Origin of the sequence: Aeromicrobium sp. PE09-221, from assembly GCF_002174305.1 — a bacterium.
GTDB lineage: Bacteria > Actinomycetota > Actinomycetes > Propionibacteriales > Nocardioidaceae > Aeromicrobium.
This window is the reverse complement of sequence record NZ_MIJB01000028.1, coordinates 1-111,707: the sequence shown is the minus strand read 5'-3', so window position 1 is coordinate 111,707 and position 111,707 is coordinate 1. Positions and strand designations below refer to the sequence as shown.

The 111,707-nt window shown below is 68.1% G+C and carries 115 protein-coding genes, 3 tRNA genes, 1 pseudogene and 1 riboswitch (1 of these 120 running past the window's edge); of the genes and pseudogenes, 31 read left to right on the top strand and 88 right to left on the bottom strand.

All coding sequences use genetic code 11. The annotated features are described in order from the left end of the window. Positions 1-1,545, bottom strand: partial view of a 2-succinyl-5-enolpyruvyl-6-hydroxy-3-cyclohexene-1-carboxylic-acid synthase gene (menD, locus tag BHE97_RS15760; protein ID WP_087624985.1) — the 5' portion only. Its footprint begins 3 nt before the window's first position; the window shows 1,545 of its 1,548 coding nt (coding positions 1-1,545); it begins with the start codon at positions 1,543-1,545; its stop codon lies off the left edge, out of view. Next, the gene (locus BHE97_RS15755) at positions 1,542-2,489 is read right to left on the bottom strand and encodes an o-succinylbenzoate synthase (RefSeq protein WP_087624984.1); all 948 of its coding nucleotides are present in this window, start codon (positions 2,487-2,489) and stop codon (positions 1,542-1,544) included. The genes menD and BHE97_RS15755 overlap by 4 nt, the downstream gene beginning before the upstream one ends. A gap of 37 nt (positions 2,490-2,526) precedes the next feature. Here BHE97_RS15755 and BHE97_RS15750 point away from each other — a divergent pair, with 37 nt between their 5' ends. Beyond that, positions 2,527-3,189, top strand: coding sequence for an SDR family oxidoreductase (locus BHE97_RS15750; RefSeq protein ID WP_087624983.1), 663 nt, complete (start codon positions 2,527-2,529; stop codon positions 3,187-3,189). A 19-nt stretch (positions 3,190-3,208) separates the two neighbouring features. On the opposite strand, the gene BHE97_RS15745 is transcribed toward BHE97_RS15750, so the two are convergent. Both BHE97_RS15745 and BHE97_RS15740 read right to left on the bottom strand, forming a co-directional pair. Beyond that, positions 3,209-4,648: an MDR family MFS transporter gene (locus BHE97_RS15745; RefSeq protein WP_087624982.1), complete on the bottom strand. Its 1,440-nt coding sequence runs from the start codon at positions 4,646-4,648 to the stop codon at positions 3,209-3,211. A gap of 77 nt (positions 4,649-4,725) precedes the next feature. Beyond that, complete coding sequence (locus BHE97_RS15740) at positions 4,726-5,739, bottom strand: AMP-binding protein (protein WP_087624981.1); 1,014 nt, start codon at positions 5,737-5,739, stop codon at positions 4,726-4,728. Positions 5,740-5,938: 199 nt separating this feature from the next. Here BHE97_RS15740 and BHE97_RS15735 point away from each other — a divergent pair, with 199 nt between their 5' ends. Beyond that, positions 5,939-6,829 (top strand): 1,4-dihydroxy-2-naphthoate polyprenyltransferase, encoded by an 891-nt coding sequence (locus tag BHE97_RS15735; RefSeq protein WP_236757733.1) that lies wholly within the window; start codon positions 5,939-5,941, stop codon positions 6,827-6,829. Between the two features lie 74 nt (positions 6,830-6,903). On the opposite strand, the gene BHE97_RS15730 is transcribed toward BHE97_RS15735, so the two are convergent. Both BHE97_RS15730 and BHE97_RS15725 read right to left on the bottom strand, forming a co-directional pair. Then, entirely contained in the window at positions 6,904-7,986 is a 1,083-nt protein-coding gene (locus BHE97_RS15730; RefSeq protein WP_236757732.1) for a PLP-dependent cysteine synthase family protein, read from the bottom strand. Beyond that, entirely contained in the window at positions 7,967-8,233 is a 267-nt protein-coding gene (locus BHE97_RS15725; RefSeq protein ID WP_170931451.1) for a DUF4229 domain-containing protein, read from the bottom strand. The genes BHE97_RS15730 and BHE97_RS15725 overlap by 20 nt, the downstream gene beginning before the upstream one ends. A gap of 37 nt (positions 8,234-8,270) precedes the next feature. On the opposite strand from BHE97_RS15725, the gene BHE97_RS15720 reads away from it, so the two are divergent. Next, complete coding sequence (locus BHE97_RS15720; RefSeq protein ID WP_087624977.1) at positions 8,271-8,534, top strand: PLD nuclease N-terminal domain-containing protein; 264 nt, start codon at positions 8,271-8,273, stop codon at positions 8,532-8,534. A 40-nt stretch (positions 8,535-8,574) separates the two neighbouring features. Here the strand turns inward: BHE97_RS15720 and ccsB are convergent, their stop codons facing one another. The 6 genes from ccsB to hemL form a co-directional block, all read right to left on the bottom strand. Continuing rightward, positions 8,575-9,507, bottom strand: a complete 933-nt coding sequence (gene ccsB, locus BHE97_RS15715; protein WP_087624976.1) for a c-type cytochrome biogenesis protein CcsB — start codon at positions 9,505-9,507, stop codon at positions 8,575-8,577. After that, on the bottom strand, positions 9,504-11,111 hold the full coding sequence (locus BHE97_RS15710) for a cytochrome c biogenesis protein ResB (protein WP_087624975.1): 1,608 nt from the start codon (positions 11,109-11,111) through the stop codon (positions 9,504-9,506). Before BHE97_RS15710 ends, ccsB begins: the two co-directional genes overlap by 4 nt. A 76-nt stretch (positions 11,112-11,187) precedes the next feature. After that, positions 11,188-11,934, bottom strand: coding sequence for a cytochrome c biogenesis protein CcdA (locus tag BHE97_RS15705; RefSeq protein WP_087624974.1), 747 nt, complete (start codon positions 11,932-11,934; stop codon positions 11,188-11,190). Beyond that, positions 11,931-12,500, bottom strand: coding sequence for a TlpA disulfide reductase family protein (locus BHE97_RS15700; RefSeq protein ID WP_087624973.1), 570 nt, complete (start codon positions 12,498-12,500; stop codon positions 11,931-11,933). Before BHE97_RS15700 ends, BHE97_RS15705 begins: the two co-directional genes overlap by 4 nt. Then, positions 12,500-13,150, bottom strand: a complete 651-nt coding sequence (locus BHE97_RS15695; RefSeq protein ID WP_087624972.1) for a histidine phosphatase family protein — start codon at positions 13,148-13,150, stop codon at positions 12,500-12,502. Before BHE97_RS15695 ends, BHE97_RS15700 begins: the two co-directional genes overlap by 1 nt. 25 nt (positions 13,151-13,175) lie before the next feature. Further along, positions 13,176-14,492, bottom strand: coding sequence for a glutamate-1-semialdehyde 2,1-aminomutase (gene hemL / locus BHE97_RS15690; protein ID WP_087624971.1), 1,317 nt, complete (start codon positions 14,490-14,492; stop codon positions 13,176-13,178). Between the two features lie 167 nt (positions 14,493-14,659). On the opposite strand from hemL, the gene BHE97_RS15685 reads away from it, so the two are divergent. Further along, positions 14,660-15,946 carry a lytic transglycosylase domain-containing protein gene (locus BHE97_RS15685; RefSeq protein ID WP_087624970.1) on the top strand — a complete coding sequence of 429 codons (1,287 nt, stop codon included), beginning with the start codon at positions 14,660-14,662 and terminating at the stop codon, positions 15,944-15,946. A gap of 44 nt (positions 15,947-15,990) precedes the next feature. Here BHE97_RS15685 and hemB read toward each other — a convergent pair whose 3' ends face one another. From hemB to pdxH, 7 genes are all read right to left on the bottom strand, one after another. After that, on the bottom strand, positions 15,991-16,965 hold the full coding sequence (gene hemB, locus BHE97_RS15680) for a porphobilinogen synthase (protein ID WP_087624969.1): 975 nt from the start codon (positions 16,963-16,965) through the stop codon (positions 15,991-15,993). Continuing rightward, a complete protein-coding gene (locus BHE97_RS15675) occupies positions 16,965-18,560 on the bottom strand; it encodes a bifunctional uroporphyrinogen-III C-methylase/synthase (protein ID WP_087624968.1) in 1,596 nt (531 codons plus the stop codon). Before BHE97_RS15675 ends, hemB begins: the two co-directional genes overlap by 1 nt. A gap of 62 nt (positions 18,561-18,622) precedes the next feature. After that, positions 18,623-19,549 (bottom strand): hydroxymethylbilane synthase, encoded by a 927-nt coding sequence (hemC, locus tag BHE97_RS15670; RefSeq protein ID WP_087624967.1) that lies wholly within the window; start codon positions 19,547-19,549, stop codon positions 18,623-18,625. Beyond that, positions 19,546-20,844 carry a glutamyl-tRNA reductase gene (locus BHE97_RS15665; protein WP_087624966.1) on the bottom strand — a complete coding sequence of 433 codons (1,299 nt, stop codon included), beginning with the start codon at positions 20,842-20,844 and terminating at the stop codon, positions 19,546-19,548. Before BHE97_RS15665 ends, hemC begins: the two co-directional genes overlap by 4 nt. After that, positions 20,841-21,542, bottom strand: a complete 702-nt coding sequence (locus tag BHE97_RS15660) for a redox-sensing transcriptional repressor Rex (RefSeq protein WP_343286122.1) — start codon at positions 21,540-21,542, stop codon at positions 20,841-20,843. Before BHE97_RS15660 ends, BHE97_RS15665 begins: the two co-directional genes overlap by 4 nt. A 113-nt stretch (positions 21,543-21,655) precedes the next feature. Beyond that, positions 21,656-22,927 carry an MFS transporter gene (locus tag BHE97_RS15655; RefSeq protein WP_201791474.1) on the bottom strand — a complete coding sequence of 424 codons (1,272 nt, stop codon included), beginning with the start codon at positions 22,925-22,927 and terminating at the stop codon, positions 21,656-21,658. A 24-nt stretch (positions 22,928-22,951) separates the two neighbouring features. After that, positions 22,952-23,590, bottom strand: a complete 639-nt coding sequence (gene pdxH, locus BHE97_RS15650; RefSeq protein ID WP_087624964.1) for a pyridoxamine 5'-phosphate oxidase — start codon at positions 23,588-23,590, stop codon at positions 22,952-22,954. 36 nt (positions 23,591-23,626) lie between these two features. Here pdxH and BHE97_RS15645 point away from each other — a divergent pair, with 36 nt between their 5' ends. Next, a complete protein-coding gene (locus tag BHE97_RS15645; RefSeq protein WP_087624963.1) occupies positions 23,627-24,733 on the top strand; it encodes a citrate synthase 2 in 1,107 nt (368 codons plus the stop codon). Positions 24,734-25,051: 318 nt separating this feature from the next. Further along, a complete protein-coding gene (locus BHE97_RS15640) occupies positions 25,052-26,464 on the top strand; it encodes a CapA family protein (RefSeq protein ID WP_087624962.1) in 1,413 nt (470 codons plus the stop codon). On the opposite strand, the gene BHE97_RS15635 is transcribed toward BHE97_RS15640, so the two are convergent. Then, a complete protein-coding gene (locus BHE97_RS15635; RefSeq protein WP_087624961.1) occupies positions 26,456-27,436 on the bottom strand; it encodes a M28 family peptidase in 981 nt (326 codons plus the stop codon). The genes BHE97_RS15640 and BHE97_RS15635 overlap by 9 nt on opposite strands. 11 nt (positions 27,437-27,447) lie before the next feature. Beyond that, a complete protein-coding gene (gene meaB, locus BHE97_RS15630; protein WP_236757731.1) occupies positions 27,448-28,425 on the bottom strand; it encodes a methylmalonyl Co-A mutase-associated GTPase MeaB in 978 nt (325 codons plus the stop codon). A 114-nt stretch (positions 28,426-28,539) separates the two neighbouring features. On the opposite strand from meaB, the gene BHE97_RS15625 reads away from it, so the two are divergent. Next, complete coding sequence (locus BHE97_RS15625; RefSeq protein ID WP_087624959.1) at positions 28,540-28,752, top strand: hypothetical protein; 213 nt, start codon at positions 28,540-28,542, stop codon at positions 28,750-28,752. A gap of 86 nt (positions 28,753-28,838) precedes the next feature. Then, on the top strand, positions 28,839-29,600 hold the full coding sequence (locus BHE97_RS15620; RefSeq protein WP_087624958.1) for a hypothetical protein: 762 nt from the start codon (positions 28,839-28,841) through the stop codon (positions 29,598-29,600). A gap of 13 nt (positions 29,601-29,613) precedes the next feature. Here the strand turns inward: BHE97_RS15620 and scpA are convergent, their stop codons facing one another. Together scpA and BHE97_RS15610 are read right to left on the bottom strand one after the other, a co-directional pair. Further along, positions 29,614-31,743: a methylmalonyl-CoA mutase gene (gene scpA, locus BHE97_RS15615; RefSeq protein WP_236757735.1), complete on the bottom strand. Its 2,130-nt coding sequence runs from the start codon at positions 31,741-31,743 to the stop codon at positions 29,614-29,616. Positions 31,744-31,793: 50 nt separating this feature from the next. Continuing rightward, the gene (locus BHE97_RS15610) at positions 31,794-33,590 is read right to left on the bottom strand and encodes a methylmalonyl-CoA mutase subunit beta (RefSeq protein ID WP_087624956.1); all 1,797 of its coding nucleotides are present in this window, start codon (positions 33,588-33,590) and stop codon (positions 31,794-31,796) included. Positions 33,591-33,693: 103 nt separating this feature from the next. Between BHE97_RS15610 and serC the strand changes: the two genes are divergently transcribed. Further along, complete coding sequence (gene serC, locus BHE97_RS15605) at positions 33,694-34,809, top strand: phosphoserine transaminase (RefSeq protein ID WP_087624955.1); 1,116 nt, start codon at positions 33,694-33,696, stop codon at positions 34,807-34,809. On the opposite strand, the gene BHE97_RS15600 is transcribed toward serC, so the two are convergent. Genes BHE97_RS15600 through BHE97_RS15580 form a run of 5 tightly spaced genes read right to left on the bottom strand, consistent with a single transcriptional unit; the run spans position 34,793 to position 39,980 of the window. Then, a complete protein-coding gene (locus BHE97_RS15600) occupies positions 34,793-36,094 on the bottom strand; it encodes an APC family permease (protein WP_087624954.1) in 1,302 nt (433 codons plus the stop codon). The genes serC and BHE97_RS15600 overlap by 17 nt on opposite strands. Positions 36,095-36,148: 54 nt before the next feature. Further along, positions 36,149-36,667 (bottom strand): gamma carbonic anhydrase family protein, encoded by a 519-nt coding sequence (locus BHE97_RS15595; protein WP_087624953.1) that lies wholly within the window; start codon positions 36,665-36,667, stop codon positions 36,149-36,151. Positions 36,668-36,696: 29 nt separating this feature from the next. After that, complete coding sequence (locus BHE97_RS15590) at positions 36,697-38,133, bottom strand: NCS2 family permease (RefSeq protein WP_087624952.1); 1,437 nt, start codon at positions 38,131-38,133, stop codon at positions 36,697-36,699. A gap of 60 nt (positions 38,134-38,193) precedes the next feature. Beyond that, entirely contained in the window at positions 38,194-39,087 is an 894-nt protein-coding gene (locus BHE97_RS15585; RefSeq protein WP_087624951.1) for an EamA family transporter, read from the bottom strand. After that, entirely contained in the window at positions 39,084-39,980 is an 897-nt protein-coding gene (locus BHE97_RS15580; RefSeq protein ID WP_087624950.1) for a hypothetical protein, read from the bottom strand. The genes BHE97_RS15585 and BHE97_RS15580 overlap by 4 nt, the downstream gene beginning before the upstream one ends. Positions 39,981-40,018: 38 nt before the next feature. On the opposite strand from BHE97_RS15580, the gene BHE97_RS15575 reads away from it, so the two are divergent. Then, positions 40,019-40,381: a DUF2530 domain-containing protein gene (locus BHE97_RS15575; protein ID WP_236757730.1), complete on the top strand. Its 363-nt coding sequence runs from the start codon at positions 40,019-40,021 to the stop codon at positions 40,379-40,381. 294 nt (positions 40,382-40,675) lie between these two features. On the opposite strand, the gene BHE97_RS15570 is transcribed toward BHE97_RS15575, so the two are convergent. From BHE97_RS15570 to BHE97_RS20780, 11 genes are all read right to left on the bottom strand, one after another. Beyond that, on the bottom strand, positions 40,676-41,407 hold the full coding sequence (locus tag BHE97_RS15570) for a DUF3027 domain-containing protein (protein ID WP_236757729.1): 732 nt from the start codon (positions 41,405-41,407) through the stop codon (positions 40,676-40,678). Positions 41,408-41,459: 52 nt separating this feature from the next. Further along, positions 41,460-41,852, bottom strand: a complete 393-nt coding sequence (locus tag BHE97_RS15565; protein ID WP_087624948.1) for a cold-shock protein — start codon at positions 41,850-41,852, stop codon at positions 41,460-41,462. A 42-nt stretch (positions 41,853-41,894) separates the two neighbouring features. Further along, the gene (locus BHE97_RS15560) at positions 41,895-42,905 is read right to left on the bottom strand and encodes a YihY/virulence factor BrkB family protein (protein ID WP_087624947.1); all 1,011 of its coding nucleotides are present in this window, start codon (positions 42,903-42,905) and stop codon (positions 41,895-41,897) included. 42 nt (positions 42,906-42,947) lie between these two features. Next, the gene (locus tag BHE97_RS15555) at positions 42,948-43,400 is read right to left on the bottom strand and encodes a type II toxin-antitoxin system PemK/MazF family toxin (protein WP_236757728.1); all 453 of its coding nucleotides are present in this window, start codon (positions 43,398-43,400) and stop codon (positions 42,948-42,950) included. A 57-nt stretch (positions 43,401-43,457) separates the two neighbouring features. Then, positions 43,458-45,050 (bottom strand): AMP-binding protein, encoded by a 1,593-nt coding sequence (locus tag BHE97_RS15550; RefSeq protein ID WP_087624945.1) that lies wholly within the window; start codon positions 45,048-45,050, stop codon positions 43,458-43,460. 245 nt (positions 45,051-45,295) lie between these two features. Continuing rightward, positions 45,296-45,955, bottom strand: a complete 660-nt coding sequence (locus BHE97_RS15545; RefSeq protein ID WP_087624944.1) for a methionine ABC transporter permease — start codon at positions 45,953-45,955, stop codon at positions 45,296-45,298. Further along, positions 45,955-46,977: a methionine ABC transporter ATP-binding protein gene (locus BHE97_RS15540; RefSeq protein ID WP_087624943.1), complete on the bottom strand. Its 1,023-nt coding sequence runs from the start codon at positions 46,975-46,977 to the stop codon at positions 45,955-45,957. The genes BHE97_RS15545 and BHE97_RS15540 overlap by 1 nt, the downstream gene beginning before the upstream one ends. Before the next feature lie 9 nt (positions 46,978-46,986). Next, positions 46,987-47,898 (bottom strand): MetQ/NlpA family ABC transporter substrate-binding protein, encoded by a 912-nt coding sequence (locus BHE97_RS15535; RefSeq protein ID WP_087624942.1) that lies wholly within the window; start codon positions 47,896-47,898, stop codon positions 46,987-46,989. 207 nt (positions 47,899-48,105) lie between these two features. Continuing rightward, positions 48,106-48,819, bottom strand: a complete 714-nt coding sequence (locus BHE97_RS15530; protein WP_087624941.1) for a hypothetical protein — start codon at positions 48,817-48,819, stop codon at positions 48,106-48,108. Between the two features lie 12 nt (positions 48,820-48,831). Continuing rightward, a complete protein-coding gene (locus BHE97_RS15525) occupies positions 48,832-50,343 on the bottom strand; it encodes a glycerol-3-phosphate dehydrogenase/oxidase (RefSeq protein WP_236757726.1) in 1,512 nt (503 codons plus the stop codon). Further along, complete coding sequence (locus BHE97_RS20780; RefSeq protein WP_087624939.1) at positions 50,340-50,993, bottom strand: TetR/AcrR family transcriptional regulator; 654 nt, start codon at positions 50,991-50,993, stop codon at positions 50,340-50,342. The genes BHE97_RS15525 and BHE97_RS20780 overlap by 4 nt, the downstream gene beginning before the upstream one ends. Before the next feature lie 15 nt (positions 50,994-51,008). Between BHE97_RS20780 and BHE97_RS15515 the strand changes: the two genes are divergently transcribed. Then, positions 51,009-52,655 carry an FAD-binding oxidoreductase gene (locus tag BHE97_RS15515; protein ID WP_087624938.1) on the top strand — a complete coding sequence of 549 codons (1,647 nt, stop codon included), beginning with the start codon at positions 51,009-51,011 and terminating at the stop codon, positions 52,653-52,655. A 1-nt stretch (position 52,656) separates the two neighbouring features. Continuing rightward, entirely contained in the window at positions 52,657-53,532 is an 876-nt protein-coding gene (locus BHE97_RS15510; RefSeq protein WP_087624937.1) for a diacylglycerol kinase family protein, read from the top strand. 16 nt (positions 53,533-53,548) lie between these two features. Here BHE97_RS15510 and BHE97_RS15505 read toward each other — a convergent pair whose 3' ends face one another. The 10 genes from BHE97_RS15505 to BHE97_RS15460 all read right to left on the bottom strand — a co-directional run bounded on the left by BHE97_RS15505 (position 53,549) and on the right by BHE97_RS15460 (position 62,033). Beyond that, on the bottom strand, positions 53,549-54,679 hold the full coding sequence (locus tag BHE97_RS15505; RefSeq protein WP_087624936.1) for an HNH endonuclease signature motif containing protein: 1,131 nt from the start codon (positions 54,677-54,679) through the stop codon (positions 53,549-53,551). Between the two features lie 34 nt (positions 54,680-54,713). Beyond that, positions 54,714-55,346: a M23 family metallopeptidase gene (locus tag BHE97_RS15500; protein ID WP_087624935.1), complete on the bottom strand. Its 633-nt coding sequence runs from the start codon at positions 55,344-55,346 to the stop codon at positions 54,714-54,716. A gap of 472 nt (positions 55,347-55,818) precedes the next feature. After that, entirely contained in the window at positions 55,819-57,450 is a 1,632-nt protein-coding gene (groL, locus tag BHE97_RS15495; protein ID WP_087624934.1) for a chaperonin GroEL, read from the bottom strand. A gap of 167 nt (positions 57,451-57,617) precedes the next feature. Beyond that, complete coding sequence (locus BHE97_RS15490; RefSeq protein ID WP_087624933.1) at positions 57,618-57,803, bottom strand: hypothetical protein; 186 nt, start codon at positions 57,801-57,803, stop codon at positions 57,618-57,620. A 39-nt stretch (positions 57,804-57,842) separates the two neighbouring features. Next, positions 57,843-58,046, bottom strand: a complete 204-nt coding sequence (locus BHE97_RS15485; RefSeq protein WP_087624932.1) for a cold shock domain-containing protein — start codon at positions 58,044-58,046, stop codon at positions 57,843-57,845. Between the two features lie 434 nt (positions 58,047-58,480). Further along, complete coding sequence (locus BHE97_RS15480; protein ID WP_087624931.1) at positions 58,481-58,759, bottom strand: MoaD/ThiS family protein; 279 nt, start codon at positions 58,757-58,759, stop codon at positions 58,481-58,483. Positions 58,760-58,790: 31 nt separating this feature from the next. Continuing rightward, entirely contained in the window at positions 58,791-60,068 is a 1,278-nt protein-coding gene (thrC, locus tag BHE97_RS15475) for a threonine synthase (RefSeq protein ID WP_087624930.1), read from the bottom strand. Then, positions 60,062-60,175, bottom strand: a riboswitch (SAM riboswitch). (Overlaps the previous gene by 7 nt.) A gap of 77 nt (positions 60,176-60,252) precedes the next feature. Beyond that, positions 60,253-61,071: a trehalose-phosphatase gene (gene otsB, locus BHE97_RS15470; protein WP_087624929.1), complete on the bottom strand. Its 819-nt coding sequence runs from the start codon at positions 61,069-61,071 to the stop codon at positions 60,253-60,255. A gap of 21 nt (positions 61,072-61,092) precedes the next feature. Next, the gene (locus tag BHE97_RS20180; RefSeq protein WP_087624928.1) at positions 61,093-61,701 is read right to left on the bottom strand and encodes a LytR C-terminal domain-containing protein; all 609 of its coding nucleotides are present in this window, start codon (positions 61,699-61,701) and stop codon (positions 61,093-61,095) included. A gap of 38 nt (positions 61,702-61,739) precedes the next feature. Further along, positions 61,740-62,033, bottom strand: coding sequence for a DUF3263 domain-containing protein (locus tag BHE97_RS15460; protein WP_087624927.1), 294 nt, complete (start codon positions 62,031-62,033; stop codon positions 61,740-61,742). A gap of 265 nt (positions 62,034-62,298) precedes the next feature. Between BHE97_RS15460 and BHE97_RS15455 the strand changes: the two genes are divergently transcribed. After that, positions 62,299-63,729 (top strand): trehalose-6-phosphate synthase, encoded by a 1,431-nt coding sequence (locus tag BHE97_RS15455; protein WP_087624926.1) that lies wholly within the window; start codon positions 62,299-62,301, stop codon positions 63,727-63,729. 69 nt (positions 63,730-63,798) lie between these two features. Here the strand turns inward: BHE97_RS15455 and BHE97_RS15450 are convergent, their stop codons facing one another. The 3 genes from BHE97_RS15450 to BHE97_RS15440 form a co-directional block, all read right to left on the bottom strand. Further along, a complete protein-coding gene (locus tag BHE97_RS15450; RefSeq protein ID WP_087624925.1) occupies positions 63,799-64,827 on the bottom strand; it encodes a hemolysin family protein in 1,029 nt (342 codons plus the stop codon). After that, positions 64,820-66,187, bottom strand: coding sequence for a hemolysin family protein (locus tag BHE97_RS15445; RefSeq protein ID WP_087624924.1), 1,368 nt, complete (start codon positions 66,185-66,187; stop codon positions 64,820-64,822). The genes BHE97_RS15450 and BHE97_RS15445 overlap by 8 nt, the downstream gene beginning before the upstream one ends. A 289-nt stretch (positions 66,188-66,476) precedes the next feature. Beyond that, positions 66,477-67,604, bottom strand: coding sequence for an MFS transporter (locus BHE97_RS15440; protein ID WP_236757725.1), 1,128 nt, complete (start codon positions 67,602-67,604; stop codon positions 66,477-66,479). A 209-nt stretch (positions 67,605-67,813) separates the two neighbouring features. Here BHE97_RS15440 and BHE97_RS15435 point away from each other — a divergent pair, with 209 nt between their 5' ends. Together BHE97_RS15435 and BHE97_RS15430 are read left to right on the top strand one after the other, a co-directional pair. Next, positions 67,814-68,497, top strand: a complete 684-nt coding sequence (locus BHE97_RS15435) for a uracil-DNA glycosylase (RefSeq protein WP_087625010.1) — start codon at positions 67,814-67,816, stop codon at positions 68,495-68,497. A 9-nt stretch (positions 68,498-68,506) separates the two neighbouring features. Then, the gene (locus tag BHE97_RS15430; protein WP_087624922.1) at positions 68,507-69,706 is read left to right on the top strand and encodes an AI-2E family transporter; all 1,200 of its coding nucleotides are present in this window, start codon (positions 68,507-68,509) and stop codon (positions 69,704-69,706) included. A gap of 12 nt (positions 69,707-69,718) precedes the next feature. Here the strand turns inward: BHE97_RS15430 and BHE97_RS15425 are convergent, their stop codons facing one another. From BHE97_RS15425 to BHE97_RS15400, 6 genes are all read right to left on the bottom strand, one after another. Next, positions 69,719-70,108, bottom strand: coding sequence for a Uma2 family endonuclease (locus BHE97_RS15425; protein ID WP_236757724.1), 390 nt, complete (start codon positions 70,106-70,108; stop codon positions 69,719-69,721). Between the two features lie 248 nt (positions 70,109-70,356). Beyond that, positions 70,357-71,220, bottom strand: a complete 864-nt coding sequence (purU, locus tag BHE97_RS15420) for a formyltetrahydrofolate deformylase (protein ID WP_087624921.1) — start codon at positions 71,218-71,220, stop codon at positions 70,357-70,359. Next, positions 71,210-72,367, bottom strand: coding sequence for an acyl-CoA dehydrogenase family protein (locus BHE97_RS15415; protein WP_087624920.1), 1,158 nt, complete (start codon positions 72,365-72,367; stop codon positions 71,210-71,212). The genes purU and BHE97_RS15415 overlap by 11 nt, the downstream gene beginning before the upstream one ends. 26 nt (positions 72,368-72,393) lie before the next feature. Further along, the gene (locus BHE97_RS15410) at positions 72,394-72,594 is read right to left on the bottom strand and encodes a hypothetical protein (RefSeq protein ID WP_087624919.1); all 201 of its coding nucleotides are present in this window, start codon (positions 72,592-72,594) and stop codon (positions 72,394-72,396) included. A 10-nt stretch (positions 72,595-72,604) separates the two neighbouring features. Continuing rightward, positions 72,605-73,387 carry a TSUP family transporter gene (locus BHE97_RS15405; protein ID WP_087625009.1) on the bottom strand — a complete coding sequence of 261 codons (783 nt, stop codon included), beginning with the start codon at positions 73,385-73,387 and terminating at the stop codon, positions 72,605-72,607. Then, positions 73,387-74,163, bottom strand: coding sequence for an ATP-binding cassette domain-containing protein (locus BHE97_RS15400; protein ID WP_087624918.1), 777 nt, complete (start codon positions 74,161-74,163; stop codon positions 73,387-73,389). The genes BHE97_RS15405 and BHE97_RS15400 overlap by 1 nt, the downstream gene beginning before the upstream one ends. A gap of 130 nt (positions 74,164-74,293) precedes the next feature. Between BHE97_RS15400 and BHE97_RS15395 the strand changes: the two genes are divergently transcribed. Then, positions 74,294-75,637, top strand: a complete 1,344-nt coding sequence (locus BHE97_RS15395) for an MFS transporter (RefSeq protein ID WP_087624917.1) — start codon at positions 74,294-74,296, stop codon at positions 75,635-75,637. Here the strand turns inward: BHE97_RS15395 and BHE97_RS15390 are convergent, their stop codons facing one another. Continuing rightward, positions 75,638-76,219: a TetR/AcrR family transcriptional regulator gene (locus BHE97_RS15390; RefSeq protein ID WP_170931450.1), complete on the bottom strand. Its 582-nt coding sequence runs from the start codon at positions 76,217-76,219 to the stop codon at positions 75,638-75,640. It abuts the gene before it with no gap. Positions 76,220-76,264: 45 nt separating this feature from the next. Between BHE97_RS15390 and BHE97_RS15385 the strand changes: the two genes are divergently transcribed. Beyond that, the gene (locus BHE97_RS15385) at positions 76,265-77,176 is read left to right on the top strand and encodes an oxygenase MpaB family protein (protein ID WP_087624915.1); all 912 of its coding nucleotides are present in this window, start codon (positions 76,265-76,267) and stop codon (positions 77,174-77,176) included. Between the two features lie 163 nt (positions 77,177-77,339). Here the strand turns inward: BHE97_RS15385 and BHE97_RS15380 are convergent, their stop codons facing one another. The 11 genes and pseudogenes from BHE97_RS15380 to BHE97_RS20775 form a co-directional block, all read right to left on the bottom strand. Continuing rightward, the gene (locus BHE97_RS15380) at positions 77,340-77,834 is read right to left on the bottom strand and encodes a hypothetical protein (protein WP_087624914.1); all 495 of its coding nucleotides are present in this window, start codon (positions 77,832-77,834) and stop codon (positions 77,340-77,342) included. Further along, a complete protein-coding gene (locus BHE97_RS15375) occupies positions 77,831-78,433 on the bottom strand; it encodes a hypothetical protein (RefSeq protein ID WP_087624913.1) in 603 nt (200 codons plus the stop codon). The genes BHE97_RS15380 and BHE97_RS15375 overlap by 4 nt, the downstream gene beginning before the upstream one ends. Then, positions 78,430-79,596 carry an MlaD family protein gene (locus BHE97_RS15370; RefSeq protein ID WP_087624912.1) on the bottom strand — a complete coding sequence of 389 codons (1,167 nt, stop codon included), beginning with the start codon at positions 79,594-79,596 and terminating at the stop codon, positions 78,430-78,432. Before BHE97_RS15370 ends, BHE97_RS15375 begins: the two co-directional genes overlap by 4 nt. Further along, positions 79,596-80,900: an MCE family protein gene (locus tag BHE97_RS15365; RefSeq protein ID WP_087624911.1), complete on the bottom strand. Its 1,305-nt coding sequence runs from the start codon at positions 80,898-80,900 to the stop codon at positions 79,596-79,598. Before BHE97_RS15365 ends, BHE97_RS15370 begins: the two co-directional genes overlap by 1 nt. Further along, entirely contained in the window at positions 80,897-81,931 is a 1,035-nt protein-coding gene (locus tag BHE97_RS15360; RefSeq protein ID WP_087624910.1) for an MCE family protein, read from the bottom strand. The genes BHE97_RS15365 and BHE97_RS15360 overlap by 4 nt, the downstream gene beginning before the upstream one ends. Next, positions 81,928-82,941, bottom strand: a complete 1,014-nt coding sequence (locus BHE97_RS15355; protein ID WP_087624909.1) for an MCE family protein — start codon at positions 82,939-82,941, stop codon at positions 81,928-81,930. Before BHE97_RS15355 ends, BHE97_RS15360 begins: the two co-directional genes overlap by 4 nt. Continuing rightward, positions 82,941-83,957 (bottom strand): MlaD family protein, encoded by a 1,017-nt coding sequence (locus BHE97_RS15350; RefSeq protein ID WP_087624908.1) that lies wholly within the window; start codon positions 83,955-83,957, stop codon positions 82,941-82,943. The genes BHE97_RS15355 and BHE97_RS15350 overlap by 1 nt, the downstream gene beginning before the upstream one ends. Continuing rightward, on the bottom strand, positions 83,954-85,270 hold the full coding sequence (locus BHE97_RS15345; RefSeq protein WP_087624907.1) for an MCE family protein: 1,317 nt from the start codon (positions 85,268-85,270) through the stop codon (positions 83,954-83,956). Before BHE97_RS15345 ends, BHE97_RS15350 begins: the two co-directional genes overlap by 4 nt. Further along, on the bottom strand, positions 85,267-86,109 hold the full coding sequence (locus BHE97_RS15340; protein ID WP_087624906.1) for an ABC transporter permease: 843 nt from the start codon (positions 86,107-86,109) through the stop codon (positions 85,267-85,269). Before BHE97_RS15340 ends, BHE97_RS15345 begins: the two co-directional genes overlap by 4 nt. A 1-nt stretch (position 86,110) precedes the next feature. After that, positions 86,111-86,890, bottom strand: coding sequence for an ABC transporter permease (locus tag BHE97_RS15335; protein ID WP_236757734.1), 780 nt, complete (start codon positions 86,888-86,890; stop codon positions 86,111-86,113). 396 nt (positions 86,891-87,286) lie between these two features. Then, a pseudogene (locus BHE97_RS20775) lies at positions 87,287-87,883 on the bottom strand (ATP-binding cassette domain-containing protein); the annotation flags it as partial. Between the two features lie 323 nt (positions 87,884-88,206). On the opposite strand from BHE97_RS20775, the gene BHE97_RS15330 reads away from it, so the two are divergent. Continuing rightward, positions 88,207-89,427 (top strand): helix-turn-helix domain-containing protein, encoded by a 1,221-nt coding sequence (locus tag BHE97_RS15330; protein WP_170931449.1) that lies wholly within the window; start codon positions 88,207-88,209, stop codon positions 89,425-89,427. Here the strand turns inward: BHE97_RS15330 and BHE97_RS15325 are convergent. The 3 genes from BHE97_RS15325 to BHE97_RS15315 all read right to left on the bottom strand — a co-directional run bounded on the left by BHE97_RS15325 (position 89,366) and on the right by BHE97_RS15315 (position 91,398). Continuing rightward, entirely contained in the window at positions 89,366-89,782 is a 417-nt protein-coding gene (locus tag BHE97_RS15325) for a pyridoxamine 5'-phosphate oxidase family protein (RefSeq protein WP_087624904.1), read from the bottom strand. The genes BHE97_RS15330 and BHE97_RS15325 overlap by 62 nt on opposite strands. 70 nt (positions 89,783-89,852) lie before the next feature. After that, positions 89,853-90,674 carry an exonuclease domain-containing protein gene (locus BHE97_RS15320; protein ID WP_170931448.1) on the bottom strand — a complete coding sequence of 274 codons (822 nt, stop codon included), beginning with the start codon at positions 90,672-90,674 and terminating at the stop codon, positions 89,853-89,855. A gap of 76 nt (positions 90,675-90,750) precedes the next feature. Beyond that, positions 90,751-91,398, bottom strand: coding sequence for a hypothetical protein (locus BHE97_RS15315; RefSeq protein ID WP_087624902.1), 648 nt, complete (start codon positions 91,396-91,398; stop codon positions 90,751-90,753). Between the two features lie 94 nt (positions 91,399-91,492). Here BHE97_RS15315 and BHE97_RS15310 point away from each other — a divergent pair, with 94 nt between their 5' ends. The 6 genes from BHE97_RS15310 to mnhG all read left to right on the top strand — a co-directional run bounded on the left by BHE97_RS15310 (position 91,493) and on the right by mnhG (position 97,856). Then, the gene (locus BHE97_RS15310) at positions 91,493-94,345 is read left to right on the top strand and encodes a Na+/H+ antiporter subunit A (protein ID WP_087624901.1); all 2,853 of its coding nucleotides are present in this window, start codon (positions 91,493-91,495) and stop codon (positions 94,343-94,345) included. Positions 94,346-94,427: 82 nt separating this feature from the next. Then, on the top strand, positions 94,428-94,910 hold the full coding sequence (locus BHE97_RS15305; RefSeq protein ID WP_087624900.1) for a Na(+)/H(+) antiporter subunit C: 483 nt from the start codon (positions 94,428-94,430) through the stop codon (positions 94,908-94,910). 153 nt (positions 94,911-95,063) lie between these two features. Beyond that, on the top strand, positions 95,064-96,680 hold the full coding sequence (locus BHE97_RS15300; protein WP_087624899.1) for a Na+/H+ antiporter subunit D: 1,617 nt from the start codon (positions 95,064-95,066) through the stop codon (positions 96,678-96,680). After that, positions 96,677-97,219, top strand: a complete 543-nt coding sequence (locus BHE97_RS20175) for a Na+/H+ antiporter subunit E (RefSeq protein WP_170931447.1) — start codon at positions 96,677-96,679, stop codon at positions 97,217-97,219. The genes BHE97_RS15300 and BHE97_RS20175 overlap by 4 nt, the downstream gene beginning before the upstream one ends. After that, positions 97,216-97,536 (top strand): monovalent cation/H+ antiporter complex subunit F, encoded by a 321-nt coding sequence (locus BHE97_RS15290; protein WP_087624897.1) that lies wholly within the window; start codon positions 97,216-97,218, stop codon positions 97,534-97,536. The genes BHE97_RS20175 and BHE97_RS15290 overlap by 4 nt, the downstream gene beginning before the upstream one ends. Then, positions 97,533-97,856 (top strand): monovalent cation/H(+) antiporter subunit G, encoded by a 324-nt coding sequence (mnhG, locus tag BHE97_RS15285; protein WP_087624896.1) that lies wholly within the window; start codon positions 97,533-97,535, stop codon positions 97,854-97,856. The genes BHE97_RS15290 and mnhG overlap by 4 nt, the downstream gene beginning before the upstream one ends. 92 nt (positions 97,857-97,948) lie before the next feature. Here mnhG and BHE97_RS15280 read toward each other — a convergent pair whose 3' ends face one another. The 5 genes from BHE97_RS15280 to BHE97_RS15260 all read right to left on the bottom strand — a co-directional run bounded on the left by BHE97_RS15280 (position 97,949) and on the right by BHE97_RS15260 (position 102,703). Further along, complete coding sequence (locus BHE97_RS15280) at positions 97,949-98,737, bottom strand: exodeoxyribonuclease III (protein WP_087624895.1); 789 nt, start codon at positions 98,735-98,737, stop codon at positions 97,949-97,951. Positions 98,738-98,860: 123 nt separating this feature from the next. Beyond that, complete coding sequence (locus BHE97_RS15275) at positions 98,861-100,147, bottom strand: class I SAM-dependent methyltransferase (RefSeq protein WP_087624894.1); 1,287 nt, start codon at positions 100,145-100,147, stop codon at positions 98,861-98,863. Next, on the bottom strand, positions 100,144-101,502 hold the full coding sequence (locus BHE97_RS15270) for an FAD-binding oxidoreductase (protein ID WP_087624893.1): 1,359 nt from the start codon (positions 101,500-101,502) through the stop codon (positions 100,144-100,146). Before BHE97_RS15270 ends, BHE97_RS15275 begins: the two co-directional genes overlap by 4 nt. A gap of 213 nt (positions 101,503-101,715) precedes the next feature. Beyond that, positions 101,716-102,381 (bottom strand): pirin family protein, encoded by a 666-nt coding sequence (locus BHE97_RS15265; RefSeq protein ID WP_087624892.1) that lies wholly within the window; start codon positions 102,379-102,381, stop codon positions 101,716-101,718. Next, positions 102,362-102,703, bottom strand: coding sequence for a metallopeptidase family protein (locus BHE97_RS15260; RefSeq protein ID WP_343286123.1), 342 nt, complete (start codon positions 102,701-102,703; stop codon positions 102,362-102,364). The genes BHE97_RS15265 and BHE97_RS15260 overlap by 20 nt, the downstream gene beginning before the upstream one ends. Before the next feature lie 87 nt (positions 102,704-102,790). Between BHE97_RS15260 and BHE97_RS15255 the strand changes: the two genes are divergently transcribed. Further along, positions 102,791-102,863, top strand: a tRNA-Glu gene (locus BHE97_RS15255). A gap of 356 nt (positions 102,864-103,219) precedes the next feature. On the opposite strand, the gene BHE97_RS15250 is transcribed toward BHE97_RS15255, so the two are convergent. Continuing rightward, positions 103,220-103,717 (bottom strand): hypothetical protein, encoded by a 498-nt coding sequence (locus tag BHE97_RS15250; protein WP_087624890.1) that lies wholly within the window; start codon positions 103,715-103,717, stop codon positions 103,220-103,222. A 120-nt stretch (positions 103,718-103,837) separates the two neighbouring features. Between BHE97_RS15250 and BHE97_RS19800 the strand changes: the two genes are divergently transcribed. Both BHE97_RS19800 and BHE97_RS15245 read left to right on the top strand, forming a co-directional pair. After that, complete coding sequence (locus BHE97_RS19800) at positions 103,838-104,041, top strand: hypothetical protein (protein ID WP_140400187.1); 204 nt, start codon at positions 103,838-103,840, stop codon at positions 104,039-104,041. Beyond that, positions 104,038-104,238, top strand: a complete 201-nt coding sequence (locus BHE97_RS15245; protein ID WP_087624889.1) for a hypothetical protein — start codon at positions 104,038-104,040, stop codon at positions 104,236-104,238. Before BHE97_RS19800 ends, BHE97_RS15245 begins: the two co-directional genes overlap by 4 nt. Positions 104,239-104,254: 16 nt before the next feature. Here BHE97_RS15245 and BHE97_RS15240 read toward each other — a convergent pair whose 3' ends face one another. Then, entirely contained in the window at positions 104,255-104,437 is a 183-nt protein-coding gene (locus tag BHE97_RS15240; protein ID WP_087624888.1) for a hypothetical protein, read from the bottom strand. Between the two features lie 62 nt (positions 104,438-104,499). Between BHE97_RS15240 and gluQRS the strand changes: the two genes are divergently transcribed. Beyond that, positions 104,500-105,375: a tRNA glutamyl-Q(34) synthetase GluQRS gene (gene gluQRS, locus BHE97_RS15235; protein WP_087625007.1), complete on the top strand. Its 876-nt coding sequence runs from the start codon at positions 104,500-104,502 to the stop codon at positions 105,373-105,375. Positions 105,376-105,479: 104 nt separating this feature from the next. On the opposite strand, the gene BHE97_RS15230 is transcribed toward gluQRS, so the two are convergent. The 4 genes from BHE97_RS15230 to BHE97_RS15215 are packed head-to-tail and all read right to left on the bottom strand — an operon-like array spanning position 105,480 to position 108,554. Further along, positions 105,480-106,379 (bottom strand): ABC transporter substrate-binding protein, encoded by a 900-nt coding sequence (locus tag BHE97_RS15230; RefSeq protein WP_087624887.1) that lies wholly within the window; start codon positions 106,377-106,379, stop codon positions 105,480-105,482. Beyond that, complete coding sequence (locus tag BHE97_RS15225; protein ID WP_087624886.1) at positions 106,376-107,071, bottom strand: ABC transporter permease; 696 nt, start codon at positions 107,069-107,071, stop codon at positions 106,376-106,378. The genes BHE97_RS15230 and BHE97_RS15225 overlap by 4 nt, the downstream gene beginning before the upstream one ends. Then, complete coding sequence (locus BHE97_RS15220) at positions 107,071-107,748, bottom strand: ABC transporter permease subunit (protein WP_087624885.1); 678 nt, start codon at positions 107,746-107,748, stop codon at positions 107,071-107,073. The genes BHE97_RS15225 and BHE97_RS15220 overlap by 1 nt, the downstream gene beginning before the upstream one ends. Then, a complete protein-coding gene (locus BHE97_RS15215) occupies positions 107,745-108,554 on the bottom strand; it encodes an ATP-binding cassette domain-containing protein (RefSeq protein ID WP_087624884.1) in 810 nt (269 codons plus the stop codon). Before BHE97_RS15215 ends, BHE97_RS15220 begins: the two co-directional genes overlap by 4 nt. A 148-nt stretch (positions 108,555-108,702) precedes the next feature. On the opposite strand from BHE97_RS15215, the gene BHE97_RS15210 reads away from it, so the two are divergent. From BHE97_RS15210 to BHE97_RS15200, 3 genes are all read left to right on the top strand, one after another. Next, positions 108,703-108,776, top strand: a tRNA-Asp gene (locus tag BHE97_RS15210). A gap of 498 nt (positions 108,777-109,274) precedes the next feature. Then, the gene (locus BHE97_RS15205; RefSeq protein ID WP_087624883.1) at positions 109,275-109,886 is read left to right on the top strand and encodes a malonic semialdehyde reductase; all 612 of its coding nucleotides are present in this window, start codon (positions 109,275-109,277) and stop codon (positions 109,884-109,886) included. 76 nt (positions 109,887-109,962) lie between these two features. Beyond that, positions 109,963-110,036: transfer RNA gene (locus BHE97_RS15200), tRNA-Phe, on the top strand. A 281-nt stretch (positions 110,037-110,317) separates the two neighbouring features. On the opposite strand, the gene BHE97_RS15195 is transcribed toward BHE97_RS15200, so the two are convergent. The 4 genes from BHE97_RS15195 to BHE97_RS15180 all read right to left on the bottom strand — a co-directional run bounded on the left by BHE97_RS15195 (position 110,318) and on the right by BHE97_RS15180 (position 111,662). After that, positions 110,318-110,665, bottom strand: a complete 348-nt coding sequence (locus BHE97_RS15195; RefSeq protein ID WP_087624882.1) for a hypothetical protein — start codon at positions 110,663-110,665, stop codon at positions 110,318-110,320. 100 nt (positions 110,666-110,765) lie between these two features. Then, positions 110,766-111,263, bottom strand: coding sequence for a hypothetical protein (locus tag BHE97_RS15190; protein ID WP_087624881.1), 498 nt, complete (start codon positions 111,261-111,263; stop codon positions 110,766-110,768). A 1-nt stretch (position 111,264) separates the two neighbouring features. After that, the gene (locus BHE97_RS15185; RefSeq protein WP_087624880.1) at positions 111,265-111,450 is read right to left on the bottom strand and encodes a hypothetical protein; all 186 of its coding nucleotides are present in this window, start codon (positions 111,448-111,450) and stop codon (positions 111,265-111,267) included. Next, positions 111,447-111,662: a hypothetical protein gene (locus BHE97_RS15180; RefSeq protein WP_087624879.1), complete on the bottom strand. Its 216-nt coding sequence runs from the start codon at positions 111,660-111,662 to the stop codon at positions 111,447-111,449. Before BHE97_RS15180 ends, BHE97_RS15185 begins: the two co-directional genes overlap by 4 nt. Positions 111,663-111,707 lie beyond the last annotated feature (45 nt).

Sequence of the window (111,707 nt, the reverse complement as noted above, 5' to 3'; positions counted from 1 at the left end):
TCCGGCCAGCGCCTCCCGCGCCGAGCGCGTGCAGGCGTCGGCGAGTGCTCGGCGGTCCGCCCGGGACACCGGCACCTCCAGGACACGGACCCCGCCGGCCCCCTCCTCCAGAGCCGCGGACAGCGCGGCGGGCTCCACCCGCTCGTAGGCGATGCCATATCCCGCGCAGAGGTCCGCGATGCGGGCGCCGGTCGGCGTTGCATAGACCCGCTCGAAGGCACTCGCGTACTCCACGGAGCCCTGTTCGAGGGTCGCGAAGATGCTGCCTCCGTCATCGGAGACCACCACGACCGTGAGGTCTGGACGGGGTTCGGCCGGACCGATCAGCAGTCCATTGCTGCCGTGCAGGAAGGTGAGATCGCCCACGACCGCGAGGGCCTTCCGGTCCCGCTGCGCGAACGCCGCCCCGATCGCGGTGGACAGGGCACCGTCGATGCCGGCAAGTCCCCGATTCGCGAATACCTGAACCGGCGAATGTGCTGGGTCGGCGACCAGGTCCAGGTCGCGGACCGGATTGGACGACCCCACGAACAGCAGCCCATCGGCGGCCGCGCTCCACACCGTCCGAGCGATCTCGAGGACCTCTGCGGAGGGAAGGGCGTCTCGGACCCTCCGGTCGGCCTCCTGCCAGGTGGCGAGCCAGTCATCGGCCGGACGCTCCACCGTCTCAGCGGCCTCGGCGAAGGTCACCCGCTCGCCCGCGGGCACCGGGAAGGTGGACTGATCGCCGACATGCACGATGTCCACATCGGAACGACTCAGCAGAGCCGTCACCGACCGGGAGAGCGTCGCGTGCCCGAAGGAGACCACCCTTTCGATGCGTTCGGCGAAATGATCCAGCAGGAGCCGGTACGACGCGATCGCCGAGGGCCCTCGCCGGGACCCGGAACTGGGATCGGCCAGGAGCGGCCACCCGCCGCGCTCGGCGAGGAGCACGGCGCCCTCACCGGCCCCGTCCCCCGCGAGGACGACGGTGCGCGGACCCGGTTCCACCATCGTGACCGCGGTGTCGGGGATCTCGGCACTCCGCCCTGGAGGAGCGAAACGCCACTCGGCTACCTCGATGAGCGGTTCGTCGAATTCGAGGTTGAGGTGACAGGGTCCGGTCTCCCGCCACACGGTGGCGAGCTCGGCGACGCTCTCCGCGAACCCGACACGGGGGAAGATGCGGCGCTGGTCGGTGGTCTGATTGGCGCCGGTGCCGCGCAGGCGCGCCGGACGATCCGCGGTCACAGCGAGCACGGGCGTACGGGCATGGTGTGCCTCCAACAGCGCCGGATGCAGATTGGCGACCGCCGTCCCCGAGGTGGTGACGACCGGCACAGGGAACCCCGTCGCCTTCGCCAGCCCGAGCGCGAGGAAACCGGCCTCCCGCTCGTCGACACGCACATGGAGTCTCAGGAGGCCCTGCTGATCGGCGGCGTGCAACGCCAAGGCGAGCGGTCCCGAGCGTGAGCCGGGGGCCAGAACGGCCTCCGTCGCCCCGCGGGCGAGCAGCTCGTCCACGAGATCACGCGCGATGCCGACCGCTCGCTGCGAGGTCATTCCTCGAGCTCCTCGCGCACTGCCTCGAGACGCAACTGCCATCGCTCCTCGATCTCCTCGGGCGCGGCGACGCGGGCGAAGGCACGCTCGTCCAGCTCGGGGCGGATCACCGGCAGACAACCGTCGATCGGGTGCAACGGCTCGGTGACGACATCGCCGTCCAGCAGCGAGGTCGTCGCGAGCCCGCAGGCGAAGGGCAGCTCGGGCAGGGCGGCCGCGAGCGCGATGCCCGCCGCGAGCCCGATGGAGGTCTCGACGGCACTCGACACCACGACGGGCATGTCGATCTGCTCGGCGATCCGATAGCAGGCGTGGATGCCGCCGAGGGGCTGCACCTTCAGGACGGCGACATCCGCCGCCTCTAAGTCACGGACCCGGAACGGGTCGCCGGACCGGCGGATCGACTCGTCCGCGGCGATCGGGACCTCGACCTTCCTGCGCACCTCGGCGAGCTCCTTGGCGGTGGCGCACGGCTGCTCGACGTACTCGAGCCCGCGGGCGGCCTTGTCGAGCTTGCGGATCGCCTTGACCGCCTCACCCACCTCCCAGCCACCGTTGGCGTCGATCCGCAAGGACCCGCCGAGCGGCAGCGCATCGCGCACCGCCTCCACCCGGGCGATGTCATCGGCCAGGCACTGCCCCCGTTCGGCGACCTTCACCTTCGCGGTCCGGCAGGTGCTGCCGAGCACGATGCGCGCGGCGTGGTCCGGGTCGACGGCGGGCACCGTGATGTTGACGGGCACGCGATCGCGGACGCGATCGGGCCACGGACGGTTGGCGGAGTCGAGCGCGGCCTGATACCAGGGAACGCACTCGACGGCGCTGTAGTCGAGGAACGGGCTGAACTCCGCCCAGCCGACCTCACCGCGCACGACCATCCCCTCGCGGCGGTTCACTCCACGAAAGGTCGTCGGCATGGCGATCGCGAAGGTCCGAAACTGCACCCGACGACCATAGCGACTTCCCGCTACGGTGATAGACATGGCTGCCATTGCGATCGTCGGAGGTCACGGAAAGATCTCCCGCCACCTGATTCCCCTGCTCGTCGACGCCGGGCACACGCCGGTCGCGCTGATCCGCGATCCGCGGCAGGCCGACGACCTGACCCCGCTGGGCGCCCGCACGCGCCTGCTCGATATCGAGAATGCCGAGACCGAAGACTTCGTCCACGCCTTCGAGGGGTGCGCGGCGGTCGTGTTCGCCGCCGGAGGCGGACCCGATGGCAATATCGACCGCAAGAAGACCGTGGACCTGGGCGGCTCACTGAAATCGATCGAGGCCGCGCAGAAGGCCGGGATCGATCGATTCCTCCAGATCTCGGCCATCGGCGTCGACGAGGACCCGCCGGAGGATTCCGGCGATGTCTGGAAGGCCTATGTCCAGGCCAAGCGCGATGCCGATGCGGCACTGCGGGCAAGCTCGCTGCGCTGGACCATCATCCGTCCCGGCGCCCTGACCGATGACGAGCCGACCGGACGTGTCCTCCTGGGGCCCCGGGTCGAGCGGGGGGAGATCCCCCGCGCCGATGTCGCCGCCGTACTCGCCGCGGTACTCGACGACAACCGCACGTCCGGACGTCAGTGGGAGCTGGTGAGCGGGCCGGGCTCGATCCATGAGGCCGTCACCGCGGCCCTCTCCAACTGAGCACCTGCCGGCCGGCTGCTCAGGACGCGGCGTCCTGAACAGCCGGCCGGCGGACGAAGAGGCACACCACGATCAGCACCAGCGAGAGCGCGCCTGCCACCCGGAACGCGGCGACGACACCATCGCTGACCGCCTGGGGGTCTTCCAGGCCGCCCGAACCGCCGCCCGTCGCCACGACCGACATGATCGAGACCAGCATCGCGGCGCCCGCAGCACCGGCGACCTGCTGGAATGTGCCCAGCGTCGCCGATCCGTGCGAGTAGAGCCGGACCGGCACCGACCCGAGACCGCTGGTCATGACCGGGGTGAAGGTGGCTGCCAGGCCGACGTTGATGGCGATCTGCGAGACCATCAACCACCACATCGGCGTATCCAGGCCGACCATCGTCAGCATCCAGATGCCGATGGCGACGAGGATCGTGCCGGGCACCGCGATCGGCCGCGGCCCGTAGGCGTCGTAAAGACGCCCCACGATCGGGCCGGCCAGTCCCATCAGGAGGCCGCCGGGCAAGGTGAGCAGACCGGTTTGCGCCGCGCTCAGACCGAGCGACTGCTGGGCGAAATAGGGCACCAGGATGATGGCACCCATGAGGGTCGCGAAGCCCACGGTCATCGCCAACATCGCGATCGTGAACTGGGATGACGTGAAGACGCGCAGATCGAGCAGGGCGCGGTTCTCCCGCCCGGCAACGATCTGCCGCACCACGAAGGCGATTACGGCGATGACGCCCACCGTCAGTGCCAGCCACACGGGCACCGGCCCTCCCCCGGAGGACTTGCCCAGCGCGGAGAGTCCGTAGACGACACCGCCGAAGCCGAGGATCGCGAGTGGAACCGAGAGCAGGTCGATCTGCTTGCTCGAGCGTTCGCCCACCTCGATCACATAACGAGCGCCGAGCACCAAGGCGAGCACCGCGATCGGTACCACCAGTCCGAAGATCCAGCGCCAGCCGAAGTGATCGAGGATCACACCCGAGACCGTCGGGCCGAGCGCAGGCGCGACGGAGATGACGATGGTGATATTGCCCATCATCACACCACGCCGCGCGACCGGGACGATCGTGAGGATCGTCGTCATCAGCAATGGCATCATGATCGCCGTCCCCGATGCCTGGATCACCCGTGCCGTGAGCAGGATCCCGAAGCCGGGGGCGAAGAAGGCAAGCACGGTTCCCACCGTGAAGAGTCCCATCGCCGTGATGAACAGCCTGCGCGTGCTGATCCGCTCGATGAGGAAGCCGGTGAGCGGGATGATGACGCCCATCGTCAGCAGGAACGCGGTGGTCAGCCACTGCCCGACGCTCGGCTCGACCCCGAGGTCCTCCTGCAGGACCGGCAGCGCGACGCTCATGACGGTCTCGTTGAGGATCACCACGAAGCTCGCGACCAGCAGCACACCGATGAGGATGAGATGCTCACGTGCGAGCTTGGGGGCGGCCTGGGAGGCGGGCGCGGACATCGAGGACCCCGTTCAGGTGGGTGAGAAGTGACGAAGACGGCCGGCACGAGGCCGACCTGCCTACGATACTTCCCCGATCAAGTCCGTCCAGCGGCCATCGTCCTCACGGCCAGTCGGTCGAGCTTGCCTCCGGGCAGCAGCGGCAGGGCGTCGACGAGCACGCGTGCGCGCGGCGCCCACGACCGGGGATGTCCGGCCGTCTCGACGGCATCGCGCAGGTCCTCGAGGTCCGCCGTACCGACCACGACCGCGACGACCCGGGTGCCCCATTCGGCATCGGGGACTCCGGTCACGGCGACGTCCTCGACACCGGGCGCTGCCCGCAATGCCTCCGCGACCGCGGGCAGGGGCACGTTGACGCCCCCGGACACGATGATCTCGTCCGCGCGTCCGGCGATCCGCAGCCGGCCGTCGACGATCTCGCCCACGTCGGAGGTGGTGAACCATTCATCGGAACGGCTTTCCTCGCCATAGCCCTCGAAGAGCATCGGCCCGGCGAGCTCGACGCGGCCATCGGCCGAGATCCGCATCCGTGCTCCGTCGAGCGGGACGCCGTCGTAGACACAGCCCCCGGAGGTCTCGCTCATGCCGTACGTACGCACGATGCGGATGCCCAGGGTCTCGGCACGCCGCAGCAGATCGGCCGGTGCTGCGGCACCCCCGAGCAGGACCGCATCGAGCCCCGCGAGTGCCGTTGCCTCCTCGGAGGCGAGCAGCCGGAACAGCTGCGTGGGCACGAAGGAGGCATAGCGTCGACCGCCGGTCATCACCGCGATCGCCGCCGGGATCGATGCGTGTTCGTCGGCGACGACCGGTTCCGCATCGGCGAGGACCGAGCGGACCAGCACCTGCAGACCTCCCACCGCGGTCGGTGGCAGCGCGCTGATCCACTGGCCCGGGCCACCGAGACGGTCGAGGCTCGCTCGCGCCGACGCGATGACCGCCGCATGCGACAGCACGACGTCCTTCGGCGCTCCGGTGCTACCGGAGGTGCGCACCATGATCGGGTCACCACCGTCGCGGACCCAGTCGGCCAGCACCGGATAGAGCTCGCGGGCGGTACCCGACACGGGACGCAGGGAGACGTTCATCAGGATCCAGCCTAGGACGCCCTCCGGCGAAGGTAGGCCATCAACCTTTCGCACCGCCCAGTGGTGCATCCTCAACCCCATAACCCACCCATGAGGTCGACCGACTACCTCCACATCCGAGGTGAGGTTGATGAGGTGCCGCCGCCTGGTGGTGGTACGCCCGGAGAAGGAGAGCACGGACGGTGGCAGACTCTGCCGGGTGAACACCTCCCCCGGCCCCGCCCAGTTGTGGATCGAAGGCGCGCGTCCCCGGACGCTGCCCGCAGCCGTCGCGCCGGTACTCGCCGGCACCGGTGTCGCGGTCCATGCCGACGGCTTCGTGTGGTGGAAGGCTCTGCTGGCGCTCGGCGTGAGCCTGGCCCTGCAGATCGGCGTGAACTACGCGAACGACTACTCCGATGGCATCCGCGGCACGGATGCGGACCGGATCGGGCCGCTGCGCCTGGTCGGATCCGGGCACGTGGCACCCGGCAAGGTCAAAGCCGCCGCGCTCGCCTTCCTGGCCCTCGGCGGGCTCCTCGGGCTGGCCCTTGCCGCGACGACGACGTGGTGGCTCCTGCTCGTGGGCGCCGCCGCGATCGGCGCCGCCTGGACCTATACCGGCGGCTCGAATCCCTATGGCTACCGCGCGCTCGGCGAGGTCAGCGTCTTCGTATTCTTCGGGCTCGTCGCCGTCATCGGTACCGCCTATGTGCAGACCGAGCGGATCGACCAGGCGAGCCTGGCCGCCGCGATCGGGATCGGTGCGCTGGCATGCGCGATCCTGGTCGCCAACAACCTGCGCGACATCCCCACCGACCGCGAGGTCGGCAAGCGCACGCTCGCGGTCGTCCTCGGCGATGCGGGCTCACGGCGCTTCTACCTGCTCCTCATCGCGATTGCCGCGGCCGCCGCGGTGTGGTGCGCCGCGGTGACCACGTGGTGGGCGCTGCTGGCGCTCGTCAGCGCGCCCCTCGCCGCCCGTGCGGCACGGGTGATCGGATCGGGAGCCACCGGCCGCGAGTTGATCGCCGTGCTGCGCGACTCGGGCCTGATCGAGCTGGTCTACGCCATCGGCCTGACGGCGGGCCTCGTCATCGGCTCGCTCTGACATCCGCACCCGAGCGATAACCTGTCGACCTCACACCGTCCTCGTGAGGTAGACGGTTCACCGCCGCTTCGGGCTCAGGGAGTCGTCAGCGTGCCGGTCGCCGCGTAGGTATCCAGCGCCGCACTGTAGGCGGAGATGTCGAGGCCCCGGTCGAGGAGCCAGGCATCGTCGAAGTAGGTGTGGGTGTAGCGCTCGCCCCCGTCGCACAGCAGAGTCACGATCGAGCCGGTCTCACCGGCCGCGCGCATCTGCTCGGCGATCTGCAGGGCCGCCCACACGTTCGTGCCGGTCGAGCCGCCGACGAGCCGGCCGAGCCGCGCCGACACCCATCTCGCGGTGGCGATCGAGGCGGCATCGGGCACCCGCATCATGTCGTCCACGACACCGCCGACGAAGGACGGCTCGACCCGCATCCGGCCGATGCCCTCGATCCGTCCGGGCACATCGGTCACAACATCGGAGGAGTCGGTGTCCCATCCCTCCAGGAAGGCCGAGTGCTCGGGGTCGGCGACGAGCAGCCGGGTGGCGTGCCGCCGATAGCGGATGAAGCGTCCGATGGTGGCCGAGGTGCCGCCGGTCCCCGCGCTGACCACGACCCAGGACGGGATCGGGTGGGGTTCGGCCGCCATCTGCGCGTAGATCGACTCGGCGATGTTGTTATTGCCCCGCCAGTCGGTAGCCCGCTCGGCATAGGTGAACTGGTCCATGTAATGCCCGTCGCACTCGCGTGCGAGCCGGCGTGCCTCGTCGTACACGGTCGAGGGATCGTCGACGAGATGGCAACGGCCACCCTCGAACTCGATGAGCGCGATCTTCTCGGTGCTCGTGGTGGCCGGCATGACGGCCACGAAGGGCAATCCGATGAGCCGGGCGAAGTGGGCCTCACTCACCGCCGTGGAACCGCTGGAGGCCTCGATGATGGTCGAGTCCGGACGCAGCCAGCCGTTGCAGAGCGCGTAGAGGAAGAGCGAGCGGGCGAGCCGGTGCTTGAGGCTCCCGGTGGGATGGACCGACTCGTCCTTGAGGTAGAGGTCGATGCCCGGTGCGGGGAGTGCGAAGGCGTGCAGGTGGGTGTCCGCGCTGCGGTTGGCGTCGGCCTCGACCCGACCGATCGCGTCGTCGATCCAGTCGCGCAGTTCAGTCGACGTCTTCGGCACGTCGTGACTCCTCGATGCGCTGGTTGATCGACGAGGCCCGCGACTCCAACCGTGCGGCGAGGGCATCGCGCAACGGTGCCAGCGCGAACAGCGAGATGACCGAGGACACCACCAGCGCCACGATGAGCACCCACAGGTTGAGGAACGTCAATCCGTCGAGCCACAGGCTCGCGATGAGCCAGGTCGCGAGGTAGCAGCTGATGAAGACGCCGAGGCGCGCGAAGGTGTACAACCAGAATGCCTTCATGGCCCGAACTCTACGGGGCGCCGAGTAGTCTCGGGACATGGGCAAGGCGCTGCTGGTCGTGGTCGGAGTCGTTCTGCTGGTCTACGCGCTCTTCGACCTGTTGGCGGCCCCGAAGGCCCGCGTCCGGCATCTGCCCAAGCTCGCCTGGGTCGCCGTGATCGTGCTGCTCCCCTATGCCGGGGCGCTGCTGTGGATCTTCTTCGGCCAGGCGCGCCAGCGGCCCTCTTCCGGCCCCCGCAACTGGCGTCCCCGCGGACCCCGCGGACCCGATGACGATCCGGACTACCTTCGCGGCCTCTGAGTTCTCACTTCACGAGCGACTTTTGCCGGTTCGGGGAGGACTACTTGGCGTAGGAGTGCAGACCGGAGCCGAAGAGGTTGACGCCGTAGTAGCTGAACAGGAAAGTCACGAAGCCGATGAGGCAGAAGTAGGCCGCCCGGCGCCCCTTCCATCCGGCGGTCGCGCGGGCGTGCAGGTAGCCGGCGTAGACCACCCAGGTGATGAAGGCCCAGACCTCCTTGGGATCCCATCCCCAGTAGCGACCCCAGGCGTAGTGCGCCCAGATGGGTCCGGCGATCAGCGCGCCGAAGGTCCAGAGCGGGAAGGCCATCGCGTTGACACGGTAGGCGATCTTGTCCATGACGGCCGCTGCGGGGAAGCGCCGGAGCACCGGGCCCACCGTCCCCTTCGCCTCGGCCCTCGCGCGGATGAGGTATAGCACCGAGGCGGCGGCGCCGACCAGGAAGAAGGCGCCGGCGAGCACCACGGCTCCGACATGGATGATGAACCAGTGCGAGTCGAGGGCGGGCACCAGCGGACCGGCCGGCACATAGGTCGACAGCGACATGCCCAGCACCACCAGGCCGAAGGCGACGACGATGCCGCCCGCCCACTGCACCTGGTGCCTCCACACGAGCACGAGGTAGATGATCAGCGCGATCGTGATCCCCATGAGGCCGAACTCGTACATATTGCCCCACGGAACGCGCTGGGCAGCCAGTCCGCGGGTGACGACGCTGACGACCATGAGCGCCGTCGCCAGGACGGTCAGCACGAGTCCGATCCTCGAGAGGCGGTCCGTCACCGGCTCGACATCGGCGCTCTCGAGCGACGGGGAGACCGTGCCATCGGAGTCCGCCATGACCGGGGCGTTCGCTTCGACCTTGCGGGCGAACGCCCACTCGGCGACGTACGCCAGCAGGGCGAGCCCCAGCACGCACGTGGCAGCGAAGGTCGTGTAGTTCGAGATCTGGGCGTATTGCTCTAGGGTCATGTCCGGTTCTCCTGTGCGGAAGTCGTCTCGCCGAGCTCCTCGCGCAGGCTGGCGAGGAACTCATCGAGATCGTCCGGTAGCTCGTCACGCGGCACGCGATCGAGCGCGGCGACGTCCACCACTGTAAGCGACCGGCCGTCATCTCCGGTCGTGGCCTTCGCCCTGATCCACGTCCTGCGAGGACGGACCATGAGCGAGGCGATGAGCCCGACCACTCCGACGCTGACGCCGACCAGCGGCAGCATCACCCCGGGTGTCGAAGCGATCTGGAAGCGGGCGAAGCGGCGGAGCTCGACGAACTCGATCGTGCCACCCCCCGGCAGAGCCTGCGACTGTCCCGGGCTCAGGCTGATGTTGAACGGCTCACCGTCCTCATCGAGGACCTCCTGCATGCCCTCCTTCTCCAAGACGTACACCGACTGCGGTTCCCCGTCGTCGAGTCCGAGGTCACCGGTCCACATGCGCAGCCCGATCAGCGGATTGACCGCCCCCGGGTAGATCGTCTCGGAGGCCTGGCCGTCTCCTGTCGACACGGCGGTGGGGAGGAAGAAGCCCTGGAAGCCCCACTGGGTCGGCTGTGCATCGGGTACCTTGATGACGCCGGAGGAACGGTAGCTTCCGTCCTCGGGCAGGAACACCACGGCGTCGTCGAAGACCACCTCGCCCTCGGCATCGGTGACCCGGACCACAGGGGCATATCCCTGGCCCGGCAGAAAAACCTCACCGCCGTCGAGCGACAGCGGGTGGTTGACGAAGATCTCGTACGGTGTGGGCTCGTCACCGGGGCGCTCGGTGTAGGTGACATCGGCCCGGAACATCTTGGGCGCCCCGTACTGGGGGCTGTCGGGGTCGGCGTGGAACTCCGCGATCATGCGGTCGAGCCGGAAGCTGAACGGAGGGAGGTCCTCGGGATCGAACAGCGGGCCCGAGTCGAATTCGTTGTACTGGCTGAGCGTATTGGAGAAGCCATTGCCCTCCGTGACGATCACCGCGCCGCGGTAGCCCCAGAGGGCGCCGATCGCGACGCCGATCAGCACCACAACGATGCTCACGTGGAAGACCAGGTTGCCGAGTTCGCGGAGGAAGCCCTTCTCGGCCCGGAGCTCACTGGCCCCGCCCTCGTCGACGACGTCGATGCGGGCTCTCCTGAGCACCGACCGGCCGGCTTGCATGACCTCGTCGACCGAGGCCGTCGTGGTGAAACTGCCCGAGGCCGGCATGCGGGCGAAGTTGCGGGGGGCGCGCGGGGGGCGCGCGCGCAGGGCCCGGGCGTAGACGCCGATGCGGGGGATGATGCAGCCCACGAGCGAGATCATGAGCAGCAGGTAGATCGCGCTGAACCACGGCGAGGAGTAGACCGAGAACATGCCGATCGCGTCGAGGATCGGCGCGAGGGTCGGATGATCGGTGAAGAATATCTGCACGGCCCGGGCGTCGACACCCCGCTGCGGGATGAAGGACCCGGGGATCGCCGCGACCGCCAGCAGCAGGAGGAGGAAGAGGGCGGTGCGCATCGAGGTGAGCTGACGCCACATCCATCGCAGGAACTCCCGCGGCGCCAGCTCCGAGGCCCGCCCCTTCGTTCGCTCGCTACGCTCGCTCATGCCGCCACCTGCCACAAAGAACGACGATAGGCAGGTCCCGGCATGAGATACCCCTTCGTTCGCTCGCTACGCTCGCTCATACGACCACCTCGAAGTCCGCGGCCCACTGCTGCAGGTGGAAGACCAACTCGGTCCACAGACCGCTGACCATGAGCAGACCGGTGACGATCAACAACACTCCTCCGGTGATCGAGACCGCCCGCTGGTGCCTTTTCACCGCATCGAGCGCTCCCATGAAGCGGGCGAAGAACAGAGCGGCCACGATGAACGGCAGGCCGAGGCCGAGGCCGTAGACGAGGGTCAGCAACGCCCCGCGGGACGCCGTCCCTTCATTCCCCGCGAGGATGAGCACAGCCGAGAGGGTCGGCCCGAGGCACGGCGTCCACCCGATGCCGAACACGACGCCGAGCAGCGGTGCGGCCAGCAGCCCGATCTTGGGCGCCTGGCGCATCCGCCACTGGCGCTGCAGACCCGGGATGAGTCCCACGAAGACCAGGCCGAGCACGATGAGCACCGCGCCCGCCACGATCGTCAGCGTGTCGCCATAGGGTCGCAGCCGTTGACCGGCCGCACCGAACAGCGCGCCCCCAGCGACGAACACGGCCGTGAAGCCGAGCACGAAGAGGGCCGACCCGAGGGCAAGGCGCCAGCGCTTGCTGGTGCGCAGGTCCTGCACCCCCACGCCTGAGACATAGGAGAGATAACCCGGCAACAGGGGAAGGACGCACGGCGAGAAGAAGGAGACCAGTCCGGCGAGGGCTGCCACGGGGATCGCCACGATCAGCGATCCGGAGAGCACGGCATCACCGAACCAGTCGGTCACTGCGTGCTCTTCCGTACGTACTCGATGAGATCGGTCAGCGTGCCCGCGCCGAGCTCGGGATCGAGGATGCGTACCGCGACCCGCCCCTCGGAGTCGATGATCCAGGTGGTCGGGATCGCCTGCGAGGGCAGCGAGTCGGCGAAGGCGAGCTGGTTCTCACCACCGTCGTCGACGATGCTCGGATAGGTGATGCCGATCTTGTCGTTGAAGGCGCGCGCCGAGGCGGGCTTGTCCTGGGTCAGCAGGCCGAGGAACTGCACGCTGGAGTCCTCATAGCTCTCGGAGACCTCCTTGAGGATCGGCATCTCCTTGCGGCACGGAGGACACCAGGAGCCCCAGAGGTTGACGACGATGGTCTGCCCGGCGAAGTCCTCGGTGGAGAGCTCCTCACCCTCGAGATCGAGGCCGCTCAATGCGGGTGCCGGCTGACGGTCGCCGGGGTCGATGGTGGTGACGGTGCCGTCACCACTGATGTAGCCGCCTTCGCCGCCCTCCTCGACGCCGCTGCACGCGGTGAGGAAGAGCAGCACGGCAGCCCAGAGACCGGCTAGGGCGCGGCGATGCATCAGGCGCCGCCCACGAACTTGCCCTTGAGCACGTCCGGCAGGAGATGGCCGGCGGGCTCGCTGTAGTGCAGCGATACGAAGCGGTCGTCCTCGAAGGTCAGCGAGGTCAGGCTCGCGAGCGAGCACTGGCGCTTGCGCGGATCGTGCGCGAAGCGTGCCCGCTCGTAGGCGCGGCGGGCGATCCAGATCGGCAGCTGGTGCGCGACGATGACGGCCTCGTGTCCGCGGGCGGCGTCGCGGGCATCATCGATGGCCAGCTCCATGCGCTTGGCGATCTGCTTGTAGGGCTCGCCCCAGGAGGGCCGGAACGGGTTCCATACGAGCAGCCAGTTGCCGGGACGCTTCAGCGCACCGGCTCCCACACCGAAGGTCTTGCCCTCGAACTTGTTGGAGGCCTCGATGACGCGCTCGTCGTCGTGGATCGGCAGGTCCAGGATCTCCGCGATCGGCTGGACGGTCTGCTGTGCCCGCTCGAGCGGGGAGGCGACCAGATAGGTGATGTCACGCTCCTTCAGCGACTCGGCGACCGTCGCGGCCATCTCGTGGCCGAGCTCGGAGAGGTTGTAGCCGGCGAGCCGGCCGTACAGGACACCGGCGGGATTGTGCACCTCGCCGTGGCGCATCAGGTGAACGGTGGTCCTCGTGGTCATGATCGGGGTCGTCCTCGTTTCGCGGTCACGGGCGGTCGTCGAGCGCGCGGGCCGCGGCGTGGGCAGCCGCCGGCAACGCCTCGGACAGTGTAGTCAGGGCGGCATCGTCGTGAGCCGCTGAGACGAACCAGGTCTCGAAGGCGCTGGGCGGCAGGTAGACGCCCTGTTCGAGCATGCTGGAGAAGAAGGCGGCGAAGGCCGCGGTGTCCTGGCGCTGAGCACCGGCGAAGTCGGTCACCGGGTCGGTGACGCCCCACATCACGCTGAACATGGTTCCCGCCGCCTGGATGACGTGCGGCACCCCGGCACCGAGGAGGGCCTCCCCGACGAGATCACGGACGCGCAACGACGTGGCCAGGAGATCGGTGTACAAGTCGGGCGTGGCGAGCCTCAGCGTCGTCAGTCCCGCGGTGGTGGCAACCGGATTGCCGGCCAGCGTGCCGGCCTGGTAGACCGGGCCGGCGGGCGCGAGATGCTCCATCAGGTCGCGACGACCGCCGAAGGCCGCGGACGGGAAGCCACCGCCCATGACCTTGCCGAAGGTGACGAGATCGGGTGCCCATCCCTCGCGCTGGCCGTCGAGCTCCCAGTGACCGGAGCGCGCGGCCCGGAAGCCCGTCATGACCTCGTCGCTGATGAACAGGGCGCCGTGCTCGGAAGCGATGCGGGCGAGCGCCGCATTGAAGCCGGGCGCCGGCGGCACGAGGCCCATGTTTCCGGGTGCGGCCTCGGTGATGACGCAGGCGATCTCCCCGCCGAACTCGGCGAAGGCCGCCTCGACGGCGTCGACATCGTTGTACGGCAGCACGATGGTGTCGGCGGTGACATGTGCCGGAACGCCGGGGGTTCCGGGGATGCCGAGCGTGACGACTCCCGACCCGGCCTCGGCCAGCAGCGAGTCGACGTGTCCGTGATAGCAGCCGGCGAACTTGACGACGCGGTCTCGTCCGGTGACGCCGCGGGCGAGACGGAGCGCCGACATGGTGGCCTCGGTGCCCGAGGTCACGAGGCGGACGGACTCGACGCTGGTCCGCTCGACGATCTCCTCGGCGAGGGCGACCTCGGGCTCAGCGGGTGTGCCGAACGAGGTGCCCCGCGCGACAGCCTCCTGTACCGCCGAGACGACCTGAGGATGCGCGTGGCCCAGCAGCATCGGCCCCCACGAGCCGACGAAGTCGACATAACGGTTGCCGTCGGCATCGGTCAGCCAGGCACCCTCGCCGGAGGTCATGAATCGGGGGGTGCCGCCGACGGCCTTGAAGGCGCGGACCGGCGAGTTCACGCCACCCGGGGAGACACGCCGGGCGCGCTGGAACAGTTCGGCGGAACGGTCGGTGGCCACGCTGCCATTGTGCCAATTGGCACAAGCGCGGAATCCCGGGGCCGGGCACCCGTGACGCGAGCCACACCGAGCCGTAACCTGGCGTCCCTCTTCTCGTTGAGTGGAGTGTCACGCAACTTCGGGTTACCGTGTGAGACGGGTCTCATACATCCGGGGAGGGAGTCCTGGTGAGTAGTTCATGGCGCACGCTGCCGCGCTGGCAGCGCATCGCAGCCGTCGTTCCCGCTGGTCTGCTGGTCGGAGCGACGGCGGTCGCGGTCACCGGCCCCGGCCTGGCGACCGCCGACAGTGAGTACGGCGCGATCCCGGAGGTGCCCGACACCCCGTTCGAGTCGCCGGCCAGTGTCGAGAAGGCTCCCGCCGGTATCGACCCCAAGGCCGGCGCGGAGGGCACCTTGGAATCCCTCGCCTCCGATGGCATCCCGCAGGTGGCCGCGAACGCCTACCGGCGCGCCGCCGGCCTGCTCGAGCAGGCGGACGCCTCTTGCAATCTCCCGTGGCACCTCGTCGCCGCGATCGGCCGGGTCGAGTCCGACCACGGCCGTGTTAACGGCAACGATCTCGACTCCGAGGGCCATGCGCAGCCGGGCATCTACGGCATCGCGCTCAACGGCAAGAACGGCACGGCGCTGATCCGCGACACCGATGGCGGCAAGCTCGACAAGGACACCGAGTTCGACCGCGCGGTCGGACCGATGCAGTTCATCCCCACCACCTGGGACGCGGTCGGCATCGATGCCGACCAGGACGGCGCGAAGAACCCGCAGAACATCCACGACGCGGCGACCGCTTCGGCGATCTACCTCTGCGCAGGGGACGGCGACCTCTCCGCCCGCGACGACCTCAAGGCGGCCGTCAAGCGGTACAACAACTCCGATGAGTACGTCGACCTCGTCCTCAAGATCTCCGATGCGTACAGCAAGGGCAATTTCTCCACCGTGCCCACGGGCAGCTCCAAGTCCTCGGTCCTGACCAGCTTCGAACGCGACCAGACGATGACCCCGGCCGAGCGCCAGCAGGCGACCGAGCGGGCCCGCCAGGCCGAGGAGCAGAAGCGCGTCGAACAGGAGCAGCGACAGTCCGGCGGCGGTGGTGGCGCCGGTGGCGGTGGCACCGGAGGAGGCAGCGGTGGCGAACCACCGCGGTTCGAGACCCTGCCCGAGACCACTCCGGCCCCCGGTGGAGGCGGCGGTGGCGGCGCGGGGCCACGTGGCCCCGTCACCGATGTCACCGATCCGATCACGAATGGCATCGACAACACGGTCGACGGCGTTCCGGTGGTCAAGGATGTCGTCAAGCCCGTCACCCGGCTGATCTCCAAGCTCGCCGGGGGTGTCGACTGGGTACTCAATTCGACCGACTGCCGTGCCAGAAGCGTGCGCCTGACCGATCCTCGGGGCAACGAGGGGCGCTACCAGCAGTGCATGACCAGCCGCGGTTACGAACCCTACTGATCCGCTGGCCCTAGGTCGATCTCGCCGTCGCGTGCGCGACTCGCTCAGCCGCGCAGGCGGCGGGCGATCTCGGCGGCCCAGTAGGTGAGGACGATGTCCGCCCCGGCACGCCGGATCGAGAGCACCGACTCGTCGATGGCGCGCTCCCGGTCGATCCAGCCTTGGGCGGCGGCCGCCTCGACCATCGAGTACTCGCCCGAGACGTTGTAGGCCGCGACCGGCACATCGGCCTCGCGACGCACGTCGGCGATCAGGTCGAGATAGGACAGCGCGGGCTTGACCATGACGATGTCGGCACCCTCGGCGAGATCGAGCAGCGCTTCACGCACCGCCTCACGGGCATTGGCCGGATCCTGCTGATAGGTGCGTCGATCGCCCTGTAGCGAGGAGTCGACCGCTTCGCGGAACGGCCCATAGAAGGCCGAGGCGTACTTCGCCGCGTAGGCGAGGATGACGGTGTCCACCTGTCCGGCAGTATCGAGCGCCTCGCGGATCGCCGCGACCTGTCCGTCCATCATTCCGCTGGGACCCACGACGTGCGCGCCCGCCTCAGCCTGCACGACACCCATCCGTGCGTAGATCTCGAGCGTGGCGTCATTGTCGACGCGCCCCCGCGCGTCCAGCACACCGCAGTGGCCGTGGTCGGTGAACTCGTCCAGGCACAGATCGGCCATCACGAGAGTCGCATCGCCGACCTCCGCACGCGCATCGGCGATGGCGAGGTTGAGGATCCCTCCCGGATCGACCGCACCCGAGCCGACGGCGTCCTTGTGCTCGGGGACCCCGAACAGCATGACACCGCCGAGGCCGAGCTCCGCGGCCTCCGCATAGGCGGCCTTGGCGGAGTCGCGCGTGTGCTGCACGACGCCGGGCATGCTGGCGATGGGGCGCGGCGCGTCGAGCCCTTCGGCGACGAACATCGGCAGCACCAGCTGCGATGCGTCGACCCGGGTCTCGCGCACGAGCGCCCGCACCGCCGCCGAGCTGCGCAGCCGGCGCGGTCGATCCGTGGGGAACATCAGCTCTTGCGTCGCTTGGTGCGCTGCGACGGCTTGGTCACCGGCTCACCGGCCTCGATGAAGGCGTCGCGTCGCTGGGCACCGAACTCGGCGAGGGCATCGGCCAATACCTCGACCGAGGGCTTCTCAGCGAGGACGTCGACTCGCAGACCGTGCTCCTCGGCCGTCTTGGCGGTGGCCGGGCCGATACAGGCGATGATCGTCGACTGATGCGGCTTGCCGGCGATCCCGACGAGATTGCGAACGGTCGAGCTCGACGTGAACATCACGGCATCGAACTTGCCCGACTTGATCGCCTCTCGGGTGGGTGCCGGCGGCGGGGCCGCCCGGACGGTGCGGTAGGCCGTGACATCATCGACCTCCCAGCCGAGGTCGATGAGACCGGCGACCAGGGTCTCGGTCGCGATATCGGCCCGCGGCAGGAAGACCCGGTTGATCGGATCGAGGAGATCGTCATAAGGCGGCCAGTCCTCGAGCAGGCCCCGCGCCGACTGCTCGCCACTCGGGATGAGATCGGCACGGATGCCCCACTGCGCGATGGCCTCGGCGGTCTTCTCCCCCACCGCGGCGATCTTGAGTCCGGAGAAGGCGCGGGCATCGAGTCCGTACTCGTCGAACTTCTCGCGCACCGCCTTCACCGCGTTGACGCTGGTGAACGCGATCCACTCGTAACGCCCCTCGACGAGGCCGCGCACGGCCTTGTCCATTTGCTGGGGGTTGCGCGGCGGCTCGACCGAGATCGTCGGGACCTCCTCGGAGACCGCGCCGAATCCGCGGAGCCGCTGGGCCAGTCCCGCGGACTGCTCCTTGGTGCGCGGGACCAGGATGCGCCAGCCGTACAGCGGCTTGGTCTCGAACCAAGAGAGCGCCTCGCGCATGCCGACGATATCGCCCACGACGGTGATCGCCGGTGAGGTCATCTTGGCGGCCTTGGCATCGGCCGCGATCGTCTTGAGCGTGGACACCACGGTGGTCTGCTCGGTGGTGGTGCCGACGCGGGTCATCGCCACGGGTGTGGTCTCGGGGCGCCCGGCGGCGATGAGCGCCTTGGCGACCTCGCCGATCCGCGCCACGGCCGACAACAGCACCAGGGTGTCGTCCTCGGCGTGCTCACTCCAGTCGATGGTCGCGTCGCCGACGCTCACCACGGTGTACTCGCGGTGCTGCTTGCTGGTCAGCGGCACGCCCGCGTAGGCGGGAACGGCCGAGACCGAGGAGACCCCCGGCACGATCTCGAAGCCGATTCCGGCCTTGTGGCAGGCGAGCGCCTCCTCCGGACCGGTGGCGTAGGTGAACGGGTCACCCACCATCAGCCGGACGACGTGCTTGCCAGCCTTGGCGTGCTTGACGACGAGCTTCGAGCGCGCCGCGGCGGTCAGCTCATTGCCGTCGTTGTCGCGGCCCGCGTCGATGATCTCGGCGTCGGTGGTGACGAGCAGGGCCTGCTCGGGCGTCTCGGTGATGACGACATCGGCCGTCGCGAGCAGCTCGGTGGCCCGCACCGTCAGGAGGCTGGCATCACCCGGTCCGGCTCCGACGAAGCTGACCTGTCCGAGGGCCGGGGTGGTCGATACGGGCGTCACGGGCGCTTCCATGGCGGTGGTGGTGGTCAAGGTCTTCCCTTTTCTTGACTGTGGAGTCGTGGTCTGCCGGGCGGTCATGGGGCTGGGGTACTGGCCTGGACCAGTCGGTCGGCGCCCTGGGCGAGCATCTCGGCAGCGAGACGTTCGCCGATCGCCACGGCCTCGGAGGGAGGCCCGCTGGCGGACAGGCGGATGGATGGGGATCCCGAGATATCGCCGACGACAGCGCGGAGCCACAGCTCCTCACCTTCGTTGACGATCTCGGCGAGCGCTCCGACCGGAGCGCTGCAGCCTGCCTCCAAGGTGGCGAGGAGGCTGCGCTCAGCGGCGACGGCGGCCCGGGTGCCCGGGTCGTCGAGAACGCTGAGAAGGCGATGGGTGTCGGCATCGTCGGCACGGCACTCACAGGCGAGCGCGCCTTGTCCGGGAGCCGGAAGCATCTGGATCGGGTCGAGGGACTCGGTGATCTCGTCGGTGCGGCCGAGGCGTGCGAGCCCGGCCCGGGCGAGCACCACGCCGGCGAGCTCCCCCGATGTCACCTTGCCGATACGGGTGTCGACATTGCCGCGCAGGCCGGTGGTCTGCAGCCCGAGTCCCAGGGCATTGAGCTGGCTCACCCGGCGCGGTGACCCGGTGCCCACGAGCGATCCGGCCGGGAGTTCGGCGAGGGTCAGCCCGTCGCGGGCCACGAGGGCGTCGCGCGGGTCCTCCCGCAGCGGGATCGCCGCGAGCGTGAGGCGGGGATCGGCGTAGGTCGGGATGTCCTTGAGCGAGTGCACCGCGAGATCGACCTCGCCGGAGGCCAGCGCATCGCGCACGGCGGCGACGAAGACGCCCTGGCCGCCGAAGGCGCTGAGCGGGGCGCTGGAGCGGTCGCCCAGCGTGCTGATCGTCACCAGCTCGACCTCTGCGCCGGTCTCGGCGCGCAGCCGATCGGCGATGTGCGAGGACTGGGTCACGGCCAGGTGACTGCCGCGGGTGCCCAGACGCAGGGTGGTCATGAGGACTCACCTCCCACCGCAGTCACCGCTCGGACGGTGGTCTGGTCGAGCGCGAAGAGGTCGGCGAGCGCATCGGCATAGGTGAGGCCTTCGGGTCCGTCGACCAGCTCCTTGACGCGCACGGTCGGGGCGTGGATGAGCTTCTCGGCGACCCGGCGCAGCGCCTGGCCGACCTCGCGGCGGGTGTCGTCGTCGACATCCTCCCCGAGTCTCGCCAGCACGCGCTCGGTCTCGGCCGCGACGACCTCCGTGGCCATGCTCCGGAGGGCGACGACCGTAGGCGTCACCTTGGAGGCGTTCTTGGCGGCCAGGAAGCTGCGGACCTCATCGGCGACGATGCCCTGCACCTGGCGGACGTCGTCGGCGAGCTCGGCATTGGCCGCGTGGTTGGCGAGGACCTCCAGGTCGACGACCTCGACCGTGGGCAGCGAACGCACGTCACTCGCGACATCGCGCGGCAAGGCGAGGTCGATGACGCTCATCGGGCGGTCTTCGGCCGCGGCGGCGATGCGGTCGCGGCCGAAGACCGTCCCGGCGGCTCCGGTGCAGGTGATGAGCACATCGGCGGCGGAGAGCTCGACATCGAGCGCCTCCCAGCGCACCGCGCTGACACCGTAGGCGGCCACGAGCTCGAAGGCCCGCTGGAAGGTGCGGTTGGCGACCCAGATGCGCTGCGGCTCCACACCCCGCTCGACGAGCGTGCGTACCGCGAGGCTGGCCATCGTGCCGGCACCCGCGACGAGGATCCGCGAGGAGGGCGCCGTGACGATATCGCCTGCCGCATCGAAACCGGCCGTGACGATCGAGGGGGCGAGCCGGTCGATACCGGTCTCGGCATGACCTCGCTTGCCGATGCGCAGGGCCTGCTGGAAGAGCGTGTTGAGGGCGGAGCCGACCGTGGACTCGGCCTGCCCGCACGAGAGGGCGTCGCGCACCTGACCGAGGATCTGGCTCTCACCGAGGATCATCGAGTCCATACCGGACGCCACCCCGAAGAGGTGCGCCACGGCGGCCTCGTCGTAGTGCACGTAGACGTGGCGGACCAGTTCCTCGCGGGTCAGCCCCGAGTGCTCGGCCAGCAGCCGCGAGACCTCGTCGACGGCACCGTGGAAGCGCTCGGCCTCGACGTAGACCTCGACCCGGTTGCAGGTCGAGATGATCGCGGACTCGCTCACGTAGTCGTTCTCGAGCACGCGATGCGACAGCTTGACAGAGGAGTCGGTGTCGAGGGCGACCCGCTCCAACAGGTCCACCGGCGCCGACTTGTGGGACATCCCCACGACCAACACGCTCATCGGGATACCTCCGCTTCCTCGCGCGGGTGACCCTTGCGCTGTTCGTGATAAGCGAGGATCTGCAGTTCGGCGGCGACGTCGACCTGGCGGACGTCGACGCCCTCGGGAACCCGCAAGGCCACGGGGGCGAGATTGAGGATGCTGGTGACACCGGCACCGACGAGCTGGTCGGCGACGGTCTGGGCGGCCTGTCCCGGCGTGGCGACGATGGCGATCGACACCGCACGCTCGGTGATGATCGTCTCGAGGTGATCGATCGACTCGATGGCCAGATCCCCGACCTGCTCGCCGACCCGTGCCGGGTCGGCGTCGACCACCGCGACGATGCGGCTGCCGCGCGAGGTGAAGCCAGGGTAGGCCGCGAGGGCGGTACCCAGGTTGCCGGCACCGACAAGGACGACATTCCAGTCCTGGGTCTGGCCGATGGCCTGGGCGATCTCGGCGCGCAGGTGGTCGACGTCGTAGCCGACCCCGCGCGTGCCGTGCGATCCCAGATGCGAGAGGTCCTTGCGGACATTCGCCGAGGAGACGCCGGTGGACTCGGCGAGCTGATCGGACGAACAGGTCTGTGAACCCTGGGATCGCAGCTGGGTCAATGCCCGCAGGTACAGCGGTAACCGGGCGACGGTAGCGTTGGGGAGGCCTCGGTCGCTGCTCGAGGCACCCGTCAGCCGGGATCTACGCGGAAGAATGGTCACGGTACTCCTGCGCCGATCGACTCGATGCGACCAGTGGAAGGCCGGTCAGAAGGCGCCTCGACAGTCTACGAGTTGGTGAAGGCGTTCACAAAATCGAGCGAATGCAGCACCCATCACGGCATCGGGTGCCGGGCGTCGTAGGCGAGGAATCGACGGGCACTGACCACTGCGAGTCCCACGCCCGCCACGCACAGCACGCCGCCGATCATCATCGCCTGCCCCTCCCCGAAGACACTCGCGAGCGAGCCCATCAGGAAGTCGCCGAGCCGCGGACCGCCAGCGACGACGACCGTGAACACGCCCTGCATCCGTCCGCGCATCTCATCGGGCGCCGCCGTCTGCAGCATCGTCGACCGATAGGCGGAGCTGATCATGTCGGCCGAACCGGAGAGCGCGAGCAGGGTGACGCCGAGCCACAGCGCACCCGGTAGACCGATGGCGGACATGCCAGCGAGTGCCACGGCGATTCCATAGGCCAGGACCGCGACGACGATGGCGATGCCATGCCGATGCACCCGGCTGATCCATCCTGAGACGCAGAAGGCCAGGAAGGATCCGATCGCGGGAGCGGCCTGGAGCAGACCCAGCACCCACGCACCGTCTGTCCCCTTGCCGCCCGCGAGGTAGACCGTCGCGGCCAGCGCCGGGAAAGTGGCACGAGGCTGCGCGAGCACCATCGCGCACATGTCCAGTACGAAGGAGGTCCGCAGGTTCGGTGCCTGGCGCAGGAATCCGAGTCCGTCGAGTACCGAACGGAATCCGGGCACCGGGGCGCGCTCCCCCGGAGGCAGCGAGGGCAGTCTCACGATCGAGTAGATCGCGGCGGTGAACAGCACCGCGTCGACGATGTAGACAGCCCGGACCCCGCCGGTCGCGATCAGACTGCCGCCGAGCAGGGAGCCCACCGTGAAGCTCAGCGTGAAGGAGGCCATGCCGAGGGCATTGGCGGCGGGCAGGACCTTCATGGGCAACAAGCGCGGGAGCATCGCGGCCCGAGCCGGATTGTTGACCGCGAACATCGCCGACTGCACCGCGACGATCGCGTAGAGCACCTCCACCCGCTCCCAGCCGGCCAGCACGTGCACCACGAGGGCGAGCGAACACGCCCACAGGCCGAGGGCCGAGACAAGGGCCACCTTCCGGCGATCGAAGGCGTCGACGAGCGTGCCGCCGTAGAGTCCCCCGAGAACCAGAGGCAGCAGGCCGAAGAGTCCGATCAGCCCGACGGCGAAGGACTCGCCGGTCAGGTGGTACGCCTCGAAGGAGATCGCCACGAGGGCCATCTGCTGGCCGAAGGCCGAGATCGTCTGCCCGGTCCAGAGTCGGCGGTACGCCGGTGACACACGAAGCGGCGTGAGGTCGGGCAGGACCGAGCGAGCGGACACCCGGTCGATCTTGCCACGCAGGGCTCAGGGTGCCAGGCGGTCCCTCGTCCAGCGACCGCCCTCGCGACGGAACCGCAGACGGTCGTGGAATCGGTTGCGTCGGCCTTGCCAGAACTCCACCGTCTCCCAGCCGATCCGATAGCCGCCCCACGACTCGGGACGCTCGATTTCTCCCCCGGATCGCTCCACCTGTGCGTAGCGGCGGTCGAGCTCGTCGCGACCGGAGACGGGCTCGGACTGGGGTGAGGCGATCGCCGCGATCCGGCTGCCGAGTGGCCGGGTGGCGAAGTAGGCATCGGAGTCCGCGGGGTCGACCCGCTCGACCGGTCCCTCGACACGGATCTGTCGCTGAAGCGGGTGCCAGGGCATCACGACCGCGGCGCGGGGATTGGCTGCGATCTCCCGTCCCTTGCGAGAGGCGTAGCTCGTGAAGAACACCAGCCCTCGTTCATCGAGTTGCTTGAGCAGCACCGTGCGGACCGAGGGCGACCCGTCCGGGGTCGCGGTGGCGACGACCATCGCATTCGGCTCGTCGAGGCCGGCTCCGATAGCATCCTCGAGCCACCGCTCGAACAGGGCGATCGGGTCGTCGCCGGCATCCTGCTCGCTCAGCCCGGCGGCCTCGTACTCGTGCCGCAGCGCGGTGAAGTCAGCGGAGTCCATGCCCACACCGTAACGAGGGCAAGGCACAATGCAGGCATGACTGAAGTGCATCACGGGCTAGAGGGCGTCATCGCGTTCGAGAGCGAGATCGCGGAGCCCGACAAGGAAGGATCGGCGCTTCGGTATCGCGGCGTCGATATCGATGACCTCGTCGGCCGCGTGCCCTTCGAGAAGATCTGGGGACTCCTCGTCGACGGTGCCTACGAGCCCGGCCTCCCGCCCGCGGAACCTTTCCCGATCCCCGTGCACTCTGGCGATATCCGTGCCGATGTCCAGAGCGCGATCGCTCTGACCGCGCCCCAGTGGGGCATGGGACAGCTCTACGACATCAGCGACGAGCAGGCCCGGGCGGACCTCGCCCGCACCGCGGTGATGGTGCTCTCCTATGTCGCTCAGGCCGCGCGCGGTGTCGGCCAGCCGATGGTGCCGCAAGCGCAGATCGACGAGTGTGACACGATCACCGAGCGCTTCCTGACTCGCTGGCGCGGTGAGGTGAATCCGGACCACGCCAAGGCGATCGACGCGTACTGGGTGTCGGCCGCCGAGCACGGCATGAATGCCTCCACGTTCACCGCCCGCGTCATCGCCTCGACCGGCGCGGACGCTGCGGCGGCCCTGTCGGGAGCCGTGGGCGCGATGTCCGGCCCTTTGCACGGCGGCGCCCCGTCACGCGTTCTCGGCATGATCGAGGAGGTCGAGAAGACCGGCGATGCCCGCGCCTACGTCAAGCGCCTGCTGGACGGCGGCGAGCGGTTGATGGGCTTCGGCCACCGCGTTTACCGGGCCGAGGACCCGCGCGCTCGCACGCTGCGCCGGACCGCCAAGGAGTTGAACGCCCCGCGCGCCGAGGTGGCCGAGGCCCTCGAACAGGCCGCTTTGGCCGAGCTACGCGAGCGTCGCCCGGACCGGGTACTGGAGACCAATGTCGAGTTCTGGGCCGCGATCGTGCTCGACTTCGCGCAGATCCCGCCGCATATGTTCACCGCGATGTTCACCTCGGCCCGTACCGCGGGCTGGAGTGCGCACATCCTGGAGCAGAAGCGCACCGGCCGGCTGATCCGCCCGTCGTCGGTCTACACGGGCCCGGCGGAGCGTCGCGCCGACGAGGTCGAGGGCTGGAATCCCGCCTGGGCGACCGCCTGAGCAGCTCCTGACACAGCGAAGGCCCGGCCATCCCCCCGAGATGGCCGGGCCTTCCTGCTGTTCTGTGCACCAGAGTAGCTCGTCTAGTCCTTTGTGACTAGTACCCCTGTGAAGTGATCGCATACCGAGACGCGGCTCGTAAGAGGTTGCGCCAGTAGGCAGCGTCGTCGCGAGCGGCGCATCCGTGGGATGCTCCGCAAGGCGGCGGAGCGAAGCCATACCCGGAGTCGTCTTGCGAGCGACGCCAACGCCGCGGAGCGCCCACGGGGTGGCGCGCAGCAGATGGTGCCTGCTGGCGGAATCTCTTAGCCTCGATGGATGAGACCGCGGCCCCCAGCAGTGCTCCTCACCGCCCTCGTCCTCGCCGCTTCGCTCACCGCGTGCCTCTCGGAGGATGACGACTCGACCCTTCCACCGCCGCCGACGCCCTCGGTCGATCTGGCGATCGCGGTCTCGCTCGCTCGGCCCAGCGTCGACCTCGATGAAGAGACTGCGCGGCGCCTCGTAGCCGGTGACGTGACCTCCTGGGTGGAGCTCGGGGGCGACGACCAGCCACTGCGTCTCCTGCACGCGGAGGTCGATGGCGTGGGCGGGGAACGGGCCGAGACCGCCGATGCCGCGCTCGACGAGGTCGTCGGCGATCCCTCCACAGTCGCCCTCGTGCCCGCCGACCGGGTGCGGCCGACCGTCGACCTCGCGCGCATCGACGGTCATGACCCGCTCCGCGACGACGGCTACCCGATCGCCGCGGATGGCGAGCGAGACCAGCAACCGAGCGCCAGCGTGATGATCGGTGGCGATGTGATGCTGGGTCGGCGGGTCGGTGACGCTCTCGCCGCCCAGGGTGATCTGGCCGCGGCGTGGGCCGGGGTCGGCGACCTGCTGGCGGCGGCGGACGCCACCTTCATCAACCTCGAGTCGACACTCTCGACCGATGGCCCGCCGCAGCAGGGCACGGACTCCTTCGGAGCCGACCCCGGCGTGCTGGATGGACTGCGGTCCACCGGGGTCGATGTGGTCGGGCTCGCCAACAACCACCTCGGCGACTACGGGACGGAGCCCATGCTCACGACCTTCCGTCTGCTGCGCGAGGCGGGGTTCGCTACCGTCGGCGCCGGTGAGGGGCTCGCCGCCGCCCGTGAGCCGGTGATCGTCGACGCCGCCGGTATCAGCGTGGGTTTCTATGCCACTGACTCGATCGGCGAGACGCCAGCTGCGGCGGAGAACACGCCCGGTACCAACCGGATCGACGCCCCTCCCCGCACCGGGCCGCGGATCGACGGTGCCGCCCTCGAACGAGCCGCGGCGGACATCTCTGACCTCGCCGGCCAGGTGGACCTGACCGTCGTCGTGCCGCACTGGGGCACGCAGTACACCAACGTGCCCGAGCAGAGCCAACATGAGATGGCCCGGGCATTCACCGATGCCGGCGCGGATGTGGTGGTCGGCGGGCATCCGCACTGGGTACAGGGCTGGGAGCAGCACGGTGAGGCCACCGTCGTGCACTCGATCGGCAATCTGGTGTTCGACATGGACTTCATGCGGGAGACCCAGGAAGGCGTCCTCGTGGAGATCGTCGCCACCGCCGAACAGGTCCTGGATGTGCGACCGCTGCCCTATGTCATCGACGAAGCCTTCACCCCGCGCCCCGTCGACGGTGAGCGGGCGGCGTCGATCCTCGAGCTCGCCCGCCAAGCAAGCGGCCCTCCCTATGACGCGGGCCTACGGTGACGCTGAGTTCTCCAACAGCCACCCGCGCGCGATGGTCGCCACCCGTCCGGTCTGCGCCGGGTCCACCACACCCACGGTGTCCTGGGGCGAGTGATAACCCGCATAGGGGATGGATCCAAGCCGCGCGGCGGGAATCCCCGCTTTGTCGAAGGACCAGTGATCGCTCGTCGTATTGCCCCCGCACACCGTATGGGGCACTCCCCCGGCCGTCGCGATGGTCGCCAGCTGGTCACGAACCGCGGTGGTGCCGTTCGGGGAGTCGCCTGAGCAGATCGGCACCTCCGGGCCGGGCACGCCGACCCGGTCGAGCGCGACCATCGCCGTGATCGCCGTGCGCTCGTCGTCGGCGAGTGCCGCCACGTACTGTTGCGACCCGAAGTGATGCAGGGAGTCCCCGGGACCGCGCGGCTCCTCGGCGCCGAAGGCCACGAAGCGCACCGGCACCTCGGACTCGGCGACGATGCGCGCCAGCTCGAGCATGACCGCCACCCCCGAGGCATTGTCCTCAGCACCCGGCGCGACGGGAATGGTGTCGAGATGGGCTCCGACCACCACGTGCGGGTCGGTCGCGGGCGCGCCCGGGCGGGTGGCGATGACATTGGGCGAGTCCCCGGCGGGGACGTCGACGCCCCAGGTGATACCCGCGGGGGCGTCGACCTGCTGACGCGTTACCTCGTAGCCGAGCCCGGTCAGCCGCCCCTCCACCCAGGCGGCAGCCTCCGCATAGGCCTCCGAAGTGCCGTGCCGTGGGCCGATCGTCTCGGCGAGATGGCCGATATCGGCCAGGACGCGCTCCGTGTCGACCTCGGGAGGCGGGTCCGGCGTGGTGGGCTCGGACGAGGCGGTGGTCTGCTCGCTCGGCGAGGGGGTGTCGTCGGTGCCCGATCCGGTGCACCCGCCGAGCAGGACGAGCCCGAGCGCCAACGCACAGAACGACGCCCTCAGGAGGCACGGTCGCGATGAGCGGTCCATGCCTCAGTCCATCACGCTCGGCTGTCGTAAGCACGCAGGATCTCGTCGGCCGCGGCGACGGCGGGCAGCTCCCCCGCCAACACCCGCTCGCGCAGGGACTCGCGGACGGCCGCGACATTCTCATCGGTGCGCAGGCGCTGGTCGATCTCGTCGCGGACGAGGGCCCACGTGAAGTCCAGCTGCTGCTGCGCGCGCTTCTCGCCCAGCCCCTTCGGCCCCATGAACTCGCGGTGCCGGATGATGCGGCTCCAGACGGTGTCGATACCGGTCATCTCCAGGGCCGAGCAGGTGAGCACCGGCGGCACCCACCCCTTCGTGCCCGCGTAGACGAGCCGCAGTGCGCCTGCGAGCTCACGGGCGGTCGCCTCGGCCTCTTTGGCCCGCTCCCCGTCCGCCTTGTTGACCGCGATGACATCGGCGATCTCCAAGATGCCCTTCTTGATGCCCTGGAGCTGATCCCCGGTGCGGGCGATGGTGAGGAAGAGGAAGGTGTCGACCATCCCCGCCACGGTGATCTCGGACTGACCGACACCGACCGTCTCGACCAGGACCACGTCATAGCCGGCGACCTCGAGGATCGTCATCGCCTGACTCGTCGCCCGTGCGACGCCGCCCAGCGTGCCGGCGCTGGGCGATGGACGAATATAGGCCTTCGGGTCCGTGGCGAGCGAAGCCATCCGAGTCTTGTCGCCGAGCACCGAGCCACCCGTACGGACACTGGACGGATCGACCGCCAGCACCCCGACCTTGAGATCGCGTCCGGTCAGGTGACGGCCGAGCGCCTCGATGAAGGTGGACTTGCCCACGCCCGGCACGCCGGAGATCCCGACGCGGACGGCTCCCCCGGCCTCCGGCGCGAGTTCGGTCAACAGCTCGCGTGCCGCGGCGCGATGGTCGGCACGCCGCGACTCGACCAGGGTGATCGCCCGGGCCACCGCCCCTCGTTGACCGGAGCGGACACCTTCGGCAAGAGCAGCGATGTCGACCACGTGCCCGAGTCTAGGCGGGTCATTGTCCACAGGCGGCGACCGGAGCGCCTTCCCGGATCGACGTCCCATTGGCAGAGTTCGTCAGGTCAGCCACAATGGAACCGAGGAGCCCCCATGACCGAAGCCCAGACCTGGACGTTGATCGCCACCTTCATCGCGACGTTCTTCGGCACGCTCACGCTCTTCGGCACGATGATGACCAGGGTCATCCGCGCCGAGGTCGGTGGTCTGCGGTCCGACATGGGTTCGATGGAGACCCGGATCAACGCCAAGATCGACGCCCTCGACCGCGATGTCCAGGCGATCGCCCGACGCGCCCTCCCCTAGAATGACCAGCCCCGATCCTAGAATGACCAGCCCCGATGCCGGCTGACTTCCCGGCGCGCTTGGGCCGGTCCATCTAGGGTGTCGTCATGCGCGCATCCGAACCGAGGCCGAGCCTGACCGAGCTGGCCACGACCCACGGCACGGACAAATGGGGCCTGCATCGCTACACCCCGCACTACGAACGCTTCCTGGAGCACCTGCGCGAGGAGACCTTCACGCTGCTCGAGATCGGCATCGGCGGCTACGCCCGCACCGGTGAGGGCGGCGCCTCCCTGCGCATGTGGCGCGACTTCTTTCCCCGGGCTCAGATCATCGGCCTCGATATCGAGGACAAGTCCTTCGTCGCCGGCGACCGCATCCACGTCTACCAAGGCAGCCAGGTCGACCCCGAGGTGCTGGACCGGATCTTCGCCGACTTCCCCGATATCAAGGTCGTCATCGACGATGGCAGCCATCGCCCAGAGCACATCCGCGAGACCTTCGCACTGCTCTTCGAGCGACTCCCCCTCGATGGCCTCTACGCGATCGAGGACACCCAGACGTCCTACTGGCCCGCGTGGGGAGGCAGCCGCGACCGCCACGATCCCACCACCACGATGGCCCTGATCAAGGACCTCGTCGACGGCCTCAACCACGAGGAGTACCTCGACCGGCACTACCGTCCGACACCCACCGACCTGACGATCAGGGGCATCCACTGCTTCCACAACCTGGTGATCCTCGAGAAGGGCGACAACCGCGAGGGCACCAACAAGCGCGTGGCCGCCGAGCCGCTGACCGGATTCGATGCCCTCCGCCAGAAGTTCGCGGACACGGTCGGGCGTCTGGGACGCCGTTCCTCGCCCTGACCGACCGGGCGCCTCAGTCCTGCGGCTGGGTGCGGAGCTTGTCCAGCAGCGACAGCGCCGACTCGGCGATGACCGTGCCTGGGAGGAATACCTCGGCCGCCCCCATCTCGCGTAGCGCCGGAACGTCATCGGGCGGGATGACACCGCCGATGACGACCATGATGTCCTCACGCCCGAGATCAGCAAGCGCAGACTTCAACGCCGGCAGCAGGGTCAGGTGCCCGGCCGCCAGCGACGAGACGCCGACGATGTGCACGTCCGCGTCGACCGCCTGCTGCGCGACCTCCTCGGGGGTCGAGAACAGCGGGCCCACGTCGACATCGAAGCCCATATCGGCGAAGGCCGAGACGATGACCTTCTGGCCGCGGTCGTGGCCGTCCTGGCCCATCTTGGCGACCAGGATCCGCGGACGGCGACCCTCGGCCTGCTCGAACTCGTCGGTGGCCTCCAGCACGCGCTGGACGTCACCCGATCCTCCGGACTCGCTGCGGTACACACCCGAGATGGTACGGATGACGGCCTGGTGGCGCCCGTAGACCTTCTCCAGCGCATCGCTAATCTCGCCGACGGTCGCCTTGGCGCGTGCGGCGTCGACCGCGAGGGCCAGCAGATTGCCATCGAGCGAGCCGTCGCGGCCCGCTCCCCGCTCGGCCGAGTTGGTGAGCGCCTCGAGGGTGCGGCGCACGTCGTCCTCGTTGCGCTCGGCGCGCAGTCGGTCGAGCTTGGCGAGCTGCTGCTGGAGGACCGACTTGTTGTCGACCTTGAGCACCTCGACCGGCTCGTCGTCGGGCACACGGTAGGTGTTGACGCCGATGACCGCCTGCTGGCCGGAGTCGATCCGGGCCTGCGTGCGCGCTGCGGCCTCCTCGACGCGCATCTTGGGGATGCCCTCCTCGATCGCCTTGGCCATGCCGCCAGCGGCCTCGACCTCCTCGATGTGGGCCCAGGCACGGGCGGCGAGGTCATGGGTGAGCCGCTCGACGTAGTACGAGCCGCCCCAGGGATCGATGATGTCCGTGGTGCCGGACTCCTGCTGCAGGAGCAGCTGGGTGTTGCGGGCGATGCGGGCGCTGAAGTCGGTCGGCAGCGCGATCGCCTCGTCGAGGGCGTTCGTGTGCAGACTCTGCGTGTGCCCTTGCGTGGCCGCCATCGCCTCGATCGCGGTGCGCTGGACGTTGTTGAAGACATCCTGGGCCGTGAGGCTCCAGCCCGAGGTCTGCGAGTGCGTGCGCAGGCTGAGACTCTTGGCGTTCTTCGGCTCGAACTGGCCGACGAGCTTGGCCCACAGCGCGCGAGCCGCTCGCATCTTGGCGATCTCCATGTAAAAGTTCATGCCGATCGCCCAGAAGAAGCTGAGCCGCGGCGCGAACGCGTCGATGTCGAGGCCCACGTCGAGCCCGGCGCGGATGTACTCGACGCCGTCGGCGAGCGTGTACGCGAGCTCGAGGTCGTTGGTCGCCCCGGCCTCCTGAATGTGGTAGCCGGAGATCGAGATCGAGTTGAACCGCGGCATCTTCGCCGCGGTGTACGCGAAGATATCGGAGATGATCCGCATCGACGGCGCCGGCGGGTAGATATAGGTGTTGCGGACCATGAACTCTTTGAGAATGTCGTTCTGGATGGTCCCGGCCAGCTGCTCGGGCGCGACACCCTGCTCCTCGGCGGCGACGATGTAGAGCGCCATGACCGGCAGCACCGCGCCGTTCATGGTCATCGAGACGCTCATCTGGTCCAGCGGGATGCCCTCGAAGAGCTTGCGCGTGTCATAGATCGAGTCGATCGCGACGCCCGCCATGCCGACATCGCCGACCACGCGCGGGTTGTCCGAGTCATAGCCCCGATGGGTCGCGAGGTCGAAGGCGACCGACAGGCCCTTCTGACCGGCCGCGAGGTTGCGGCGGTAGAACGCATTGGATTCTTCGGCGGTCGAGAAGCCCGCGTACTGGCGGATCGTCCACGGCTGCGTCGTGTACATCGCCGGGTACGGGCCGCGCAGGAAGGGCGTCAGACCCGGGTACGTGTCGAGAGCGTCGATTCCGGCGAGGTCCTCGGGCGTGTAGAGACGCTTGACGTCGATGCCCTCGGGCGCGGTCCACGGCTCCGCACCGTCGGTGGCCCTGGCATAGGCATCAGCATCGGGCATCGGCGGTTGCTCCGGGTCGAACGGCAGACCGGAGAAGCTGGAGGGGATGGTCATCGGGCGAGCACCTCCCGGGTGCGGCGAAGGAAGGCGAGGGCGTCGACGCCCATCGCCGCTGCGTCATCAGCGCCGATCTCGTTCTTGCCGGCGATGATGACATGGCGGGCACCGTTCTGACGCAGGGCAGCGATGAGCTCGGCGCCCCATTCAGCGTAGGCCTTGTCGGTGCCGGCGAGGCACACGACGGCCGGCTGTCCGGCCTCGCGATAGGCCGAGACGACGTCATCGACGCCATCGGTGGCACCCGCGATGCCGTGGTGGATGCCGCCGGCGGCCAGCAGATTGATGACGAAGCTCGCGCGGCCCGTGTGCTGGGCGATCGGGCCCATCGTGGCGAGGAAGACCGGCTGCTCGGCCGGCTCGTCGCGCATCTCCTCGTACTCGCCCGCATATCGGAAGACGCTCGGGGCGATCGGATACGGAGCGCGGTCGGGCAGCGTCTCGGTCAGATGGGGGAACTCGCTGACCCCGGTGATCGGACGCTTGCGGCGGGCGATCGACCGCGCGCGTTCGCTCACCGTGACATCGATCCGCGAGCGCAACAGCTCCAGCGCCGCCTCCGGACCTTCGGTCGCGTCGAGCTCGCCGAACAGTTCCCAGGCGGCGCGGGCCATGTCATCGGTCAGCTTCTCGACCGCGTGGGAGCCGCCCGCGGGATCCGTCACCGCAGCCACGTGGGACTCGCTGATGAGCAGTGCGGAAGTGTTGCGCGCGATGCGGCGGCTGAAGGGTGTCGGCAGGCCGAGGGGCTCGTCGAAGGGCAGGGTGGTCACGGCGTCCGCTCCGCCGACGCCGGCCGCGAAGGTGGCGACGGTCGTGCGCAGCATATTGGTGTAGGAGTCGTAGCGGCACATCATCGGCCGCGAGGTGACGGCGTGCTGGCGCTGGGCGCGGGCCGGCTCGGTGACCTCGCTGAGTTGGCCTACCCGGTCCCACAGCCGCCGGGCGGCCCGGAACTTGGCGATGGTGGCGAACTGCTCGTCGGTCGCGGCGAACCGGAACTCCAGCTGCTCCGCGGACTCATTGGCGCTCAACCCGGCCTCGGTGAGAGCACGCAGATAGGTGACGCCGGCGAAGAGGGCGTAGGCGAGCTCCTGCACATCGGAGGCACCGAGTTCGTGGACCGCGGTGGCGTCCACCAGGGCACCGCGCACTCCGCGTTCCTTGGCCAGCCGGGCCAGATCGATCACGACCTCGAGTCCGGTGTCACCGCGTCCTCGCACGAGGGCGCCCAGCGGGTCCGCACCCAGATTGGTACCGGCGTGGGCCTGCACCGCTTTGTCCTCGACGACCTCCAGGAGCGCGGCAGCCGCACCCCGCGGATCAGTCGGCGCGTCCAGCACGACCGGCGCGAGGTCGAGGAACACCGGCTGCAGTAGGGCAGGGAGGCGATCGACATCGATGCCCTCGGGACCCACCGTGAGCCAGAGCGAGTTGGCACCGTTCTCCAGCTCGGCGCTCACCTGCTCGGCATCGGTGTCCGGGTCGATGAACCATCCCCGCACGTCCCAGCCGTCGAGCTCGGTGCGGGCTGCCGTTGCGCCGCGAGTGAACGGCGACTGGCCGGGCAGACCGGCGTCGGGGAGATCATCGGTGAGCGCGGGAGTGCCGAGCGGGGTGACGCTGATGCCGTCGAGCGTGCGCGTCGCGAGCAGGTCCCAGACATCGGAGTCGGGGGCCTCCTCGGCGAGCATGCCCTTCTTGCGCAGCACGGCCGCGGTGGCCTTCTCCCACTCGGCGAGGTCGTGGTGCACGCCCTCGGCCAGGCGGATCGTGGAGTCGGGTGCCATGGCGGCATCGTACGGAACCACACGCGAGCGACGATCAGTGAGGTCCCGGTCACCCTGTGCGAGGACCGGTCCGCGAACCGGCGGTAGAGTCCGAGAGGTGCCGATGTCAGAGCCCCTTCCCGCCGAACTCCTGCCCGCCGACGGACGCTTCGGCTCCGGTCCCTCCAAAGTCCGAGAGGAGGCCCTGGCGGCGCTCGCGGCCACCGGCACGTCCCTGCTCGGGACCTCGCATCGGGCCGCCCCGGTGAAGGACCTCGTCGGCCGGATCCGCGAGGGTCTCGGCTCCCTGTTCAGCCTCCCCGAGGGATATGAGGTGGTGCTCGGGGTGGGCGGCTCGCACGCCTTCTTCGATGCGGCGATGTTCGGTCTCATCGAGCGCCGGAGCCTCCACCTGGTCCACGGGGAGTTCACCCGCAAATTCGCCACGGCCGTCTCACGGGCCCCCTTCCTCGAGGACCCGGTGATCGCCGAGTCCGAGCCCCACACGCATCCGGTGCTCACGGCGCAGCCCGGGGTCGATGTCTACGCGTGGGCCCACAATGAGACCTCGACCGGTGTCATGGTCCCGGTCCTGCGCCCCGATGGCGCCGACCCGGAGGCGCTCGTCGTCGTCGACGCGACCTCGGGGGCCGGGGGTCTACCCGTCGACATCGCGCAGACCGATGTCTACTACTTCGCCCCACAGAAGTCCTTCGCCTCCGACGGTGGCCTGTGGATCGCGATCATGAGCCCGGCTGCGATCGAGCGGGCCGAGCGGATCAAGGCGGAGGGCCGCCACATCCCGGGCTTCGTCGACCTGCCGGTCGCCATCGACAACTCGCGCAAGAACCAGACCTACAACACGCCCGCCATCGCCACACTGTTCCTGCTCGACCAGCAGGTGCAGTGGCTGAACGGCCTGGGCGGCCTCGATGCGGCGGTCGCGCGCACACGGGAGTCGAGCCGCCGACTCTATGCCTGGGCCGAGGCAGGCGAGCACACCACGCCGTTCGTTCCCGAGCCGGCGGAGCGCTCGCTCGTGGTCGGAACGGTCGACCTCTCCGATGACATTCCGGTGTCCGATGTCGTGACAGCGCTCCGCGAGAACGGCATCGTCGACGTGGCCGGTTATCGCGGGCTGAATCGCAATCAGCTCCGTGTGGCGATGTTCCCCGCCATCGACCCCGACGACGTCACGGCGCTGACCCGCTGCATCGACTACGTCATCGAGCGCCGGTAGAGGAGACCGCTCGCTGGAGCGCGTACGCGCAGACGCCGACGAGGACGAGCACGAGACCCAGCAGCCACACCTGCCAGGTCTGCTGGGTCAGCAGTATCGCGCAGCTGATCAGCGCCAGCACCGGGATCGCGCGGGGCACGCGGAAGTGGACGTGCGGTACCGAGTCGTTGCGCAGGACGAGCACGGCGAGATTCGTCGAGATGAACACGAACAACAGGAACAGGACCACCGTCTCGGCCAGCGTCGCCAGAGTGCCGAAGGCTGCCAGGATCATCGACATCGCGGTGGTCACCACGATCGCGACCCAAGGGGTGCGCCGGTGCGGCAGCACCCGCGCCAGGGGGGCGGGAAGGAGTCCCTCCTCCGCCATGCCATAGGTCAGGCGAGAGCTCATGATCGACGTCAACAGGGCTCCGTTGGCGACGGCGACGAGGGCGATCAGGCTGAAGACCCACGCCGGGAGTCCGATCCCCGTCGCCCGCACCACCTCCAGCAGCGGCCCGCTGGAACCGGACAGGTCCTCGGCCGGCAGCATCGTGCTCGAGGCGAGGGCGACCAGTACGTAAACCGCCCCGGTCACCGCGAGGGCGCCGAAGAGGGCCTTGGGGTACACCCGCGAGACGTCCTGTACCTCCTCGGCGACATTGGCCGAGGTCTCGAAGCCGACGAAGCTGTAGAAGGCGATGATGGCGGCTGCGAGCACCGCACCCACCATGCCGTCCCCCTCCGGGAACTCGGTGACGCGCGAGACCTCTCCCCCACCACGGCCGACCGCGATACCCACGAGCACGATGATCAGGACGAGCCCGCTGAACTCGACGGCGGTCATCGCCATATTGGAGCGCACCGATTCCTTGATGCCGCGAGCATTGAGCAATGCCACGAGGACGAGGAACAGTGGCGCCGCGACCGCTACCGGGGCGGAGACGAAGGTGCCCAGATAGTCGCCGGCGAAGGCCACGGCCAGGCCGGCGACGCTGACCACGCCCGCCGCGAGCATGCAGTAGCCGACGAGGAACGAGACCAGCCGGTTGCCGAATGCGCGCTGCGCGAAGATCGCGGCCCCACCCGCTTTCGGGTACTTGGTGACGAGCTCCGCATAGGAGGCGGCCGTCAGCAGCGCCATCCCCAGGGCGATCAGGATCGGCAGCCAGATGACGCCGCCGGCATCGGCGGCCAGCTCGCCCATCAGCGCATAGACACCGGCACCGAGCACGTCGCCGAGGATGAAGACGAACAACAGCCACGGCGTGATGCCGCGACGCAGTCGAGTATCGGAGGCCATGGGCCCATGCTGCGTGGAGGACGAGGCCGGCGCACCTCCGCCGGGTGTCGACAGTCAGTCGAGGATCGTGCCCTCGCGATGCAGCTCACGGTGCTCGGTGTAGATCCGAGCATTGACGTGGAGTCGCTCCACCTCCGCATCGCTCAGCTCCCGCCGCACTTTGGCGGGTGCGCCGATCACGAGCGAACGCGGGGGCACCTCCATGCCCTCGGGCACGAGGGCACCGGCGGCGATGAGCGACTCCTCGCCGATGACCGCGCCGTTCATGATGATCGAACCCATGCCCACCAGCACGAAATCGCCGACGGTGGCACCGTGGATGATCGCCCCGTGGCCGACGGAGACACCCTCCCCGAGCGTGAGTGGCTTGCCGCTGTCGACGTGGAAGGCGCAGTTGTCCTGCACATTGGCGTCGCGTCCGATGGTGATCGGCTCGTTGTCCGCGCGCAGCACGGCGCCGTACCAGACGCTGGCGCCCTCCTCGACCGTGACCGATCCCGCCAGCGTGGCATTCGGTGCGACGAAGGCCGAGTCGGCCACCTGCGGCTTCTTGTCTCCCAGTGCGATCAACATGTCAGCACGCTATCGCGCCGCCGGAACGGTCACAGGAGCAGATCGCCGAGGGGCCCGAGCAGGAAGTAGGCGAGGAACAGGATCGCGATGATCCACATCAGCACGTGGACCTCGCGGAACTTGCCGCGCACGAGCTTCAGGAAGACGAAGGCGAGGAAGCCCGCGCCGATGCCGACCGTGATGGAGTACGTGAACGGCATCAGCACGATCGTCAGGAAGGCCGGGATCGCGATCTCGATATCGTCCCAGTCGATGCCTGTGACCTGGGTCATCATCAGGAAGCCCACGAGCACGAGTGCCGCGACCGCCGCCTCATTGGGGATCGCTCCCACGAGCGGTGTGAAGATCATCGAGAACAGGAACAGCACGCCCGTGGTGACACTGGCCAGGCCGGTGCGCGCACCGTCGCCGACACCGGCGGTCGACTCGACATAGGAGGTGTTGCTCGAGACGCTCGCGGCACCGCCCGCGGCAGCGGCGATTGAATCGATCACCAGGATGCGCTGCGTGTTGATCGGGGCGCCGTCCTCGTCGTTCAACCCGGCCTCCGCGCCGACGGCCGTCATGGTGCCCATCGTGTCGAAGAAGTCGGCGAGCAGAAGGCTGAAGATCAACAGGATGACCGCGACGACGCCGATCTTGTCGAAGGAGCCCAGCAGGCTGAACTCGCCGAGCAGCGAGAGATCCGGGACGGCCGCGATCGAGTCGGGGATGCCCGGGACGTTCAGGTTCCAGCCGGTGCTGAACGGGTCGCCGTTCGAACCGGGCGTGTCGGTGACGGCCTGCACGATGCCGGCGAGCACGGTGGTGACGACGATGCCGATGAGGATGGCACCGCGCACCCCATTGGCGTAGAGACCGATCATGACGACCAGTCCGATGCAGAAGACGAGCACGGGCCAACCGTGCAGCACGCCGTCGACACCGAGCCCGAGCGGCGGCGATCCCTGCCCGGTGGTGCGGACGAAGCCCGCGTTCACGAGTCCGACGAGCGTGATGAATAGGCCGATACCGACCGCGATCGCGGTCTTGATCTGCCGGGGCACGGCGTCGAAGACGGCTTTACGGAAGCCGGTGAGCACGAGGATCAGGATGATGATGCCCTCGATGACCACGAGGCCCATCGCATCGGCCCAGGTCATCTGAGTGGCGACGGCATAGGCCACGAAGGCATTGAGCCCGAGGCCGGCGGCGAGGGCGAGCGGGAAGTTGGCGACCAGCCCCATGATGATCGACATGAGGCCGGCGATGAGAGCGGTGGCGGCGGCGATGGCGGCCATATTGGCGCCCTCGGAGTCGCCGCCGAGGTAATTGCCCTCCGCGTCGGCGACACCGCCGAGGATGATCGGGTTGAGGACCACGATGTAGGCCATCGTCAGGAACGTGACGAGACCGCCGCGCAGTTCGCGAGGGATCGTCGAACCGCGCTCGGAGATCTTGAAGTAACGGTCCAGGACGCCGGTCATGGCTCTCCTACGGTGCGAAGGACGGCAACCGGACCATTGTCCCGGTCGACGGCTCGTGGCTCACCGTGGGGTCGGCTCGTCGCGCTGCACGGCGCGTCCGCCGAGTCCGAGGATGCCGATACCGATAGCGAGGACCGCGAGCCCGATGGCCGCGGAGAGGTTCATCGACTCGCGGAGCACCAGGAGCCCGAGCAGGGTCGCGGTCAGGGGCTCGGCGAGGGTCAACGTGGAGACGGTCGACGCCCGCAGGTACTGGAGCCCGTGGCCGAACAGCAGATAGGCGATGACCGTGGTGACGAGGCCGAGCCAGAGGACCGTCGCGACACCACCCCCCGAGGCGATCCAGCTCGTCGGCGCGAAGACCAGGAGCGGCAGCCCGAGGACGGCGGCGGCACCGAAGACGGCACCCATCGAGGCGCGGGGCGGGAGACCTCTGTCGATGAGCGCCTTGCCCGCCAGTGTGTAGACCGCATAGCTCAGTCCCGCGCCGAGCGATCCCGCGAGCCCTAGCAGCGAGACCCCGGCGCCGGTATCGAAGACTCCCGACAGGAGCACGACTCCCGCCGTGGCGATGAGCGTGGCGGAGAACCAGACGCGTGAGGGTGGTCGGGCGGTGAGGATCCACTCGAGTGCGCCGGTCATGACCGGCGCACTGCCGAGGGCGATGACGGTTCCGATCGCCACGCCGTTGCTCGTCGTTCCGAGAAAGAAAGCCGGCTGGTAGGCCAGTACCCCGACAGCACCGACCACCACGAGTGCGACCGAGCGCGGTGACCAGGTGGTGGGCGTCCCACGACTGGTCGCCCAGGCCACGAGCCCGAGCACCCCACCGCCGAGAACCACGCGGGCCACGCCCGCGGAGAAGGAGGTCGCGTCCTCGGGACCGAGCGCCAGGGCCGTCCCGGTCGTGCCGAAGCAGACCGCCGCCAGCAACACGGCGAGGTAGGGGTTCACCGCGCCTGGTCGCCGAGTCTCGCGACCAGCAGGACGAGGAGCCCGAGTCCGGGAACTGCGGCCAACTCCCGGGGAGCCACTACCGGGAGGCCGACCCGGTACAACGGGCTGTCCTCGCCCTCGCTGCCCACCAGCACATGGAAGGGGTCGGTGTAGGCGATGGTCTCGGCCTGGGCGAGCGGCGGGAGCGGCAGTGTCGTACGCGTCTGCCAGGAGCCGGCGTCCAGGACGTGCACGCCTAGATAGGTCAGCAACACGATCGAGGAGCCGTCGGGGGCGAAGGCGGCATCCGTGACCAGGGGCGGGGCCGCGATATCGAGCCGTGTGGGTGCCGCCGGGCTCGCCGTGGAGAGGCCGTCGAGTCGATAGACGACCCCGGAGCCGATGACCTTGGTGACCAGATGGGGCACTCCCTCACGGTCGATCAGCAGTGCCTCGATATCGGCGGGGCTGTCGAGGGCGATGCGATAGCGGTCGGGGGCGACGGTCCGGTCTCCGGGGCCGGGCTCCGGCAGGGCCAGGAGGGCGATCTCGTCACGGACGGCCGTGTTGTCACCGGTATCGGCGATCCAGAGCGTGCCGTCGTGGAGCGCGAGGGCCTCCGGGTCGGTCACGTCCGCGTCGAGACGGGTGACGCCGACGGTCTCGCCGGTGCTGATCCGCACGGCGTAGACCAGCGGATCGTGGCCCGAGTCGTTGATGGTGTAGGCGAGATCGTCGTGCGCGCGGCTGATCGCCAGGCCGCTGGACTCGGTGATCCGCGGATCGCTCATCCGGCTGACGGGCTGCTGCTCCGCGCCCTCGGCACGACCGGTGAACGAGGCGATCGCGGCCACCACGAGCAGCGCGATCAGCAATCCCGGAATCAGGATCCGGCGACGACGTGGGTTCATCGCCTCCATCATCCCCCACCGCTGGGTAGGGTTGGGGTGTGAGCCCTCAGAGTGATCCAGCGCCGGGCACGGATCGTGCCGCCCGTCGCCACGACCTGGGGCACCCGGACATCACCGAGATCGAGATCGGCAAGACGACGCATCGGGTGGCCGAGGTGCAGCCGATGGACGTCGACGGTGTTCGGACGATGACCGTGGGCACCATTCTGTGGGCCGTCGCCGCGGTCGCCCTCATCCCCTTCTGGGGCACCTTGCGCGAGAACGGGACGCAGTGGTGGCTGTGGGCCGCCCTCGCCGGATTCGGCCTCGGGCTGATCGGCATCGAGTACTGCCGCCGGAGGCGTAACGCGCTCGCCGCGGCCCGTCAGCGTCCGCCTGCCGGAGGCCGCCGCCGCAAGTGACCGCCGCCGAGACCCGCTCAAGGTCGCCATCGGGTCGACCGAGGGGCGGTGACCTACGCACGTCTCGGGAGGGGCTGAGAGGTTCGTAGCCCACCGCCCGAACTGTGCAGGGGTACGTCACTCACCGGGAGCGTCAGCCAGCCCGCTACGTACGAAGGATGTGCCTCCGGGGCTGCTGGAGCGACCGCAGAAGCACATCCTCCGTCGGCGGCTCACGAAGGATGTGCCTCTGCGGCTGCATGGACAACCCTGAAATCACATCCTTCGTCCACGGGGGCCGACCGTCGTGAGGCGTTAGAAGCCCTCGATCTCGTCGACCGTGATCGTGTCGATGACGGGGTCCGGCAGTGTCGAGGCGGACTTGGAGCGCTTGGGTCGCGAACCCGAGTGCGCGCCGCAGCCGTGGGTCAACGCCACGACACGTCCATCGGCATTGGCCGTGCCGTTGCCGCACACCCCGAATCGATCGGACAGGTCACCGCTCAAGCTGATGAGGAATCCGCACGAACCGCAGCGGCCCGGCGCCTGCTTGGCCATCGCCGTGTCGGGACCGTGTTCACCGGCGTACCACCGGTCGGCGGCCTCCTCGCGGCCTTCCAGGGACAGCACCCACTCCCGGCCGAGGCCGATCTCCCGGGCGAAGTGCCGGTCGACGACACCCTCGCCGTCCCCGTCGCCGACGAACCAGGCCGGAGCGAGCCGGATGTCGTCCTCCTCGGGGGGCAGGACATCGCCGGGGCTCAGGTCGCCGGGCTGGATCCGGTCACGATAGGGGGTCCACGGCGGCGCCACGATCGCATCATCGCCGGGCAGCAGCACGATGTCGTTGACGGTGGGGGTCTCACCCTCCACCGTCGAGAGGCTGACGGCCCAATACCAGCCGACGTAGCCCGGCAAGGTGCATGTGAAGCGCTCGGTGACCAGTCCGGCGCCCTCGTTGATCGCGCCGAGGTGCTCCCCCACCGAGCCGTCGGCGGCCGACTCGTCCAGGGCGTTGCGCGCGATATCGCTCGTCGTGGTGCTCACCATTCGATTCTTCCTGATGGATCGGCCCGGCTCCAGGCCGGGTGGGCCCGCTTCAGTCGAGCTCGTCGGCGAGGCGTCGCAGCAGCTGCGCCGTGACCTTGGCCTGCTTGCCCTCGGGATGGCGATTGTGTCGATAACCCTCGCCGAGGCTGTCGAGCAGGCCGATGAGGTCCTCGACGATGACGACCATGTCCTCCGGCGGCTTGCGCCGAGCCTGGGCCTGCGAGCGTCGCACCGAGGTCACCGGGTCCAGCAGCCGCACCTGCAGGGCTTGATCGCCGCGGCGGCCCTGGACGATGCCGAACTCGACACGTGTGCCCGACTTCAGCGATTCCACGCCCGCGGGGAGGGCATCGGCACGCACGTAGACGTCCTCGCCACCGTCGCGGCTGAGGAAACCGAATCCCTTGTCGGCGTCGTACCACTTCACCTTGCCGGTCGGCATACCTTCTCGTCCTTCGTTCGTGTCGGGCCAGGAATCCCAAGTCTAGTGGGCGGACTGACCCTCCGAACCCCGCGCGGGCTCCTCGTCCGCCACGAACTCCACGCTGATCTTCTCGAAACCCTTGTGGCGCTGCATCCGCGCGTAGCTGGTGTAGGCACGGATGTCACCGGGGCCGAGCCGGACATTGTCGGTGAACGGAGTCAGCAGGGCGCGGGGATAGAGCCGACGGCGCAGCACGACATTGACCTCCAGCCCGATGATGACGATGAGCGCGGCGATGAACAGGAAGGCGATGAGCCCGAGCACCAGCGCGAAGGTCTGGTTCATCGCGCTCGCCCGGACGATGATGTGCCGGACGTAGACATCGCCGCCGTACTGCAGGCCCTGCCAGGCCAGCGCGCAGAAGATGGCGCCGGGAAGCACCGATCCGAAACTCGCACGGCCGAGGCTGATCATCAGGAACAGCGCGATGAACATCGCCGCCGTCATGATGAAGCCGATGAGGCGGATGAGGATGCCGAGGTCCGGGACAGAGCCCAGCCCGATGGCGGCAGGATCCTGCAGGAGGGAGGTCCCGATCGCGACGATCAGGATGCCGGAACCGGCGATCGCCATGATGATGAGCGAGCGCAGGCGCAGCAGGATGGGATTCGGGCGCGAGTTGCGCGGCACGGCCCAGGCCACATTGCCGGCGTTCTGCACCGACAGGCCGAGTCCCATCACACCGTAGGTGGCCGCGAGCGCGCCGACGACGATCGCCGAGGTGCTTCCGGAGAATCCGTCCGGCCGGCCGAGCTGGTCCCCGACGATGGGGAACTGCGCGAGCACGGTGTCAAGCAGCTGCTGCTGCAGCTCCGGGTCGTTCTGCAGGAAGAAGCCGAGCACCGAGGTGGCGATGAGCAGCACCGGGAAGATCGCGATGAAGGCGTAGTAGGTGATGATCGCCGCGAGATATGGTCCCTGGTCGTCGAAGAACTTGTAAATCACCGCCAGCGGGAAGCCGAGGACGTGATGCCGGCGTTGGAACCCGTCGATCGTGTCGATGATGCTCATGCCGGCACCTCATCGATGATTCGCTCGCTCATGCTCGCTCGCTCATGTCCCTAGATACGGTCGAGCGGCGGCGATCACGGTGTCGAAGCGTGCCCGGTCCAGCACGGCGCCTTCACGTCGGACAGAGTGCGGATCGATCTCGAGGAGCCGGTTGATCCGGACCTCGCTGGGGCGCCGCTGCCGGTCCCACTCGCCGGTCCCGATGTCGACCCAAAGCCGTCCTGAGCGGGCCTCCTGGGCCGCATCACGATCGTGGTCCTTGGAGGTGAGCTGGAGGCCGTAGAGCCGGTCCGCGCCGTCACGGCCGATGATGAGCACGGGACGGTCCTTGCCTTGGGAGGGGTCGTCCTCATAGGGCACCCACGTCCATACGATCTCGCCAGGATCGGGCCTCCCGTCGGGCCGCGGCGCATACTCGAGGCGCAGGCCAGCGGTGGCGCGCGTGCGGCGTTGCCGGCGCGCGAGCAATGTGTCGACGAGCGCTCGGATCACCACGCAGACACCGTATCGACACGCCCGAGCGCGTGCACGCAGGCTCACCCCGGCCGATGCCTAGACCGTCGGCAGTTCGCGCTTCATGACCTTGCCGGTGGGGTTCCGCGGCAGTTCATCGAGGAACACGATCTTCTTGGGGACGGCGAACTTGGCGACCTGGACCCGCGCGTACTCGATGAGATCGGGTTCGGAGGCCTCGGAGCCGTCGTGGAGCACCACGAAGGCGACGAGTCTCTGGCCCCACTTCTCATCGTCCACGCCCGTCACCACGACATCGCGCACGGCCTCGTGCTCGATGAGGGCATCCTCGAGCTCGCGGGGAAAGACGTTCTCGCCTCCGGAGATGATCATGTCGTCATCGCGTCCGGCGACGAAGAGCAGACCGCTCTCGTCGAAATAGCCCAGGTCCCCGGTGTTCATGAGTCCATCGGCGAAGCTCTTGGTGTTGCCGTCGGTATAACCCCCGAAGGGCATGTCGTTGCCGACGTGGATGACCCCGGTCTCTCCCCGGGGCACCTCGTGGCCGTCCGTGTCGAGGATCTTGACGGTGGTCCGCCACGGGATGCTGCCGGCGGTGCCCGGTGCCGTGCGCAGGTCCTTCGGCGAGGCGATGGTGACCCAGCCCGTCTCGGTGGCACCGTAGAAGTTGTAGATCGAGTCGGTGAAGGTGTCCATGAAGTGCAGCGCGAGGTCTCCGGCGAGGGCGCTGCCGCTGGTGGCAGTGATCTCGAGACTGGACACATCCGTGCGCTCGATGACGGATGGATCGGCGTCGACCATCCGCTGCATCATGAGTGGGACGACGACGAGCACCTTGGCGCGGTAGCGACCGATGTCCTCGATGACCTGCTCGGGCACGAACCTGCGGCGCAGGACATAGGTCGGCGCCGTGGTCAGTCCGAAGCTGAAGTTCAGCAGACCCCAGGAGTGGAACAGCGGTGCGGCGATCACGACCGTGGAGTTCGCGCGGTACGGGATGGATCCGAAGAAGGCGAGCAGCGGCTTGAGATCCTTGGGCTCCTCGCGTCGCGCGCCCTTGGGTAGACCCGTGGTGCCGGAGGTGAAGATGACGATCTGGCCGTGCTTGGCAGGTTTGCGGTGACCATCGGCCGGCTGCCCGTCAGCGAGATCGCTCAGTGTGGTCAGCTCGGCGGGGGCGTCGGCATCCGCCCAGCCGAGGACGATCTTCTCCCGCGGGACGTCGGCGAGCACGTCGAGGAACTCCTGGTCGACGATCATCAGCTCGGCGCCCTCGCGCTCGGCGAGATCTGAGAGCTGCGAGCGGCTCGCCATGGTGTTCAACAGCAGGATGCGACCGCCGAGCTGCATGATCGCCACGAGGGCGATGACCATCCAGCGGTGATTGCGCGACAGGATCGCGATGGAGTCACCCGGCTGGAGGCCGCGCTCCTTGAGCGCGGCGGTGACGCGATTGACCTCCGCGACGAGATCGCGGTAAGTGATCTCGCCGGCATCGTCGATGATCGCGGTCTGCTCGGGGAAGCGCGCGGCGGCGGCGTTCAGGCCGGACGGCAGCGCCGGCCCCCACTTGACCAGGTGCATGCCGGCCCTCGCGAGCCGAAGCGGATTGCCGAGCCCGAGCAGGCCGATGCGGTGAGCCACCTTCGCCGTATAGGCCAGATCCTTCATGTCCGGGAGTGTAACAACAAGTTACCCCCAGGTAGAGCTGTCGCCCCCGGCGGGCTCGCAGGGCGGCATCGGTCGCCCGCCAGCAGACCAGACTCCACGAAGAGCCGGTGGATGACCGGCATCGCCAGGAACCGCGCACGAGCACACGGAGAGGGCGCGAGGCGTCGCACGGGAGAACTGCCCGGGCCTCGGACCGCGACTCGACCTGGTAAGCATAAGAAACGTCACGGGACGACTGAGCGAACTCAGCGACGGAGCACCTTGCGGGCCGCCGCATTGCCGGCGAACTGACCGATCTGCACGATCACGATGACGATGAGGATGGCCGTCCACGTGACCCAGGGGTTGAACTGGCGGTAGCCGTACTGCAAGGCGAAGTTGCCGAGACCGCCCGCACCGATCACGCCGACGACCGCGATCATGTCGACGATCGCGATGAAGGCGAAGGTGAAGCCGAGGATCAACGGACCGAAGGCCTCCGGCAGCAACACCGTGAAGATCACCCGCAGCCGGCTCGCGCCCATCGACCGCGCCGCCTCCAGCACACCCGGTGACACCGAGACGAGGTTCTGCTCGACGATGCGGGCGATGCCGAAGGTCGCCGCGAACACCACGATCGGCATCGCAGCGGTATTGCCGATACCGGTGCCGAAGACCTCTCGGACCAGTCCCTGCAGACCGATCGCCAGCAGGATGAACGGGATCGGGCGGAAGAAATTGACCATCACGTTCAGGACGACATTGACCGGCGCATTGGCCATCAGACCGCCCTTGCGGGTCACGTACAGGGCAGTGCCGATGGTGAGCCCGAAGATCCCTCCGATGGTCAGGCCGACCGCCGACAGGACGATCGTCTCGACCGTGGCGGTGCCGAGCAGACCACTGAGCTCGAAGACGCGATCCATCAGCGCACCTCCCTGACGTCGACGAGGCTGGAGACGACGCGGACCGCCTCATCGACGCGCTCGCCGGTGAGCTCCACGGTCAGATTGCCGAAGGTCCTGCCCTGCACCTCTTCCATCCCTCCGTACACCAGCTCGAAGCCGACACCCGCCTCGCCGAAGGCCGCGAAGACCTGGACTTGGGAAGCGGAGTCCTCGCGGAAGGAGAGCGTGATCAGGCGGCCGGGATGCCGCTTGCGGAGTTCCTCTACGGCGATCGCCGAGGGCATGTCGTCGACGACCGTGTTGACGAAGCGCCGGGTGACCTCGTGCGCCGGACGCGCGAAGAGGTCGAAGGTCGTGCCGGACTCGACGACCTTGCCGTCCTCCATCACCGCGACCCGGTCGGCGAGGTTCTTCACGACCTCCATCTCGTGCGTGATGACGACGATGGTGATGCCGAACTCGGCGTTGACGCGGCGCAGCAGGTCGACGACGCCCTGCGTGGTCTCCGGGTCCAGCGCGCTCGTGGCCTCGTCGGCGAGCAGGATCCGCGGCGAGGAGGCCAGCGCGCGAGCGACGCCGACGCGCTGCTTCTGCCCACCGGACAGCTGTTCGGGATACTGGTGCGCCTTGTCGGCCAGACCGACGAAGTGCAGCAGCTCGGAAATCCGCTCCTGTTGCTCGCTGGCCGGAACTCCCGCGACCTTGAGCGGATAGGCGATATTGCCCCAGACCGTGCGGGAATGGAAGAGATTGAACTGCTGGAAGATCATGCCGATCGTGCGACGGACCTTCTGCAGCTCGCTCTCGCGAAGCGTGGTGAGGTCCTGTCCGGCGACCACCACCGAGCCGGACGTGGCCGGCTCGAGGGCGTTGATCAGCCGGGCGAGGGTCGACTTGCCGGCTCCGGAGTATCCGACGATGCCGAGGATCTCTCCTTCGGACACGTCGAGGGTGACCCCGTCCACCGCATGGACGGGGTCACCTCCTCGGCGCCTGGGCGGGTACGCCTTGGCGACATCCCGCAACTCGATGAGGGCCACGTGGCGACCTTACTGGTTGTCGCGAACGTCCTGCTCGGCATCGGCCAGGGTCGACTTGAGCTCGTCGACCGGGGTCTTGACGAACTCCGCGGTGCCGCCGGAGACATCCTGGACTCCGTCGAGCACGTCCTGGCTGTCCTGGTAGATCTCGACGAGCTTGGCGTAGGTCTCGTTGTCCTCGTCCTCAGCGCGCGCGACGAAGATGTTGACATAGGGCAGCGCATCCGGGTCGTCGGCGCTGTCCTCGTAGATCGCGTCGTCGAAGCTGAGGCCGGCGTTCTCGACGAAGTCGTTGTTGATGACGGCGGCGGCGACGTCCTGCAGCGAGGTCGCGGTGATCTCGGCATTCAGCGCGGTCACCTCGACGCGCGAGGCGGCGGTGTCGATATCGGAGAGATCGGAGAAGGCGGTGCCCCCGTCGGTCAGCTCGATGAGTCCCGCGGACTGCAGCAGCACCAGGGCGCGGGCCTGGTTGGTGGCATCGTTGGGGACGGCGACCGTCTCACCCTCGGGGATCTCCTCGACATCGCCGTAGTCGAGCGAGTACAGGCCGAGGGGGTAGATCGCCGTGGTGCCGATCGGTACCAGGTCCTCGCCGTTGTTCACGTTGTAGTCGGCGAGGTAGACGATGTGCTGGAACTGGTTGAGATCCAGGTCGCCGGCCGCGAGCGCAGGGTTCGGCTGCGTGTACTCGGCGAAGTCGACGATCTCGACATCGATCCCCTCCTCCGCGGCGGCCTCCTTGTAGGTCTCCCAGTAAGGATCGCTCGCACCGACGACGCCGATGCGCACCGTCTCCTCGTCGCCGCCCCGCGTCAGGGCGAAGACACCGGCGGCGATGAGGGCCACCACCACGACGACGATCGCGATGATGAGCCCGGTGCGCTTCTTGGGCGCTTCGATGAGGTTCTGGTCCGACATGGACGTCCTTTCGTGCACGGCTCATGGCCGGTGGGGAGCATCGCCGCGCTAGTGGCGCGGCCAGACATCGACCGTACGAATGCCACGACGCGTCGGCCCACCGATCTCACCATCCGAGACGGTCACGTCGGGGACGGTGAGATATCCCACGTTCGCGTGGGCGTGAGGTGGTGAGTCATCCCCCAGCTCACCACCCGATCGAACCGCTCAGGGCAGGTCGTCGTCATCCCAGCGCACCTCATCACGCAGCACCCGCGCCGGGACTCCGCCGACGACGCTGTGGGCGGGAACCTTCTGATTACGGACGACCGCGCGCATCGCCACGCACGCGCCATCGCCGATCTCGACGTGTCCGCTCACCACCGCGTCGCGACACAACCACACGTGCTCACCGAGGCGGATCGATGCCCCGAAGGGGTTCAACCGCTCACCGCTCACGCGGTCGGCGAGCCGGTGCATGTCGTCGGTGGCCAGGTAGACATTCGCGGCCCACAGCTGGTCGCCGGCGGCCACGATGCTGCCTCCGTTGCGCGCGTCGATCACGGCACAACGGGTCGCGAGCACCGGACCGTGCAGCACGATCGACGAGCCCGCACCGCAATACACCTCACCCGCCGTCAGCACGACCCGCTCGTCGAGGAAGACGGTGGCGTCGTCCCCTCCGAGTAACAGGGAGACGAGGTGATCCATCGGACCGCCGACCACCACGAGGGCGCGGTGCATCGGGATGAGCATGAGCTCACCGAGCACCGCCTCAGGAACCCGCGCACCGGGTGCGAGGTACAGGGCATTGCCGAGACCGTGCCACCATTCCGGCAGTCCCTCGGTGACCCGCCGGACGACGAGCGAGTCCACTCGGGAGGCCTGCACCCCCGCCGCCCGAAGGCGGTCGCGGTGGTCTGCGGTAAGCGAGTCGTCCATCGCGGCATCATCTCAGCCCTCCTCGAGCGCCTTTCGCGCCGCGTCCTCGGCACGTGCCCGATCGGCCGCCACCAGACCGATCCGGGTGCGCCGGTCGAGCAGGTCGCCGATGGTCGACGCCCCCTCATGGCGGACGGAGAAGCGCAGCTCCGCCCGGCTGACGTCGATGCCTTCGGCGATCGGCTCACCCAGGCCGGGCGAGGAGTCGAGGACCGCTCCGGCCTCGCTCCCGAAGCGACGCAGCAGTTCGCCCGAGACCCGCGGGTCGCGTTCCGGTCCCGCGCCCACGAGGGGCACGCGCCGGGTGACGCACGGTCCCGCGGTCAGGCCGGTGTCCCGGATCGCAAGGTCCACGGCGTCCTGGGCCATCCGCCGATACGTGGTGAGCTTGCCTCCGACGACGGTGATCACGCCGTCGCTGCCGCGCTGCACGACATGCCGCCGGGAGACATCGGCGCTGCTGGCCTCCCCCGCGTCGAGCAGCGGGCGCAGGCCGGAGAACGTGCCCAGCAGGTCGGCGCGGGTGACCGGGCGTTCGAGGGCGAGTCCGATGGTGTCGAGCAGGAAGTCGATCTCATCCTCCGATGCCTGCGGGACATCGGGGATGGGTCCGGGAGCCTCCTCGTCGGTCAATCCCACGTAGACCCGGCCGTGGGGAGCGGGCAATGCGAAGACGAAGCGGGTGGTCGACCCCGGGATCGGCACCATGAGCGATGCGGTGAGTCCGCCGAAGGCGTGCTGCGGCATCACCAGATGGGTGCCTCGGCTCGGGCGTAGCGAGATGTCGCGCGCGAGCGTGCCCGCCCAGACGCCCGCCGCGTTGACGACCGCCCGCGCCGCGAGGTCGAACTCGGATCCGCTCAGCTCGTCCCGTATCCGTACACCGGCGGCCGATGCCGACATCACCCGGCAGCGGGTGAGGATGCGGGCACCGTGGTAGGCGGCGGTCCGGGCGATGGCGACGACGAGCCTCGCGTCGTCGACGAGCTGGCCGTCCCAGAAGCGGAGTCCGCCGCGCAGTCCGTCGCGGCGGACCGCCGGCGTGTAGCGTTCGACCGTCGCCGCGTCGATGCGATCAGGTCGCGGCAGCAGGGTGCCGGGGGTCCTCGCCGCGCGGCGCAAGGCATCGCCGCCCCAATGCCCGGCCCGCACCAGCGCGGCGTGCTTGCGGTCCATTGACGGGAGCTCGGGGAAGACATTGGGCAGCGGCCGGATGAGATGCGGGGCGATCGTGGTCATCAGATGGTGCCGTTCGATCGCGCTCTCATAGGCGACGTCGACATCACCCGTGCCGAGATAGCGTAATCCCCCGTGCACGAGCTTGGAGCTCCAGCGGCTCGTGCCGAAGGCGAGGTCGTGGGCCTCGAGCAGCACGACGGAGAGCCCGCGCGTGGCGGCGTCGAGGGCCACGCCCGTACCGGTGACGCCCCCGCCGATCACGACGAGGTCGACCGCTCCTCCGGCGATCTCGTGGAGGTCGAGGGAACGCCGGTCGGCGTTGAGCGATGAGGATCGTGCGGTCACGGCGCGAGGTACCGGTCGATCGCGACGGCGAGCTCGGCGTCCAGCGCGTCCAGCGCGGGTCCCACCGCATCCGGGAGGTTGAGGATCGCGGGGGCGGTGATGACGAAGGACCAGCTCATCAACAACACCGTCTGCGCCTGCACTGCGGGGTCGCCGGCGCGGATCGAGCCATCGGCCGCCCCCTGCCGCAGCGCGTCCTCGATGATCGCCAGATGGAAGGCGGAGACCTGTCCGGGACGGCGCACCTGATAGGGCGTCAGGAACTCCGGGGACTCCTCCACGATCGCGCGCAGCAGCGGGTGGGAGCGCATCTGCCCGACGATCCCGACGACGGTCGACACCACGCGCTCGCGGGTCGAGCCGGTGGAGCTCTCGGCCGCACGCTCGGTGAGCCGGTTCCACTCCCGCGTGGAGACATCCGCGGCGATGGCCGTCACGTTCTCCCATCGCCGGTAGAGGGTGGCCCGGGCGACCCCCGCCCGCCGCGCGATGGCGGTCATGGTCGTGCGCGGAAGGCCTTCCTCGAGGATCAGCTCCAAGGCGGCATCGAGAATGCGATCGGAATCGATCGAGGCCGCGGTCGCCGCGGCCGGGCGCGACCGCACCAGCTGCAGCGCCGACCCCGTTGGGTTGAAACGATCTTCGGACATGTGTTTAATGCTAACATGACCGATGTCACCCCCCGCCGTCGTCCCGTCGACGAGACCGACCTTCCCGTCGTGGACTTTCACCCGTATCGGTGGGGCGATCCCTCGCACTTCGTCTCTCTGAGCGAGCGGATCACCGGCGCCCTGGGACTCGTCGGCATCACCACGTCGGAACGTCCTCCCGCCCCTGTCGGGGACCTGACCGTTCCCGAGTCACGGCTGGATGATGCGGACCTCGAGTCGCTCCGCGAACTACTCGGAGCGGCCGCCGTCAGCACCGAGCACGATGCCCGCGTGGCACACGCGAATGGGTGGTCGACCCCTGACCTGCTGCGGCTGCGCGGCGATGCCCTCGCCGATGTCCCCGATGCCGTGGCCCGCCCTGCGGACGAGGCCGGTGTCGAGGCGGTCCTGCGGTGGTGCGCCGAACATCGGGTCGCCGTCGTCCCCTTCGGCGGCGGCACGTCCGTCGTGGGCGGCCTGACCGCGGAGCGCGACGGGTTCGCGGGCGTCATCACCCTCGACCTCACCGCCCTCGACCGACTCCTCGATGTGGATGGGGAATCGCGGATCCTGACCTTCCAAGCGGGTGTCCGCGGACCGAGGGCCGAGGAGCTCGCAGCCGAGCACGGGTTCACCATCGGCCACTTCCCGCAGTCCTACGCCGGTGCCACCATCGGCGGCTATGCGGCGGCACGGTCGGCGGGCCAGTCCTCGGCCGGGTACGGGCGCTTCGACGAGATGGTCGTGGGGCTCACCCTCGTCACCCCCCGTGGCACGATCGAGGTCGGCAACGCCCCCCGCTCGGCCGCGGGACCGGACTGGCGACAGATCGTGCTGGGCTCCGAGGGCGCCTTCGGTGTCATCACCCGGGTGCGGGTCCGAGTGCGGCCGCTGCCTGAGACACGGATCTTCGAGGGGTGGCGGTTCGCGGACTTCCCGACCGGGGCGGCGGCTTTGAGGCGACTCGCCCAGGACGGTCCCCGCCCGACGGTGCTTCGGCTCTCCGATGAGATCGAGACCCTGGTCAACCTCGCGGACCCGAACGAGTCGTTGGAGGAGAATCCGGGTGGGTGCCTGGCGATCGTCGGCTTCGAGGGCACCGCGGACGATGTCGCCGCCCGCCATCGGGCCGTCTCGGCGATCCTGCGCGAGCTCGGCGGCGAGGAACTCGGCGCCGCCCCCGGCGAGGCCTGGCGCGAGGGACGGTTCAACGCCCCCTATCTGCGCGACCCGCTGCTGGAGAACGGGGTCCTCATCGAGACCCTCGAGACGGCGACCTTCTGGTCGCGGGTCACGGACGTGCGCGATGCGGTGAATCTCGCTCTGACCACCGCCCTCTCCGAACAGGGCACCCCTTGCATCCCGATGTGCCATATCTCCCATGTCTATGAGACCGGGGCGTCGCTGTACTTCACGGTGGCCGCGGCTCAGGCCGAGGACCCGGTGGCCCAGTGGGCGGTGGCCAAGAGGGCCGTCAACGACACCCTGACCCGTCTCGGCGCGGCGCCTAGCCACCATCACGGGGTCGGTGTGGACCACCAACAAGTCTATGTTGATCAGCTGGGCCCGCTGGCGGTCGAGGCGCTCCAGGCGATCAAGCACACCCTCGATCCTGCCGGAGTCATGAACCCGGGGATCTTGCTGCCGCGAGCTGAGCACTGAGATGACCGCTTTCACCGCATTGCTCAACCCGGTCTCGGGTTCCGGTGGCACCAGTGTCGAACGGTGGGAGCCGGTCGCGGCGGCCCTGCGCGCGGGTGGCGCCGACGTGGCGATGGAACCGACGCGCGGCGCGGCCCAGGCGAGCGAGCGCGCCGAGCAGCTGTCTGCGGAGGGACGGACGGTGGTGGCGGTCGGCGGTGATGGCCTGGCCCGGGACGTCGCCGGTGGCGTGGTGGCGGGAGACGGCGTGCTCGGCATCGTGCCTGCCGGCCGCGGCAATGATCTCGCCCTCCGCCTCGGGCTCCCTCACACGCCGGAGGGGCTCGCCCGGGTGCTGCTCGACGGGCGTACCCGGGCGATCGATGTCCTCGACGCCGATGGCGTGATCGTCCCGGGCAATGTGTACGCGGGCATCGATGCGCTGTCGGCCCGCATCATCAACCGTTACCGTCGGGTCCCGGCGCTGCTGTTGTATCGAATCGCGCCGGTGCTGGCGGCGCTGCGCTGGCGACCCGCCTTCTTCGAGTTGACGCTCGACGGGGTGACGACCACGGAGCATCTGATGATGGTCGTGGCCGGCAACTCGGGCCGGTACGGGCATGGTCTGCACATCGTTCCGAGCGCGGTCCTCGACGACGGCCTGATCCATCTGCTGACCGTGGACGGCAGTGCCTCACTGCTGCGCCTCGCCTCGTTCATGAAGCAGGCCGAACACGGGACGCACGTCGAACGGCCGGAGGTGACAGTGCGGACGGCCCGCGAAATCGTGATCCGCGCTGCGCGCGAGGTCCCGTTCGGTGCCGATGGTGACGAGCTCGCGAACCGCTCGGTCACCCTGCGCTGCCGCCCTAGGGCCCTGCGCATCCTCGCGCCCTGACCCCGGCGGTAGCTCGTTATTCGGTGAGGACGGTGTCGGCGATGAGCCAGTATTGCCCGTCATGGGTGGGGAGGGCGTGGCGGAAGGTCTTCCGTTGGTGGTGTTTCTTGCAGAGGCACCAGGTGTTGTCTCCGGCGGTCGGTCCGTCGGGGACGGGTATCCGGTGGTCGATCTCGCATCGTGACCCCCGCACCTGGCATCCGGGATATCGACAAGTCCCATCTCTGAACCGGATCGCCATCTTGAGATGATCGGGTGGGTATCTACCGGTGTAGACGATCTGGAGGATGTTCTCCCCGGTCTCATCGACCAGGAGCCGGTACCAGAACGGACTCGCGCTGATCGCGAGTTCGCGGACCAGGTTCGCCGGGATGGTCCACTCACGATCCGCGCTCACACCCGGCTGATCATCCACACCCGCCAACGTGGAGGCGGGAACCAGGACCCCGATCGCCACCGCCGGCGCCTTCGCGCCGTCGTGGGCCGGGTCGATCTCGGTCAACGCGCCCACGAACAGATCGGCACGTCTTTGGTCGAGGGTGCGGTCGTCGTCGGGCTCGGTGATCGCTTTCGCCGCACGATCCAGCCGCGCTTCGATATCCGCAAGGATGATCGACGGCAGGTGATTCGCGTACAAGTCACCTGTGCCGTCCTCATGGTGGGTGACGCGGATGAAACGCTCACCGTAAATGCCCTCGTAGCGTTCCGCGGCGTGCTCGGGTTCTGCCATCGCCACCCGACGCTTCAACCACGACCGCAACTCACCCACCGTGTGCAACTCGGCATACGCCGCGATCCGCTCATCCAGCCGCTCGAAGGATTCAGCGTGGTCGAGCTTGCCCGCCTGGCGACCAATCTCAGCGACCTGCTGACCATCGACCCGACCCTCGGAGAACGCAGTCCACGTGGCGGGAAGGTTCTCGCGGACCGTCTGAGCCTCACACACCCGGTTCTGCACCTGATGTTCCGACCAATTCAACGCCTGCGCCACCGTGGAAATCCGGGCAGCGAACTCATACCCCGACGCCTCCAAACCACCGACATACTCCAAGATGCGGTCGATCCGGCGAAAGTCAGCGATCGCGCTCTGCCGACGCACACCAAGGAGCTCAACGAGCCCGACATCCGAGGTAGCAACGACCGACATACTCACAATCTATACGCGGCCACCGACAGTTCTCTCAACCTCGGTACCCACCCGTGCTCACGTGGATGATCTCACCATCGGCAGGGAGCTCCCCCTCGAAGGTGAGAGGTACGGCCTTCGCACGTTCGATATCGCGGTTGTCGATCGCCTGGACGTGCAGATGGGGTTCGGTGCTGTTGCCGGAGTTCCCGCAGCGGCCGAGCATATGGCCGGCCTGCACTCGTTGGCCAACAGACACCCCACTGCTGACCCGTTGCAGGTGGCACAGCGCGACGATGATGCCGCTTCCCTCGATGAGGACATGATTCCCGGCGAGCGCCCGCCAGCCCGCCGCAGCGCGCCGCCGCTGGGTCAGGGCGTAACGGATCGACGGGAGTCCGCGGTAGGCAGGATGGTCGGGCTCGCTGTCGTGCGTCGCCATGATGACGCCGCTGATCGGCGACAGGATCGGCCGCCCGAACCCGGGGAACCGGTCGGCGGGCTCCGGCCTCACGAGGGAGCCGAAGGTGATCGGTGCGGTACGGTCGGCGTCCGTGACCGGCACGAAGTCGATGGCGTAGTCGGTGGCGAAGAGGTAGGTACCGTGGCTGGGAACCCGGCTCGCCGGGCTGTTCTGGACGAGCCAACGCCCGGTGAAGGGGTAGGCCAGATCGACCGGCTCCGACATATGACCCTCCCCGCGCTCGACGACGAACGCCCGCACCCCACCGAGAACACTAGTCGCCCTGGCGTGCCAGCTGACGGAGCGCGAGCCAGAAGGCGAGACCGAGTAGGACCAGGCAGAACGCCGCGACAGACAGCATGACAGTCGTGCTGTCTTCTGGGTCTGGTTGTGTTTCGCGGGCATCCTCTCGGCGTCTCTGAGCGATGACTCGCTCGATGTCTCCCTGGTCCTTCTCGTCGCTGTGGCAGCGCTCCTCGGCATCTGGCGCAGATGGTGATCTTGCGAGGCCGCTCCGCCCGGCCAGGTGACGACTCAGGTGACCGTCGCCGATGGGCCATGGGGTTGACCACATACCGCCCGCGGCGGGAAAGGTTGATGACCTACCGTCATCGGGTCGGCGTCGACCACCGGCTCGAGCCCGGGAACGACGAAGGCCCCCGGCAATGCCGAGGGCCTTCGAGGTGGTGCGGTGGGATCAGAAGCCCATGCCGCCCATGTCACCCATGTCCGGGGCACCGCCACCGGCCGGAGCGGGCTCCGGCTTGTCGGCGACGACGGCCTCGGTGGTGAGGAACAGGGCCGCGATGCTGGCCGCGTTCTGCAGCGCCGAGCGCGTCACCTTGGCCGGATCGAGGATGCCCTCGGCGATCATGTCGACGTACTCGCCGGTGGCCGCGTTGAGACCGTGACCGGCCGACAGGCCCGCCACCTTTTCCGCCACGACGCCGCCCTCGAGGCCGGCGTTGACCGCGATCTGCTTGAGCGGAGCCGAGGCCGCGGAGCGCACGATATTGGCGCCGGTCGCCTCGTCACCCTCGAGCGACAGCTTCTCGAAAGCAGCCGCGGTGGCCTGCACGAGCGCGACGCCGCCACCGGCGACGATGCCCTCCTCGACGGCCGCCTTGGCGTTGCGGACGGCGTCCTCGATGCGGTGCTTGCGCTCCTTGAGCTCGACCTCGGTGGCCGCGCCGACCTTGATGACGGCCACGCCGCCGGCCAGCTTGGCGAGACGCTCCTGGAGCTTCTCGCGGTCGTAGTCAGAATCGCTGTTCTCGATCTCGGCCTTGATCTGGGCCACCCGACCATTGATCTGGTCCTGCTGGCCGCCACCCTCGACGATGGTGGTCTCGTCCTTGGTGGTGACGATCTTGCGGGCGGTGCCGAGCAGGCTCAGGTCGGCGTTCTCGAGCTTGAGGCCGACCTCCTCGCTGATGACCTCGCCGCCGGTGAGGATGGCGATATCGGCGAGCATGGCCTTACGACGGTCACCGAAGCCGGGGGCCTTGATGGCAACCGACTTGAAGGTGCCGCGCATCTTGTTGACCACGAGGGTGGCCAGGGCCTCGCCCTCGACGTCCTCGGCGATGATCGCGAGCGGCTTGCCCGACTGCATGACCTTCTCCAGGACCGGGACCAGGTCCTTCACGGAGCTGATCTTGCTGTTGACGATGAGGATGTAGGGATCCTCCAGCACCGTCTCCTGACGCTCAGGATCGGTGACGAAGTAGCCCGACAGGTGACCCTTGTCGAAGCGCATGCCCTCGGTGAGCTCGAGCTCGAGGCCGAAGGTGTTGCTCTCCTCGACGGTGATGACACCTTCCTTGCCGACCTTGTCCATCGCCTCGGCGATGATCGTGCCGACCGTGGAGTCGGCGGCCGAGATCGACGCGGTGGACGCGATCTGCTCGGTCGTCTCGATGTCCTTGGCCATCTCGTGCAACTGCTCGGTGATGGCCTCGACCGCCGTCTCGATGCCCTTCTTCAGGCTCATCGGGTTGGCACCGGCGGCCACATTGCGCAGACCCTCGCGCACGAGCGCCTGGGCGAGCACGGTGGCCGTGGTGGTGCCGTCACCGGCGACATCATCGGTCTTCTTGGCGACTTCCTTGACGAGCTCGGCGCCGATCTTCTCGTACGCGTCCTCGAGCTCGATCTCCTTGGCGATGGACACACCGTCGTTGGTGATCGTGGGGGCGCCCCACTTCTTCTCCAGCACGACGTTGCGGCCCTTGGGGCCAAGCGTCACCTTGACGGCGTCGGCGAGCTGGTTCATGCCCCGCTCGAGGCCGCGGCGCGCTTCCTCGTTGAATGCAATGGACTTAGCCATGGTGTGCGTATCTCCCACACAGGTTCGTAGGGCAGACCGGGCGATGCCCGCGACGGACGACCGGCGTCGGTGCCGATCCCGTCTCGGCGCCACCACCGGCCTCATCGGACCGATCCATAACTAGCACTCTCACTATACGAGTGCTAATCAACGTGGCGCAATATAGGTCACCGGGAGTCGTGCTCGCGGCCCTGGCTGTCATCGACAGAACGCCGCGGACCGAAGATGAGGACGATGGACAGCCCGACCACCGGACCGATCAGCAGCCACCAGGGACTGTCCAGAGCCAGGAACCCGACCGATCCGAGCAGCAGCCCGACGATCGCGCCGATACCGATCCACTCGTCGTCCATGACGACAGCCTAGTGGCCCAGCGCCGCGGCGTCGCAGAATCAGGCCGTCGGCGAGACACCTTGAGCCTCGCGGCCCTTGGGTCCGTCGATGACCTCGAACTCGACGGACTGACCGTCGTCGAGGGTCTTGAATCCTTCGACGGCGATCTTCGACCAGTGGACGAACACGTCATCGTGTCCATCGACCTCGATGAAGCCGTATCCCTTCTCGGGATTGAACCACTTGACGGTGCCCTGCACCATGAGCTTCCCACCTTGCTGTAGCTCCGGGCCCGTCTGGGCCCCGTGCGGTTCAGCGTAACGCCGCGCCCTCGTCACGCGCCATGCCCCTGATGTTCGTTCTTGCTGGGCGGATACCCAGGGCCGCACCACCGTGGTCGGGCAGGCAGGTGCGCTCCATCGCGGCGATGCCCCCTAGCGCGATGGCTCCATGCGCACGATCCGTATCGAGGCCACACCGCGGAGGGTGATCTCGCTCCGTGACGCCCCTCACGTCACGGCTCCATCGCGATCTGCTCACAGAGCTCGCAGGCGCTACTCGATCACCGAGCTGCTCCACTAGCGTCAGCTCAACAACCTCCCGCTACAGCGGGGCTTCGCCCCTCAGCGACCCTCCAGCCAGCTCAACAGCCTCCCGCTACAGCGGGGCTTCGCCCCTCAGCGACCCTCCAGCCAGCTCAACAGCCTCCCGCTACAGCGGGGATGATGGAGATCTGGGTGGTGGGAGGGGTAGGAGTGTCGAGGCCGTCGGCGAAACGGACATCCTCCTCGGCCACATACACGTTGACGAAGCGACGCAGCTTGCCGTCCTCGTCGACGATGCGCGCTTTGATCCCCGGGTACGAGGTCTCCAGCGACTCCAGCACCTCGGACAGCGTGGCGCCGTCGGCGTTCACCTGGGACTCGTCACCGGTGTAGGTACGCAGGATGGTGGGGATGCGAACGGAAACGGACATGCGGAACTCCTCGGGTATGGGTGTGCGGGTCTCAGGCGATGCCGGCGGCGGTGAAGGCGTCGTAGGTCGGGGCGATCGTGGCCCGCGGACCCACCGCGCCGGTGACGGCATCGAGCGTCTTGAGCCCGTGACCGGTGTTGATGACGACGGTCTCGGCCTCCGGGTCCAGCTGGCCGGTCTCCACCAGCTTCTTCAGCACCGCCACGGTGGTGCCGCCGGCCGTCTCGGTGAAGATCCCCTCGGTGCGCGCGAGCAGCACGATCGCCTCGCGGATCTGGTCGTCGCTCACCTGCTCGACGCTGCCGCCGGTCTGCCGGGCGATGTCGAGCACGTAGATGCCATCGGCCGGGTTGCCGATGGCGAGCGACTTGGCGATCGTGTCGGGCTTGACCGGGCGGATCGCGTCCACCCCGTCGGCGAAGGCGGTAGCCACCGGCGAACAGCCCTCCGCCTGCGCGCCGAAGATCTTGTACGACTTGTCCTCGACGAGACCGAGCTCGATCAGCTCGCTGAAGGCCTTGTGCACCTTGGTCAGCTGCGACCCCGAGGCGACCGGGATCACCACCTGGTCGGGCAGACGCCAACCGAGCTGCTCGGCGATCTCATAACCGAGGGTCTTGGAGCCCTCGGCGTAGAAGGGGCGCACGTTGACGTTCACGAAGGCCCAGCCCGGGTCCTCGCCGGCGATCTCACTGGCGAGCTTGTTGACATCGTCATAGGTACCGTCGACCGCCACCAGGTTCTCGGTGAAGACCGCGGAGTTCACCTGCTTGGGAGTCTCCAGATCGCTCGGGATGAACACGACGGTCGGGATGCCGGCGCGGGCGCCCGCCGCCGCGACCGCATTGGCCAGATTGCCGGTGGAGGGGCACGCGAAGACACGGCTGCCCAGCTCACGTGCCGCGCTCAGCGCGCAGGCCACGACCCGGTCCTTGAAGGAGTTGGTCGGATTGGTGCTGTCGTCCTTGACCCAGAGCTTGGTCAGGCCGAGCTCGCCTGCGAGATTGCGCGCATCGAGCAGGCGGGTGAAGCCCGGCTCGAGATTGGGGCTGGACTCGATGTCCTCGGGTACCGGCAGCAGCGCCTTGTACCGCCAGATATTGCGCGGCCCTGCCTCGATCTGCTCACGGGTCACCGTGCCGAACTCGTAGCCGACCTCCAGGGGGCCGAAGCACTCGAAGCAGGCGTAGAACGGACCCAGCTCCCGGGTCGCACCGCACTCCCGGCACTTCAGGCAGGTGGCGTTTCCGAAGGCACCGGCACGCAGGGCGGTGGATTCCAGGGTCAGGCTCACGAAGCACTCCTTCATCTCTCCCCAGCCGACTCTCGGCGGGGACGGACGTAGCACCTGGCCGCACGATCGGCTGGTTGCTGGGGCTTCGTCGGGCCGTATCCCTCTGCCCCTCTCGATGAGTTGTGAGCAGCCTAATCAGGGGAACCGGTCACGCGAAACGCGCATCTCACATTGCGATACGGGCGACCATATCGTGAGATTAACTGATCGCGTCCGCCAACACAGTGAGCCACTCGGCGACCCCGTCCGGACCGTCGAGCACGAGATCCGCACGCGGCACGAGAGCCTGCTGCTCGGTCGACGCCGAGACGGCCAGGAGACCGAACAGGCCCTCCGCCCGGAGCCTGTCGACCGCGTCGAAGGCCGGAAGATCGCCCAGATCGTCACCGATGTAGACCACGCTCGCGAAGGAGCCACCGGCCATCAATGCGGTGAGCGCCTCACCTTTGTCGGTGCCCGGCGTACGCAATTCGATCACCTGGCGCCCCGGTTCCACCAGGAGGCCGAGCTCGGATGCCAGCTCGGCAAGATCGGGGGCGAGATCGTCGAGGAGCCCAGGCGCCACCCCGCGCGTGTGGAGGGCGAGCGCCAGACCCTTGTCCTCGATCTTCACCGCCTGTGCCTCATGCTCGGCGAGCCACGCCGGCAGCCGACGCTCGAGCTCGAGGATCGACTCCGGCCGAGGCGGACGAGTGACCTCATCGGTCGAGGCATCCCAGCGCTCGGCTCCGTACTGGCCGCAGATCACCAGATGCTCGAGACCCGGGCCGTCCTCGAATCTCCCAAGCCGACGCACCTGGTCCAATGGCCGCCCCGTGACGATCGCCACCTGCCCGAGCACCTGACCGAGCCTCCGCAGGGCCGCCAGCGACTGGGGATGGATGTCGGCCCTCGCCGGGTCATCGACGATCGGCGCCAGGGTGCCGTCGAAGTCGAGCCCGAGCAGCACCGAATCCGGCTCATCGATCACCGCCGCCGGCAACAGCAACCCCAACGCTCCCTCGCTTCGCTCGGTCATGCCCAGAAGTATGCCGCGACGTCAGCGAGCGGAGCTCAGGACCACCGTGAGTCGATCGCTCGGCATGTCCGGGAGATTCGGCATGAGCCGTCCGACACCCAGGTCGGCGGCGAGGAGCTGGGCCTGGTCGTAGCCGCCGGCGGGATAGTAGATGGTGTCGGCGGGATAGCTGCCGCGGGCATTGCCCGATCCGGCCACAGTCCAGCCGGCACCTGAGACCTGTCCGGTCGTGCGAGCGGCGAGCCCGGTGATATTCGTCGCATTGAGCACCATCACACCGAGGGTGCGGGCGGGCGGTTCTGGCTCCGGTTCAGGTTCTGGCTCGGGTTCAGGTTCTGGCTCGGGTTCAGGTTCTGGCTCGGGTTCCGGTTCGACCTCCTCGGTCTGCTCGGGCTCCGGCTCGGGCGTGGGGTCTGCGGCCGCCGCATCCGCGAGATTCGGGGGCTGGACCCGGGAGTCGTCCCCTCCGCCGCCCTGCAGCGCGAAGGCCACCAACACACCGGTGGCCACGGCCAGGGCCGTCATCGCGACGATCGACAGCAGACGCGAGCGCGCCGCATGGCGATGCTGAGGACCCGATGGTCCTGGATTCTCCGACGGGCCCGGGGTACCCGGCTCGGACTCGCTCATCGGGAGACCGGCCGACGAAAGAGCTGGCTCACGACCGATCAGACGTCGAAGCCGAGGCGTCGAGCCGAACGCCGCCGCTGACGCTGGGCACGCAGACGACGCAGCCGCTTGACCAGCAGCGGGTCGAAGACGAGCGCCTCCTCGGTATCGATGAGCGCGTTCAACATCTGGTAGTAGCGTGTCGCCGACATGTCGAACTTCTCGCGGATCGCCTGTTCCTTGGCGCCCGCGTACTGCCACCAGTAACGCTCGAGCTCGAGCATCTCCCGGTCGCGATCAGTGAGGGAGCTGCCCGGCTCACCCGGGTGATGGACCTTCTCCACAGCGCTCATGGGTCGATCCTACGGCATGAATCACATCGATGTCATATACCCGGACCTCGCCGAAGCACACAGATCATCTCGATGCGCGGGCGGTGTGTTAACCCCCGCACGTCCCCCGGTGGCGGTGCGTTATCCCGCACTTTCGCCGAGGCGTCCGGGATGACTCACCGCCCACCGCGCGAGGGCCGCCACACCGAGCCGGATACCCCCACACCGACCGGACCACCGCGCCAGAACCCGAGCCCTAGGTCTGTCGATCATCTAGGCTGTGGGTATGCCGAGGGAGCAGCCAGATTTCGTCGTGATCGCGAACCGTCTGCCGGTGGACCGGGTCACGTCCCCCGATGGCGAGGTCCTGTGGCGCACGTCGCCCGGCGGACTGGTCACGGCCCTCGAACCGGTCATGCGGCGACATGACGGAGCGTGGATCGGCTGGCACGGTGCCGCCGACGAGAAGCTCAGGCCCTTCGAACACGCCGGCATGCACCTCGTGCCGATCCCCCTCACCGAGGACGACGTCCAGGAGTACTACGAGGGCTTCTCCAATGCGACACTCTGGCCGCTGTACCACGATGTCATCGCCGCCCCTGAGTACCACCGTGAATGGTGGGACGCCTATGTGCGCGTGAACCGCCGCTTCGCCAAGAAGGCCGCGCAGATCGCCGCCGAGGGCGCCACTGTCTGGGTGCAGGACTATCAGCTCCAGCTCGTACCGCAGATGCTCCGCGCGCTGCGACCGGACCTGCGCATCGGCTTCTTCCTGCACATCCCCTTCCCGCCCACCGAGCTGTACCAGCAGCTGCCGTGGCGCCGCGAGATCCTCGAGGGTCTCCTGGGTGCCGATCTCGTCGGCTTCCAGGCGCCAGGAGCGGCACAGAACTTCATCCGTCTGGTGCGTCAGCGTGTGGGCCACAAGACCCACCGCGACACCGTGTACCTCCCCGACGGGCGCACCGTCCTGGCCAAGGCCTACCCGATCTCGATCGACGCCGAGGGCTTCGAGTCGCTGTCGCGGACTCCCGAGGTGCAGGCCCGCGCGGCCGAGATCCGCGAGAGCCTCGACAACCCCGAGACCGTGCTCCTCGGCATCGACCGGCTCGACTACACCAAGGGCCTCCCCCAGCGGCTACGCGCTTTCGGCGAGCTCGTCGCGGACGGCCTGGTGCGGCTGGAGGACGTCAAGTTCATCCAGATCGCCACGCCCTCGCGCGAGCGGGTCAACTCCTACAAGCTGCTCCGCGACAACATCAACCAGCTGGTCGGCCGGATCAACGGCGATATCGGGCGGATCGGGCAGCAGCCCATCCAGTACCTGCACGCCTCCTACCCCCGCGAGGAGATGGCGGCGATGTACCGGGCAGCCGATGTCATGGTGGTGACCCCCTTGCGCGACGGCATGAACCTCGTCGCCAAGGAGTACGTCGCGACCCGCTGGGACAACCGCGGCGCGCTCGTCCTCAGCGAGTTCGCCGGTGCCGCCGCCGAGCTCAAGCAGGCCTATCTGGCCAACCCGCACGACATCAACGGGCTGAAACAGAAGATGCTCGAGGCGATCAATGCCAGTGGGCGCGAGACCTCGCGAAGGATGAAGGCCTTGCGCAAGCAGGTGATGGAGAACGACATCGACCGCTGGGCCAATGACTTCCTCACCGAGCTCAATGCACAGAGGGACCCGCACGGCAAGACCACCCGCCCCGTCTCCTGAGCAGGTCCCCCTCCGGGGGAGCCGGTCAACCTCATCGAGGTTCGAGAAGGTTGACCGGCTACCGCGGGGTCAGGAGACGCCGGCCTCGATCGCCTGGCCGGCCGGGTACAGCCGCCGCAGGACATCCGAGAGCGTCACGACCCCCTGGACCCGCCCGCCGTCATAGACGAGGGCGAGGTGGTTGCGCGACTCGCGCATGGTGGACAACGCCTCGTGCAGCGGCATCGCGGCCTCCAGCGTGAACACCTCCCGCGCGAGCGGCTCCACGAGAGCATCGTCATCGTGCGTCAGCGTCTCGCGGACGTGCACCACACGCCGCGGATCCGCCGGCGGGCCGACGAGGATGCGCAGGTGCCCCGACTCGCGTGCCGCGCGCTGTACATCAGCCACCGTGGCACTGTCGGGAACCGTGGTGAGCTCCGCACCGGCCTCCACGATGTCTGCCATCACCAGATCCTGCAACGACAGCGTCTGCGTGATCTGCACCGAGTACCGTGCCTCCAGCGCACCGACATTCGCCGAGTGCTCGACGAGCTGCCGCAGGTCGTCCGCGTTCTGACTCGACGACGTCTGGTCCACCGGTTCGACGCCGACGAGGCGCACCAGCCAGTTGGCGGCCCGGTTCAACCCCCGCAACAGCGGACGGGCACCCCACATGAACATCCGCATCGGGATGGCCAACATGATCGCCGAGCGCTCCGGGTGAGCGATCGCCCACGACTTCGGCGCCATCTCCCCCACCACCAGGTGCAGGAAGGTGACGATGATCAGCGCGAGCACGAAGGCCACCGCGTCCGCGAGCCAATACGGCAGGCCCCAACCGCTGAACAGCGGGGTCATCGCGTAGTGCACCGCGGGCTTGGTGATCGCGCCCAGTGCCAACGTGCAGACCGTGATGCCCAACTGGGAGCCGGCCAGCAGCAGGGTCAACTCGTGCGAGGAGCGCAGCGCGGCACGCGCCGAACGGCTCGTGGCCGCCGCATCCTCGATGCGATGCGGTTTGGCCGCGATGAGGGCGAACTCGACCGCGACGAAGAACGCGCTCAGCGCGATGATCGCGGCCGTGGCGATGACCACGATCCAGGGATTGTCACTCATCGTCGGCCTCCTGACCACTCGTCGCGGGTTCCGGCAAGGTCAGACGCACCGCCGAGGGAACGTGGTCGCGCAGCTCGAGCACGGTGACATCGAGGAACTCCGGTTCGAGCTCCTCCCCCAGGGCCACCGCGCCCGGATCGGGCGGTAACTCGACCCGCACGACATCGCCCTCGTCCGGCAATCGGCCGAGGGTGGCGATGACCAAACCGGACAGTGTCTCGTAGTCACCCTCGGGCAGATCCCGTTCCAGCAGGCGCTCGACCTCGTCGATGTGCGAATCCCCGGAGAGGCGCCATACCCCGGTGCCCTCCAGCTCCGCTACCGGGAAGAGGTCGTCGTATTCGTCGGCGATCTCGCCCACAAACTCCTCCGCGAGGTCCTCGGGGGTGAGCACGCCGGTGAAGCTGCCGTGCTCGTCCACGACACAGGCCAGCTGCTCGTTGGTGTCGCCGAAGGCGGCAAGCGCATTGGGCAGCGGCATCAGCTCGGGGATGACGAGGGCATCGCGCATGATGGTGGCGACTGTGGCGTTCTCGTCACAACCGCCGAGCACATCGACGAGGTGGACCACGCCCACTACCCGGTCGTCCTCCATGACCGGATAGCGCGAATGGCCTGCCGCCATCTGCTCGCGCAGCGTGCCGATGCTCTCATCGGACTCGATGACGTCGACCCGCGACCGCGGCACCATCGCGTGCTCCACATCCTGACGCGGGAAGTCGAGGATCCGGTCGACCATCATCGACAGTTCGGGCGACAGATCGCCGCTCTCGCGCGATTCGGCGACGATGTGCTCCAGATCCCGGACCGTGGCCGAGCTCTCGACATCGTGCACCGGCTCGATCTTCAGCGCTCGCAACAGCAGATTCGAGGCGTGGTCGAACACCGTGATGAGCCAGCCGAAGAGCTTGAGATAGATCAACGTCGACCGCGACAGCGCGCGAGCGACCGGCTCGGGCTGGGCGATCGCGAGGTTCTTCGGGAAGAGCTCGCCGAAGAGCATCTGGATGATCGTCGACAGCAGCAGCGCGATGATCGTGCCGATCATCACCCCGGCGGCCGTGGAGACCCCGGCCCCGCCGAGAATGTCGCCGAAGGACTCGCCGATCAACGGCTCAGCGACATAGCCCACCAACAGGCCGGTGACGGTGATGCCCAACTGCGCGCCGGACAACATGAACGAGGTGCGTCCGGTGACCTGCAAGGTCCGGGCGGACACCGCGTCGCCGGCGGCGGCCCGGGCCTTGAGGCGCGAGCGGTCGACGGCCATATAGGCGAACTCCTGGGCCACGAAATAGGCGGTGGCGACGGTGATCACGAACACGACCACCAGACCCAGCAGCAGATACACCACACTCATCGGCGCCCACCCCCTGGCGCCTCGGTACTACACGGGGGGTCGTCTGAACGTTGAGCAGCGCTCGGCATCTCATCCTCACTGAGAAGGAACGAATATCCGCGATGGTCGGGCATCGCGAAAAGCCGCGCCCCTGCGGCGCGGCCCCTCTAGTGTGACCGAAGAAACCAATCTCGCCCAGTCCGCAGCTCAGCCAGCCCGCCGGCGAGAGGTGACCCACGCACCGCTCACCGGCGGCGAGAGGTGCCTATCTCACCGCCCAGCGGGCCGTGCGAGCTCGCCCAGACCGGACTCAGCTGACGACGCGGGCACGTCGCAGGACGCTATTGGCGATGATCGCCAACAGGAGCGCACCCCACGCGGCGGCGATGGTCACGCCGAAGGCCGGCTGATGCCCGCCCGCGTCCGCCAGCCGGCCGGCGATCCCCGCGCCGGTCGCATAGCCGAGACCCGTGGCCGCCGCGAGGAAGGTCATCGCGGTGCCGATCTTGGTGATCGGCACGATGATCCCCGCCAACGCGAAGTTGCTGATCATGTACGGGGCGACCGCGAAGCCGAGCACGCTGATCACCGCCACGAGCGCCCCGAGCGAGTCCACCCACCACAGAGGGATCGCGAAGAAGAACAGCGCTGTGGCCGCCGCGAGCATCCGGGTCGAGTACAGGAAGCGCTCAGGCAGGGCGGTGATCGACAGCCCGGCGATCACGCTCCCGATGCCGAGACAGGCGTGGATCAGGCCGGTGAGACCCGCTTGCCCCGCTGCCGTCGCCAGCACCGTGCTGCCGGTCTGGATGCTGCCGAACAGCGTGCCGACGAAGAACTGCGCCACGATCAGCACGCCGAAGGCCAGCGTCCAGAGACGTCCGTCCTCGACGACCGAAGCCGCCTTCGCGACCAGCCGGGCCGTCGGGTGGATGCCGAACCAGGTGCCGAACACCGCGAGGATCACCGCGGCGGCGATGACCGCGCCGGAGGGATCCAGGAGCACGCCGAGCACCCCGATGAGGGCCGGCCCGAGGACGAAGGAGGCCTCGTCCGCAGCGCCCTCGTAAGAGAAGGCGGCATCGATGAGGCGTCGCTGCTCGCTCGGTCCGGGCTGGTCCTGGGCGGTGATCGGACGCCACCGCACACGGGCGAGCGGCCCGACCTGAGGCAGCATGAGACCGGTCGCCGCCGCCACGGTCACGATCAGCCACGCGGGGGCGGTCGGGGTGGTCACCGCCACGAGGGCCGCGAGCCCCGCCGCGCCGACGAGCGACTGCACGAGCACCACCGGCCGCTGTCCGATCCGATCGGCCAGCATCCCGGCGATCGGAGCACCCACGGCATTGGCGATGGCCAGAGATCCCGCCGCGGCGCCGCCCAGCGCGTAGCGGCCGCTGACCTCGCTGACCATGACGAGGGCACCCAACTGGCTCATGGCAAGCGGAATCCGCCCGAGGAAGGCTACGAGGACGTAGGCGGGCCCGACAGTGCGCAATAAGGCGCGGTACGACGCGACGGCAGACAAAACAGATCGAGTCTAACCGTTCTCCTCCAGCGGGCCCAGCCGCCGCCCCGGGGCCGCGCGCCGGGCCCCAAGGGGACCCTGGGCGGCCCGACCGTCCGCGCTACGGCAGCATGGGACCGATGACCGAACGCCGTCCCCTCACCGACCTCATCGCCCCGGACTGGGCCGAGGCCCTCGCTCCCGTCGCCGACCAGATCACCCGGATGGGCGACTTCCTGCGTCAGGAGATGGCGGCCGGTCGCAGCTACCTCCCCGCCGGCAAGGACATCCTGCGCGCCTTCCGCGAGCCGATGGCCGATGTCAAGGTCCTCATCACCGGACAGGACCCTTACCCCACGCCTGGACATCCGATGGGGCTCTCCTTCTCTGTCGAGCCCGATGTCCGTCCCATTCCCAAGAGCCTCATCAACATCTACCGCGAGCTGCACGAGGACCTGGGCATCGAGCCCGCCGCCGACGGTGACCTGACGCCGTGGGCCGGACAGGGCGTGTTGCTGCTCAACCGTGTCCTGACCGTGCGCCCCGGCACCCCGGCCAGCCATCGCGGCAAAGGCTGGGAGATCGTCACCGAACAGGCGATCCGTGCGCTGGTGGCACGCGACCGCCCGCTGGTGGCCATCCTGTGGGGGCGCGACGCCCAGAATCTGGGTCCCCTTCTCGGCTCGACCCCGCAGATCACCTCGGCTCATCCGAGCCCGTTGTCGGCCTCGCGCGGCTTCTTCGGCTCACGCCCGTTCAGCCGCGCCAATGAACTCCTGCGCCGACAGGGCGCTGTGCCGGTGAATTGGGACCTGAACCGCTAACCTTTTCACGTGAGCACCACCAATCTCCGCGACAGAGGTCGCGTCATCGATGAAGGCTTCGCCCACCTACAGCGATGGGGACTGCGCATCGTCGTGATCGCGGCGGCGCTCTATGTCCTGGGCTGGGTCATCGGGCGCACGTGGATGGTGTGGTTCCCGATCTGCCTGGCGATCCTCATCGCGACGGTGCTCGAGCCGCCAGCGCGCAAGCTCAAGGGAATCGGATTCCCCGACGCCCTCTCGGCCGTGCTGACCCTGCTCGGATTCCTCGGCGGTGTGTTCGTCGTGTTCGCCATGGTCATCCCGCAGATGATCGACGAGGCGCCGAGTATCGCCGACAGCGCCGCGAGCGGGTTGAACAAGGTCCAGCAATGGCTCACCGACGGTCCCTTCCAGGTCACCGAAGGGCAGATCACCCAAGTGATCGACACCGTGCAGCAATGGCTGCGTGATTCCGCGGGTGATATCAGTTCCGGGGTCTTCAGCACGCTCGGGACCGTCACCACTGTCATCGTCAACCTGGTCGTGACCCTGGTGCTGGTCTTCTTCATGCTGAAGGACGGCCACCGTTTCCTGCCCTTCGTCCGCCGCATCGGCGGACGTCGCGTGGGCGGTCACCTCAGTGAGCTGCTGGGCCGCTCGTGGGGAACCCTCGGCGGCTTCATCCGCACGCAGGGCATCGTCTCGGCGGTCGATGCCTTCTTCATCGGGCTGGGCCTGGTCATCGTCGGTGTGCCGCTGGCGATCCCGCTGGCGATCTTGACCTTCTTCGGCGGCTTCATCCCGATCGTCGGCGCCTTCGCGACCGGTGCCCTGGCCGTGCTGGTGACGCTGGTGACCAATAGCCTGCAGGACGCGATCATCGTGCTGCTCATCATCATCGCCGTCCAGCAGCTCGAGAGCAATATCCTCTCGCCCTGGCTGCAGGGCAAGAGTATGAAGCTCCATGCCGGAGTGGTGCTGCTGTCGGTGACCGCGGGTGGCTCTCTGTTCGGCATCACGGGCGCGTTCCTGGCCGTCCCGGTCGCTGCGGGAGTCGCAGAGATCCTGCGCTACCTGAACGAACAGGTCGACCTGGAGGTATCGCCCGATGCTCCTGCCGAGGATCGCCGCGGGGCGGAGCCGGACTCCGAGGGCCCGACGACCGCGGAGATCGATCAGCAGCTCGGTTCCGCGAGCGACGAGCATCCCGACATCACCCAGCGCTGACCGTGCCGGGGCTCAGCCGAGCAGCTCCGCAGGGGCGACGGCTAGCGATACGGGTTCGGTGACCTCGAAGGTCTCGTCGCCGACGGCGCGGGTCGTCTGCCGGTAGGTGTCGTCGGTCAGCTCCCAGGCGGTGATCGACGGCTCAGAGAATCGACGACCCAGTACCCGCTCCAATCGGTCCTTCTTCAGCAGCAGGTCGATACCCCGCGTGGACGACGACAGCACCTCCACCGCCAGCAGCGGGGTCCCAGGCAGGTGGTCTTCGGTGAAATCGGCGCTCGCCGCGACGAGGAGATCCGGCTGGATCACCGTGTCCTCGGACAACACCACGTCGGCGGGCGCCGGCAGCACCTTGACCCACGAGGGACAGACAGCGGCGAGCCGGACGATCAGCTGCGTCACCGCGTTCTGATGAGCGATACGCGGTGCGCGGGCTCACGACCAGGACCCCATCCAGCAGCTCGTAGCGATGTCCGTCATCGGGCATCGCCGTCAGATCCTCGCGCGTCAGCGAATGCCCCGGCGGCAGACCCCGTGGGTACTCACAGCAGCCATAACAGTCATCGTAGGTCTCCTCCTCGGACATGACAGCGACGTCCACCGGCCATCCACAGGCTCAGTGACAGAGCGGCTACCGCTGCAGACAGGTATCAGTCGAAGACCACGGTCTTGACACCGTTCAACACCACGCGATGCTCGGCGTGTGCGCGCAGGGCGCCCGCGAGGGCCCGCGCCTCGAGATCCTGGCCGAGACCCGCGAGCTCGGTCGCACTCGAACGGTGATCGACCCGGCGGAAGTCCTGTTCGATGATCGGTCCCTCGTCGAGCTCGGCAGTGACATAGTGCGCCGTCGCGCCGATGACCTTGACCCCGCGACGATGGGCCTGCTCATAAGGCCGTGCGCCCTTGAAGCTCGGCAGCAGCGAGTGGTGGATGTTGATCGCTCGTCCGTGGACGGCACGGCACATGTCATCGGACAGGATCTGCATGTAACGGGCCAGCACGAGGGCTTCAGCACCCATCTCGTCCATCAGAGCGAGGACGCGCCTCTCGGCATCCGGCTTGGTGTCGGCGGTGACCGGCAGGTAGTGGAAGTCGATCCCATGCCAGCGCACCTCTTTCTCCCACGTGGTGTGGTTCGAGACCACCGCGACGATCTCGACCGGCAACTGTCCCGTGCGATACCGGAACAGTAGATGGTTGAGCACATGCCCCTGCTTGCTGACCATGACCACGACCCGCATCGGCCGGGTGGCGTCGTGCAGCTGCCAGGTCATCTCGAAGGAGCCGACAGCGTCGGCCAGCCGCGCGCGCATGTCGTCGACCGCGAGCGGCTCAGCGGAGGAGAAACGCACGCGCATGAAGAACTGTCGCGTATCCGGATCGGCGTACTGCTGAGACTCCACGATCGTGCAGTCGTGCTGCGCCAGGGCGCCGGAGATCGTGGCGACGATGCCGATCTGGTCGGGGCACGACAACGTCACGATGAAGTCATTGGTGGTGTCACATGGCATTGAGACCGGTCAGCTCCCGTCCGATGATCAGCTTCTGGATCTGGCTCGTGCCCTCGTACAACGTGAGGACGCGGGCATCCCGCAGGTACTTGCCGAGGGGAAATTCGTCGATGAAACCGTATCCGCCCAGGACCTGGAGGCAGCGATTGGTCACCGCGACGGCCGTCTCGCTCGCCGCGAGCTTGGCCATCGAGACATGGAGCGTGAGCGCGCGCAGGGCCGTGCCCTGGTCGACACCCCACGCCGCACGGCGGGTGAGCAGCCGGGCCGCGTCGATTTCGACGGCGGAATCGGCGAGCAGCTCCTGTACGAGCTGTTTGGCGGCGATGGGACCCCCGAACTGCGTGCGCTCTGTGGCGTACCCTAACGCGACGTCCAGCGCCGCCTGCGCGACGCCCACGCTGCTGGCCGCGACGGAGATCCGGCCCTTGGTGAGCGCTTCCAGCGCGATCGGCAGGCCGCGGCCGAGGTCGCCGACACGCGCGGAGTCCGGAACGCGCACACCCTCCAGGCTCAATGCCGCCGTGGCCTGGCCCCGCAGCCCGAGCTTGCCCTCGATCGCCTGGGCCGTGAAGCCGGGCGCATCGGTCGGCACGAGGAAGGCGGTGACCCCACGCCCTCCCTCATCGCTGGTACGGGCGAAGATGAGCGCGACCGCGGCCCAGGTGCCATTGGTGATGAACATCTTCTCGCCCTCGAGCACCCAGTCATCGCCATCGCGACGCGCTCGGGTGCGCAGCGAGCCGGGATCGGAGCCGGAGTCCGGTTCGGTGAGGCCGAAGCATCCCAGCGCCTCCCCCGAGGTCAACCGGGGCAGCCATTGCGACTTCTGCTCCTCGGTGCCGTGCGCGGCGATCGATTTGCCGACCAGTCCCAGGCTGACCGACACGATGCCGCGGATCGAGTTGTCACCGCGGCCCAGCTCCTCCATGACGGCGGCATAGGCCTGGAAGCTGCTCGGGGTGCCGCCGTACTCCTCGGCGATGCCGAGGCCGAGGAAGCCCAGCTCTCCGAGCCTCCCGATGATCGCGGTGTCGACGGACTCGGCGCGGTCCCATTCGCGGATGTGCGGCACGATCTCGCGACCGACGAAGGTGCGCGCCAGCGAGGCGATCTCCTCGTCGATCTCGTCCAAAGCGAAGTCCATGTGCGCAGCGTAGCGTCCGACCGCGCTCAGATCCGCATGACGAGCACAGCACCGAGGTATACGAGACAGGCGACGGCGAGTCCGCCTCCCTCGACACGCCAGATACGCCGCCCCGACCAGAACACCGGGGCGAGCAGCAGCACCACCGCCACCATCACCGGGAGGTCGAAGCGCACGAGCGGGCCGCCGACCGCCAGGAGGCGCGCCATCGCGCCCTGTGAACGCATGGCAGACGGATCAGAGCAGCTGCTGCACGACATCCCAGCCGATCTTGAGGATGAAGGCGCCCACGACGATCACGAACACGCCCCTGATGAACGTGGCACCCTTCGCCACCGCCGTCCGGGCACCGAGATAGCCACCGGCCACATTGAAGACGGCCAGGACGATGCCGATCTTCCACATCACGGCGCCCTGCGGCACGAAGACCAGCAATGAGGCGAAGTTCGTCGCCCAGTTCGCGAGCTTCGCCTTCGCACTCGCATCGAGGAACCCGTATCCCAGCCACCCCACGAGCGCGAATACGAGGAAGGACCCGGTGCCCGGGCCGAGCGCACCGTCGTAGAACCCGATGAGCATGCCGGTCGTCATCGCGGCTCCGTAGTGCCGTCTGCCGGAGAACCGGACGCGGGTGACGAGCCCGAGCCTCGGAGTCGCCAGGGTGTAGGCACCCACCACCACCAGCACGACGAGGATGATCGGGTTGAACGCCTCGCGCGGCAGGAACGAGGCCACGAAGGCCCCGCCGAGGGCTCCCGCGAAGGCGGCGATCGCGAGGGGCAGCGCGGTCCGCGGGTCGGGGCGCACCCGGCGCAGATAGGTGATGCTCGAGGTCGTGGTGCCGGCAATCGATCCGAGCTTGTTGGTCGCGAGCAACTGCACGGGCGCGGCATGCGGGAAGGCGATCATCAGAGCGGGCAGCTGCACCAGGCCCCCACCGCCCACCACGGCATCGGTCCAGCCCGCCAGGAATGCCGCCGCGGCGACGAAGGCCAGCAGCCAGAGACTGGGGTCGTCCATCACGGCAGACGCGCTCGCGCGGTCCACCGACCGCCTACCCGCTCCACCGTGATCGGGTGCTCATAGGCCTCGCTCACCAGCGCATCGGTCAGCACCTCGTCCACGGGCCCGGCGGCCATGAGGCGACCGGCGCTCATGAGCGCGGCGTGACTGACGCGCACCGGCAGCTCCTCGAAGTGATGCGTGACCATGACGGTGGTGACACCGGTGTCCGGGAGCTGATCGATGGTGGCGATCATCCGTTCACGCGCCGCGAGATCGAGACCGGTCGACGGCTCGTCGAGGATCATGAGGTCGGGCTCGGTCATCAGCGCCCGCGCGATGAGCGTCCGGCCCCGTTCGCCCTGCGACATCGTGAGCCAACGCTGTGTCGGGTCGTCACCGACGGCCAGCTGCTTCATCAGCGCCTCGGCACGTTCGGCCTCCTCCCGGCTCGGCTCCCAGCGCGGGATCCGCTCGATCGTCGAGGTCGCCCCCGTCAGCACGATGTCGCGCACCGAGAGATTCGAGCCGAGCGGATGCCGTGCGTCGACCACCGCGATCGATCGTCGCAGCTCCCGCAGATCGACCCGTCCCATCTGGGAATCCAGGATGCGGGCCGTGCCGCGACTCGGGAAGGTCGTCGCCGAGCAGATCGACAGCAGGGTGGACTTGCCGGCGCCGTTCGAGCCCAGCAGCGCCCACTGCTCACCGCGTTCCACCGTCAGGTCGATGCCGTGGAGGATCTCCCGGCCCGCGCGGATGAAGGTCACTCCGTCGAGTCGCACAGCTGTCACTCAGATCACTGTACGCTCGGCGCTCGCCGCCTCGACGCGAGCCGGGTCACGTCGAACATCCCGTCACCCTGAGCTCGGATCGAATGGGCGTAACATCGCTGCGTTCGCCACCTCTCCCTGGAGCATCACCATGCCGTCGACCCCTGCCGCTTCCACCGCCCCGGCGCCCGCCAACCCACGCTCCCGCGTGCTGATGGCGAGCCTCGTGGGCACGACGATCGAGTTCTACGACTTCTACGTCTATGCGACCGCCGCGGTACTCGTATTTCCTCACCTGTTCTTCCCTGAGGGCGATGACACCGTGGCGCTGCTGTCCTCGTTCGCGGTGTTCGGCGCGGCGATGGTCGCCCGCCCCGCCGGCGCGGTCTTCTTCGGCCATCTCGGTGACCGATCCGGGCGCAAGGTCACGCTGGTCGCGGCGCTGCTCACGATGGGTATCGCGACCTTCCTCATCGGGCTGCTCCCGACCTATGCGATGGTGGGCTGGCTGGCACCGTTCCTGCTGGTGCTCATGCGACTCGCTCAGGGATTCGCGATCGGCGGCGAGTGGAGCGGTGCCGCGCTCGTGGCGACCGAGAACGCACCCCAGGGCAAACGCGCCTGGTATGGCACCTTCCCGCAGCTGGGTGCCCCGCTCGGCTTCATCCTCGCCAACGGTCTCTTCCTGCTGATCGCCGTCATCATGCCCTCGGACGATCCCTCGAGGCCCTCGGACACATTCCTCGAGTGGGGATGGCGCATCCCCTTCCTCTTCAGCGCCGTGATGGTGATCATCGGGCTGTACATCCGGTTGAAGCTCGTCGAGAGCTCGGCCTTCGCCAAGACCGTCGAGACCGGCAAGGTGCAGCGGCTGCCGCTCGCCTCGGTCGTGCGCTCGAACGGACGAGAGCTCGTCCTCGGCACCTTCTTCATGCTCGCGACCTATGTGCTGTTCTATCTGATGACGACCTTCTCGCTCAGCTACGGACGCGCGCCCCAGGACGCGGAGCTGTCGGGTCTGGGCTACTCGTACAACACCTTCGTGCTGATGATGATCGGAGGCGTCGTGTTCTTCGGCATCTTCACGATGATCTCCGGGCCGATGGCCGATCGCTTCGGACGCCGGCGCACGCTGCTGGTCGTCACGGCCGCGATCATGGTCTTCGGGCTGCTATGGGTGCCGCTGCTGGACGGCGGGCTCGTGATGCTGTGGCTGGTCCTGGGCTTCACCCTGATGGGGCTCACCTTCGGTCCGATGGGCGCATTGCTCCCGGAGCTGTTTCCCACGAATGTGCGGTACACCGGCTCGGGCATCAGCTACAACGTGAGTTCGATCCTCGGCGCAGCGGTCGCTCCATTCATCGCCGTATGGCTATGGACGCTCGGCGACGGCAGCCCCTTCTGGGTCGGCGTGTACCTCTCCTCGATGGCCGTGCTGACCTTCGTGGCCCTGCTCATCGGCAAGGAGACCCGCGAGGTCGACATCGAGCGCTGATCAGCGACGCAGCAGGCGCACGAGCACAGCCTCGAGCTCGTCGTCGCCGACGTGCTCGCTGCCCATCTGCTCCTCGGTGAACAGCGCCCGGGCCGCACCGACCGAGAACAACACCCGGTAGACGGCCGCGGCCTCGGTCGCGGACACACCGAGCCGGTCCATCAGGAGACCCTCGGCCGACTCGGACAGTAGGCGCAGGCATGCGGCGTTACGTGCCTCGAAGGCGGCGATCTCCTGTCCTTCCACGAAGAAGGCCCGCAGCGCGCTGCGGTACTGGCCGAAGAGCCGCAGGGCACCGCGGACCGCGCTGCGCATGGCCGCCTCCGGCTCCTGTTCGCGGGCGAGCTCCATGACGGCGAGCGCCTCGGCCTCCAGGCCGTCGAGCGTGTCCCGTTGAAGTGCGACGAGCAGACCCTCACGGTCGCCGAAGCGGTGGTACAGCGAACCATTCGAGGTCCCGGCCCGACGGGCCACCGCCGCGACGGTGACCGCCCGCAGCCCGCCGGCCTCGATGAGCTCGGCGGTGGCACGGATCATGACCTGGGTCGACTGCTCTGCTCGGTGCTGGGCGACGGCTCTCACGAGAGCACCCTTGCACATCTAGAGCGCTCACTCTAGTTTTGGGTCATGAAGCGCGACCACTGGCGCCGGCACACCGAGGAACTCGACCCGGACACCGATTACCGGCGGATCTACGCCGTGCTCGCCCAGCACGAGTTCCCGTGGGACATGCTGATGGCGTTGAGCTTCGCGCTGTTCCGCACGTACGCGGTGCCCGGCATCGGCCGGCTGCTCGACGAGACGGGCGCGTTCACCGCCGACACGCAGAAGCGCTACGACGACACGACACTCCTGCTCGCGGCCCCCGGGGAGAAGGGCTTCGAGCATGCCGATGCCCGGGCGGCGATCCGCCGGATCAATCAGATGCATCGCGCGTACGACATCCCCGATCACGAGATGCGCTATGTCCTGAGCACCTTCGTGGTCGTGCCGGCTCGCTGGATCGAGCGTTTCGGCAAACGCCCGCTCACCGAGCACGAGGTGCGAGCCTCGGTGCGCTACTACACCGAGCTCGGCCGGCACATGGGCATCCGCGACATCCCCGAGGACTACGACGCCTTCGCCCGGTTGATGGACAGCTACGAGGCCGAGCACTTCGCCTTCGATCCCGGGGCCCGACGGGTCGCCGACGCCACGCTCGACCTGATGACCACCTTCTACCCCTGGGTGCCGGACCGGCTCATGCACGCCTTCGCCCGCTCTCTCATGGACGAGCCGCTGCGGCGCTCCCTGCGGTATCAGGCGCCGCCCCGCCTCCTCGACCGGCTCGGCCCGCTCGCCCTGCGGAGCCGAGGACGGTTGCTGCGGGCGGCGCCGGCACGGCGCCGGCCGAAGCAGCTCGAGGACATTCGCTGGATCCGCAGCTATCCGGATGGCTACGACATCGAGCAGCTCGGCACCTTCCCCAGCGGCTGTCCGGTCCCACACGTGGACAGACCCGCCCTCGGATCGTCGAGCGGCGCAGGGGACCGAAGATGATGCGTTGTGGTTGCTATAGCGACCACAACGCATCACCGTCAGTTCGGACCCGCCCGGGACTCGATGCGTTCAGGTCGTCATAGCAACCCTCACGCATCAACATCCGTCCGCATCCGCCGCGACGACGTTGAGCTGATGCTCTCGCCACCCGATCGCCGGTTGCTCAGAGGACGCGCAGGTCGGTGATCGTCCAGACATCGCCGTCCAGCTGAGCGCCGACCGCGATCTGTGCAGCGGACACCGAGGCCTCCTCGTCACCCTCACGACGACTCGACTGGTCGAGGAAGACCAGCACCTCGGCCCGGTCGTCCCTCAGCTCGGTCACCCCGACCGCCTGGACCTGCGCGGTGAGGGTGAGCTGCTGATCCGGCGCCTGCTCGGCCAGCGCGGCGTACAGCGTCTCGTACTCCTCATAGGCGTCACCGGCGAGCAGCCGCTGCGCGGCCTCCTCGGTCGCCTCGGGATCGTTGTAGTCATAGGTCAGGACCTGCGTGAGCGCCTGGGTGACCTGTGATTGCACCTCGGCCGTCGGCGCCGTCTCGATGAGGGCCGCGTTCTGTGAGGCGGCGTCCTGGTAGACGTACCAGGAGGTGCCCCAGCCGGCGAGTCCGACGCCCACGAGCACGCCGATCACGATCCATCGCGTCGTCGCCTTCATGACAGACTCACCGACACCTGCTGCAGGGACTCGAGCTTCCAGTCGCCATCCTCGTGGAGGAGTTCGGCGCTGAACCGGTTGCGCTTGACCGTCGGCTCGGCATCGGGATCGCTGTCATCGGTGACCGTGACCTCGACGGCGGCGATGACCGTCGCGGTGTCGTCATCCAGATCGGTGACCGCCGCCTCGACGACCTCTCCGCTGGAGATCATCTGCTGTTCGGCGAGCATCTGCTTCTCCTCATCGGGGACACCGGCGAGCTGATCGCGCAGAGTGCCGGTCGAGGCATCTGTCCACGCCTCCAGACCGGCATCCAGTTCCCGGTAGTCGAGCGTATTGAGTGTCTCGATGTGCTGGGTGGCTCGCACGAGCACCGCGTCGCGCGTCTCGGCGCGCTCGATCGTGTCGTCGTTGAGGGCGGCCCACGCGGCGAGCACACCGGACAGAGCGAGCACGACGGCCACCCCGATGCCCAGCCAGGCTGCCCAGCCTCCGGCCGCTCGACGAGGTGGACGATCCTCCGGCGGTGCCGTGCCCTCGGCCTGAACCTCGTCGCTCCGAGCCTCCTCGGTCTGGGCTTCGGCCTCCGCCATGGTCATCCCACTCCTCCCAAGAGGTCTCCCAACCCCTGTGCCGACGAGACATTGGCGGCGGCTGCCGGCAGGCCGCCCGCGATACTGCCCGGCCCGCGGACATTCGAGCCGCTGTTCGGGTCAGCGGTGCACCCGGCCGCGGTATTGAACGGGCGCCCAGGCGATGTGTCGAGCCCGCTTCGCTGGTCGGTGCCACTGTAACCCGCGACACAGGGCAGCGGATCGAAATAGGTCTGCGCGAGTCCCAGGTTCAGTCCCTGCGAACCGTTGATCGCCCAGCCGACGCTCAATGCCTCCGGTGCCCGGATCAGCGCGTCCTCCACTCCGGCGGAGTTGATGCCGAAGATCTGCGCCGGGGTGACCAGGTTCGCCATGAGCGTTCCCAGCGGCGTGCCGACCTGATCGAACAGCCGGTGCATCTCCCGCGCCGCGATCGGCGAGTTCTCGATGAGTGCTCGCAGCTCGGTATCGGAATCACGCAGCGCCGCGGAGAAGAGGTCGAGATCGGTGCTGAAGCTCTTGATGCTCTCAGCCGACTCGATCTGCGTGGACAGCACACGATCGGAGTTCTCGATGAGTCCCTGGGTCACCAGGAAGTTCTGATCGGCGACCTCGACGAACTCCCGCGAGGTGTCGATCAGCTGGCCCAGGTGCTCACCCGCTCCTCGCGAGAGCTCATAGGCCTCGTCGATGACGGTCTTCAGATCCTCCTCGGGCACCGAGGCGGCGAAGTCGCGACCGGTGCGCAGCAGATTCTCGATCGGCGGCGGCACGGCCCGCGATGACGCCTTGATGACATCCCCGGCCTGCAGTTCCTCACTCGAACGACCGGTGCCGCGCAGATCGATGTACTGCTCGCCGATCGCCGACCGATTGGCCACCGTCGCGGTGACATCGGCGGGGATCGACGGTGCATCGCCGTTGATCTGCAGCACCGCCTCGGCACCTTCGTCAGTGGCCGTGAGGTCCTTGATCCGACCGACGGGCACGCCGCGATAGGTGACCTGCCCGTTGGTGAAGGCACCGCCGCCCTGGGGCAGCTCGACCGTGACGCGGTACGACGAGCTGAACGGGTTGATGCCCACATAGGTCGCGCCGAGATAACTCGTGGCGACGAGGGCGACCGCCACGAAGACGATCAGCTTGGATTTGATCGAACCGGTCAGCATCACTCATCACCTCGCGGAGGCATGGACTCGGGCGGAGCCTCGGGGCTCGGTGGGGCGCTCGGGCCGGGGTCGGTGCCCGGCAGCTGCGACGGCGGCACGCCGATGGTCGGCGACGGCAACCCGGGTACCGCCGAATCGGTCGGCGGCAACAGGGTCGGCGGCACATCGGCGGGCAGCCCGGGCTCCTCGCTGGGCGGTGCCTCATCACCGGTCTCCTGGCGCTGCAGGCTGTGGCCCGTGTTCGGCGAGGACGCGCTGTTGACCTGAGGCCAGTCGCAACTGCCCACGGCGCAGTTCGCCGGCAGTGTGCGGAAATTGGTCGTGATGAAGACGTTCATGTAGTCGCCCTTGATCGCTCCCAGCACCGAATCGGGGAACGGATAGGTCAGCAGGATCTGCAATGACTCCGGCAGCGCGGATCCGGCCTTGGCCAGCTGATCGAGGATCGGCTCGAGGGCCTTGAAGTCGGCGACGATATCGTCCTGTGCCGCGTTGAGCGTCTCGACGGTGACATCGGAGAGACGGTCGAGGGCCTCCAGCATCGCCACGAGCTGGGTGCGCTGATCGACGAGCACCTCCATGCCCGGGCTGAGTCCGTCCAGAGCCTTGACGATCCGGTCGGTATCGCTCTCGAGGGTCTGCGACAGCGAGTTGAGACTGTCGAGAGCCCCGGTGATCGACTCCTTGCGCTCGTCCAGTACCGAGACGAAGGCCTCCATCTGCCGCAGGAAACCCTTGATCTCCTCGGGACGATCCGTGGAGACCTGCTGCAGCTCCCGGGAGATCTCCTGGTACTGCTCGATCCCGCCTCCGTTGAGCACGAGCGAGAGGGCACCGAGCACCTGCTCGACCTGGGCGGCCTGCGAGGTCTCGGCCAGGCCGATGTGGTCGCCATCGGCGATCGGCGACGCGGTGGTCCTCTCGGCATCCTCCGACGGACGCACCAGCGCGACGTACTTCTCGCCGAGCAGCGAGGTCTGTTGGATGCGGGCGACCGTCCCCGCCGGCAGATCGGCCTCGCGGTTGATGACGAGGTCGACGCGGGCGCTCTCGCCGTCCTCGTTCAACTCCACACGCTGCACACGGCCGATGTCGACATTGTCGAGCTTGACGCTGGACTGGGGCACGAGATCGAGGACATCCTCGAAGTCGGCGCTGATGCGCAGCGGATCGGACCCGACATCGGCGCCGCCGGGAAGCGGTGCGTCGTAGACCCCGCCGCTGAGCATGCCGCAGCCGCTCAGGGTGATGGCCGCGACCGCGGCGACGGCCACGAGCCGGAACCGCTGGGGCTTGGTGTTCACTGGCCGTCCTCCAGTTCGCTGAAGAGCGTGAGCGGCGCCTGCTCCGAGGTCTGGGCCGCCAGACCGCTGTTCGACCACACGGTGAGCTCATTGAGATTGCCGCGGCCGTGCAGGGTGTTCGAGCCGGGCTCATAGGCGTTGAGGAAGTTCTGCAGCACCAGGGGGATGGTGCGGACCGACTCCTCAAGGGCCTGCTTCTGGTTGACCAGCACCTGTGTCGGGCCGATGAGGTTCTCGACACTCGTCTGCAGGTTGTCGCGGTTGTCGCGGATGAAGTCGTCGAGGATGCCCAGCGCCTGACCGAGATTGGCGATGGCCGACTGCATGTCCTGGCGGTCCTCGGCGAGGAAGTCCGCGACGGTCGCGAGCTGGGTGTTGGCGGTCGCGAGCGTGCGATCATTCTCCACGAGCATGTCGTTGAACTCCTTGAAGTTCGCGATCGTCGCGAAGAGATCCTCGTCGGTCGCCGAGAGGGTGCCGGTCATCTTCCCGAACTCCTCGATCATCTGATTGAGGTCGGCACCCTGGCCGTCGAGGTTCTCGGCGAAGACCGTCAGCAGGTCCGCCAGCGCGCCGTTCTCATTCGCGCCGTGCGGGCCGAGCTGGGTGCCGATATCCTCCAGGCTCTCGTACATCTGGTCGATCTCGACCGGCACGGCCGTCTCGGTGATCGTGGTGCCGGACTCCAGCTCCGGACCGTTCTCGTGGGGCTTGGTGAGCTGCACGAAGCGGTCGCTGACGAGGGTCGGGGCGATGATGACCGCCTCCGTGTCCGCCGACGCCGCGTAGTCGCCCTCGAGCCGCATCGAGACGCGGACCTGGCCGCCATCGGGTTCCACCGCGGTGACCTTGCCGACCGCCACGCCGAGCATCTGCACGTCCGACCCCGGGTAGAGGCCGATCGAGGACTCGAAGAGCGCATCGAACTGGGTCGCCTGACGCTCCGAGAGCCAGCGGAAGCCCAGCCAGGCGCCCACCACCAGGGCGAGGACGACCATCAGGGCGAGGGTCTGCTTCAGGACCGAGCTCATCGCTGACCTCCTGGGGTGCAGTCACGGTCGACCGAGTTGTCGAGCACCGGGGCGCCCTGCTCATCGAACAGACCGCAGATATAGGAGTCGACCCAGCGGCCGTTGCCGGTCGCAGCGGCCAGACCGCGGTAGTAGGGGCCCATCTGCTTGATCGCCGACTCCAGATTGTCCTGATTGCGCTGCAAGATGGCGGCGACCTCGTCGAGCTTGGCGAGGGCCGGCCGCAGCTGCTCCTCGTTGTCGCGGACGAGACCCTCGAGCTCGGTACCGAGGCGGGCAGTGCCCTGGAGCATCGCGCGGATCGTCTCGCGCCGGTTCTCCAACTCCTCCAATAGCGAGCTGCCGTCGTTGATGAGCCGGGCGAACTCGGCATTGCGGTCCTTCAGCGTGCCGGAGATATCGGCCGTGGCGGAGAACAGCTGGGCGAGCTCCTCATCGCGGCTGGAGATCGTGCGCGAGAGATCGGTCAGTCCTCGGACCACGCCCTGTACCGACTCGGGGGTGTCCCGGAAGGCATCCGCCAGCGCCGTGAAGCTGGCCTCCATCTGCTGGGTGTCGATCTCGCCGATCGTCTCCGACAGATCCGAGAAGGCCGCGTTGACATCGTAGGGAGTCGTGGTGCGAGAGACCGGGATGGGATCGTCCAGCTCGCCGGTCCCGAGAGGGTCGAGCGAGAGGAACTTCTGTCCGAGCATGGTCTTGACCTTGATGGACGCGCGCGTCTGATCGCCCAGGTCGACGCCCTTGGCGCGGAAGCGCACCTCGACGGTGGTGCCGTCCAGCGAGAGGCCGCTGACCTCGCCGACCTTGACACCCGCCACGCGCACCTCATTGCCGCTCTTGAGACCGCCGGCCTCGGCGAACTGCGCGGTGTAGACCTTGCCGCCGCCGATCACCGGGAGGGAGTTGGCATTGAAGGTCGCAAGGAACACCACGCTGAGCGTGACCAGCCCGACGACGGCGATGACGACCTTGTTGCGCTCCGCGAACGCCTTGGGATAGCGCGCCATCAGTTCACACACCTCGTCACATTCGGACCGGGCGAGATGCCCAGATCGCCCATATAGCCCTCCGGGTCGGGGATCTTGCCCTGGATCGAGCAGGCATAGAAGTTCAGCCAGGAACCGTAGCTGCCGAGCCGGCCGATCCGATCGAGCTTGACCGGCAGCACCTCGAAGAAGGAGTCGAGCACGGCGCTGGCATTGGACAGATTGCCGCTGAGCCGGTCGAGGGCCTCGATCGAGCCCTTGAGCGGTGCACGGCCCTCCTCGAGCAGGCCGGACACGCTCGTGGTGAGGTCGCCCAGGCCGTCGAGGGTGCTGCCGATGACCTCGCGATCCTCGGCGAGCCCGGAGACCAGCTGCTGCAATGTGATGATCGTCCGGTCGAGCTGATCGGAGCGATCGTTGATCGTCGTGAGCACCACCGTGAGGCTGTCGATGAGCTGGCCGATGACCTCGTCCTTCTCGGCGATCGTCTGGGTCAGGCTCGACGTGCTCGACAGCAGCCCCTCGACCGTGGCGCCCTCACCCTGGAAGACCGCGATGATCTGCTCGGAGAGCTTGTTGACGTCCTCGGGCGAGAGGAACTTCATCAGCGGCTGAAAGCCGTTGAAGAGCATCGTCAGGTCCAGGGCGGGACTGGTCGAGGAAGCCGGGAGCGTATAACCGGCGGGCAGCACCTCGGCGCTGGTGGACGGCGGTTCGAGCGCGATGTAGCGCTGGCCGACGAGATTGCGGAAGCGCAGCTCGGCGGTCGTGCCGGCCCGCATCGGCGCCTTGTCCTGCACCGTGAACGTGACCTCGGCGAGCCGGTTCTGCGCGACCTCGATCTTGCGGACCGTGCCGACCTTGACCCCGGCCATGCGGATGTCGTCGCCGTTGTTGAGGCTCGTGACATCGGTGAAGAGGGCCTTGTACTCCGTGGCTGCGCCGCCGACGCTGTTGCGGATCGTGCCCGCCAGCAACATCGTCGCCAGCACCGTGACGAGCGTGAAGACGATGCTCTTGATGAGGATCTTGGTCATCGCAGGGTCACCTCCGCGCCACGCAGCACCGGGCCGACGACCAGGCTGCTCCACTGCGGGTAGTCGGACGGCGCCACGCCCTCGGCGGGCGCCAGGAGCTCGGCGAACAGCTGGTTCTCCGCCGGTGAGTTCGCGTCGCCGAGACCGGTGAGCGCGGCCTGCTGGCGGGCGAAGTCCGAGCGCGGTGCGGCGATCTGCTCGATCTCCGCATCCTCGTCGGCGTGGCCCGGGGCCGACAACGCGCTCGCGCCGCTCGCCCCGGTCTGGCCGGTCTGGTACGGGCATCGGGGCTGTCCACCGGTGGCGTACTGCGGGGCATCGGCGCCCGGAACGTACTTGCCCTGTGCGGGGACGACATTGAGCACCACGTGGATGCCCGGCTCGTTCGTGCCCTTGCCGAGCGTGCGGTCCATCGGCTCGATGAAGTTGCGGGCGGCGTCGAAGAGGCAGGGGAACTGCCGTGCATACGGGGCCGCCGCCTCGAGGGCGCGCCGGCTCTCGGCCGACAGCACCACGATCGTCCGCTGATTGGCGCGCATCCACTCATCCGTCGTGTTCGAGGCCGTGATGACATTCGCCCATACCTCGGACAGCGTGGCCCGCTGATCGACCAGGGTCGCCGACGTGGTGGTCATCGAGTCGAAGGCCGAGAGCAGGTCCGGCAGGGCCTCCTCGTAGACCTCGGCCACCTCGGCCAGCTTGGCGAGATCCTCCGCCATCGTCGGCACATGGGGGTTGAGCTTCTCCAGGTAGTTCGACCAGTCGCTCATCGAGGCGCCGAGCTCCTCACCACGCCCGCGCAGCATCGTCGACAACTCGCCCAGGGTTGCCTGGAGCTTCTCGGGCTGGATGGCCTGCAGCACCGGCAGGAGCTCGTCGAAGAGCTCCTCGAGCTCGACGGCCTCATCCGAGTCGTCCTGGTGCAGCACATCGCCGGCCGAGAGGCCGTTCTCCGTGGAGCTCGCCGGCACGACCAACGACACGTACCGCTCGCCGAACAACGTCTTCGGCAACAGCCGGGCGGTGGTGCCGGCCGGCAGCGACTCCGCCGTATCCGGCTCCAGGGCGAGGGTCAGCTCCGCACCACCGGGGTCGGTGTGGACCCGAGAGACCTCACCGACCGGGACCCCGTTGAGCTTGACATCCGAGCCCGTCTGCAAGGCATTGCCGATCGCACCGGTGCGCAGCAGGACATCCGTCGTAGGGGTGAAGGCCTTGTTGTACGCCAGCATCGAGGCGACCACGAGGGCCGCGCCGAGTGCCAGGTAGCCGAGGCCGAGGACGGCGTCGAGCAGGCGAGAGGTCTTTTTCATCCGGCCACCCTCACGGTCGTGGTCGTGCCCCAGAGCGCCATCGACAAGATGAGGTCGAGCACCGCGACGGTGACGATCGTGGTGCGCACCGACCGGCCGACGGCCAGCCCCACACCGGCGGGACCGCCGGACGCGGTGAAGCCCATCCGGCAGTGGATGAGGATGATGAGCACCGCGAAGATCAGCACCTTCACGAAGGACAGCAGGATGTCGACGGGCGGCAGGAACAGGTTGAAGTAGTGGTCGTAGGTGCCGGCGGACTGTCCGTGCAGGTACACGGTGACGAGCCGTGAACCGGCATAGGAGGTCAGCAGGCCCAGCACATAGAGCGGGATGATCGCGATGAAGCCGGCGATGACACGCGTGGTGACCAGATACGGCAGGCTCGGCACCGCCATGACGTCGAGGGCGTCGACCTCCTCGTTGATCCGCATCGCACCCAGCTGGGCGGTGAAGCCCGCGCCGACGGTCGCCGACAGCGCGAGCGAGGCGACGAGCGGGGCGATCTCTCGGGTGTTGAAATAGGCCGAGATGAAGCCGTTGAGTGCCGAGGTGCCGATCTGGTCGAGGGCCGCGTAGCCCTGCATGCCGACCACTGTGCCGACGAACAGGGTCATGCCGACCATGACGCCGATGGTGCCGCCGATCACCGCGAGCGCGCCCGAGCCGAAGCTCACCTCGGAGAGCAGTCGCAGGATGTCCTTGGGATAGCGCCGGATCGTGGCGGGGATCCACGCCAGGACGCGCCCGTAGAACCGCAGGTCCTGGCCGAGCGAGCCCAGGGCGTCGACCGGCTTGTCCCACCAACGACGGCGACGGACAGGCGGAATGTAAGTCATGTCAGGCTCCCTTGCCCGGGAACAGTTGCAGGTAGAGCATCGTGATGATCGTGTTGACGAAGAACAGCAGCATGAAGGTCACGACGACCGACTGGTTGACGGAGTCGCCGACGCCCTTGGGGCCGGGGGCCGTGTTGAGCCCGCGATAGGCCGCGACCACGCCCGCGATGAAGCCGAAGATGACGGCCTTGATCTCCCCGACCCACAGGTCCGAGATCTGCGCCAATGCGGTGAAGCTCGCCAGATAGGCGCCGGGGGTCCCACCCTGGACGACCACATTGAAGAAGTAGCCGCCCAGGACACCGACGACCGAGACGAGGCCGTTGAGGAGGACGGCGGCCATGATGCAGGCCAGCACGCGGGGGACGACGAGCTTCTGGATCGGAGAGACGCCCATGACCTTCATGGCGTCGATCTCGTCGCGGATGGTGCGAGAGCCGAGATCGGCACAGATCGCGGCCCCGCCGGCGCCGGCGATGACCAGGGTGGTCACGATCGGCGCCGCCTGTTGGACCACGGCCAGCACGCTCGCGGCACCGGTGAACGACTGGGCGCCGACCTGGACGGTCAGGGTGCCGAGTTGCAAGGCGATGACCGCGCCGAAGGGGATGGCGACGAGCATCGCGGGGATCCAGGACACGCTGACGACGAACCAGAACTGTTCGAGGACGTCGCGGGCGGCGAAGGGCCGCTTGAAGGTGGACCGGATCGTGTCCAATCCGAGGGCGAACAGGTCGCCGGTGGAGGTCAGCGCGCGGGTGACGACTCCTTTACGGGGAATGGTCGGGACTCGGTCCCGCTCCTCGTCGTCGGCGACGTACAGCGGCGCCGCACCCGAGGCGACGCGCTCGCGGTGCCGCTCCGCGCTCGGGCGGATCGCACCGGACTTGGGAAGGAGCTGACGCGGGAGCACCTCGATCGAACGCGCACCGGCATGTCGCGACATGACCGCCGTTCCACCGCCGGGGTAGGGCGGAAGGTCGCTGTCGAGGGGCTCGCCGCGACGGTGGTCCGTCTCCTCGCTCATGCCGATCGGGCCCTCGGGATCGCCGCTCATGAACTGCGACACCACCGGATGGTCCGTCAGCAGGAACTCCTCGCGTGGCCCGAACATCACGAGCTCGCCGCGGTACAGCATGCCGAGATTGTCCGGCAATGTGCGCGCGAGCTCGATGTTGTGGGTGACGATGAGCATCGTGGCGTCGGTGGCCGTGTTGATGTCGATGAGCAGCTGCGCGAGATTGGACGTGCGGACCGGGTCCAGGCCCGAGTCCGGCTCGTCGATGAGGATGATCTCCGGGTCCGTCACGAGCGAGCGGGCCAGGCCGGCGCGCTTCTTCATGCCGCCGGAGATCATGCCGGGCAGCTTGTGCTCCTGGCCCACCAGACCGACCATGTCGAGTTTCTCCATGACGATGGAGCGGATCTTGTCCTCATTGAACTTGGTGTGCTCGCGCAGGGGGAATGCGACATTGTCGTAGACATTCATCGAGCCGAACAGGGCGCCGTCCTGGAACAGCACGCCGAAGCTCTTACGCAGTTCGAGACGCTGGGCCTCATTGGCGCGCACCATGTCGACGTTGTTGACCAGACACGATCCGGCCTCGGGCTCCAGCAGGCCCATCAGCGATTTCAGGAACACCGACTTGCCGGTGCCCGAGGGCCCCAGCAGCGCCGTGATCTCGCCGGGGGGCAACGTCAGCGTGACGTCGCGCCAGATGTTCTGGCTGCCGAAGCTCTTGGTGAGGCCTTCGACCTCGACGGTTCCGCCCATGCGGTGCATCTCCCCAGCGGTCGTCCGCGTTGACGCGGTGTGGATAGGTAGGCGGCACCGAACCGCCCCCTCAGATGGATCGGTGCCTGGCCGAGACGCTAGGTGTGGCTCACGTCACGACGCCACCGACTTCGGAGAAGAGGTCGATTCGTAATCGAAACGTAACCTGCTTTTGTCATCTACATCACAAGAAGTGGACGAACTGACCACGAGTCCGTCGTCTCGCATTGCGTCACCGGGGGGCGATGTGGCTTCATCGAGGCGTCGCCCCCTCACGACATGCCGTCCGGTCTGGCCGGACGACACGCAGTGATGGGGAGTTGATGGGAATGTCACTCGTGGTCTCCGAAGACGAGGCAGTCACCGCGCGACACGCGCTGTCGGAGGAGCGGTTGGCGCACCTGCGCCTGCAGATCCGCCGCTCCGTGTCCAGCCCGGGCACCGTGAGCGACCGCCAGCTCGACGATGCGATCGCCCAGGCTGTGCGGGCCTTCGCCGAGAACGATGCCGATGCGCTGCGAGCGGCCGAGATCGTGGGTCTGTACTTCGAGGAGATCGGCAGGAGACAGGCCCGGCGCGGCGATGACGTCGCGGCGCTGCGACAGGCTTTCCGCTCCGCCCGCGCGGCGATGCAGCGCGGGCTCAGCTACGGCATCGGCGATGCCATCACCGGAGATCGCTTCATCCGGCTGCGCGAAGAGCTCATGACCTATATGAACCTGCTCTACCACCACGCCCGCCAGGGCCTGGAGAACGAGCATCGCCGGGTCGGAGCCACCACAGCGGCATCGGGACCCCTCGACCCCGATCGGGGTGACGACGGATCACGATTCAGCCGCGATCAGCGCCGGGCCCTCGCTCGCCTCGAACCCGGGGAGCAGATCCAGGTGCTGGTGTCCTTCGCCCACGCTCTGCCCGGTGAGCTGTGCCGCCAACCGGGTGTCGTCGCCGATCGCGATCGCCACCTCGCGCTCGTTCCGGCGACGTGGACCAGCACGCGGCTCGGCGAAAGGCTCACCCGCCAAGCGGTCCTCGGTCCAGCGGTCGGACCGACCGACGCCGCCGCCTCGGCCTCACTGGTCTGGCGCGCCGCCCGCATGCTCGCCGATGGCGCGACCCGTGATCCGCGCGTGCTGGTGCCGGTCGAGGACCTTCTCGGCGCGTTGCTGCTGGACGGCGACCCCATGCTGAGCTCACTGCTGGCCACCAAACACCTCGGACCATGGGAGGCCATGCCGGTCGCACGGCGACTGGCGCTCGGCGAGTTCCTGCTGACCATGCTCGAACGCCCCCAGCCGACCAACAAGCTCGCCCGGGAGCTCGGCATCCCGCCGCAGACGGCCCACTCGCGTATCAAGAACCTGCGTCACTTGCTCGGCGACTCGCTCGACGATCCGACCACCCGGCTCGAACTGATCGTGGCACTGCGCCAGATGCTGCCCCTGTGGCGCTCGGATTGCAGCGAGGTCCAGGTCGCGGAGGTCACGGCCCGCTCCGCGCCCGTACCTTCCGGCCTCCGAGGCTCTCGACGTCGATCGCGATGATCAGATCGCGGTCTCCAGGAGCCCAGGCGTGCGGGAGGACGCCCCGCAGCGCGTCCCGCTGAGCCTCTGAGGCGATCGACGCGGTCCCGTGGACCGTGACGCTCCACCCTGACTGGAGCAGCTCGTCGAGGTGATCGGTCTCGAAGGCGACGGGGACCGGTCCCGCTGCCACCATCGTGGCCAGGACGGTCTCGGGCTCGGTGCGCAGGAGCACCGTGCAGCCGTCCGAGACGGCGTTGAGCACCAGGAGCTCGAGACGGTCGGGTCCGGCGAAAGCGAGCCTGCCGAGCCGGGTCAGCGAGAGGTAGTCGCGGCATTCGTCCACGGTCAGTGGCCGGATCTGTCCTTCGTTCATCACCCCTCCTCGGTGCTGTCCCCCACGCTAGCCCCTGTGCGGCCGTCCGGCCCGGAGCCGATCACGTCGGTCACGATGCCGCGGCGAACGGCCAATCCGGGATCGGCTCGAGTCGCCGGCCCCGGCTCATGGCGAACCGGTTGAAGTCCATCGTGCGCCGCGCCGCCCAGAATCGCTGCTGTGCCATGGCGAGCCGTGGCTCGACGCGGACCACCTGCCGATGGCGGGCCCCCAGCTCGATCGCCACCTCGCGGGCCACGCGCGCATCGCACGCGGCGTCATGTGCCTGCTCGATCGCTATCCCGTAGTAGTCGGCGACATCGACCAGCCGGCGCGAGCCGAGGCGTCCGCGCTCGATGCCGTAGTCGACGACGAAGGGGTCGATGACCAGCAGGGCATCCCAACGAGGTTGCGGCAGGCGGTAACGCCACAGCTCGGTGCGCAGCACGGTGAGGTCGAAGGCCGCGTTGAACACCACGAGCGGCACCCGACGCGCGGCGAGATCGGTGACCCATGCGGTCAGCTCACGGAGGGCGACCACGGGCGAGGGCGCGGAGGCCACGTCGGCGTCGTGCAGGCCGTGAATCGCCGAGGCCTTGTCCGGGATGGGCACCTGCGGGTTGACCCTGCCGACGAGGTCATCGCCCGCGGGACCGAGGGCCGCATAGCTCACGATCCGGTCCGCGAAGGGATCCACTCCGGTGGTCTCGAAGTCCAGGGAGGCCAGTGGTCCGGTGTGCCAGCCCTCATGGTCGCCGCGCGGAGGCGGCGCGGGACGGTGCTCGGTGCAGACGGTGAAGCCGTCCTCGCCGAAGCCGATCCGGAAGCCGGCCTGCGGGCCGACCTCGACACCACAGTCGGCGCAGTTCCCTGCGTACGCGTTCTGCCTCACCCTGACCTCCTGGCGCCCACGGTAGCCAGGGCCCCCGACACTCCCATCGGGCGCCACCGTGCCGCTGCCGTCGCGGTCAGCGATTCTCTGCGAGGTCCGGCGGCTCGTCGCGACGACGCTCCGCGTCCTCGCGCTCCCCGGCGACGCGACGCAGCCGATCGGCCTCCTCTCGATGCAGCCGGTCCGACTCGGAGCTCACCTCCAGATCGTGGCGCAGCGCCCCGAGCTGCCGCCGCCTCCGGACGGCCGACCAGCGGGCCAGGATCAGCAGGACCGAGACGAGCGCACCCACCGCGGCACCCACCCACGTCCCGGTCACGAAACCCGGCGCTTCGCGCGACCAGACATCGCGTCCGTCGCGTGCGGCGTCATTCCCTCCGAGCACGACCGACAGCGTCAGCAGATTGGGCACCGCCACCACCACCGCGAGCAGCACCAGCGCGACCCGGACCTTCCATCGCGGTCTCAGCACGAAGGCCAGCAGGAACACTGGAAGGGCCGTGAAGACAGCACCGAAGAGCATTCCCCAGAGGACACCGGTCGGGGTGGAACCGCCGATCAGCGCGCCGATGCGCTCCCCCCACCAACGCGGGAGGAAGGCCGCGGCGAGAGCGTACGCGCCGAGCGCCAGCAGCAGGGCGACCATGATCACGACCGCGCGACGCGCCCAGCGCGGAGGCTCGACGCCTCGGGGTTCCACCGCGCCCTGGCGTTCTTCGGACATGCCCTCATCGTGACACCGCTGGACCTTTTCCGCCGACCGAAGGACAATACTCAGATCGGCGCGCTGGGACAGTTCCGCTACGCTGTGCTCAACCATGCTCTGGTTGATCGCGCTCCATTTCCTCGCTGCCGCGGTCGCCCCTGCCCTCATCCGCCTGCTGGACCGCCGTGCCTTCTGGATCGTGGCGCTGGCTCCCGCGCTCTCCTTCGCCTGGCTGCTGCCGAAGGCCCTCGAGGTCACGCGCTCGGGCGAGGCAGTCGTCCAACGGATCGCCTGGGTAGAGTCGATCGGACTCGACCTCGACTTCGCGATGGGCCCCTTCGCGGCCATCCTGGCGCTGCTCGTCACCGGTATCGGGGCACTCGTCCTCATCTACTGTTCGTGGTACTTCCGCCCCGGCGACCCCGAGATCTGGCGCTTCGCCGGTGTTCTCACCGGATTCGCCGGCGCGATGCTCGGCCTGGTGCTCTCGGACAATGTCTTCGTGCTCTACACCTTCTGGGAGCTCACGACCGTCCTGTCCTTCCTGCTCATCGGCCACAACCCCGACCGCCGCGCCAACCGGCGCGCGGCCCTGAGCGCCCTCATCGTCACCACCTTCGGCGGCCTGACGATGCTCATCGGACTGGTGATCCTCTACGTGCAGAGCGGCACAGCGCTGCTCAGTGAGATGATCGCGTCACCACCGGAGCCCAATGCCTGGGTGACCGCCGGCGTCATGACGGTCCTCATCGGCGCGCTGTCGAAGTCCGCGCTCGTGCCCTTCCACTTCTGGCTCCCCGGGGCCATGGCAGCACCGACCCCCGTCAGCGCGTACCTCCATGCCGCGGCGATGGTCAAGGCCGGGGTCTTCCTCGTTGCCCTCATGGCCCCTGCCTATGCCGACACACCGGGCTGGCGACCGCTGCTGGTCACGCTGGGCCTCCTCACCATGATCGTGGGCGGACTCCGCGCGCTGCGGCAGTACGACATCAAGCTGCTGCTCGCCTACGGCACCGTCAGCCAGCTCGGATTCCTGGTCGCGATGGCGGGCACCGGCACGAGGGCGGCGGGATTCGCCGCCCTCTCACTGCTGTGCGCGCACGCACTGTTCAAGTCGGCGCTGTTCCTCATCGTCGGCATCATCGACCGCTCCGTCGGCACCCGCGACCTGCGTGAGCTCAACGGCCTGCGGCAGGCCCGACCGGTGCTGTTCGTCACGACCCTCATCGCGGCAGGATCGATGGCCGGCATCCCGCCGATGCTCGGCTTCACCGCCAAGGAGGCGGCCCTCACCGCCTATGTCGATCTCGGACACGACCTGGGCTGGGGTCTCGGCGGCTGGCTCGCCCTCGCGGGCATCGTCGCCGGATCGATCCTCACGATGGCCTATACGGCGCGCTTCGTCTGGGGCGCCTTCGGCAGCAAAGCGAATGTCCCGTTGTGCACGCCACGGCGCTTCTCCCCGGGTTTCCAGGGCGTTCCGGTGTTCATCACGATCTTCACCGTGGCGGGAGGATTCGTCGGCGGGTGGCTCACACCCCGTGTGGCGTCCTATGCGGAGCAGTTCCCGGAAGGGACGCACGAGCCCGTCCTCGTGCTCTGGCACGGATTCACCCCGGCCCTGTGGCTCTCCGCCTTCTGCATCGTCGCCGGGCTCGCGCTGTTCCATTTCCGTCGACCCGTCGCGGCGGCCCAGCACCTAGTCGTCGACCGGCTGCCCATGCCCGATGCCGATCGGTCCTATCACGCGATCATGCGCGGGATCGATCGCCTCGCGGTCGAGGTCACCGGTCGTACGCAACGCGGTTCACTGCCCTTCTACCTCGGCGTCATCCTCGTCACGCTCATCATCGTCCCCGGCTGGGCGCTCATCCGCGCCTGGGAGACACCCCAGGTGAGCGACATCCGTCTGGCGGACAACTACCTGCAGATGGCCGCGGGCATCCTGATGATCATCGCGGCCGTGCTCACCGTGCGATCGCGGCGGCGTCTGCGTGCCGTGCTACTGCTCGGGCTGACCGGCTACGGCACGGCGATCCTCTTCGTGGCCCACGGCGCTCCGGACCTCGCGCTCACTCAGGTGCTCGTCGAGACCTTCCTGCTCGTCACCTTCGTGCTCGTGCTCCGCCGCCTCCCCCCGTTCTTCTCCGACCGACCTTTCAACGTGATGCGCTGGGTACGCATCGCGATCGGCACCGGCGTCGGGCTCCTGGTGGCCGGGGTCGCGCTGATCTCCTCCAATGCCCGGATCGCCGACCCCATCTCCGCCGGCTGGCCCGAGCCCGCCTATGAGTACGGCGGCGGCAAGAACATCGTCAACATCACGCTCGTCGACATCCGCGCCTGGGACACGCTCGGCGAACTCAGCGTCCTGGTCGTCGCGGCCACCGGTGTCGCGAGCCTGATCTTCCTCATCACCGACCGCTCCACGCGTGGGTTGAGCCGCCCGCACCGCGTCGTCACGCCGGACTCGAATCAGTGGCTGGCCGCCAATCTGCACGATGCCCGCCGCTCGATCGTCTTCGAGATCGTCACCCGCCTGATCTTCCACACCGTGATCGTCTTCTCGATCTACCTGATGCTCGCAGGGCACAACTCCCCCGGCGGGGGCTTCGCCGGGGGTCTCATCGCGAGCCTCGCCCTGATGATCCGGTACCTCGCGGGCGGGCGCGAGGAGCTCGACAACGCCGCCCCCGTCGACGCCGGCCTCGTCCTGGGCACCGGTCTCGCGGTCGCGGCCCTGTCGGGCATCATCCCGACTCTGCTCGGCGGCGGCGTGCTGCAGAGCGCGATCTTCGACATCCCGCTGGGTCCGCTCGGCGAGCTGCACCTGGTGACCTCGGTGTTCTTCGACATCGGTGTGTACCTCGTGGTGGTCGGACTCGCGATCGACGTCCTGCGCAGCCTCGGCGCGGGCATCGACCAGCAGGCCGAGGCCGAGGATGAGGAGGCGACCCCCGCATGAACCAGCACGAGCAAGCGAATCATCGACGCGGTGTCCATGCCGCCGTCTCCGCGCATCGCGACTCCCGCCCGGAGGTGAGGACATGAGTCCGAATCTGATCCTCGTCATCGTGGCCGGCGTGATGGTCGGCGCCGGCGTCACCCTCATGCTCGAACGCAGTCTCACCCGCATCCTCGTGGGCTTCGTGCTGATCGGCAACGGACTCAACGTCTTGCTGCTCATCGCCTCCGGGCCCGCTGGCCGTGCACCCCTGATCGGCGAAGGTGAGGGGCCGATGAGCGATCCGCTCCCCCAGGCGATGGCGCTGACCGCGATCGTCATCACGATGGGCGTCACCGCCTTCGGTCTCGCCTTGGCCTATCGCGCCTTCCAGCTGACCGGCACCGACGACGTCCAGGACGACCTCGAGGACGACTTCATCCGCCGCCGCGCCGAACGCGACGAGGCCTCCACGACCTTCGAGGACACCGAGCTCGACGAGTCGCTGCCCGATGAGGAGGGTGCGGATGAGCCGGACGATATCGGCGTCTCCACCGACACCGTCCGTGGAGAGGGCGATCGATGAGCGAGCGAACCATCGGCAGGCACTCATGCCGGCACCTCGCCGCCCTCGGCTCTTCTCGCGAGGTGGCGGCATGAGCGAGCGCAGCGAGCGAACCATCGGCAGGCACTCATGCCGGCACCTCGTTACCCTCGCCTCTTCTCGCGAGGTGGCGGCATGAACGATTCGATCCTCGAACAGCTGGTGCTCGCACCGGTCATCATCCCGCTCCTGGGCGCTGGACTGTGCCTGGCCTTCGGGCGCTACGCCTTCCTCCAGCGCATCATCAGCATCGTCACGCTGATGCTGGTCGTCGCCGCATCGGCGACGCTGCTGTACCGCGCAGACGCCTTCGGCCCCCAGACCTTCAATGTCGCGGGCTGGCCGGCCGAGCTGGGTATCAGCCTCGTCGCGGACCGATTCAGTTCGCTCATGCTGATCGTGTCGACGATCGTGACCCTGGTGGTCCTGCTGTACTCGATCGGCCAGGGCATCGTCGAATACGGCCGCAAGACACCGCTGTCGGTGTTCTACCCGACCTTCCTGGTGCTGAGCGCGGGCGTCTCCAATGCCTTCCTGTCCGCCGACCTGTTCAATCTCTTCGTGGGCTTCGAGATCCTGCTGGCTTCGTCCTATGTGCTGATCACCCTCGGGGGCACGAATGCCCGCGTCCGATCGGGCACGATCTACATCATCGTCAGCCTGATCTCCTCGGTGCTCTTCCTCATCGCCATCGGCGCGGTCTACGCGGCGACGGGAACGGTCAACTTCGCCCAGCTGGCGACCCGCTTCGGCGAGCTGCCGACGGGTGTGGCGACCCTGCTCCAGCTGCTCCTGCTGCTCACCTTCGCGGTGAAGGCGGCGGTCTTCCCCCTCTACGCCTGGCTGCCGGACTCCTATCCGACCGCTCCAGCACCGGTGACGGCGGTGTTCGCCGGGTTGCTGACCAAGGTCGGCATCTACGCGATCCTGCGCACGCAGACGCTGCTGTTCACACCCGACACCTTGCGCACCCTGCTGCTGTGGGCGTCCATCCTGACGATGGTGGTCGGCATCCTGGGCGCGGTGGCGCAGTCGGACATCAAACGTGTCCTGTCGTTCACGCTGGTCAGCCACATCGGCTACATGCTCTTCGGCATCGCCCTGGGCACACAGCTGGGCATGCAGGGCGCCGTGTTCTACATCGCCCACCACATCACCGTGCAGACCACGCTGTTCCTGGTGGCCGGTCTCGTCGAGTACCGGGCGGGCACGACGAATCTGGACCGCCTCGGCGGTCTGGCGCGATTGGCACCGATCCTGTCGATCATGTTCTTCATCCCCGCGATGAACCTCGCCGGGATCCCGCCGTTCTCCGGCTTCCTCGGCAAGCTCGCTCTCGTCCAGGCCGGTGTCGAGGACCACGAATGGCTGGCGGCGACGGGCGTCGTCGCCGCGATCGCCACCAGCCTGCTGACCCTCTATGCGATCGCCAAGATCTGGAACCGTGCCTTCTGGCAGCCCAAGGACGAGGACGAACTGCCCTCGGCATCATTGACCATGGACTGGACGCCCACGGGTGGCTCCCTCTACGGCGCCAAGAGCGTCGCCACCACGACACAGCGCACGACCAGCTGGAAGGAGCTCCAGGACGACTCCCGGCTCCCGGCCCGGATGGCGGTGCCGACCCTCGCGCTCGCGCTCGTCACGGTCGGGTTGACCGTCTTCGCCGGTCCGATCATGGGCTATGCCGACCGGGCATCCACCGAGCTGCTCGAACGCACGCCGTACATCGAGGCGGTGTTGAGCAAGTGAACCGTCTGCGCATTCCCGTCATCATCGGGCTCACCATCGTCTGGTCGATGCTCTGGGGCGAGGTCACGGTCTTGAACGTCATCGGCGGTCTCATCGTCGCGACGCTCGTCATCGTGGTCTTCCCGTTCCCCTCGGTCGACCTGCACGGGCGGTTCCGGCCATTGTCGGCCCTGTGGCTGCTCGCTCGCTTCTTCTTCGATCTGGTGGTGGCGAGCTTCCAGGTGGCCTGGATCGCGATCCGCCCGGCCGCTCCCCCGCGCAGCGCGGTGATCGAGGTGCATCTGGTCGGGAAATCCGATCTCCTGCAGGTCATGACCGGTGAGCTCGTGTCACTGGTGCCGGGATCGTTGTTGATCGAGCTGGATGCCGACACCGGCCGGATGTGGCTGCACGTCCTCGACGGCTCGACACCCGAGGTGATAGAGACAGCACGGCGCAAAGCGCGATATCAGGAACATCGCGTCCTCGCGGCCTTCGGCTCGCGCGACGACTACGAGACCAGCCGCGATCAGCTGCGGGCCGAGGAGGCGAAGGCATGACCACCGTCGGCATCATCTGCGCCGTCATCCTGGGGCTCACCGGCGTCCTGTGCATGGTCCGCATCGTGCGTGGGCCGACGATGCTCGATCGCACCGTCGCCGCCGATGTGTTCGTCGCCGCATGTGTCGGGGCCATCGGCGTCGAGGCGGCCGTCAACAACCACACCAACACCCTGCCCGTCCTGGTCGCGTTGGCACTGGTCGCCTTCCTCGGGTCGGTCAGCATCGCCCGCTACGCCGCGCCGGACTCGGATCGCAGCGCGGCCAAGCGCCCGGACACACCCGAGCAGACGCAGCGAGAGGATGAGATCCGATGATCGACTACATCGCCGGAACGCTGCTGATCCTCGGAGCGGCCTTCGCGCTGGTCGCGGGTATCGGTATCCTGCGCTTCCCCGAGCTGTTGACCCGGATGCACGCGGCCACCAAGCCGCAGACCCTGGGCCTTCTGCTGATCCTGGCGGGCCTGGCACTCCGTGCTCAGGACCTGGGCGATATCACCGTGATCGTCGTGGTGTCGATCTTCCAGATGCTCACCGCGCCGGTGTCGGCGCACATGGTCGGCCGCGCGTCCTTCCGCACCGGTTTCGTCGACAAGAGCCGCCTCAACGCCATTGAGATCCCCGACCAGTCCTGACCCTCCGGGTCCGACTTTTGCCGGGTTGTGGCCCCTCAGACACCCATTCGAGGGCCAGAGCCCGGCAAAAGTGGCGCGTAGCCCGGCGGGTCTCAGTCGGCGAGATCGACGACGACCGGGGCGTGGTCGCTGGCGCCCTTGCCTTTTCGCTCCTCGCGGTCGATGAAGGCATCGGTCACCCGCGCGGCGAGCGCCGGCGAACCGAGGATGAAGTCGATCCTCATGCCCTGACGCTTCGGGAACCGCAGCTGCTGGTAATCCCAGTAGGTGTAGACGCCCGGGCCCGGCGTGTGGGGGCGGACGACATCGCTGAACCCGGCCTCGACGATGGACGAGAATGCCGCGCGTTCCGGCTCCGACACGTGTGTCCTGCCCTCGAACTCGGTGATGTCCCAGACATCATCGTCCTGGGGGGCGATATTCCAGTCGCCGGTCAACGCGACCTGGGCCTGATCGTCGGCCTCGAGCCAGGCACGACCCGCGGCCTCGAGGCGCTTGAGCCAGTCCAGCTTGTAGGCGTAGTGCTCGTGGTCGAGTTCGCGGCCATTGGGTACGTAGAGACTCCACATCCGGATCGAGCCGGTGGTCGCCCCGATGGCACGAGGTTCGAGGATCTCCCCGAAGTGCGGCTGGTCATCAGCGAACTGACGATGCACGTCGGTCAGCCCGACGCGGGAGATCAGCGCGACACCGTTCCACTGGTTGACGCCGAAGTGAGCGAACTCGTACCCCATCGACTGCAGCTCGAGACCGGGGAACTGATCCTCGCGGCACTTCGTCTCCTGGATGGCCAGGACATCGACATCGTGACGCTCCAAGAAGGCGAGCACGCGATCGATCCGGCTGCGGATGGAGTTGACATTCCAGGTCGCGATACGCACCTGTCGAACCTATCGAATCGGGTGAGACGACCCGTGCCTGGGCAGCATCTACCCCCCCGAACGGTGAGCCGTCACGCACCTCGAGGCCGACAGTGCGTGGTAGCTCAGCGCCCAGCGGCGGGGTCAGAAGGAGGGGCGCAGCGGATAGTGGGCATTGCCATCGGCATCCGTCTTGACGCCGAGCACATGATGCAACTCGATCTCGTCGCGCTCGAAGGCCAGACGCGATCCCGCCATGTACAGGCCCCAGACCTTCGCGCGGCCCACCGTGACCTCCTCGAGCGCCTCGTCCCAATTGGCTTCGAGGTTCTCGCACCACGCTTTCAGAGTCAGCGCGTAGTGCTCACGCAGGTTCTCCTCGTGCCGCACCTCGAGGCCGACATCCTGCATCGCCGAGATGATCGTGCCCGAACCGGTCAGCTCGCCATCGGGGAACACATAGCGGTCGATGAACGCCCCTGCCGTGGCACGGGACTTGTTGTCCGAACGCGTGATGCAGTGATTGAGCATCCGCCCGCCCTCGCGGAGCCGGGAATGCGCGAAGGCGAAGTAGTCGGGGTAGTTGCGCACACCGATGTGCTCGGTGAGACCGATGGAGCTGACGGCGTCGAAGTCCGCCTCGGGCACATCGCGGTAGTCGCTGAAGCGGATCTCGGCGAGATCGCCGAGCCCCTCCTCGATGATCTTTCGCTGCCCCCACTCGGCCTGCTCGCGGGAGAGCGTCACGCCGAGCACCTTGGCCCCGTAGTGCTGCGCGGCGTGACGCACCATGCCGCCCCAGCCGCAGCCGAGATCGAGGAGGCGATCACCGGGCTCAAGGTCGAGCTTGCGGCAGATGAGGTCGTACTTCTCGAACTGTGCCTCCTCCAGCGTCGCGTTCTCGTGCGGGAAGACTGCGCAGGTGTAGGTCATCGACGGACCCAGCACGAGCTCGTAGAAGCGATTCGAGACGTCGTAATGGTGGTGGATGGCCGCGGCATCACGGGTCTTGTTGTGCCGCAGGCCCTCCAGCGCCCGACGCCACTTGGGCAGGTGCTCCTCGGCGGGCGGCGCCGGAGGGCGCAGGTGCTCCAGCCCGAGACTGCGCAGCACCTGCAGCATCTCTCCCGCCGACGGGACCTTGAAGCGCAGCTGGCTCATGATGAGCGACATCGCGTCGTAGGGGTTGCCGGGATGGTCGCCGTCGACTTCGAGATCGCCCGACACGTAGGCACGTGCGAAGCCGAGGTCGCCGGGAGCGGTCATCAGATAGGACAGACCCCGTTCGTTGACGAGCCGGAGCGTGATCGGCGAGTCCTCGGGGCCGCCGACGCTGCCGTCATAAGCCTCGAAGCGGAAGGGCAGACCGCCTCTCATGATGCGCCCGAGCGCATCGGCGATGGAGAGCTTGGCATTGGTGTCGATCGTCATGAATTCCTCACTGCCTTGTCATACAGAGTGCTGAGACGACCGTCGGGGTCGTATCGCTCACGAAGGCGATCGAGGCCGGCAGTGTCATACAGCGAATCGAAAGTAGGCCTGTCGTAGAAGGCCTCCGAATACAGGGATTTGTGGCCGCCGAGATCGTGCACCGCAGTCTCGATGCGGCGGTTGACGGCGCCGGGCGGGCTGTCCGCGGGCACCACGACCGTGCCCCAGAAGCCGGCGTTGACGTAGAGCCGGCCGGGTTCGAGCGGGTAGGTGGGCCAGGCCTGCGCGGTGCGCAGGGGGCAGAGCCAGACCGGTCGCATGCCGACCTCGGCGTCGAACCACTCGAGGAAGTCGCCCATCCGCTCGAGCGGGACCTCGATGTCCTGGATGACCTTCTCCCGGCCGGGGACCTTCTTGAATCGATCGAGGATCTTGCTGATCCCGTACTTCGTGTCGAGCCCGACAAGTTTGTGGAAGACATCGCTGCGGCGGTAGCGGCGGGGCCAGAGTCGTCGGACATAGGGGTTCTGGGCCCCGAAGGCGCGCGAGCACCAGAACCAATCGGTGTCCCAGCGCCACAGATAGTCGTACATGGTCAGACGGTCATAGCGGCGTTGCGGGATGGACTGGTAGTAGATCTGCTGACCCGAGTAGTCGCTGACGGGGCCGGGGTCGTCGATGAAGGTCGCGAGCGTCACGTAGATCTCATCGGGCGAGAAGGCCGTGGCGTCGACGGCGTCGACGCGGTCGCCCTCGTAGGTGGCGGAGTCGGCGACCTCCTCGATGATCTTGGCCGCCTCGGTCGAGCCGTCGGTGCGCACGTGACGCAACCGCACATAGGGAGGCACCTTCTCCAGCCGGATCTTGAGACGCACCGCGTAGCCGAGGCTGCCGTAGGAGTTGGGGAAGGCGGCGAAGAGATCGGCGTGCTCGTTGTGCGGCGCGGCGGTCACGAGATCGCCCGCGCCCGTGAGGATGTCCATCTCGATGACCGCCTCATGCGGCAGCCCCTTGAACAGCGAGGTGGACTCGATGCCGAGCCCGGTGACCGCTCCGCCCAAGGTGATGGTGCGCAGCTGCGGCACCACCGTGGGGATGAGACCGTACGGCAAGGTCGCGTCGACGAGGTCCTCGTAGGTGCACATGCCCTGGACGTCGGCGGTGCCGGCGGCCGGGTCGACCTCGATGACGCCGTCGAGGCCGGACACGTCGAGACCCGGTCCTGTGGCCGCCTGTCGAGGACGGAAGAGATTCGAGGTGCGCTTGGCGAGACGTATGGGCGAGCCTGGCGCGATGGACCGGTAGGAGGTGCGTAGCGCGTCGACGGCCTGGCGATGTCGTTCCCATCCGTGCATACCTGCAGGCTATCCCTCCTCCCAGGATCCCCACCGTCTGAGGGGACACGCGAACCCGTTGAGTGTGACGTTTGGACGGTGAAACCGGGCTCTTTGCCGTCCAAACGTCCCTCAAGAACTCCGCTTCGCTCCCTCTCCCCCAAGCGCTCCGCAGAACTCCGTGCAGGGAGGTGCCCCCAGGGAGGTACCCCCACACTGAACGGGTTTGTTCGGTCAGCGCAGGAGGCAGACGAGGACTTCAGTCGCGGTGTCGGCGCGCAGTTGGCCGATGGGCTCGTCGGTGCGCAACTCATCGCCGGGCGTGAGTCGGTCATGGTCGAGGACGAGGCAACCGCGGGTGACGTGGATGAGCGTACGTGCCGCGGCAGGCATCTCGATGACATCGCCCTCGGCCAGGACCGCGACCCGCAGCTCTACCGGGGCGTGGACGTCCACGGCCCGGTACAGCCCCGCGAGGTCGGTCTCCACGTGCGCCTGCGCGTACTCGGGGGTGCCCTCGTTGTCGCTGCGCAGCATCATCTGCACGAAGGTCAGGCCCTCGACGGAGGAGGCATTGCGTTCGGTGTGCTCGACCCCCGACCCGGCGCTCAGCCGCTGGGCGAGGCCGGGCGGGATCTCGCCACCGGCACCGGTGGAGTCCTCATGCGCGAGGACTCCGTCGAGCACCCAGGTGACGATCTCGACATCGCTGTGCCGGTGGGCGTCGTAGCCGGCTCCGGGCGCGATGTGCTCGGTGTTGATGGCCGTGACCGGACCGAAGGCGATGTTGTCGGGATCGTAGTGAGCGCCGTAGGAGAAGGAGTGGAAGGTCTCGATGCCCTCGCCGGCCGTGTGGAAGCGCTGCTCGGCGCGGCGGATCTCACGCATAGCCGAGCTCATGCAGGCGAGCGTCGTCGATACCGAAGAAGTGGGCGATCTCGTGCACGACGGTGATGCGCACCTCGTCGACGACCTCCTCCTCACTCTCGCAGATCGTCAGGGTCGGCTTGCGGAAGATCATGATGCGATCGGGGAGGTGGCCGCCATAGTGGGAGTCGCGTTCGGTGATCGGGATGCCGTCGTAGAGTCCGAGCAGATGCGGCTCTTCGGGAGGGGCGTCGTCCTCGATGAACATGACGACGTTGTCCAGCAGCGCGGTCAGCTCCTCGGGCACCTGCTCGAGCGCCGCGACGCACAACTGCTCGAACCGCTCCTCGCTCATCTCGATCACGCCACCCAGTCTGCCGCAGGGGGTCCACCCGGGCAGGTGCATGGGCGGCTGACCGACCGACTATGCTGGCCGGGTCCGGCCCCCTTCGTCTAGCGGCCTAGGACGCCGCCCTTTCAAGGCGGTAGCGCGGGTTCGAATCCCGTAGGGGGTACGCTGGAATGGCAGTCGAAAACGGCTGCCGCCCGAATCCAGGTCACACTTCGGGCCTGGAATGTCCGAACCCGGGCATACGATCAGCCACATGCCGGCCCCACAAACTACTCCAATTCCAAGGCCCAGGCCGACTGGCGTTTGGGACTCCCGAGAAGCGGGCACGCGCGAGGTGCTGCCGGGGCGCGGACAGGTGGGTCAGAAAGCGGCCTACCGCCCCCCGGCAGCGTCTAAGCCACGATACGACGACCGGTCGCCCCGTCAAGCGGAGCAGCTGATCCAGTTGGTCTCGCATCCCACCTCGCGACGACCCGCTTCGCTCGCCGTTGACGCCTAGTGATGCACCAGCCGTCTGCGCTATCGACGCCGTCGACGTGCTCGTGCCGCGACGATCTCGATTGCTCGTGGCGGATCGGCCAAGAACTCTCGCTGATCAGGATGCTCGATGAGATCATCGAGCAGCCGCTGCGCACTGACCACGATCGGCCTCCAGTAACCGCCGGTGTGGTGGCGTGTGATGCGCAGCGGATAGGCCTCCTCGGTCGTCCTCAGGTCGAGGAAGCCGTCATCGGGCACCAGGCCCGCGTCATCCCCGAGGACACCGAGCGCCGTCACGCCGAGGACGTGACGCAGGCGCGGAAACCGGAAATCCGTCGTGGGCAGTCGCAGGACGGCAGACCCGAGCTGATTCCACCCGAAGATGCGCATCTCCTCGACACCGCGCCGGTGGACGATCGCCTCCGGCGTGAGCAACGCGCAGTCGCCGAGGATCTCCCCACGCCGGGAACGACCGCCGCCACCGATCTTGCCGATCACCAGCCCATCGGGGACGGCGTGTAACGGTCCGTATCGCATCAGACATCCTCTCCTGCCCTCCCGAGTCCCGGATGCGGGCGGCTCGGCCACCACCGTAGGCGACGCGCGGAGTGCGCTCGCCCCCGAGAGAACCGCCGGAGCCTCTGTGAGACTGGAGACATGAGTCCAGGACCCGCGCCGCGGCGCCCCTGGAGCGAGCCGTCGCGCTGCGTCTGCGGCGCCCGCGGCATTCTGCACTTCGATGACTCGCACGTGGCCCGCGGCGATCTGCCGCCACGCGACGAAGCCTCCTTCTTCGACTGCCTGGACGGCGGCCTGTGGACCATCAGTCGCCGCGCCCCGCACCGCCCGAGGTTCTTATGAGCACCCAACCGCCGGACCGCACCTATGTGGTCACCATGGCCTGCATCACCTTCATCGTCGCCTGGCTGGCGATCGGCGCACCCCTCGGGATCGCCGCCGGCTGGCCCTGGTTCGCCTGGGTGCCCGCCAGCGTGTTCGCCGGGCTGGTCACGGGTGCGATCGCCTACCGCATCTGGCGGGCCAGCAACGGCGACTGAGCCGGCGATCACCGGCTCAGTCGCGCGATCCCGCAGAACGTGCCGTCGCGACCTTGGTCACCAACACCGAGGCCAGGATCGCCACCACCCAACGGAGGAGCATCGGGAACTCCGTGGTGGCGTCCAGCACCAGATTCACCGCGAAGGCCGTCAGAACGCTGGCGACGACGACGAGCAGTGTGCGTCCGTCCTGAGTCATGCGGCCACGATGTCATCACAGCTCGAGATATGTGCACTCAGGGCATCGCCATACTGGAGGACATGTCCGCCACCGGCCGGTTCGCCCCCTCCCCTTCAGGCGACCTGCACATCGGCAACCTGCGGACGGCGCTGCTGGCCTGGCTCTTCGCGCGATCCACCGGCCGTGCCTTCCTGATCCGGTTGGAGGACCTGGACCGGGCGCGCCCCGGCGCCGCCGAACGACAGCTCGAGGACCTGCGCGCCCTCGGCCTGGACTGGGATGGCGATCCCGTCCGGCAGACCGGGCGTCGCGCCCTCTACGACACCGCGATCGATCGACTCGTAGCCGACGGACGGACCTTCGAGTGCTTCTGCACCCGGCGCGAGATCCTCGAAGCGCCGAGCGCACCGCACCGCCCACCGGGCGCCTACCCCGGAACCTGCCGGGAGCTGAGCGAGGCCGAACGCGCGACACGGCGAGCCGAGCGGACTCCGGCGATCCGGCTCCGCGCCGACGTGGAAGCCTGGACCGTGCAGGATCTGCTGCACGGCGAGGTCACGGCGGATGTCGATGACTTCGTGCTGCGCCGAGGCGACGGAGTCCCCGCCTACAACCTCGCCGTGGTCGTGGACGACGACGAACAGGGTGTGGATCAGGTGGTCCGCGGTGACGACCTGCTGACCTCGGCGCCACGCCAGGCGCATCTCGCCGACCTGCTCGGCCTCGACATCCCGAAGTACGCGCATGTGCCGCTTGCCCTGAACGCAGCGGGCCAGCGACTCGCCAAGCGGGACGGGGCGGTAACCTATCGAGAGCTCACCGAGCGCGGGGTGGACGTATTCGCCACGATCGCCGAATCGCTCGGCCTCCCAGGCTCCACACCCCGGCAGTTGCTCGACAGCTTCGACCCCGCGACTCTCCCCCGCGCGCCCTGGACCTTCAAGCCCCCCACCTGAACCGTTCCCATTGAGTGGGGTGCACAGTTCCCGTTGAGTGTGACGTTTGGACGGCAGAATCGTGGACTTTGCCGTCCAAACGTCACACTCAACGAGAACTCTCGTTAGATCAGGCCCTTGTCCTCCAGCCAGTCCTTGGCGATGGTGGCGGGAGCGGCTTTCTCGTCACCGGAGCTGCGGGTGTTCATCTCGATCAGGTCCTCGGTGGTCAGCTCGGCCGACACCCGGTTGAGCACCTCGATCGCCTCATCGCTGACCGTGTCGCTGCTGATCACCGGCACCACATTCTGCGCCGCGATCATGTTCTCGGGGTCCTCCAAGGTCACCAGGTCGTTCTCGACGATGGACGGCGTGGTGCTGTAGATGTCCGCGACGTCGACCGTGCCGTCGAGCAGTGCGCTCAGCGTGGCGGGACCGCCACCGTCGTTGATCGGCGTGAAATCGACCCCCGTGATGCCGTAGACCCGCTCCAGACCGGGGATGCCGTAGGACCGTTCGGCGAACTCGGGATTGGCCGCGAGCCTCAGTCCGTCGATATCGGCGAGATCCGCGATCGACTCGAGATCGTTCTCGCTGGCGAACTCCTGAGTGACGTTGAGGGAGTCCTTGTTCTCCGCCGGCGCGGGATCGAGGACCTCCAAACCGTCGGGGAGGGCATCGGGAAGCTCGGTCTCGATGTCCTCGGGGGACGTGGCGGTGGTCTCGGTGTCGACATAGCTGAGCAGATTGCCGGTGTACTCCGGCAGCACGTCCAGCTCGCCGTTCTCGAGCGCCGGCAGGTAGACCTCGCGAGCACCGATCTGCATGCGTCGCTCGACCGAGAAGTCCTCAGCCTCGAGCGCCTGCGCGTAGACCTCGGCGATGATCTCGCTCTCGGGGAAGGCAGCCGAGCCGATGCGGACAGTGTCGCCGCCGCTCCCGTCACCCGACGAGCTCGGGTCGCTACAGGCCGTGAGGGCGAGCGCGGCAGCGGCCGCGACGATCACGGTGTGGGTGGTTCTCATGCTGTCTTCTCCTTCAGCTGGGGGTGAGAGTCGGCCGGCGATGCGTGCCGGAAGGCGAGCCGCTGGCCTACGGCGAAGAGCGCATCGATGAGCAGTGCCAGCACCACGACGATGATCGCCCCGCCGAGGACGCGAGGCGTGTCTCGAACGGCGAGACCGTCGATGATGTACCGCCCCAGTCCACCGACGCCGATGAACGCGGCGACGGTGGCCGTGGCGATGACCTGGAGCACGGCGGAACGCAGACCACCGATGATGAGCGGCAGCGCGAGCGGCAGCTCCACCCGGGTGATGACCTGGGTCTCGGTCATGCCCTGCGCACGTGCGGCGTCGACCGTGGCCGGGTCGACCGCCTCCAGCCCGGAGTAGATGCCCGCCAGCAGCGGCGGGATGCACAAGACGGCCAGCGCGATGATCGCCGGGGTCAGGCCGACCGAGGTCAGCAACACGATGAGGGTGATCAGTCCGAGAGTCGGGAGGGCCCGCAAGGCGCCGGTGACCAGCACCGCGGTGTTCTTCCAGCGTCCGGTATGACCGACATAGAGGCCCAACGGAACCGCGACCACCGAGGCGGCGAGCACGGTGATGGTCGTATAGCCCAGATGCTGGGCGACCCGCCACGGGATACCCGAACCTCCGCTCCACTGCGCGGAGTCAGTCAGCCAGGCGACGGTGTCGTTGATGAGGCTCATCACTCACCGCCTCCCGCGCGGACGACACGGGACCAGGGCATGAGGAGCCGACCGGAGGCGACGATGATCGCATCGAAGACGAGGGCCACGATCACGGTCAGCACGATCCCCGTGGCGATCTCCGTCGTGAAGTCGCGGTTGTAGCCGTTGGTGAACAGCGACCCGAGATTGCGGACGCCGGTGAGTGCTCCGATGCTCAGCAGACTGACCGTGCTGACCGAGACGACCCGCAGGGAGGCGAGCATCACCGGCCCGGCCAACGGGAGGGTGACGGTGAGTGCCCGCTGCGTGCGGCTATATCCGCAGGCGGTCGCGGAGTCGAGCACCATCGGCGGCACTGACCGCAGCGCATCGGCCACGCTGCGGACCATGATCGCGAAGGCGTAGACGGTCAGCGCGATGACGATGCTGAGGACGCTGAGCCACGGCAGTCCGAGAAGCGACGGGAGGATCACCAGCAGCGGCAGCGATGGGATCGTGTAGAGGATGCTGCCGATGCTCAGGACGCCTCCGCTCAACTGGCGCATCGGGCGGCGCGGCGAGCGGTTGGCGGCGTAGGCGAACCAGCCCACGGGGAGGGCGAGGGCGAAGCCCAGCAGGATGCAGACGGCACTCACCCACACGTGCTGCCAGGTCAACTCGACGAGCAGATCGCGGTTGGCGAGAGCCCAATTCATTGAAGGACCCCTGCCGGGCGGCCGTACTCGTCGACGACGATCCGCTGTCCGTCCTTCTCCTCGATGCGCAGGGTGCGCTGCCCGCGCTCCAGTCCGACGAAGCTGCGCACGAAATCGTCCGCGGGGTCGGCGAGGATCTCCTGGGGTGTGCCGATCTGCGCGACCTCGCCGCCCTTCTTGAGGATCACGACCTGGTCACCGAGCGCGAAGGCCTCCTCGATGTCGTGGGTGACGAAGACCGTGGTCTTCTCGAGCTCTCGCTGCAGGCGGAGCATCTCGGTCTGCAGTTCGGCGCGCACGATCGGGTCGACGGCGCCGAAGGGCTCGTCCATCAACAGGATATTGGGGTCATTGGCCAGCCCCCGGGCCACGCCGACGCGCTGGCGCTGGCCACCGGACAGCTGGCTCGGGTACTTGGTGTAGAGCGACGAGTCGAGGCCGACGGTGCCCAGCACCTCGGCGGATCGATCGAGTGCCCGCTTCTTGGGAATCCCGCACAGCCGCAGGACGGTGGCGACATTGTCGATCACCTTGCGGTGCGGGAGGAGACCCGCGTGCTGCATCACGTAGCCGATGCTGCGGCGCAGCTCGACGGGATTCTGGGTCGCGACATCGACATCATCGATGAGGATCTGCCCCTCCGTGGGCTCGACCATGCGGTTGATGCTGCGCAGCAGCGTCGTCTTGCCGCTGCCCGATGACCCCACCAGGACCACGGTGGCGTGCGAGGGCACGACGAGGTTGAAGTCCGACACCGCGCGGGTGCCGTCGTCGAACTGCTTGCCGACCGATCGAAATTCGATCATGGGTCTCCTGACCACAGGGAGGTATGCCTCGTGACAGTCTTCCAACGCCCACCGACAACGGCAATCGGAAGAGCACGACCCCGATGTTGGCCGGCTGGGTGGGGTGCAGTAGAGTAGCGTTCGCGATCGATGAGGTCGCAACGCACGAGGCCCCGTGGCGCAGTTGGTTAGCGCGCCGCCCTGTCACGGCGGAGGTCGCGGGTTCGAGTCCCGTCGGGGTCGCGTAGAAACGAGTGAAGTCCGTACCGTCAGGTGCGGGCTTCACTCGTTTCGGAGCGATCGCCTTGCTGCGTCAGATCGTCTCACCGGTGCCCGCGTCGAGGAGGTGCCAGCGCTCCTGCGCGCGCAATTCGGCGAAGACATCGATCACCTCACCCGTCGGGTCGTTCACCAGGATGAAGCGCACCTGCCCCTCCCCACGGTGAGACTGATGCTGCCGACTCCGTCGGGGAGGACGACACCCGAGGTCTCATCGACATCGCCGGAATCGAGCCCCGCTCTCTCAGCCGGCGGTTGAGGTCTTCCACCACGTCCTCCGCGGTCCCGAGCGGTGGAAAGGTCTCCAGCTCGGCGGCCTGCGTGAACGCCCCCGGGTCGGACACTCCCTCGGGCACTCGGAAGGCCATCATCATCATGCTCATGAAGCGAGAGTAGAGCCGCATGAGCCGGATCACAGAATGCGGCGGAATAGCGTCGGCGTTCTACATGGTTGAAACGTCTATGACCTCTGCGACCTTGGATCACCTGACGCCCTTGGACGACCGCGCGCTGGACACGCTTTTCCGCGAAGGCCGAACGAGCAACTCGTTCAGCGACGAGCCCGTCTCCGCCGAGACCTTGCGCGAGATCTACGAGATCGCCAAGTACGGTCCCACGGCTGCCAACAGCCAGCCGCTGCGCATCGTCTTCCTGACCACCGATGAGGCGAAGGGGCGGCTGCTGCCCCTCATGTCCGATAACAACCGACCGAAGACCGCCTCAGCTCCCGTCGTCGCGATCCTGGCCGCGGATGCCGACTTCAACCGCCGCATGCCGGAGGTCTTCCCCCACGCTCCGGAGTCCGAGCACTGGTTCGGGGACCTGGAGTCGCGCCGTCGCGTGGCGGAGTTCAATGCCGGCCTCCAGGTCGGGTACACGATCATGGCCGTGCGCGCCGTCGGTCTCGCCGCCGGGCCCATGAACGGTTTCGACCACGATGCCGTCGATGCCGAGTTCTTCGCCGGCACGAACCTGCATTCAGTGGTCGTCATGAACATCGGCAAGCCGGGTGACAACCCCTGGTTCGACCGCCTGCCGCGGCTCGCCTACGAGGACGCGGTTACGGTCCTCTGATTCGCCACCCCATGTCGGCCGGAGCGCCGCGATGCGATAATGTGAACGTCGCTCGCGGCTCCGGCCGATGAGTGTCGGCCAGGTAGCTCAGTTGGTACGAGCGTCCGCCTGAAAAGCGGAAGGTCGCCGGTTCGACCCCGGCCCTGGCCACAGCGTGTAAGTGGCGGTATCTCAGCGATACCGCCACTTATCTGTTTCTGGAGACCAATCTTGCGATGGTCCAGAGAACCATCAGCGACCATGCCCGACCAGCTACTCAGATGGTCGAGTTTTGGTCTGTACGACGGGACTGGCGTAGATCGGCTGTGCGTAGGGTGTATGGTGTTCCGTCCTCCTTGAGGGGTCTAGTGCTCGTGGCTGGGCTGCGGGTGCTGGTGGGGGCCGAGCGGGCCGACGCCGGTAACCAGGAGACTCGGCCCGCTCGACCGGTCTTAGGACGCGGCCTTGATGGTGTGGCTGCGTTGGGTGACGACTTCGATGGCGTCGGTGTTGAGCGCGTTCGCCAACACGACCGCTGGCGGGGCCGTCACTCGTGGGTCTCGGCGGAGAGTGGCGAGTACTTCACGCACGGGCACGGCGTACGCGTGGCCGGGGTGGAGGCCGTCGTAGTGGGCCAGCCATGTCTTGACTGCTCGGCGGACGGCACGCACGTCGGGGTCACTCCAGGCGGGTGTGTCGTGGGCTGAGTGGCGGGGTCGGATCGCCGCGTGGCTGCGGACGGCGAGCAGGCTGATGTCGTCGGGTAGGTAGGGGATGGTGGTTGGGCTCGTAGGGTTCATGGTGGTGCCTTTCTCAGGGGCGTTGTTGTGGGTGCCCGGGACGGGTGAAGGGGTGGTCGGCCCAACCGACGACGCCCTCCACTCGTGCCGGGTCTTCGTCTCAGGTGAGTCGTCCGTGGAGGCCGAGCCCGTCTGAGGGTGGGCGGCTGCTCTGGGCGAGGTAGTCGCCCAGCGTGGGGCGGTTCTCCGCGAGAGCGGGATAGGTCTCGTAGAGGTGTTCCATGTGCCCGACGGGGTCGGCATGGACTTGATCAGCGCGTGCGTGTTGACGACTCAACGCTTCATAGCGACGTTCCTCAGCGGCGACCGACGCGCGCAGGGTGTTCATCGCCTCGACGGCTTCGACAGCGGTCATGGTCCCGGCGTCGAGGGCGGCTTCGATCTCGTCGTAACGATCCTGAGCAGCGTCCAGGCGTGGGAGAAGTTCGCTGGTCTTGGTCTTGACCTCCTCCCACCACAAGGTGGCGGTCTGGTGCGCGTGGCTGGTCATCTTCGCTCTCGCCCACGCCGGATACCGCTTGACCTTCTCCGCCAGCGCGTACGTCATCTTCGGATGCGCCAACGCGGCTTCGACTTCGTCATCGAGTCGGTCACCCATGTCAGATCACCGTCCCGGGAGTAACGCCGAGCCGCTTGCGGCGGGCGGTCCGCGCCTCGTCTTCCAAGGCGGTGAGGTCCTTCTCGCGCTGACGGGCGGCGACGGCCTTGGCCCGTAGGCGACGGTCACTCTCGTGCAGGGCGGCGACCTTGCCACCGGCCCGCTTCAACATCGGGTTGTCACTCACTGGTCCTTCTCCTTCTCACTGTCGTTGAGGACGCGCTCACTGTCGTTAGGGATACGTCCCTCGTAGACGTCACGCATCGCGTTCTCGACCACCGCCCGCACGGCAGCGGCCAGCGTGATGCCGCCCAACTGCGCCAGTTGCTTAATGAACGCGTGCTGCATGAAATCCAGACGCACATGCACCGTGGTGTCGAACTCCTTCGGCCTACCCATGACTGCCTCCTGTAGTGGGCGGTATGAACCGCCCCAGGTTCGCTG

Bases quoted from the DNA above. Each gene is read 5' to 3' on its own strand.
- purU (WP_087624921.1), bottom strand. From the start codon at position 71,220: ATGCCATGTGACACCACCAATGACTTCATCGTGACGTTGTCGTGCCCC.
- BHE97_RS15245 (WP_087624889.1), top strand. From the start codon at position 104,038: ATGAGCACCCAACCGCCGGACCGCACCTATGTGGTCACCATGGCCTGC.
- BHE97_RS15445 (WP_087624924.1), bottom strand. From the start codon at position 66,187: ATGAGTGTGGTGTATCTGCTGCTGGGTCTGGTGGTCGTGTTCGTGATC.
- BHE97_RS15360 (WP_087624910.1), bottom strand. From the start codon at position 81,931: ATGAGCTCGGTCCTGAAGCAGACCCTCGCCCTGATGGTCGTCCTCGCC.
- BHE97_RS15455 (WP_087624926.1), top strand. From the start codon at position 62,299: ATGCCGAGGGAGCAGCCAGATTTCGTCGTGATCGCGAACCGTCTGCCG.
- otsB (WP_087624929.1), bottom strand. From the start codon at position 61,071: ATGACCGAGCGAAGCGAGGGAGCGTTGGGGTTGCTGTTGCCGGCGGCG.
- BHE97_RS15580 (WP_087624950.1), bottom strand. From the start codon at position 39,980: ATGAACCCACGTCGTCGCCGGATCCTGATTCCGGGATTGCTGATCGCG.
- BHE97_RS19800 (WP_140400187.1), top strand. From the start codon at position 103,838: ATGAGTCCAGGACCCGCGCCGCGGCGCCCCTGGAGCGAGCCGTCGCGC.
- BHE97_RS15460 (WP_087624927.1), bottom strand. From the start codon at position 62,033: ATGAGCGCTGTGGAGAAGGTCCATCACCCGGGTGAGCCGGGCAGCTCC.
- BHE97_RS15370 (WP_087624912.1), bottom strand. From the start codon at position 79,596: ATGCTGACCGGTTCGATCAAATCCAAGCTGATCGTCTTCGTGGCGGTC.
- BHE97_RS15225 (WP_087624886.1), bottom strand. From the start codon at position 107,071: ATGAGCCTCATCAACGACACCGTCGCCTGGCTGACTGACTCCGCGCAG.
- BHE97_RS15600 (WP_087624954.1), bottom strand. From the start codon at position 36,094: ATGGCCTCCGATACTCGACTGCGTCGCGGCATCACGCCGTGGCTGTTG.
- BHE97_RS15635 (WP_087624961.1), bottom strand. From the start codon at position 27,436: ATGGACCGCTCATCGCGACCGTGCCTCCTGAGGGCGTCGTTCTGTGCG.
- BHE97_RS15510 (WP_087624937.1), top strand. From the start codon at position 52,657: ATGACCGCTTTCACCGCATTGCTCAACCCGGTCTCGGGTTCCGGTGGC.
- BHE97_RS15500 (WP_087624935.1), bottom strand. From the start codon at position 55,346: ATGTCGGAGCCGGTCGATCTGGCCTACCCCTTCACCGGGCGTTGGCTC.
- BHE97_RS15275 (WP_087624894.1), bottom strand. From the start codon at position 100,147: ATGACGATCGACACCAATGCCAAGCTCTCCATCGCCGATGCGCTCGGG.
- BHE97_RS15440 (WP_236757725.1), bottom strand. From the start codon at position 67,604: ATGAGCCAGTTGGGTGCCCTCGTCATGGTCAGCGAGGTCAGCGGCCGC.
- BHE97_RS15595 (WP_087624953.1), bottom strand. From the start codon at position 36,667: ATGTTGATCGCACTGGGAGACAAGAAGCCGCAGGTGGCCGACTCGGCC.
- BHE97_RS15385 (WP_087624915.1), top strand. From the start codon at position 76,265: ATGAAGCGCGACCACTGGCGCCGGCACACCGAGGAACTCGACCCGGAC.
- BHE97_RS15620 (WP_087624958.1), top strand. From the start codon at position 28,839: ATGCGCGCATCCGAACCGAGGCCGAGCCTGACCGAGCTGGCCACGACC.
- BHE97_RS15315 (WP_087624902.1), bottom strand. From the start codon at position 91,398: ATGTCCGAAGAACGCCAGGGCGCGGTGGAACCCCGAGGCGTCGAGCCT.
- hemC (WP_087624967.1), bottom strand. From the start codon at position 19,549: ATGACCACCCTGCGTCTGGGCACCCGCGGCAGTCACCTGGCCGTGACC.
- BHE97_RS15345 (WP_087624907.1), bottom strand. From the start codon at position 85,270: ATGAAAAAGACCTCTCGCCTGCTCGACGCCGTCCTCGGCCTCGGCTAC.
- BHE97_RS15260 (WP_343286123.1), bottom strand. From the start codon at position 102,703: ATGAGCGAGGAGCGGTTCGAGCAGTTGTGCGTCGCGGCGCTCGAGCAG.
- BHE97_RS15450 (WP_087624925.1), bottom strand. From the start codon at position 64,827: ATGAGTGACAATCCCTGGATCGTGGTCATCGCCACGGCCGCGATCATC.
- BHE97_RS15750 (WP_087624983.1), top strand. From the start codon at position 2,527: ATGGCTGCCATTGCGATCGTCGGAGGTCACGGAAAGATCTCCCGCCAC.
- BHE97_RS15745 (WP_087624982.1), bottom strand. From the start codon at position 4,648: ATGTCCGCGCCCGCCTCCCAGGCCGCCCCCAAGCTCGCACGTGAGCAT.
- BHE97_RS15720 (WP_087624977.1), top strand. From the start codon at position 8,271: ATGGGCAAGGCGCTGCTGGTCGTGGTCGGAGTCGTTCTGCTGGTCTAC.
- BHE97_RS15675 (WP_087624968.1), bottom strand. From the start codon at position 18,560: ATGGAAGCGCCCGTGACGCCCGTATCGACCACCCCGGCCCTCGGACAG.
- BHE97_RS15590 (WP_087624952.1), bottom strand. From the start codon at position 38,133: ATGACCGGCGTCCTGGACCGTTACTTCAAGATCTCCGAGCGCGGTTCG.
- BHE97_RS15695 (WP_087624972.1), bottom strand. From the start codon at position 13,150: ATGACCACGAGGACCACCGTTCACCTGATGCGCCACGGCGAGGTGCAC.
- BHE97_RS15560 (WP_087624947.1), bottom strand. From the start codon at position 42,905: ATGAGCATCATCGACACGATCGACGGGTTCCAACGCCGGCATCACGTC.
- pdxH (WP_087624964.1), bottom strand. From the start codon at position 23,590: ATGGACTCCGCTGACTTCACCGCGCTGCGGCACGAGTACGAGGCCGCC.
- BHE97_RS15340 (WP_087624906.1), bottom strand. From the start codon at position 86,109: ATGACTTACATTCCGCCTGTCCGTCGCCGTCGTTGGTGGGACAAGCCG.
- BHE97_RS15250 (WP_087624890.1), bottom strand. From the start codon at position 103,717: ATGCGATACGGACCGTTACACGCCGTCCCCGATGGGCTGGTGATCGGC.
- BHE97_RS15220 (WP_087624885.1), bottom strand. From the start codon at position 107,748: ATGAATTGGGCTCTCGCCAACCGCGATCTGCTCGTCGAGTTGACCTGG.
- BHE97_RS15410 (WP_087624919.1), bottom strand. From the start codon at position 72,594: ATGCGTTCACAGGGCGCGATGGCGCGCCTCCTGGCGGTCGGCGGCCCG.
- BHE97_RS15700 (WP_087624973.1), bottom strand. From the start codon at position 12,500: ATGCATCGCCGCGCCCTAGCCGGTCTCTGGGCTGCCGTGCTGCTCTTC.
- ccsB (WP_087624976.1), bottom strand. From the start codon at position 9,507: ATGACCCTAGAGCAATACGCCCAGATCTCGAACTACACGACCTTCGCT.
- BHE97_RS15485 (WP_087624932.1), bottom strand. From the start codon at position 58,046: ATGGTGCAGGGCACCGTCAAGTGGTTCAATCCCGAGAAGGGATACGGC.
- BHE97_RS15610 (WP_087624956.1), bottom strand. From the start codon at position 33,590: ATGGCACCCGACTCCACGATCCGCCTGGCCGAGGGCGTGCACCACGAC.
- BHE97_RS20180 (WP_087624928.1), bottom strand. From the start codon at position 61,701: ATGAGCGAGTCCGAGCCGGGTACCCCGGGCCCGTCGGAGAATCCAGGA.
- BHE97_RS15230 (WP_087624887.1), bottom strand. From the start codon at position 106,379: ATGAGAACCACCCACACCGTGATCGTCGCGGCCGCTGCCGCGCTCGCC.
- BHE97_RS15215 (WP_087624884.1), bottom strand. From the start codon at position 108,554: ATGATCGAATTTCGATCGGTCGGCAAGCAGTTCGACGACGGCACCCGC.
- BHE97_RS15310 (WP_087624901.1), top strand. From the start codon at position 91,493: ATGCTCTGGTTGATCGCGCTCCATTTCCTCGCTGCCGCGGTCGCCCCT.
- BHE97_RS15380 (WP_087624914.1), bottom strand. From the start codon at position 77,834: ATGAAGGCGACGACGCGATGGATCGTGATCGGCGTGCTCGTGGGCGTC.
- BHE97_RS15515 (WP_087624938.1), top strand. From the start codon at position 51,009: ATGACCGATGTCACCCCCCGCCGTCGTCCCGTCGACGAGACCGACCTT.
- BHE97_RS15290 (WP_087624897.1), top strand. From the start codon at position 97,216: ATGACCACCGTCGGCATCATCTGCGCCGTCATCCTGGGGCTCACCGGC.
- gluQRS (WP_087625007.1), top strand. From the start codon at position 104,500: ATGTCCGCCACCGGCCGGTTCGCCCCCTCCCCTTCAGGCGACCTGCAC.
- BHE97_RS15300 (WP_087624899.1), top strand. From the start codon at position 95,064: ATGAACGATTCGATCCTCGAACAGCTGGTGCTCGCACCGGTCATCATC.
- scpA (WP_236757735.1), bottom strand. From the start codon at position 31,743: ATGCCCGATGCTGATGCCTATGCCAGGGCCACCGACGGTGCGGAGCCG.
- BHE97_RS15415 (WP_087624920.1), bottom strand. From the start codon at position 72,367: ATGGACTTCGCTTTGGACGAGATCGACGAGGAGATCGCCTCGCTGGCG.
- BHE97_RS15240 (WP_087624888.1), bottom strand. From the start codon at position 104,437: ATGACTCAGGACGGACGCACACTGCTCGTCGTCGTCGCCAGCGTTCTG.
- BHE97_RS15305 (WP_087624900.1), top strand. From the start codon at position 94,428: ATGAGTCCGAATCTGATCCTCGTCATCGTGGCCGGCGTGATGGTCGGC.
- BHE97_RS20780 (WP_087624939.1), bottom strand. From the start codon at position 50,993: ATGTCCGAAGATCGTTTCAACCCAACGGGGTCGGCGCTGCAGCTGGTG.
- BHE97_RS15535 (WP_087624942.1), bottom strand. From the start codon at position 47,898: ATGTCGGACCAGAACCTCATCGAAGCGCCCAAGAAGCGCACCGGGCTC.
- BHE97_RS15640 (WP_087624962.1), top strand. From the start codon at position 25,052: ATGAGACCGCGGCCCCCAGCAGTGCTCCTCACCGCCCTCGTCCTCGCC.
- BHE97_RS15480 (WP_087624931.1), bottom strand. From the start codon at position 58,759: ATGTCCGTTTCCGTTCGCATCCCCACCATCCTGCGTACCTACACCGGT.
- BHE97_RS15550 (WP_087624945.1), bottom strand. From the start codon at position 45,050: ATGAAGGATCTGGCCTATACGGCGAAGGTGGCTCACCGCATCGGCCTG.
- BHE97_RS15180 (WP_087624879.1), bottom strand. From the start codon at position 111,662: ATGGGTAGGCCGAAGGAGTTCGACACCACGGTGCATGTGCGTCTGGAT.
- BHE97_RS15490 (WP_087624933.1), bottom strand. From the start codon at position 57,803: ATGGACGACGAGTGGATCGGTATCGGCGCGATCGTCGGGCTGCTGCTC.
- BHE97_RS15265 (WP_087624892.1), bottom strand. From the start codon at position 102,381: ATGAGCTCGGCTATGCGTGAGATCCGCCGCGCCGAGCAGCGCTTCCAC.
- serC (WP_087624955.1), top strand. From the start codon at position 33,694: ATGTCAGAGCCCCTTCCCGCCGAACTCCTGCCCGCCGACGGACGCTTC.
- thrC (WP_087624930.1), bottom strand. From the start codon at position 60,068: ATGAAGGAGTGCTTCGTGAGCCTGACCCTGGAATCCACCGCCCTGCGT.
- BHE97_RS15625 (WP_087624959.1), top strand. From the start codon at position 28,540: ATGACCGAAGCCCAGACCTGGACGTTGATCGCCACCTTCATCGCGACG.
- BHE97_RS15330 (WP_170931449.1), top strand. From the start codon at position 88,207: ATGGGAATGTCACTCGTGGTCTCCGAAGACGAGGCAGTCACCGCGCGA.
- BHE97_RS15740 (WP_087624981.1), bottom strand. From the start codon at position 5,739: ATGAACGTCTCCCTGCGTCCCGTGTCGGGTACCGCCCGCGAGCTCTAT.
- BHE97_RS15565 (WP_087624948.1), bottom strand. From the start codon at position 41,852: ATGCCGACCGGCAAGGTGAAGTGGTACGACGCCGACAAGGGATTCGGT.
- BHE97_RS15395 (WP_087624917.1), top strand. From the start codon at position 74,294: ATGCCGTCGACCCCTGCCGCTTCCACCGCCCCGGCGCCCGCCAACCCA.
- BHE97_RS15645 (WP_087624963.1), top strand. From the start codon at position 23,627: ATGACTGAAGTGCATCACGGGCTAGAGGGCGTCATCGCGTTCGAGAGC.
- BHE97_RS15375 (WP_087624913.1), bottom strand. From the start codon at position 78,433: ATGACCATGGCGGAGGCCGAAGCCCAGACCGAGGAGGCTCGGAGCGAC.
- BHE97_RS15505 (WP_087624936.1), bottom strand. From the start codon at position 54,679: ATGTCGGTCGTTGCTACCTCGGATGTCGGGCTCGTTGAGCTCCTTGGT.
- hemB (WP_087624969.1), bottom strand. From the start codon at position 16,965: ATGTTCCCCACGGATCGACCGCGCCGGCTGCGCAGCTCGGCGGCGGTG.
- BHE97_RS15405 (WP_087625009.1), bottom strand. From the start codon at position 73,387: ATGGACGACCCCAGTCTCTGGCTGCTGGCCTTCGTCGCCGCGGCGGCA.
- BHE97_RS15195 (WP_087624882.1), bottom strand. From the start codon at position 110,665: ATGAACCCTACGAGCCCAACCACCATCCCCTACCTACCCGACGACATC.
- BHE97_RS15325 (WP_087624904.1), bottom strand. From the start codon at position 89,782: ATGAACGAAGGACAGATCCGGCCACTGACCGTGGACGAATGCCGCGAC.
- BHE97_RS15190 (WP_087624881.1), bottom strand. From the start codon at position 111,263: ATGGGTGACCGACTCGATGACGAAGTCGAAGCCGCGTTGGCGCATCCG.
- BHE97_RS15355 (WP_087624909.1), bottom strand. From the start codon at position 82,941: ATGGCGCGCTATCCCAAGGCGTTCGCGGAGCGCAACAAGGTCGTCATC.
- BHE97_RS15710 (WP_087624975.1), bottom strand. From the start codon at position 11,111: ATGAGCGAGCGTAGCGAGCGAACGAAGGGGCGGGCCTCGGAGCTGGCG.
- BHE97_RS15205 (WP_087624883.1), top strand. From the start codon at position 109,275: ATGACCTCTGCGACCTTGGATCACCTGACGCCCTTGGACGACCGCGCG.
- BHE97_RS15435 (WP_087625010.1), top strand. From the start codon at position 67,814: ATGACCGAACGCCGTCCCCTCACCGACCTCATCGCCCCGGACTGGGCC.
- groL (WP_087624934.1), bottom strand. From the start codon at position 57,450: ATGGCTAAGTCCATTGCATTCAACGAGGAAGCGCGCCGCGGCCTCGAG.
- BHE97_RS15545 (WP_087624944.1), bottom strand. From the start codon at position 45,955: ATGGATCGCGTCTTCGAGCTCAGTGGTCTGCTCGGCACCGCCACGGTC.
- BHE97_RS15350 (WP_087624908.1), bottom strand. From the start codon at position 83,957: ATGACCAAGATCCTCATCAAGAGCATCGTCTTCACGCTCGTCACGGTG.
- mnhG (WP_087624896.1), top strand. From the start codon at position 97,533: ATGATCGACTACATCGCCGGAACGCTGCTGATCCTCGGAGCGGCCTTC.
- BHE97_RS15530 (WP_087624941.1), bottom strand. From the start codon at position 48,819: ATGGACGACTCGCTTACCGCAGACCACCGCGACCGCCTTCGGGCGGCG.
- BHE97_RS15725 (WP_170931451.1), bottom strand. From the start codon at position 8,233: ATGAAGGCATTCTGGTTGTACACCTTCGCGCGCCTCGGCGTCTTCATC.
- BHE97_RS15665 (WP_087624966.1), bottom strand. From the start codon at position 20,844: ATGAGCGTGTTGGTCGTGGGGATGTCCCACAAGTCGGCGCCGGTGGAC.
- BHE97_RS15270 (WP_087624893.1), bottom strand. From the start codon at position 101,502: ATGCACGGATGGGAACGACATCGCCAGGCCGTCGACGCGCTACGCACC.